The sequence below is a fragment of the Amycolatopsis dendrobii genome (genome assembly GCF_014145675.1).
GTDB lineage: Bacteria > Actinomycetota > Actinomycetes > Mycobacteriales > Pseudonocardiaceae > Amycolatopsis > Amycolatopsis dendrobii.
This window is the reverse complement of record NZ_JACGZW010000012.1, coordinates 170,877-286,219: the sequence shown is the minus strand read 5'-3', so window position 1 is coordinate 286,219 and position 115,343 is coordinate 170,877. Positions and strand designations below refer to the sequence as shown.

97 protein-coding genes, 1 tRNA gene and 2 pseudogenes (2 of these 100 cut by a window edge) are annotated in these 115,343 nt (G+C 68.5%); 64 read left to right on the top strand and 36 right to left on the bottom strand.

Annotated elements, in window-relative coordinates; translation table 11 throughout:
• Nucleotides 1-324, top strand: partial view of a CaiB/BaiF CoA transferase family protein gene (locus H4281_RS33835; RefSeq protein ID WP_182894908.1) — the final stretch only. It extends 897 nt beyond the left edge of the window; 324 of the gene's 1,221 nt are visible here — the last part of the coding sequence; its start codon lies off the left edge, out of view; it ends in the stop codon at nucleotides 322-324.
• 9 nt (nucleotides 325-333) lie between these two features.
• A complete protein-coding gene (locus H4281_RS33830) occupies nucleotides 334-1,230 on the top strand; it encodes a LysR family transcriptional regulator (protein WP_182894907.1) in 897 nt (298 codons plus the stop codon).
• A 9-nt stretch (nucleotides 1,231-1,239) separates the two neighbouring features.
• Here the strand turns inward: H4281_RS33830 and H4281_RS33825 are convergent, their stop codons facing one another.
• A complete protein-coding gene (locus H4281_RS33825; RefSeq protein WP_182894906.1) occupies nucleotides 1,240-2,205 on the bottom strand; it encodes a LysR family transcriptional regulator in 966 nt (321 codons plus the stop codon).
• A 56-nt stretch (nucleotides 2,206-2,261) separates the two neighbouring features.
• On the opposite strand from H4281_RS33825, the pseudogene H4281_RS45865 reads away from it, so the two are divergent.
• The 5 genes and pseudogenes from H4281_RS45865 to H4281_RS33805 form a co-directional block, all read left to right on the top strand.
• Nucleotides 2,262-3,113: pseudogene (locus H4281_RS45865) on the top strand (MFS transporter); the annotation flags it as partial.
• A 67-nt stretch (nucleotides 3,114-3,180) separates the two neighbouring features.
• Nucleotides 3,181-3,648, top strand: coding sequence for an MFS transporter (locus H4281_RS45860; RefSeq protein WP_312872230.1), 468 nt, complete (start codon nucleotides 3,181-3,183; stop codon nucleotides 3,646-3,648).
• A 4-nt stretch (nucleotides 3,649-3,652) separates the two neighbouring features.
• Nucleotides 3,653-5,542, top strand: a complete 1,890-nt coding sequence (locus tag H4281_RS33815) for an alkyl/aryl-sulfatase (RefSeq protein ID WP_182894905.1) — start codon at nucleotides 3,653-3,655, stop codon at nucleotides 5,540-5,542.
• Between the two features lie 45 nt (nucleotides 5,543-5,587).
• Nucleotides 5,588-6,730: an alcohol dehydrogenase catalytic domain-containing protein gene (locus tag H4281_RS33810; RefSeq protein ID WP_182894904.1), complete on the top strand. Its 1,143-nt coding sequence runs from the start codon at nucleotides 5,588-5,590 to the stop codon at nucleotides 6,728-6,730.
• Complete coding sequence (locus H4281_RS33805) at nucleotides 6,727-7,173, top strand: acyl-CoA thioesterase (protein ID WP_182894903.1); 447 nt, start codon at nucleotides 6,727-6,729, stop codon at nucleotides 7,171-7,173. Before H4281_RS33810 ends, H4281_RS33805 begins: the two co-directional genes overlap by 4 nt.
• Before the next feature lie 64 nt (nucleotides 7,174-7,237).
• Here the strand turns inward: H4281_RS33805 and H4281_RS46650 are convergent, their stop codons facing one another.
• From H4281_RS46650 to H4281_RS46850, 3 genes are all read right to left on the bottom strand, one after another.
• Nucleotides 7,238-7,636, bottom strand: coding sequence for an AMP-binding enzyme (locus tag H4281_RS46650; protein WP_312872229.1), 399 nt, complete (start codon nucleotides 7,634-7,636; stop codon nucleotides 7,238-7,240).
• A 210-nt stretch (nucleotides 7,637-7,846) separates the two neighbouring features.
• Complete coding sequence (locus H4281_RS33795; RefSeq protein ID WP_220508212.1) at nucleotides 7,847-8,305, bottom strand: alpha/beta fold hydrolase; 459 nt, start codon at nucleotides 8,303-8,305, stop codon at nucleotides 7,847-7,849.
• Between the two features lie 130 nt (nucleotides 8,306-8,435).
• Nucleotides 8,436-8,993 carry a DUF4365 domain-containing protein gene (locus tag H4281_RS46850; RefSeq protein ID WP_182894902.1) on the bottom strand — a complete coding sequence of 186 codons (558 nt, stop codon included), beginning with the start codon at nucleotides 8,991-8,993 and terminating at the stop codon, nucleotides 8,436-8,438.
• A 378-nt stretch (nucleotides 8,994-9,371) separates the two neighbouring features.
• On the opposite strand from H4281_RS46850, the gene H4281_RS33785 reads away from it, so the two are divergent.
• Entirely contained in the window at nucleotides 9,372-9,746 is a 375-nt protein-coding gene (locus tag H4281_RS33785; protein ID WP_182894901.1) for a hypothetical protein, read from the top strand.
• A 324-nt stretch (nucleotides 9,747-10,070) separates the two neighbouring features.
• Here H4281_RS33785 and H4281_RS33780 read toward each other — a convergent pair whose 3' ends face one another.
• Nucleotides 10,071-10,604, bottom strand: coding sequence for a hypothetical protein (locus H4281_RS33780; RefSeq protein WP_182894900.1), 534 nt, complete (start codon nucleotides 10,602-10,604; stop codon nucleotides 10,071-10,073).
• 305 nt (nucleotides 10,605-10,909) lie between these two features.
• Between H4281_RS33780 and H4281_RS33775 the strand changes: the two genes are divergently transcribed.
• The gene (locus H4281_RS33775) at nucleotides 10,910-14,716 is read left to right on the top strand and encodes an ALF repeat-containing protein (protein ID WP_182894899.1); all 3,807 of its coding nucleotides are present in this window, start codon (nucleotides 10,910-10,912) and stop codon (nucleotides 14,714-14,716) included.
• A 147-nt stretch (nucleotides 14,717-14,863) separates the two neighbouring features.
• Nucleotides 14,864-15,301: a hypothetical protein gene (locus H4281_RS33770; protein WP_182894898.1), complete on the top strand. Its 438-nt coding sequence runs from the start codon at nucleotides 14,864-14,866 to the stop codon at nucleotides 15,299-15,301.
• 547 nt (nucleotides 15,302-15,848) lie between these two features.
• On the opposite strand, the gene H4281_RS45855 is transcribed toward H4281_RS33770, so the two are convergent.
• Nucleotides 15,849-16,412 carry a hypothetical protein gene (locus tag H4281_RS45855; protein WP_246412488.1) on the bottom strand — a complete coding sequence of 188 codons (564 nt, stop codon included), beginning with the start codon at nucleotides 16,410-16,412 and terminating at the stop codon, nucleotides 15,849-15,851.
• Between H4281_RS45855 and H4281_RS33765 the strand changes: the two genes are divergently transcribed.
• Complete coding sequence (locus H4281_RS33765; RefSeq protein WP_312872228.1) at nucleotides 16,392-17,882, top strand: recombinase family protein; 1,491 nt, start codon at nucleotides 16,392-16,394, stop codon at nucleotides 17,880-17,882. The two genes, H4281_RS45855 and H4281_RS33765, sit on opposite strands and share 21 nt — an antisense overlap.
• Nucleotides 17,883-18,663: 781 nt before the next feature.
• On the opposite strand, the gene H4281_RS33760 is transcribed toward H4281_RS33765, so the two are convergent.
• Both H4281_RS33760 and H4281_RS33755 read right to left on the bottom strand, forming a co-directional pair.
• On the bottom strand, nucleotides 18,664-19,080 hold the full coding sequence (locus H4281_RS33760; RefSeq protein WP_182894897.1) for a hypothetical protein: 417 nt from the start codon (nucleotides 19,078-19,080) through the stop codon (nucleotides 18,664-18,666).
• Nucleotides 19,081-19,115: 35 nt separating this feature from the next.
• Nucleotides 19,116-20,759 (bottom strand): caspase family protein, encoded by a 1,644-nt coding sequence (locus H4281_RS33755; protein WP_182894896.1) that lies wholly within the window; start codon nucleotides 20,757-20,759, stop codon nucleotides 19,116-19,118.
• Nucleotides 20,760-20,878: 119 nt separating this feature from the next.
• Here H4281_RS33755 and H4281_RS33750 point away from each other — a divergent pair, with 119 nt between their 5' ends.
• Nucleotides 20,879-21,247, top strand: coding sequence for a hypothetical protein (locus H4281_RS33750; RefSeq protein ID WP_182894895.1), 369 nt, complete (start codon nucleotides 20,879-20,881; stop codon nucleotides 21,245-21,247).
• On the opposite strand, the gene H4281_RS33745 is transcribed toward H4281_RS33750, so the two are convergent.
• The 4 genes from H4281_RS33745 to H4281_RS33730 form a co-directional block, all read right to left on the bottom strand.
• Nucleotides 21,216-21,851 carry a hypothetical protein gene (locus H4281_RS33745; protein WP_182894894.1) on the bottom strand — a complete coding sequence of 212 codons (636 nt, stop codon included), beginning with the start codon at nucleotides 21,849-21,851 and terminating at the stop codon, nucleotides 21,216-21,218. The two genes, H4281_RS33750 and H4281_RS33745, sit on opposite strands and share 32 nt — an antisense overlap.
• Nucleotides 21,852-21,887: 36 nt before the next feature.
• Nucleotides 21,888-23,084 carry a hypothetical protein gene (locus H4281_RS33740; RefSeq protein ID WP_182894893.1) on the bottom strand — a complete coding sequence of 399 codons (1,197 nt, stop codon included), beginning with the start codon at nucleotides 23,082-23,084 and terminating at the stop codon, nucleotides 21,888-21,890.
• On the bottom strand, nucleotides 23,081-24,829 hold the full coding sequence (locus H4281_RS33735) for a hypothetical protein (protein WP_182894892.1): 1,749 nt from the start codon (nucleotides 24,827-24,829) through the stop codon (nucleotides 23,081-23,083). Before H4281_RS33735 ends, H4281_RS33740 begins: the two co-directional genes overlap by 4 nt.
• Before the next feature lie 106 nt (nucleotides 24,830-24,935).
• Nucleotides 24,936-28,109, bottom strand: a complete 3,174-nt coding sequence (locus tag H4281_RS33730) for a DEAD/DEAH box helicase (RefSeq protein ID WP_182894891.1) — start codon at nucleotides 28,107-28,109, stop codon at nucleotides 24,936-24,938.
• A gap of 122 nt (nucleotides 28,110-28,231) precedes the next feature.
• Here H4281_RS33730 and H4281_RS33725 point away from each other — a divergent pair, with 122 nt between their 5' ends.
• The 3 genes from H4281_RS33725 to H4281_RS33715 are packed head-to-tail and all read left to right on the top strand — an operon-like array spanning nucleotide 28,232 to nucleotide 32,087.
• Nucleotides 28,232-28,960, top strand: a complete 729-nt coding sequence (locus H4281_RS33725) for an NUDIX hydrolase (protein WP_182894890.1) — start codon at nucleotides 28,232-28,234, stop codon at nucleotides 28,958-28,960.
• Nucleotides 28,957-30,090, top strand: coding sequence for a 5'-methylthioadenosine/S-adenosylhomocysteine nucleosidase family protein (locus tag H4281_RS33720; protein ID WP_182894889.1), 1,134 nt, complete (start codon nucleotides 28,957-28,959; stop codon nucleotides 30,088-30,090). Before H4281_RS33725 ends, H4281_RS33720 begins: the two co-directional genes overlap by 4 nt.
• Nucleotides 30,087-32,087, top strand: a complete 2,001-nt coding sequence (locus tag H4281_RS33715; protein ID WP_182894888.1) for a hypothetical protein — start codon at nucleotides 30,087-30,089, stop codon at nucleotides 32,085-32,087. The genes H4281_RS33720 and H4281_RS33715 overlap by 4 nt, the downstream gene beginning before the upstream one ends.
• A 365-nt stretch (nucleotides 32,088-32,452) precedes the next feature.
• Here the strand turns inward: H4281_RS33715 and H4281_RS33710 are convergent, their stop codons facing one another.
• The gene (locus H4281_RS33710) at nucleotides 32,453-33,070 is read right to left on the bottom strand and encodes a TetR/AcrR family transcriptional regulator (RefSeq protein ID WP_182894887.1); all 618 of its coding nucleotides are present in this window, start codon (nucleotides 33,068-33,070) and stop codon (nucleotides 32,453-32,455) included.
• 94 nt (nucleotides 33,071-33,164) lie between these two features.
• Between H4281_RS33710 and H4281_RS33705 the strand changes: the two genes are divergently transcribed.
• Genes H4281_RS33705 through H4281_RS46845 form a run of 6 tightly spaced genes read left to right on the top strand, consistent with a single transcriptional unit; the run spans nucleotide 33,165 to nucleotide 38,442 of the window.
• The gene (locus H4281_RS33705) at nucleotides 33,165-34,253 is read left to right on the top strand and encodes an MFS transporter (RefSeq protein ID WP_220508210.1); all 1,089 of its coding nucleotides are present in this window, start codon (nucleotides 33,165-33,167) and stop codon (nucleotides 34,251-34,253) included.
• Nucleotides 34,220-34,585 carry an MFS transporter gene (locus H4281_RS46645; protein WP_220508209.1) on the top strand — a complete coding sequence of 122 codons (366 nt, stop codon included), beginning with the start codon at nucleotides 34,220-34,222 and terminating at the stop codon, nucleotides 34,583-34,585. The genes H4281_RS33705 and H4281_RS46645 overlap by 34 nt, the downstream gene beginning before the upstream one ends.
• Nucleotides 34,582-35,862, top strand: a complete 1,281-nt coding sequence (locus tag H4281_RS33700) for a serine hydrolase (RefSeq protein WP_182894886.1) — start codon at nucleotides 34,582-34,584, stop codon at nucleotides 35,860-35,862. Before H4281_RS46645 ends, H4281_RS33700 begins: the two co-directional genes overlap by 4 nt.
• Nucleotides 35,852-37,057 carry an NAD(P)/FAD-dependent oxidoreductase gene (locus H4281_RS33695; RefSeq protein WP_182894885.1) on the top strand — a complete coding sequence of 402 codons (1,206 nt, stop codon included), beginning with the start codon at nucleotides 35,852-35,854 and terminating at the stop codon, nucleotides 37,055-37,057. The genes H4281_RS33700 and H4281_RS33695 overlap by 11 nt, the downstream gene beginning before the upstream one ends.
• Nucleotides 37,054-38,094 (top strand): dipeptidase, encoded by a 1,041-nt coding sequence (locus tag H4281_RS33690; protein ID WP_182894884.1) that lies wholly within the window; start codon nucleotides 37,054-37,056, stop codon nucleotides 38,092-38,094. The genes H4281_RS33695 and H4281_RS33690 overlap by 4 nt, the downstream gene beginning before the upstream one ends.
• Nucleotides 38,095-38,442: a hypothetical protein gene (locus H4281_RS46845; protein WP_376771986.1), complete on the top strand. Its 348-nt coding sequence runs from the start codon at nucleotides 38,095-38,097 to the stop codon at nucleotides 38,440-38,442.
• 556 nt (nucleotides 38,443-38,998) lie between these two features.
• Here the strand turns inward: H4281_RS46845 and H4281_RS33680 are convergent.
• The 3 genes from H4281_RS33680 to H4281_RS33670 all read right to left on the bottom strand — a co-directional run bounded on the left by H4281_RS33680 (nucleotide 38,999) and on the right by H4281_RS33670 (nucleotide 42,255).
• Nucleotides 38,999-39,421, bottom strand: a complete 423-nt coding sequence (locus tag H4281_RS33680) for a hypothetical protein (RefSeq protein WP_182894882.1) — start codon at nucleotides 39,419-39,421, stop codon at nucleotides 38,999-39,001.
• A gap of 11 nt (nucleotides 39,422-39,432) precedes the next feature.
• Nucleotides 39,433-41,037: a GMC family oxidoreductase gene (locus H4281_RS33675; protein WP_182894881.1), complete on the bottom strand. Its 1,605-nt coding sequence runs from the start codon at nucleotides 41,035-41,037 to the stop codon at nucleotides 39,433-39,435.
• A 147-nt stretch (nucleotides 41,038-41,184) separates the two neighbouring features.
• Nucleotides 41,185-42,255 (bottom strand): LacI family DNA-binding transcriptional regulator, encoded by a 1,071-nt coding sequence (locus tag H4281_RS33670; protein WP_182894880.1) that lies wholly within the window; start codon nucleotides 42,253-42,255, stop codon nucleotides 41,185-41,187.
• 192 nt (nucleotides 42,256-42,447) lie between these two features.
• Here H4281_RS33670 and H4281_RS33665 point away from each other — a divergent pair, with 192 nt between their 5' ends.
• From H4281_RS33665 to H4281_RS33520, 30 genes and pseudogenes are all read left to right on the top strand, one after another.
• Nucleotides 42,448-43,632 carry a Gfo/Idh/MocA family protein gene (locus H4281_RS33665; RefSeq protein WP_182894879.1) on the top strand — a complete coding sequence of 395 codons (1,185 nt, stop codon included), beginning with the start codon at nucleotides 42,448-42,450 and terminating at the stop codon, nucleotides 43,630-43,632.
• Complete coding sequence (locus tag H4281_RS33660; protein ID WP_182894878.1) at nucleotides 43,629-44,795, top strand: DUF993 family protein; 1,167 nt, start codon at nucleotides 43,629-43,631, stop codon at nucleotides 44,793-44,795. The genes H4281_RS33665 and H4281_RS33660 overlap by 4 nt, the downstream gene beginning before the upstream one ends.
• Nucleotides 44,792-45,643 (top strand): sugar phosphate isomerase/epimerase family protein, encoded by an 852-nt coding sequence (locus H4281_RS33655; RefSeq protein ID WP_237599492.1) that lies wholly within the window; start codon nucleotides 44,792-44,794, stop codon nucleotides 45,641-45,643. Before H4281_RS33660 ends, H4281_RS33655 begins: the two co-directional genes overlap by 4 nt.
• Nucleotides 45,640-46,752: a glycerate kinase gene (locus H4281_RS33650; protein ID WP_182894877.1), complete on the top strand. Its 1,113-nt coding sequence runs from the start codon at nucleotides 45,640-45,642 to the stop codon at nucleotides 46,750-46,752. The genes H4281_RS33655 and H4281_RS33650 overlap by 4 nt, the downstream gene beginning before the upstream one ends.
• Nucleotides 46,753-46,817: 65 nt before the next feature.
• The gene (gene aldh, locus H4281_RS33645; RefSeq protein ID WP_182894876.1) at nucleotides 46,818-48,194 is read left to right on the top strand and encodes an aldehyde dehydrogenase AldH; all 1,377 of its coding nucleotides are present in this window, start codon (nucleotides 46,818-46,820) and stop codon (nucleotides 48,192-48,194) included.
• A 46-nt stretch (nucleotides 48,195-48,240) separates the two neighbouring features.
• On the top strand, nucleotides 48,241-48,552 hold the full coding sequence (locus tag H4281_RS33640; RefSeq protein WP_182894875.1) for a hypothetical protein: 312 nt from the start codon (nucleotides 48,241-48,243) through the stop codon (nucleotides 48,550-48,552).
• Nucleotides 48,549-49,568 (top strand): EamA family transporter, encoded by a 1,020-nt coding sequence (locus H4281_RS33635; RefSeq protein WP_182894874.1) that lies wholly within the window; start codon nucleotides 48,549-48,551, stop codon nucleotides 49,566-49,568. Before H4281_RS33640 ends, H4281_RS33635 begins: the two co-directional genes overlap by 4 nt.
• A gap of 26 nt (nucleotides 49,569-49,594) precedes the next feature.
• Nucleotides 49,595-49,867, top strand: coding sequence for a hypothetical protein (locus H4281_RS33630; RefSeq protein ID WP_143271475.1), 273 nt, complete (start codon nucleotides 49,595-49,597; stop codon nucleotides 49,865-49,867).
• A gap of 4 nt (nucleotides 49,868-49,871) precedes the next feature.
• Entirely contained in the window at nucleotides 49,872-50,027 is a 156-nt protein-coding gene (locus H4281_RS33625; RefSeq protein ID WP_182894873.1) for a hypothetical protein, read from the top strand.
• Between the two features lie 84 nt (nucleotides 50,028-50,111).
• Nucleotides 50,112-50,744 carry a TetR/AcrR family transcriptional regulator gene (locus H4281_RS33620; RefSeq protein ID WP_182894872.1) on the top strand — a complete coding sequence of 211 codons (633 nt, stop codon included), beginning with the start codon at nucleotides 50,112-50,114 and terminating at the stop codon, nucleotides 50,742-50,744.
• Nucleotides 50,745-50,948: 204 nt separating this feature from the next.
• Nucleotides 50,949-52,289, top strand: a complete 1,341-nt coding sequence (locus H4281_RS33615) for an MFS transporter (RefSeq protein ID WP_220508208.1) — start codon at nucleotides 50,949-50,951, stop codon at nucleotides 52,287-52,289.
• 3 nt (nucleotides 52,290-52,292) lie between these two features.
• Nucleotides 52,293-53,606, top strand: a complete 1,314-nt coding sequence (locus tag H4281_RS33610; RefSeq protein ID WP_182894871.1) for an MmgE/PrpD family protein — start codon at nucleotides 52,293-52,295, stop codon at nucleotides 53,604-53,606.
• 80 nt (nucleotides 53,607-53,686) lie between these two features.
• Complete coding sequence (locus H4281_RS33605) at nucleotides 53,687-55,789, top strand: hydantoinase/oxoprolinase family protein (protein WP_182894870.1); 2,103 nt, start codon at nucleotides 53,687-53,689, stop codon at nucleotides 55,787-55,789.
• Entirely contained in the window at nucleotides 55,786-57,807 is a 2,022-nt protein-coding gene (locus H4281_RS33600) for a hydantoinase B/oxoprolinase family protein (protein ID WP_182894869.1), read from the top strand. Before H4281_RS33605 ends, H4281_RS33600 begins: the two co-directional genes overlap by 4 nt.
• Before the next feature lie 26 nt (nucleotides 57,808-57,833).
• Nucleotides 57,834-59,399 carry a class I adenylate-forming enzyme family protein gene (locus H4281_RS33595; protein ID WP_312872227.1) on the top strand — a complete coding sequence of 522 codons (1,566 nt, stop codon included), beginning with the start codon at nucleotides 57,834-57,836 and terminating at the stop codon, nucleotides 59,397-59,399.
• Complete coding sequence (locus H4281_RS33590) at nucleotides 59,396-60,352, top strand: cyclase family protein (RefSeq protein WP_182894867.1); 957 nt, start codon at nucleotides 59,396-59,398, stop codon at nucleotides 60,350-60,352. Before H4281_RS33595 ends, H4281_RS33590 begins: the two co-directional genes overlap by 4 nt.
• Before the next feature lie 21 nt (nucleotides 60,353-60,373).
• Nucleotides 60,374-61,546 (top strand): thiolase family protein, encoded by a 1,173-nt coding sequence (locus H4281_RS33585; RefSeq protein WP_182894866.1) that lies wholly within the window; start codon nucleotides 60,374-60,376, stop codon nucleotides 61,544-61,546.
• Between the two features lie 5 nt (nucleotides 61,547-61,551).
• Complete coding sequence (locus H4281_RS33580; RefSeq protein ID WP_182894865.1) at nucleotides 61,552-61,953, top strand: Zn-ribbon domain-containing OB-fold protein; 402 nt, start codon at nucleotides 61,552-61,554, stop codon at nucleotides 61,951-61,953.
• Nucleotides 61,950-62,858 carry a TIGR03620 family F420-dependent LLM class oxidoreductase gene (locus tag H4281_RS33575; protein WP_182894864.1) on the top strand — a complete coding sequence of 303 codons (909 nt, stop codon included), beginning with the start codon at nucleotides 61,950-61,952 and terminating at the stop codon, nucleotides 62,856-62,858. Before H4281_RS33580 ends, H4281_RS33575 begins: the two co-directional genes overlap by 4 nt.
• The gene (locus H4281_RS33570) at nucleotides 62,855-66,307 is read left to right on the top strand and encodes an indolepyruvate ferredoxin oxidoreductase family protein (protein ID WP_182894863.1); all 3,453 of its coding nucleotides are present in this window, start codon (nucleotides 62,855-62,857) and stop codon (nucleotides 66,305-66,307) included. The genes H4281_RS33575 and H4281_RS33570 overlap by 4 nt, the downstream gene beginning before the upstream one ends.
• Entirely contained in the window at nucleotides 66,301-67,665 is a 1,365-nt protein-coding gene (locus H4281_RS33565) for an FAD-binding oxidoreductase (RefSeq protein WP_182894862.1), read from the top strand. Before H4281_RS33570 ends, H4281_RS33565 begins: the two co-directional genes overlap by 7 nt.
• Complete coding sequence (locus H4281_RS33560; protein ID WP_182894861.1) at nucleotides 67,647-68,639, top strand: alcohol dehydrogenase catalytic domain-containing protein; 993 nt, start codon at nucleotides 67,647-67,649, stop codon at nucleotides 68,637-68,639. The genes H4281_RS33565 and H4281_RS33560 overlap by 19 nt, the downstream gene beginning before the upstream one ends.
• On the top strand, nucleotides 68,636-69,865 hold the full coding sequence (locus H4281_RS33555; RefSeq protein ID WP_182894860.1) for a CoA transferase: 1,230 nt from the start codon (nucleotides 68,636-68,638) through the stop codon (nucleotides 69,863-69,865). Before H4281_RS33560 ends, H4281_RS33555 begins: the two co-directional genes overlap by 4 nt.
• 2 nt (nucleotides 69,866-69,867) lie before the next feature.
• Entirely contained in the window at nucleotides 69,868-71,328 is a 1,461-nt protein-coding gene (locus H4281_RS33550; RefSeq protein ID WP_376771988.1) for an aldehyde dehydrogenase, read from the top strand.
• Nucleotides 71,329-71,390: 62 nt separating this feature from the next.
• On the top strand, nucleotides 71,391-72,995 hold the full coding sequence (locus H4281_RS33545; RefSeq protein WP_182894858.1) for a PQQ-binding-like beta-propeller repeat protein: 1,605 nt from the start codon (nucleotides 71,391-71,393) through the stop codon (nucleotides 72,993-72,995).
• On the top strand, nucleotides 72,992-73,864 hold the full coding sequence (locus tag H4281_RS33540) for a TIGR03621 family F420-dependent LLM class oxidoreductase (protein WP_182894857.1): 873 nt from the start codon (nucleotides 72,992-72,994) through the stop codon (nucleotides 73,862-73,864). Before H4281_RS33545 ends, H4281_RS33540 begins: the two co-directional genes overlap by 4 nt.
• 4 nt (nucleotides 73,865-73,868) lie before the next feature.
• Nucleotides 73,869-75,062, top strand: coding sequence for an acyl-CoA dehydrogenase family protein (locus H4281_RS33535; protein ID WP_182894856.1), 1,194 nt, complete (start codon nucleotides 73,869-73,871; stop codon nucleotides 75,060-75,062).
• A 575-nt stretch (nucleotides 75,063-75,637) separates the two neighbouring features.
• Nucleotides 75,638-76,161, top strand: a pseudogene (locus H4281_RS46840) (acyl-CoA dehydrogenase family protein).
• 118 nt (nucleotides 76,162-76,279) lie between these two features.
• Nucleotides 76,280-78,091 carry a recombinase family protein gene (locus H4281_RS33525; protein ID WP_312872225.1) on the top strand — a complete coding sequence of 604 codons (1,812 nt, stop codon included), beginning with the start codon at nucleotides 76,280-76,282 and terminating at the stop codon, nucleotides 78,089-78,091.
• Nucleotides 78,092-78,330: 239 nt separating this feature from the next.
• On the top strand, nucleotides 78,331-79,476 hold the full coding sequence (locus H4281_RS33520; protein ID WP_182894855.1) for a hypothetical protein: 1,146 nt from the start codon (nucleotides 78,331-78,333) through the stop codon (nucleotides 79,474-79,476).
• A gap of 3 nt (nucleotides 79,477-79,479) precedes the next feature.
• On the opposite strand, the gene H4281_RS33515 is transcribed toward H4281_RS33520, so the two are convergent.
• From H4281_RS33515 to H4281_RS33505, 3 genes are all read right to left on the bottom strand, one after another.
• Entirely contained in the window at nucleotides 79,480-81,807 is a 2,328-nt protein-coding gene (locus H4281_RS33515; RefSeq protein ID WP_182894854.1) for an AAA family ATPase, read from the bottom strand.
• 553 nt (nucleotides 81,808-82,360) lie between these two features.
• The gene (locus H4281_RS46835; RefSeq protein WP_182894853.1) at nucleotides 82,361-83,122 is read right to left on the bottom strand and encodes a helix-turn-helix domain-containing protein; all 762 of its coding nucleotides are present in this window, start codon (nucleotides 83,120-83,122) and stop codon (nucleotides 82,361-82,363) included.
• 41 nt (nucleotides 83,123-83,163) lie between these two features.
• Nucleotides 83,164-83,436, bottom strand: a complete 273-nt coding sequence (locus tag H4281_RS33505) for a hypothetical protein (protein WP_182894852.1) — start codon at nucleotides 83,434-83,436, stop codon at nucleotides 83,164-83,166.
• 389 nt (nucleotides 83,437-83,825) lie between these two features.
• Here H4281_RS33505 and H4281_RS33500 point away from each other — a divergent pair, with 389 nt between their 5' ends.
• On the top strand, nucleotides 83,826-85,253 hold the full coding sequence (locus H4281_RS33500) for a helix-turn-helix transcriptional regulator (protein ID WP_182894851.1): 1,428 nt from the start codon (nucleotides 83,826-83,828) through the stop codon (nucleotides 85,251-85,253).
• On the opposite strand, the gene H4281_RS33495 is transcribed toward H4281_RS33500, so the two are convergent.
• From H4281_RS33495 to H4281_RS33485, 3 genes are all read right to left on the bottom strand, one after another.
• Nucleotides 85,242-85,592: a signal peptidase I gene (locus H4281_RS33495; RefSeq protein WP_182894850.1), complete on the bottom strand. Its 351-nt coding sequence runs from the start codon at nucleotides 85,590-85,592 to the stop codon at nucleotides 85,242-85,244. The genes H4281_RS33500 and H4281_RS33495 overlap by 12 nt on opposite strands.
• On the bottom strand, nucleotides 85,589-87,133 hold the full coding sequence (locus H4281_RS33490; protein ID WP_182894960.1) for a transcriptional regulator: 1,545 nt from the start codon (nucleotides 87,131-87,133) through the stop codon (nucleotides 85,589-85,591). The genes H4281_RS33495 and H4281_RS33490 overlap by 4 nt, the downstream gene beginning before the upstream one ends.
• Nucleotides 87,134-87,271: 138 nt before the next feature.
• Nucleotides 87,272-87,652, bottom strand: coding sequence for a helix-turn-helix domain-containing protein (locus H4281_RS33485; protein WP_116199109.1), 381 nt, complete (start codon nucleotides 87,650-87,652; stop codon nucleotides 87,272-87,274).
• A gap of 157 nt (nucleotides 87,653-87,809) precedes the next feature.
• On the opposite strand from H4281_RS33485, the gene H4281_RS33480 reads away from it, so the two are divergent.
• Genes H4281_RS33480 through H4281_RS33450 form a run of 7 tightly spaced genes read left to right on the top strand, consistent with a single transcriptional unit; the run spans nucleotide 87,810 to nucleotide 93,306 of the window.
• On the top strand, nucleotides 87,810-87,986 hold the full coding sequence (locus tag H4281_RS33480; RefSeq protein WP_182894849.1) for a helix-turn-helix domain-containing protein: 177 nt from the start codon (nucleotides 87,810-87,812) through the stop codon (nucleotides 87,984-87,986).
• Nucleotides 87,986-88,309 (top strand): WhiB family transcriptional regulator, encoded by a 324-nt coding sequence (locus tag H4281_RS33475; RefSeq protein WP_182894848.1) that lies wholly within the window; start codon nucleotides 87,986-87,988, stop codon nucleotides 88,307-88,309. Before H4281_RS33480 ends, H4281_RS33475 begins: the two co-directional genes overlap by 1 nt.
• A complete protein-coding gene (locus H4281_RS33470; RefSeq protein ID WP_037366878.1) occupies nucleotides 88,306-88,635 on the top strand; it encodes a hypothetical protein in 330 nt (109 codons plus the stop codon). The genes H4281_RS33475 and H4281_RS33470 overlap by 4 nt, the downstream gene beginning before the upstream one ends.
• Nucleotides 88,632-89,327 carry a hypothetical protein gene (locus tag H4281_RS33465; RefSeq protein ID WP_182894847.1) on the top strand — a complete coding sequence of 232 codons (696 nt, stop codon included), beginning with the start codon at nucleotides 88,632-88,634 and terminating at the stop codon, nucleotides 89,325-89,327. Before H4281_RS33470 ends, H4281_RS33465 begins: the two co-directional genes overlap by 4 nt.
• Nucleotides 89,320-91,407 carry an FtsK/SpoIIIE domain-containing protein gene (locus H4281_RS33460; protein ID WP_182894846.1) on the top strand — a complete coding sequence of 696 codons (2,088 nt, stop codon included), beginning with the start codon at nucleotides 89,320-89,322 and terminating at the stop codon, nucleotides 91,405-91,407. The genes H4281_RS33465 and H4281_RS33460 overlap by 8 nt, the downstream gene beginning before the upstream one ends.
• Nucleotides 91,404-91,565, top strand: coding sequence for a hypothetical protein (locus tag H4281_RS33455; protein ID WP_182894845.1), 162 nt, complete (start codon nucleotides 91,404-91,406; stop codon nucleotides 91,563-91,565). The genes H4281_RS33460 and H4281_RS33455 overlap by 4 nt, the downstream gene beginning before the upstream one ends.
• The gene (locus H4281_RS33450) at nucleotides 91,555-93,306 is read left to right on the top strand and encodes a recombinase family protein (RefSeq protein ID WP_182894844.1); all 1,752 of its coding nucleotides are present in this window, start codon (nucleotides 91,555-91,557) and stop codon (nucleotides 93,304-93,306) included. Before H4281_RS33455 ends, H4281_RS33450 begins: the two co-directional genes overlap by 11 nt.
• Here H4281_RS33450 and H4281_RS33445 read toward each other — a convergent pair.
• The 6 genes from H4281_RS33445 to xsc all read right to left on the bottom strand — a co-directional run bounded on the left by H4281_RS33445 (nucleotide 93,288) and on the right by xsc (nucleotide 100,383).
• Nucleotides 93,288-93,371, bottom strand: a tRNA-Leu gene (locus tag H4281_RS33445). The two genes, H4281_RS33450 and H4281_RS33445, sit on opposite strands and share 19 nt — an antisense overlap.
• 273 nt (nucleotides 93,372-93,644) lie before the next feature.
• The gene (locus tag H4281_RS33440; protein ID WP_246412484.1) at nucleotides 93,645-94,394 is read right to left on the bottom strand and encodes a sulfite exporter TauE/SafE family protein; all 750 of its coding nucleotides are present in this window, start codon (nucleotides 94,392-94,394) and stop codon (nucleotides 93,645-93,647) included.
• Nucleotides 94,391-95,137, bottom strand: coding sequence for a sulfite exporter TauE/SafE family protein (locus H4281_RS33435; RefSeq protein WP_182894843.1), 747 nt, complete (start codon nucleotides 95,135-95,137; stop codon nucleotides 94,391-94,393). The genes H4281_RS33440 and H4281_RS33435 overlap by 4 nt, the downstream gene beginning before the upstream one ends.
• A gap of 208 nt (nucleotides 95,138-95,345) precedes the next feature.
• On the bottom strand, nucleotides 95,346-96,707 hold the full coding sequence (locus H4281_RS33430; RefSeq protein ID WP_182894958.1) for an amino acid permease: 1,362 nt from the start codon (nucleotides 96,705-96,707) through the stop codon (nucleotides 95,346-95,348).
• Between the two features lie 295 nt (nucleotides 96,708-97,002).
• Nucleotides 97,003-98,367, bottom strand: coding sequence for an aspartate aminotransferase family protein (locus H4281_RS33425; RefSeq protein WP_182894842.1), 1,365 nt, complete (start codon nucleotides 98,365-98,367; stop codon nucleotides 97,003-97,005).
• A 207-nt stretch (nucleotides 98,368-98,574) separates the two neighbouring features.
• Entirely contained in the window at nucleotides 98,575-100,383 is a 1,809-nt protein-coding gene (gene xsc, locus H4281_RS33420; RefSeq protein WP_182894841.1) for a sulfoacetaldehyde acetyltransferase, read from the bottom strand.
• Between the two features lie 145 nt (nucleotides 100,384-100,528).
• On the opposite strand from xsc, the gene H4281_RS33415 reads away from it, so the two are divergent.
• The 3 genes from H4281_RS33415 to H4281_RS33405 are packed head-to-tail and all read left to right on the top strand — an operon-like array spanning nucleotide 100,529 to nucleotide 104,008.
• A complete protein-coding gene (locus H4281_RS33415; protein ID WP_237599525.1) occupies nucleotides 100,529-101,374 on the top strand; it encodes an IclR family transcriptional regulator in 846 nt (281 codons plus the stop codon).
• Between the two features lie 13 nt (nucleotides 101,375-101,387).
• Complete coding sequence (locus H4281_RS33410; protein WP_182894840.1) at nucleotides 101,388-102,332, top strand: AAA family ATPase; 945 nt, start codon at nucleotides 101,388-101,390, stop codon at nucleotides 102,330-102,332.
• Entirely contained in the window at nucleotides 102,329-104,008 is a 1,680-nt protein-coding gene (locus H4281_RS33405; protein ID WP_312872224.1) for a cobaltochelatase CobT-related protein, read from the top strand. Before H4281_RS33410 ends, H4281_RS33405 begins: the two co-directional genes overlap by 4 nt.
• Here the strand turns inward: H4281_RS33405 and H4281_RS33400 are convergent.
• The 6 genes from H4281_RS33400 to ald all read right to left on the bottom strand — a co-directional run bounded on the left by H4281_RS33400 (nucleotide 104,005) and on the right by ald (nucleotide 111,144).
• Nucleotides 104,005-105,444: a sodium:solute symporter family protein gene (locus H4281_RS33400; RefSeq protein WP_182894839.1), complete on the bottom strand. Its 1,440-nt coding sequence runs from the start codon at nucleotides 105,442-105,444 to the stop codon at nucleotides 104,005-104,007. The genes H4281_RS33405 and H4281_RS33400 overlap by 4 nt on opposite strands.
• A complete protein-coding gene (locus H4281_RS33395) occupies nucleotides 105,445-105,678 on the bottom strand; it encodes a DUF3311 domain-containing protein (protein WP_182894838.1) in 234 nt (77 codons plus the stop codon). It lies immediately after the preceding gene.
• Nucleotides 105,675-107,339, bottom strand: a complete 1,665-nt coding sequence (locus tag H4281_RS33390) for an amidohydrolase (protein ID WP_182894837.1) — start codon at nucleotides 107,337-107,339, stop codon at nucleotides 105,675-105,677. Before H4281_RS33390 ends, H4281_RS33395 begins: the two co-directional genes overlap by 4 nt.
• 109 nt (nucleotides 107,340-107,448) lie before the next feature.
• Entirely contained in the window at nucleotides 107,449-108,348 is a 900-nt protein-coding gene (locus tag H4281_RS33385; protein WP_182894836.1) for an SDR family NAD(P)-dependent oxidoreductase, read from the bottom strand.
• Between the two features lie 124 nt (nucleotides 108,349-108,472).
• Complete coding sequence (gene pdxR / locus H4281_RS33380; RefSeq protein WP_182894835.1) at nucleotides 108,473-109,936, bottom strand: MocR-like pyridoxine biosynthesis transcription factor PdxR; 1,464 nt, start codon at nucleotides 109,934-109,936, stop codon at nucleotides 108,473-108,475.
• A gap of 92 nt (nucleotides 109,937-110,028) precedes the next feature.
• Entirely contained in the window at nucleotides 110,029-111,144 is a 1,116-nt protein-coding gene (gene ald, locus H4281_RS33375) for an alanine dehydrogenase (protein WP_182894834.1), read from the bottom strand.
• A gap of 205 nt (nucleotides 111,145-111,349) precedes the next feature.
• Between ald and H4281_RS33370 the strand changes: the two genes are divergently transcribed.
• Both H4281_RS33370 and H4281_RS33365 read left to right on the top strand, forming a co-directional pair.
• Nucleotides 111,350-112,339, top strand: coding sequence for a phosphotransacetylase (locus tag H4281_RS33370; RefSeq protein ID WP_182894833.1), 990 nt, complete (start codon nucleotides 111,350-111,352; stop codon nucleotides 112,337-112,339).
• Complete coding sequence (locus H4281_RS33365; RefSeq protein WP_182894832.1) at nucleotides 112,336-113,043, top strand: phosphonatase-like hydrolase; 708 nt, start codon at nucleotides 112,336-112,338, stop codon at nucleotides 113,041-113,043. The genes H4281_RS33370 and H4281_RS33365 overlap by 4 nt, the downstream gene beginning before the upstream one ends.
• A gap of 54 nt (nucleotides 113,044-113,097) precedes the next feature.
• Here H4281_RS33365 and H4281_RS33360 read toward each other — a convergent pair whose 3' ends face one another.
• Nucleotides 113,098-113,340, bottom strand: a complete 243-nt coding sequence (locus H4281_RS33360; RefSeq protein ID WP_182894831.1) for a hypothetical protein — start codon at nucleotides 113,338-113,340, stop codon at nucleotides 113,098-113,100.
• 31 nt (nucleotides 113,341-113,371) lie between these two features.
• Nucleotides 113,372-115,343, bottom strand: partial view of a caspase family protein gene (locus tag H4281_RS33355; RefSeq protein ID WP_182894830.1) — the 3' portion only. 440 nt of this gene lie beyond the right edge of the window; 1,972 of the gene's 2,412 nt are visible here — the last part of the coding sequence; its start codon lies off the right edge, out of view; the stop codon is at nucleotides 113,372-113,374.

Here is a 115,343-nt window from a genome sequence, read left to right as displayed (position 1 = left end):
GAGGCAGTCGCGCTGCTGACCCGGGGCGGTGTGGTGGCTGGTGCCGTGCGCAGCCACGATCAGGTCCGGAACGCGCCCGACGTGGTGGCGGGCGGCTGTTTGGTGCCGGGAACGACCGGGGACGGCACCGGATATCACGTGCCCGTCCTGCCGTATCGGCTCGCTGCCTGGCCGGTGACCGACGCCGGCGTGCCGCCGCGGATGGCTGAGCACACCGGCGAAATCCTGCGGGAGCTCGGCTATAGCGACCGTGCGATCGGCGAGTTGGCCGAGGCCGGGGCCGTCGCGGCGAAGCCGACGGCGGAAGCTGCGGTCTCCGGCTAGGTTGAGCGAGTGGAGCTGCGGCAGGTCGAGTACTTCCTGGCGGTCGTCGAGCACGGCGGGATCCGCCGTGCCGCGACCGCGCTGCGCATCGCGCAGCCCTCGGTCTCCCAAGGGATCCGGGCCCTGGAACGAGAACTGGGGACCGAGCTGTTCCATCGCGTCGGACGGCGCATGGTGCTGTCGCCGGCCGGCACCGCTTTCGTGCGACCGGCCCGGCAGCTCCGGCGGGACGCGAGCACGGTGCACTCGGCTGTCGCGGGAGCGCTCGGGCTGGAAGGCGGCCGGCTCGACATCGCCAGCGAACCGGCCCTTTCGGTCGACCCCACCGCGCGGCTGGTCGGCCTGTTCCGCAGCGAGCATCCGGAGGTCTCGGTCCGGCTGGTGGCGCCGCTGCGCGAGGCCGCGCTGACCCGGCTGGTCCGGGACGGCACCTGCGAACTGGGCTTCGGCTACCTGCCGCAGCCCATGCAGGGTTTGTCCTATCAGGTCGTCGGCACGCACGAGATCGTTCTTGTCCTTCCTCCCGGGTCGCCTGGTGCGGGCAGTCCGGCGTCGTTCGCCGAACTGGACGGGCAGCCGATGATCGTGGTGCCGCGCGGCGCGGCACAGCGCGACTTCCTGGGACCGCTCATCGACGCGGCCGGGGTGCGGACCCGGATCGCGGTGCAGATCGCGCACCGGGAAGCGATTCTGCCGATGGTGCTCTCCGGGGTCGGTGCGACGCTCCTGCCGCTGCCGAGGGCGGAGGAGGCAGCGCGCCGAGGGGCGGTGATTCGCCGCGTCACGCCGCCGGTCACCCGGGAGGTGGCGTTGTTCCATCGGGTCGGAGAGCTGTCGCACGCCGCACAGGTGTTCTGGGACTTGGCGGGCGAGTCCGCCGAGGTCGGCGCCGGGGACAGGACGTGATCGACGAGATCAGGACGGCGCGGATGCCGCGGCCATGAACGCCCGCGCGGGTTCGGACAGTGTTTGCGCGCGGTAAAGCAGACCGACCCGCCGCACGAGCGGCGGCCGGACGGCCCGCACCAGAGCGCCGCGGTCCGCCGCCTGCCGGGCCATCGACCGGGGCAGCAGGGTGGCGCCCGCGCCTGCCAGCACCAGCGGGACGATGGCTTCCCGGTCGTCGGTCTCGACCGCGATCCGGACTTCGCCGCCGCTGTCGGCCATCGCCTGGTCGAGGAGGGCGCGCGTGGAGGTCGCGGGCGGGGTGATGACCCAGTCCAGCTGGTCGAGCGCGGCCGCGTCGATCGTGACTCGCCGCCCGGTGCCCGGTTTCGAGCCTGGCGGCAGCACCACGTCGAAGTGTTGCGGGGCCAGTTCGTAGTGCCGCAGGTCTTCGTGGACGCCGGGCAGCAGCGTCAGGCCGAGCTCGGAATCGCCGGCGCGGACGCGTTCGACGACGTCGTCGGCGTCGGCCGGGGCGACGACATCGAGCCCGACGTTCGGATGCCGGGCGCGGAACCGGCCGGTCAGCTCGGCGAGCGGATCGACAGCCAGGGTGGGCAGCGCGACGATCTGCAGCCAGCCCGCGTGGAGCCGGGCGACGTCCTGGGCGGCCGCGGTGGCGGCCGCCGCGTCACGAAGCAGCTGACGGGCCGGCGCGATCAGGGCGTGCCCGGCGGCGGTGAGCGCGAGGCCGCGGCCGCGGCGTTCGAACAAGGCGGTGCCGACTTCGCGTTCCAGCGTCTTGATCGCCTGGGAGAGAGACGGCTGCGCGACCAGAAGCGCTTGGGCGGCCCGGCCGATTCCGCCATGGTCGACGGTGGCGAGGAAGTACTTCAGCCGCCGGATGTCGACCGATGCGACAGTCCAGGTCGCGGGGGTGTCCGAGCCTGCCATGTCCGCCTCCGATCGGTGCCGCAAGGCCAAAAGATAGCTCATTCCTATCGGTGTGCGAGGGAGCACGTCTTTGACCGATGTGACCCCGGGCACGTTCCATGGAGGACGTCGATAGCGGTCCACCGCCGGGCGTTCGCGAGCCCGTTCCGGGGATTCGTCCAGCAGCCCTTGGGAGAACGTCGATGTCCACTCGCCCCGTGTCCCGGCGTCTCGACGCCGGCGCATCCGGCCCGGGCAAAGCGCGTACGTCAGCGCGCGCCTGGGTCGTCACCGGATTGCTGTTGGTCTTCATGCTGATCAACTTCGCCGACAAGGCCGTGCTCGGCCTCGCCGCCAAAGCGATCATGCACGACCTCGGCCTGTCCGCCACGCAGTACGGGCTCGTCTCGAGCGGGTTCTTCTTCCTTTTCTCGCTCGCCGCGCTGGCGGTCGGCTTCCTCTCCGACCGCGTGTCGACGAAGTGGCTGATCTTCGTCATGGCGCTGATCTGGGCGATCACCCAGGTGCCCATGGTGACGACGGTCGGCTTCGGCCTCCTGCTGGCCAGCCGGATCGTGCTGGGCGCGGCCGAGGGGCCGGCGTTCCCGGTGGCGAACCACGCCGTGCACAAGTGGTTCCCCAATGACGGGCGCAGTATTCCGAGCTCGCTGCTGGTCCTCGGCGCGCCGCTGGGTGTCGTCGTCGGCGCGCCGGTGCTGACCTGGGTGATCGTCCGTTATGGCTGGCACGTGGCATTCGCTGCGCTGGCTGCGATCGGATTCGCCTGGTGCGTCGCCTGGCTGGTCGTCGGCAGCGACGGCCCGGCGCGTGAAGCGGGCGCGCCGGCCGAGACAGCGTCGGCGCGGGTGTCGTACTGGCGGATCATCACCACGGGAACCTGGTTGTCGTGTGTGCTCGCCGGATTCGCGAGCTACTGGGCGCTGGCGCTGCTCGTCTCGTGGCTGCCGCCGTATTTGGAGACGGCTCTCGGGTACAGCACGACAGCGACCGGCGGGCTGATCGCACTCGCCTGGGGGCGTGGGCGGTGCCGCACAGGTCCTCCAGGGCGTCGTGACCACCCGCCTGATGCGGCGAGGCACCTCGAGCCGGGCCGCCCGCGGCGTCCTCGGCGGTGTCTGCGTCGCTGGTGCGGGGGTGGCCGGCGCGGCCTTCGTCCTCGCTCCGCCGGGCCCGGTCAAGCTCGTGCTGCTGTTCGTCGCGTTCAGCATCGGGACCGTCATGTTCCCGATCTCGCAGACCGTCTGCGCGGAAATCGCGCCACCCGCCCGCCGCGGCAGCGTGCTCGGCACCTATGCCGCGGTCTACTCGACAGCGGGCGTGATTGCGCCCTTCCTCACCGGCAAGCTCGTGGACGCCGGCCACGGGCACAGCGGATACGACACGACGTTCCTGGTGAGCGCCGCCTTGCTCGTCGTCGGCGGTCTGGCCGCCGCGATCTTCATCCGTCCCGAGCGCGACGCGCGCCGTCTTCTGCAGGAGGTCTGACCTGATGCACCACCTGGAACCCAACCCGTACCTGCTCCGCCGGTGCCGGCAGTTGCTGGACGAGCTTCCCTTCGCGGACCGCTCCGACTTCGACGACGCCTCGCGCGGATTCGTCGCCGGCGTCGAACCGAGCGTCGTGCGCGGACCGAACGGCCGCGTCGTGTGGGACGTCGACGCGTACCAGTTCCTGGACGGCGATGCGCCGGACACGGTGAATCCGAGCCTGTGGCGGCAGTCCCAGCTGGTCGCCAAGCACGGACTGTTCGAAGTCGCCGTCGGCCTCTACCAGGTCCGGGGACTGGACATTTCCAACGTCACGTTCATCGAAGGCGCCTCCGGCGTCATCGTGGTGGACCCGCTGGTCTCGGTCGAAACCGCCCGTGCGGCACTTGAGCTCTACCGCAGGCATCGGGGCGAGCGCCCGGTCACCGGCGTGATCTACACGCATTCCCACGTCGACCATTTCGGCGGTGTCAAAGGCGTTACCACCCAAGAAGACGTCGACGCCGGAAGGGTCCCGGTCATCGCGCCCAGCGGCTTCCTCGAACACGCCGTATCCGAAAACGTGTACGTCGGCACCGCCATGGTGCGGCGCGCGACGTACATGTACGGCACCCGTCTCGAACGCGGAGCGCGCGGACAGGTGGGAGCGGGACTCGGCCCGACGACGTCCGGCGGCACGGTGTCGTTGATCCCGCCGACGGTCGAGGTGAGCGCCACCGGCCAGACACTGTCCGTCGACGGGGTCGAATTCGTGTTCCAGATGGCACCCGGCGCGGAAGCGCCGTCCGAGTTCCATTTCTACTTGCCCGATCGGGCCGCATTGTGCGTCGCCGAGAACGCGACCCGGACGATGCACAACGTCCTGACGCTGCGCGGCGCCCTCGTGCGCGATGCGCGCGCCTGGGCGGCCTACCTCACCGAAACGCTCGATCTGTGGGGCGGAGAGGCCGAGGTCGTGTTCGCGGGCCACCACTGGCCGACCTGGGGCGCCGACCGGGTCGTGGAGTACCTGTCCCTGCAACGCGACCTCTACGCCTACCTCCACGACCAGACGGTGCGCATGATGAACCAGGGCTTGGTCGGCTCGGAAATCGCCGAGACGTTCGCGCTGCCGCCCGCGCTGGAGAAAGCATGGCACGCGCGCGGCTACTACGGTTCGGTCAGCCACAACGTCAAGGCCGTCTATCAGCGCTATTTGGGTTGGTACGACGGCAATCCGGCACACTTGTGGCAGCACCCGCCGGAGGAGAGCGCGAAACGGCTGGTCGCAGATCTCGGGGGAGCGGCGGCGGTGCTGGCGAAGGCTCGCGCGTACGCCGACGCGGGCGACTACCGCTGGGCGGCGGAACTCGCGGACAAGGCCGTGTTCGCCGATCAGTCCAATGTGGAGGCGCGACAGCTGCTCGCCGACATCTACGAGCAGCTGGGCTACGGCGCGGAGAACGGCACGTGGCGGTGCGTCTATCTGACCGGTGCCCAGGAACTCCGGCACGGGATGTCCCGGCTCGGGCAGCGGACCGCTTCGCTCGACATCCTGCAACGGCTTTCGCCCGCCCAGATCTTCGACGCCGTCGCCATCCGCGTCGACGGGCCGCGCTGCTGGGCGGAAAGCCTGGTCCTCGATGTCGTCGTCGTGGAGGCCGGCGAACGTTATCGGCTCACCCTGCGCAACGGCGTGCTGGTGACGAGCCGCCCGCGCGGCGCCGCGGCGGAGGCGACCTTGACGGTCGCCTCCGCCAAGGAACTGGTGAGCCTGTTCGCCGCCTCGGGGACGCCGGAGATCGCCGAGACCCTTGGTGTGAAGGTCGAGGGAGATTCCTCAGTCCTCAAACGGCTTCTGGCCTCTCTCGAGACGCCGAACCCCAATTTCGCGATCGTCACGCCCGACTGATCCCGGCTACGCCGTTCGACCCGCCCCGCAGTGAAAGGAACGTTCGTGAGAATCGAAGGCGCTGTGCTGCGCCAGTCCGATGCCCCGGCCCCCTATCGGGTCAGCCGACCGCTTGAGCTGACCGCGGTCGAGCTCGCCGAGCCGGGGGCCGGCGAGTTGCTCGTCCGGATCGAAGCAGCCGGAGTGTGCCACTCCGATCTTTCGGTGCTCGACGGCAACCGGCCGCGGCCGCTGCCGATGCTGCTCGGCCACGAGGCCGCCGGGGTCGTCGAGGCAGCCGGAGCCGGCGTCCGGGATGTGCAGACCGGCGACCACGTCGTTCTGGTGTACGTCCCCAGCTGCGGATCCTGCCGGTTCTGCGTCTCCGGGAAACCGGCGTTGTGCGCGACCGCGATGACCTCGAACGCCGCGGGCGACCTCGTCGGCGGCGGATCGCGACTGTGGGCGGGAGCCGAGGAAGTGCGGCATCATCTCGGGGTGTCGGCGTTCGCGACGCACGCGGTCGTCGACCGGTCCTCGGTCGTGGTCATCGACCGGGAAGTGCCGTTCACGACCGCGGCGCTGTTCGGCTGCGCGATGCTGACGGGCTACGGAGCGGTCAATCACACCGCGGGCGTCCGTCCCGGCGAGTCGGCGGTCGTTTTCGGCCTGGGCGGAGTCGGCCTCGCCGCGGTGATGTCGGCCGCGGCGGCGGGAGCGTGGCCGGTCGTCGCCGTCGATCCGGTGCAGGAGAAGCGAAAACTGGCGTTGGAGATCGGAGCGAGCCACGCCTGCGCACCGGACGAACTCGGCCTGGTGCAGCCGGACATCGCGCCGGACCGGTTCGACTGGGCGTTCGAGGCAGTCGGGTCGAGCGCCGTGTTCGAGGCCGCGTACGCAGCAACCGGACGCGGCGGAGGCACCGTCTCCGTCGGACTGCCCCACCCCGCGGCCGTGCTGCACCTGCCCGCGCTCAGCATCGTCGCCGAGAACCGCCGCGTGCTCGGTTCGTACATGGGCACCGCTCAGCCCGCAGTGGACATTCCCGCGATGATCACGCTCTGGCGGGCCGGACGGCTGCCCGTCGACCGCATGCTGTCCGCCGAACTGAGCCTCGCCGAGATCAACGAGGCGATGGACGAGCTGGCCGCCGGCCGAGCGGTCCGGCAGGTTGTCCGCCCGCACCGTCGAGGGGATGCGCACTCATGACGGTGCCGACCCGCGCGGATTTCGCCGTGTTCTCTCCGATCGCGCCGAGGTGGAACGACAACGACCAGTACGGGCACCTGAACAACACGGTGTACTACGAGTACTTCGATACCGCCGTGAACGGCTGGCTGACCGAACACTGCGGCCCGGTGACCGCGCTCGACGCGCTCGGCGTGGTCGCCGAGACCGGCTGCCGCTATCTCAGTTCCGCGTCGTTCCCAGCTTCCCTTGAAGTCGGATTCGCCTTGCGGCGGCTGGGAAAATCGAGCGTTGCCTACGAGCTGGCGGTCTTTCCGCGCGGCGCGCGCACGCCGCACGCTGTCGGGCATTTCGTCCACGTGTACGTCGACCCGGCAACGCGACGGCCGACCGTTGTCCCGGCACCCGTCGCCACCATCGTCCGGACGCTGCCGAAACAGCGCGAGCGCAGCGGGGCGCTCTGATGGGATGCCGAGCGGGCCGGAGGCGGTGGCGACGCGGGTCGTCACCATCGCCACCCGCTCCTGCTCAGGCAAGTTCGCGCTTGAGGATCTTGCCGGTGCTGGTCATGGGGATGCTGGTGCGGAACTCCACGATGCGCGGGTACTCGTAGCCCGCCATCCGCTCCTTGCACCACGACACCAGCTCCTGCCCGGACAGTTCCGTGCCGTCCTGCTTGATGACGAAGGCCTTGATCTCCTCGCCGTGCGGGACGCCGACGACAGCGACCAGGCTGACCGCGCGGTGGGTCATGGTGACTTCTTCGAGTTCGCGCGGGTAGACGTTGAACCCGCCGCGGACGATCATGTCCTTCGCCCGGTCGACGATGTAGCAGTAGCGTCCCGGCGGCCGATGTCGCCGGTCCGGAACCAGCCGTTCCGGATCGCGGCCTCGGCGGTGGAAGTGCCAGTGTCCTCCGTCGAGCACCCGTGTTCCCGGCTGATGGCCGGCGGCCGAGTCGTCAAGACGTGCAGCTCCTGACGGCTTACCTCGAAAGAATCGAGACGGTCTCGGAGAGCTGTCGTCTGCTTCTGCAGGCTCTTCGCGTGTCGCCACGTCCTGCTCCGAGCGTACTGAGCGGCATGCAGCGGGCCGCCTCCGTCGGCGGGCGGCCCGCGTTCGGGAGAAGGCAGAGCGTTAGATGGAACTGAAGAAATCCAAAACTCGTCGGTTGACGCCCTCCGGGTCCTCCGGCAAAGGACTGTGGCCGATCTTGGACATCATCCACAGCTGGGAGTTCGGCAGACCGTCAGCGAGCTCTCGAGCCCACTCCGGCGGTCGGCAGATGCACTCCTCGCCGGAAGTGACCAAGGTGGGCGCGGTGATGTCGGCCAGGATGTCCAGTGCGGAGTGCCGGCGGATAACCCCTTCCATCGCCGGGCGAAGGGCCGGGGTCAGGGCCGCGATACGCGAGGTCCAGAGTTCGACGTCGGCCTTGCCTGGATCGTTGAGAGTCGTCTCGCCAAGCATGATGCGCATGGTGGAGGCCAGCACGTCATCGACGAACCCGCGCTCGCCTACGTTGGCCACCCACTCGAGAAACTCCTCGAGCTGGCCGGCAGGTTCGGCTCGCGCCGAGGACCCGGTGAGGACCATGGAACTGACGGTGGTCGAGGAAAAGCGAGTGCAGGCAGACGACCGGGGGAAGGTCCAGTTCCCCGGTGTCGTCGACGTAGAGTTCAGTGTCGGCGACTGCGACGAGACCAGTGCTCATTGGTGCATCCCTTCAGCGTCGGGGAGGGGAGTGGCGGCCGTGGTTGCGGAGAAACGGCGCCGCCTCGGTGGACCGTGCGAAATCGCGTCGCACGCAGGAATCCTTCCGCTGCAAACTGATTCTGGATGGTAGGTCAGGTGATGGTGCGCTTGGCTGGTGAGACGAGCGCGAAGTCGCGGCATCGGTCCCGCGCGATCGAGTCGAAGCGCACTGCGATCGAGTGATGTGTCCAGAGCCGGAGCGTGCGGCAACGCCGCGCGGCCAGGATCTGACGTCAGCGCCGGGCCGTCTTGCCTTCGCGAGGATCGACCGACGGCACTTCGTGCAAATTGGGAGGCGGGAACACGGGGGTTCGCGCGACACTGCGCCGGTGATCAAGCCGCTCTTGATCTGCAAGGCGAGGAGCTTGCCCCGGACGGTTTCGCCGTCGACGACCTCAATCTGCGCGTCGACGCCGTAGTCTTCGGTCGGCTGCTCGCGAAACAGCCACCCAAGTTCACTCACGACAGCCAGCCGGGTTTGAGCCGGCCCGAGGCTCGCCGTCCTGGACGAGGGCTTCCGACGCGTCATCTGTGCGTCTTCTCAGCAGGATCCGGCCGTGCTGATTCCGGCCGGTGCCTACCATGGACCGGCCATCCGATCCTGGCCTCCCTGCGCACAGCCGTACAGCTCTCCGGATCGGCGCGAGATGTCGATCGAAGAAAATCTCCCAGCCTGCCGGACGGCAACGACGATGCAGCGTCACAGCCTGCGCTCCGCTGGGCAGTTCATCAGCCTGCGGAACACGCTGCAGCCGGTCTCCCAAACGGATGTCGGCAGGTTCGGCTGAGGTAACGCCGGCGGTGTCGGCGGCGACTTAGGGCCCGAAGACGCTGCTCGCCGCGCACGCCGGCGAGCAGCTGGCCTTGGGCGGCACCGTGATGAACTGCGGAGGCGCTGGCTGAAACCATGGGTTCCCAGGGCATCGACTACGCGGTGATCTACCGTTCGCCTGACGCCCCCGGCCGGCTGATCATGCCGGTCCCGGCCAGCTCCTGCATTCCCTCCGAACACGACTCGATCGACGTCACCATCGGAGCCCTGCTCGAGGTGCATACTTCAGTCCAGGACCGGACGACACGTCTGCTCGACCTTCCCGCCGGGAGAGTCGTCGTCCCCGTTCAGGAAAAGAAGACGATCCTGCGCAAGGAAGCCGACAACATCGACGTGCCGATCCTGCATCGGCAGGTGGCCGCCTGGATCCCCGATCCGAGAGGCCGTTCGGACGCCATGGTGGCTGTGTACTCGAACAACTGGCGGGATCGGGAACACGTCACCGTGTAGGTTTTGCCCGACTGCCGGCGTACCGCCGCTGACCGCGGACGCGGGGCCGACGGCGATCAGGCCGACAGTGACGGTGGCGGCCGCAAGAACGGCAACACGCGCCGAAACTGACACGGAGCGCCTCACAAGAGGTTCCTCGGTTCGAAATAGACGATGCTGCTTCGAAATCACAACGCGGCGCGGCGCGTCCACTGGTGGACGCGTCCATCGGTTCGTTCACACTTTTTGTTAGCGCCGTAGCAGCAATCGTTACCGTGGTGCTCGCGGGAGGGGTCTGGCGAAGAATGACCGCGTCGATGGCGTAGGCGATTACGCTATTCGGCACTATGAGGAGGTGTCCAATTGCAGGAGTGTTGTGGCGGCGCCGGGCGGGTTGGTGCCGATGCCGACCTGGGTTGTTCCGTTGGGATTGACGTCGACGGTGCTGTGCTGGCCGGCGTCAGTGGTCAATTCGGCCTTGAGTTTGTGTCCGGGTGTCTGCGTGACGCCGTCGCCGCGGATGGAGTAGACCTCGGGGATCTTCATGGTCAAGTGACCGGTGGCGCCGGTGACTCGGAAGCAGACGAGTCCATCGTTCTGTCGGCCGACGCGATTGCTGGACTGGACCGCGATCACGCCGGCGACATTGGGAGGGCAGTCGGTGATCACGATGTGGCCGTCGCCGCTGATCAGTTGCACGTGGTAAGTGGCGAGAACCTGGTCTGCGCCAGGGTAGGTGTAGTCCTCCACCAGCGCCGGCTGCTCGTCGGCCGTGCTGGACCCGGTGCCGCTGGCCGCGAGGGCGGCCGCGGTCGCCGTGATCGCCGTTGCGGCGACTACGGCGCCGATGACAATCGATGTCCGATAGAGCGGACGCATTTCTCCCCCTTGTGGAGTAATTGCGAGTCGTGAATGAGACCGGGCGATGAGTGCAAGCACTCGTGGTCGCGCCCGCGCGACGTCGAGAGAGTAGACACCCGCTATCTCCGGTTTCGCTACAGCTGTCGCCAAGATGTGACACCAGCCATAATGGCAAAGAGTTGTTAAAGTACAATTAAAATTACTTTGGTTGTAACGCAGCGGGCCTGTTGTCGATGAACCCGTCGGTGCCCCGGTGTTCTCTATCCGGGGTGGCTGCCACTGGTCTGTTGCCGGTTTGCGTTCTTCACTGAGGGGAATTTGGCATGCGTGGGGAAAAAACGCGGTTTCGCGCTGCCCTGACCGTGGCACTCACGGTCGTGGTGACTCTTGGGGCGGTCACCACACCGCAGGCGGTCGCGGAGTCTCCGCGTGTCGTTGCGAATCCCGCGCTCGCGGTGTCCGAGTCGCCTGGCGGCCGGCCCGTCTCGGATCGTGCGAAGGTGCTGACGCTGTGGCGGTTCGGGGGCCCGGCGACCAAGCGCGACGCGGCGGTGGCGTTGACGGGCACGGATTCGGACGTGACGACCTTCTTGACGACGCAGAAGGACCTGGACGCGAAGATCGACCGGGACATCCACGTCAATCAGCTCATGTCCGCCGGTGGCCCCGCCACGAAGACCGACGCCCAGCAGGTCCTGGATGCCAACACCGACGACGCGTTGAAGGCGTTCCTCGAGACCGGGTGGCAGGCACCCCGCAAGAACGACCTCACGTTGCGGGTCAACCAGGTAATGTCTGCCGGCGGCCCGCAGATCAAGGCCGCCGCGCAACAGGCCCTGGACGCCAACTCCGTCGACGCGCTGCAGGAGTTTCTGGACACCGGGTGGCGTATCCCGTTCAAGATCGATCAGAATCTCAAGGTCAACCAGGCTATGTCCGCCGGCGGCCCCGAGGTGAAAAGGGCTGCGCAGCAGGCGCTGGACGCCAATGCCGTCGACGGGCTCAACCAGTTCCTCGCCATCGACCTGCCGGTCGCGCAGGCCCGCGACGCCGAGACCGCGACGATCACCGACCTGGTCTCGACCGCCAAGGCCGCCTCCGAGCAAGCGGCCACCGAAACCCAGGCCGCCAAGCAGGAATCCGACCGTGCCGTGGCCGCGGCCGCCGCCGCGCAGAAGGCGGCACAGGCCGCCAAGGACGCCGCCGGTGCCGCGCAAGGACACGCGGGACAGGCCACCGACGCCGCCAACCGCGCCGCGTTCGCCGCCGATCAGGCCGCCGCCACCGCACGCCAGGCCATCGGCGCCGCGAACGCCGCCTCCAGCGCAGCGCACACCGCGGCGGCAGCGGCATCCCGCGCGGCCGCGGCGGCGGCACAGGCAGGCCGGGCCGCAGCCAACGCTTATCACGCCGCTGAGGCAGCCATCACCGACCGGGACAAGTCCGAAGGAGCAAAGCAGGCCGCGCAGACAGCCCGGGACGCGGCACTCGGGGCGTCGAGGGCTGCGGACGCGGCACGGTCGGCGCAGACCGCGTCACAGGCAGCCGAATCGGCCGGGGCCCTCGCGAAGGACGCGGCCACCCAGTCCAGGACTGCCGCGGACGCGGCGACCGACGCCGCCAACAGCGCGGCCGCCGCAGGCGCTGATGCCCGGCAGGCCCAAGCCGCGGCGGCGACCGCGCGTGCCCAGGCCGCCCGCGCGGTCGCGGCCGCCAACGCCAGTCAGTCCTGGGCGCACCAGGCCAGCCAGGCCGCCGGACAGGCTGCGGACGCCGCGAACGCCGCGGCGGCGGACGCGACGGCCGCCGCACAGGCCGCGGACGAGGCCGCAGCGCACGCCGGCGAAGCAGCCGACGCCGCGCAGAAAGCCACCGCGCACGCGAACGCGGCCACGGCCGCGGCGAACACAGCGGTCGCCGCGGCCACCCAGGCCGCCCAGATCGCCCGATCCGCACGCCAAGCCGACGACGACCGGATCGCGCTGGCCGCCCAGGTCGCCGATGACGCCGCCCGAGCCGCCGCCGCAACGTACGCGGCACAGCCGAAGCCACCGCGGTGGGACCTCGACCAGGCCAGCACCTGGGACGCGGACACCACGCGGTTGATCGGCGAGGCAACCACCGCGGGAACCGCACGAGCGACCATCGTCACCGACGCGCGCAAGGTCGCCCTCACCCTCGCCGGAACCGCAGGGCCGTGGACGAAAGCCGCAGCCGCCGCGGCGCTGTCCGGCACCGACGACGAAGCCGCCGACTTCATCACCACGGGTCTGCCTGCGGCGGCAGGCCAGGACGACCGGGTCATCCTCGGAGACCTGAGCGATGCCGGGACCCCCGCCTTCCAGAAGGCCGCCGCGGCGGCACTGGCCGGATCCGACACCGACGTCCGGGACTTCCTGCGCACCCGCGACTACCCCGACCGGAGGATGGACGACAACCTCCAAATCAACCAGATCATGTCGGCCGCTCGCACCGCCGGACGGACCGTGGTCGTGCAGGAAGCGCAGAAAGCGCTGGATGCCAACACTCCACAGGCACTACGTGAGTTCATCGACAGCGGCCAGTACGCCGCGCTGAAGATCGACGACAATCTCAAGGTCAACCAGGTGATGTCCGCCGCCCGCGCCGCGGGCGAGCGGGAAGTCGTCGCCGGTGCGCAGGCCGCCCTGGACGGGCCACCGATCCTGCTGCACGAGTTCCTGACCGTCGGTCAATACACTGCGGCACGCCGCGATCAGAACACCTCCGCGCACAACTCTGCCATCGACAGCCTGCTCGCTCAGGTCTCGAGCGCCGCCGCGACCGCTACCCACGACGCCGACGACGCCCAAGCCGCAGCAGCTCGCGCACGCAACGCCGCCGACGAGGCGACCGGCTACGCCAGCCAGGCCGCCGAAGCCGCGACCCAGGCACACAAATACGCCGACGACGCCAAAAGTGCCGCCGACCGCGCAGCAGCGTCCGCGCAACAAGCGCAAGACTCAGCCAGCACCGCCTCCCGCGCCGCGGCATCCGCCATCGCCTCCGCGGACCAAGCCACCCGCTCCGCCGCCTGGGCCCAGCACTCCGCACAGGTTGCCGCAGGATATGCCCAGGATGCTGCCGCGTCCGCGCACGCGGCACATCAAGCCGCCATCGAAACGAACCAAAATGCCAGGGACGCCGCCGCCGCCGCTCAGGCCGCCTGGCAGAGTGTGGCGACTAAGGCTGCGGCCGAAAAACAGCAAGCAATCCAACAACGGCAGGCACAATGCCAGGACAGCGTGCGTCTTACCGCGTCTATCGGCATGCTCAGCTCAGCCGACTGTGCCCTGCTGTTCACCGGCACCAAAGCTGATCAGCAACGCATCCTCAGCCATCTGCAGGAACTCTGCCGCGCTACTAACACGCCGGGCAGCGAAACCCTCGCGAACTGCTTGGATCCCCGAAACCTGCTCAGCCCTAACTACACGGTCAAACCGGTCAGTGCGGAGACGCCCACCTGGGCGGAGGTGACCGGCGGGATCGTTCTGGTCGGGCTTGTCACCCTGGCCTGCCCGGAGTGCGCACTGTCCGACGTACTCGGCGGCGCAGCAGTCGAAATCGGCGGCGGTACTCTGGAAATAACGGAGCTGCTCGGATTGGCCGAAGCGGCAAGTGCGGGAGCCCGATTCATCGATATCGCGGGAGCCCAGGCCACAGCTCAGGCCGGTAGAGCAGCGGATCTGGCGGTGGAAGCCGTAGCCGCTGAAGGGCGGCTGTCTGCTGCGGCAGACAAACTGGCAGCGCAACAACAAAGTATCGACCACATCGTTCTGGGCTCCCGATACCACGGTCTTGAAGACTTGACCACCAGGCTCGGTGGGCGAAATCTCCTCGACGTCGAAACCTGGCGCGAAGAAGTACGAATATCGGCACAACTCCTGAAAATGGGCGACAAAGATATCAAGGTCTCCTTCTCTCTCGACGGCCTAAGCGGTGACACTCCAGCGGAAATTCTGCACCGAGCGATGATTCAAGACGCACGCGGCGTGGCAATTCCTACCGAGTGGGAGTTGGTAGAGTATGCACACGCCGGAGTGTTGAATAAAATGGATATTTACATGAATGGAAAGCTGATCACGCCAAATCCTTTTCCCCCGGCTTGGTGAATTCGGGGCGCTCGCAGCGGCGGCGGCCTCGGCAAATAGCGCCCTATGTCAGATCGGCACGAGGTGTGCACGTCTGCATGTCGTAGCACGGGTGTGGTGTGTTACCGTTGGCGGCGCATGGTTGCGCGTCAAAGTCAAGCAGAATGGATGATGCACGTGGCTACACCAGGGCGCCTGCCGCTTACGCTGAACCGTAAGTTTCACTTGTCGAACTATGTCAGCTCGCACGCTCAAGTGCTGCTGAGGAGCGGGCGAAGCGGCTATCATGACGGTGAATATCTGAAATATGACTCCATGGTGGATGTCCTGTTTAAGAACGTCTCGGCCCTTGCTGTGGTTGACAGTTACTACCCGCTTGTAATCTCAGAAGCGGAGCCGTCGGACTTTGAAAGGTTCAGCGCGCTGTTGAACGTTGAATTGGGTAATCGAAAGCTTTATGTGCTTCGGGGATCCGATTCCATGGGATACATCGTCGCCGGCGCGTTGTATTGGGCTGATGATCCCGAAGGATCTGCTAGTGAGGAAAGTGTATTGCTCGGCTATCAGCGTGCTCGGGCTGTTGAAGTATTTGAGGCACGTTCGTGAATAAGGTATCGCGCGGTTCCCGGTTAACGCCAAATGGCCTGCTGTGAACTTTGCTGGTTAAAGCGCTGGTCTCCGGTCTGTCGAAGGTGACTTTTGGCCATTGACTATCGGGCTATCTCCGGTGCCGTGACCGTATTCACCTTTCTCCTGGGTGAGGCCGCAGAAGAGTGCGGAGGCACCTTCGCGGGGTTGGTCTTGGGTGCCGGTGGCCGGACTGTTTTCGCCCAGCCCGATTTGCAGATCGTGTCCTGGACGCTATCTTGACGCGCGCTGGCTCCACCCTTTCCGGCGTGCACTTCGGATCTGGTAACGGCTGGTCGTCCCGTGTTCGTGGTGTGCACGTACCCGCGGCGGGTATCGACGTGGCCAGGTCGCCTATGGGCAGCTCTTGCCGGGCCGTTCAAAGCCGACATGGTGCGCGCTAGCGGGACAGTGGGCCGCAACACGGCGTACTGCCGGTGCACGGAGGGACGTCACTCCGGCAGCGGGAAGTGGGTGTAGTGGCCGGTGTCCGGGATCCGGATCGTGCCGGCACGGCCGGCGCAGATCAGTCCAGTTCCGTGATCCAGTCGACTTCGACAGGTTCACGGAGTTCCAGCGCGATCCGGAACTTCTCGGGATCGCTTGCGGTGACTGTGAAAGGGAAGCCGGGCCCCTGGACGGTGTGCAGCCGCACGGGAACGCCGTCGAGATCCAGGACGAACCGACGCGGTTCCAGGACTTGGCGGGCGGAGGAGACGGGCGGCATCGGTCGTGCCGGGCGGCGTGCCAACACGACCGGCCGCAATGCGGCGAGAACGACCGCCTGGGCGCTGCGGCCCTCGACGAGGACGGTCAGAGTGTCGCTCCAGCCTTGCCGGCTCGCGAAATCCGGGCGGTCGGCGAGATCGAGGCACTCCTGTCTGGTCAGGCGCTTCGGTTCGGGAGGCGGGGGAGCGCTCTCAGCCGGCGGAGCATCGTCGAGCAGCACCACGAAGGAAGACGAGGGCTGAAGAACGGTGACGACGAGCGGCATGCCCCCGTCCTGGCGCACGGTGCCACCCACGTAGACGTCGCCGCCGACGGTGCCGATCTGGACTACGGATATGTCGTGGTCGACGCTGGTCCGCACCCGAACCCGCGCAAAGCGGCGGAGGGTTTTCGGTTGCGCGTCCTGGCGATCGAAGAGGAGACGGCCGCTGTTGTCCGGCGGATTTTCACGGAGTATCTGAACGGAAATGGCGACCGCGCGATCGCCAACGGGCTGAACCGAGACGGGATTCCGTGTCCGTCGGCGCGTCGTCCCGAGCAGAACCGGCATCGCCTCGCGGACGGTTGGCAGGGCAGCACGATCCGGTCGATTCTGGAGAATCCGCGGTACACCGGGTACGCGTTCTTCGGTAGGTGGGCGCGGCAGGAGATGCTGCTCGATCCGGACGACGTCGCGGCTGGGCATGTGACGCGCTTCCGGCGCGCTTCGGCTGACCGGGTGGTCCGGTCACGCAAACCAGCGCATCCCGAGATCATCTCTGTCGAGGACTTCACCGCGGTTCAGCTCTCTCGCCGGTCTCGCGCCGCGGGCGGCCTCGAAGCGCGTCGGAAGCTGGAGCGAGGACCGAAGGCAACGAAGTGGACGTACGCGTTTCGCGGACGAGTCCGGTGCGATCACTGCAAGCGCAAGATGGAGGGGACGCCGCGGGACACGCGGATCTACTACCGCTGCGCCGCCCGGACGCTCGTCCCTGGGTCACCGGCTCTGGCTGATCACCCGAAGAACATCTATCTGCCGGAAGCGGCGTTGATGGATCCGCTGAACAGCTACATCCATCACGCATTCTCTGAGGAGCAGCGTGATGCGACCGTGGAGGCAATGCTCGGCGTCGCTGGCGATGTGAACGTCAACCCACGGCGCACGGCGGATGCCCAGCGATGGCTGACCCAAGCGAAAACCCGATTGGCGCGGCTCACGCAGGCGATCGAGGCCGGGGCCGACCTGGAAGCGCTGATCGAACCCCTGAACCGCGCGAGGGAGGAGCGCGACGCGGCGGCAGAGGAGCTGGCGAGGACTCCAGCCGGTTCAGAGCTGGGGAGAGCGGATGTTGAGGCGCTGGTCGACTCGTTGGCGGATGCCGGGAGACGGGTGATCAGCGCGAGCCCGGCCCGGCTGCAAGAGCTGTACGAGGAGATCGGCCTGGAACTGGTCTATAACGCGAGAGAGCGGATGGTCGCTGTGACCATCCGCCCACCCCGTAGGGTTAGTACGCGTGTCCGAGGGGGGACTCGATCACTGTTGCTGGCGAGAATTCCCTTCGAAAGGGAATTCGTCATGCTGCGAGTCTATCAGATTCGTTCTTCCTGGATAGGAATCCGTTGTTGTTGTGGGCGCGTGGGTGAGGTTCGTCGGCTAGCGCGGCGGAGTCGACGGCGTTTTGCGGTGCGCGGCGGTGGAGTTTGGCAGGAGGCAAGCGGAGAGCCTGGTTTGTGGTTGGTCGACTGGTCACGAGATCCTCCGCAGCCTCGAGTCAGGGGTGTTGAGGCACGCATCCTTATCGACGAACTGATGCGGTGCGGTGGGATCGGTCGTTGTGGTTGCCGGTGTTGAGTGAGGACGGAAACTTTCTTGTGCGGAGGCCGCGTCCTCGCGGCAGGCGGGTCGCGTCGAGCCGGACCGCGCGGCAGGCGGCGGTAGCGGGGTCTGCCGATTCGACGGCGAGGGTGGCGACGGCAGCCGGAGCCGTTGACGAGGATCCGTGCGGAGCCTTCTTCCCAGAGTTCCGCGAGTTTGGCGCGGTGGACTCCGGTGCGCGCGAAGCCGAGCGCTGACAGGACCGGGGCCAGGGAATCGTCCGCGGACAGTTCGACGAAGTCCGATCCGTGGACTTCCGGCGCGGGCTGGGCGACCGGGTCGGGGCGGCGGTCGCTTCGGCGAGGGCGAGCAGGGGCCGGTGCGCGTCGACGGCGGTGCGGTCGGGATCGGCCTGGTGGAAGACATCGTTGAACACTTCGAGCGACAGCGGTCCGGCGGCGAGCACGGGTGCGAGGGAGCCGGACAGGTCGAGCGCGCCTTGCCCTGGAAAAGCCGGTGGTGCGGCTCCACTGCAGTACGTCCATCGACAGGTTCGGCGCATCGCGGGCTGGAGGAAGAACAGCTTGTCCCCGGGGTGTCGGCGGGTCCGAGCCGCGGGTCCGCTGGCGAGGAACTGCATCGAGGTTGATGCCGTTGTCGTTCGACAGTCGGGAAACTCACCAGTCCTTGTTGCGCATACGACCTCCTCGAATAGGTCCGGCGGTAGGCGCGCTGTGGTCACAAGCGTGGCTGATCGCGGCTCTATCGTGCGGATGTACCTCTAGAACAGTCTACGGATGTGACCCTCGGCTGCTGCTCATTGACGCTGAATCTCGCCATCCTGGAACTTACCCACGTACAGTTCGCCGAACCGACGCCACTCGTCGGCTGAGGCGCGTTCGTCGGCGAACTGTTCGAGGCACTCCTCGATTTCGCTCAGCTCCCACCCTTCGGCGAGACAAGGCCTGGCCCAAGGCCCGTCGATCTGCCAGCGGCCCGCGCCCCAGCGGCGACCTTCCGATCGATGAAGAGCCAGGTAAAAGAGGTTTCCCGGGTCGACGGCGCGGGCGAGTGATGGGAAGGCCTTGGCGGGCCCCCAACGTCTCCATACCGAGTTGAAGTTTAACTCCAGCGTGGTCTTCACCGCGGACAGCGCCTCAACCCTGGCAGCGAGCACGCTCAGTGCGGCTCCCTCGACGACGTATCGGACTTGCTGATCTTTCGACTCGCCCATTCCGCGACTCTAGCCGGACAGGCGGCTGGTGGGGCTCAGAAGCGCCACACCAGCCAGTTCATCAATGTCCTGCCTAACTCGTCGAGCCACACCCAGTGGGGTTGTCGTGCCTGCAAAAATGCTGTAGTTCCCGCCAGGAGGAAGCAGAGTGCCCAGTAGAACCTGGCGAACTCCGCGAGCGCCGCCGCGATCCCCGTCGCCGCGAGGATTCCCAGAATGGCTGCCCACGTTGGAATCGGGAGCCGGAAGAGGGCTATCGCACTTCCGGCGGTAATGATCAGGGCTGCACCGGGAACAAGATCCAGCGCCTCGTCCGGATCCGCGAACAACAATCCGGCGAAGGCCAGTACGAGAAGCACGACGGTGCCGACTCCCAGCCAGCCCGCACCGATCACACCCGCGAAAGTCGACGTCGCTAAGAGCGCAGCCGGATACAGCCGAAGCTCGGGGGAGATGTCCAAGTCCGCTGCCATCCAACCGAACGCCATTTCGGCGAGCAGGACAACGCCGACGACGAGCATGCTGACGAGCAGGGCACCGAGGTCTCCCCAACCGAAGCCGGCGAGGTCGCCTATCCGGCCGAACGCGTTGCCCATCAGGAACGGGAGAGCTGCGAGGAGGAACGCGACCCCAGCGCTGGCCAGGCCCAAGACGCATCCTTCGGGAGACAGGTCGGTCGTGCCCAGTGCGGTCAGCGGCGGATCGTCATCCTCGGACGGCGATCTCTCCGAGTCGGCCTCGTCCGAAGCCAGGAGCGCGCGAGCACGCCCGGCGATCTTCGGGTCCGGGTCGTCGGCCAGGAATTTGAGCAGTTCGTGCGCGTCGGGGTTCGCTTCGCCTTGCTGCTCGATGGTGCTCAGCAGCGTGGGTCGCATGGCAGGGTTGTTCACGGCGATGTCGACCAGCGTCGAGCGGGCACCCGGTCGCTGGGGAGCGAAGGCGACGGGAAGCTTGCCCTCGGTATCGAACTTCCCTTGCGGGCGCTGCGGAGAGGGGGACTCCCGGACCTTGTCGAAGACGTGATCGTAAAGTTCTTGCGCGTCGATGATCCCGTCGGCGTTCCGGTCCGCCTGTCCGCTTTGCAGACCTTCCACAAGTATCCCGGTGAATATCGAAGGCGGTGCCGACCCGGTCACCGTGGGCGTTGCGTCGGTGCCGGTCTCATACGAGTACTGCACGGACGAGGACGAGGTAAGGACCGCGCGGCCCTTGCCTCTCAATTGCTGGATCGCGTGAACCTGGTCGTCTGCTCGGTGCCGGAATCCCGAGGGGAACGCGCCCGCGTAGCAGCAGTCGAGTACCACCACGACGTGATTGCTCCGGCCCTCGTCCATGCGTGCGCGGACCCAGTCCCCGTCGATCGTGGTGGACTGGAGCAACTGCGCCTTTGAGTCCCGCATGACGAAGTGCAGGCGACCGTCGTCGCTCTTGACGCCGTGGCCCGAAATGTACAGCAGCCTGACATCGTCGAATTCGGATTCCGCGAAGAACTCGTCGATGGCGACACGAACCTCTTGGCAATCAGCGTCGTGCAATGCGGAAACCGCATAGTTGCCGATCAAGGGATCCTTCAGGACGGCCTCCAGCGCGTCGGCGTCCGCTTTCGGAGATTTCAGCTGGGCGAAGGTTTCGTCGGTGTAGGACTCCGTTGTGACAATGAGCGCAAATCGTCCCCCCACGTTCGCTCCAGCCTTCCGCTCAGATCAACGCCGATTATCGTACAAGCGTCGTGATTGCGTGAGCACGCCATGTGGCATTCTGGTGCTCTCGACCGAAAGGTGTGCAAATGCGGGCAACGGTGCTGGTGGGCGTCGACGGCGGCGACGTCGAGGAGCTCGATCGTTCGACTCGAACGCTCCGGCGCGAACTCCTGGCCGCCGAAATCGATGCGCAGCTGCCGCGCGACGGCCACGTTCGGGCCGGTGCGAAAGGCGGAGCGATGACCGTCGGGAGCATTGTCGTCTCCCTCGCCGGCTCGGCGGTCCTGAGCACTGCGCTGAAGGAGGTCATGCAGGTCGCGAAGGCGTGGATCGCGCGCGGACGCGGACGGCGGATCAGCGTGACCATCGGCGATCGGGTTCTTGAAATCTCGGACGTCGAGCCGGACCAGCAGCAGCGCCTTGTGGACGCGTTTGTCACGGCCGTCTGCCAGGACCAGCCGAAATGAGCGGGCGTCGGCTGAACGCAACGCCCGCGACTGTCAGCTGCTTCGCAGTGCGGATGCCGCGGGAGCGAGTTCCCTTGCGGCGGTGTCTCCGGAGGTGACGGTGGACCAGGAAGTGCGCCTCGACCGCGTTCGGCCAGGTGCTGACTCCGGCGACGGTCGCGATCGCCAGGTCGAGCGCGGCGGTCGAGGCGGAGACGGTGGTTCCGGCGAATGCCTGCGTGAAGGTCATCAGCAGCCCTAAAGCCGCGATCGTCGCGGTCTTCCCGAGCAAGAGGCTGACCTGGCTGCGGATGTTCTCCGGAAGATTTCCCAGGTCCGCGAGCAGTCTCGCGATGACGATGACCGCCAGCGGAAGGCAGACGATCGCCAAGGCAAGAGCGAACAACGGGTCCCTGCGACTGATTCCGCCGACAACGCAGGTCGCGAGCACGCCGCAGACCATCAGCGCGGTCAGCAATTGGTCGTGGCACCGGAAGCGTTGCAGGTTCCGGTCTCCCAGGCTCGGCTTCCTCAACCGCAATCGCCCCGTATTTCGGTACTGCGGACGCGTGTTGCTGGCTATATCGTGCAGCTCGGCGATCGCGAATTCGGATTCAACTGCCACCGGGGTCCTCCCGCCCTCGTCGGGAACATGATCGGCTCATTTGCCAGTGAGCTGGAGCAGTCGCCGCATCGGTCCGGGGTTCAGCCGGCGTTCGACGGCTATTACGTACTCGGCGGCTTCGACGTCGATGCGCACCAGCGACTCGATCCAGCGCCGATGGTGGTTCCGGGCAGGGGCCCGGACAGGTTCGTGTGCGGAGTGCACGAGCAGAATGCGGCCGGTGCCGTCGAAACGGGCGAACGTGCGCTCGGGTGCCTCGGGGCGGCGCATGATCTCGAGATCCTCGGCTACCGAATTGTTCTGTTCGAGCAGGTGTTCCAGGAGGGCTCGTGCCCGCAGCGGGGCGGTGCGCACCAGCTGAAGGCGCTGATCGTAGGCGGAGGAAGCATCGGAGACTGTTTCCTTCGCTCGTTGCCAAGCTTCAGCGAGGGCCTTCCGGCGCAGTTCGACGGTCTCGGGCTCGATTTCGGGGTCGAGCAGGTCTTCGGAGAGTTCCCGCGCATGATGTGCGAGATCGTCGGCGATGGGCAGCAGCTGGGACAACAGGCTGTAGGCCTGTGCAGTCGCTTGCTTCCCATATTCTCCGACCCCGCGAATGTCGATCGCTCTGCTCACCGACAGGACAACGCTGACCACCCCGAGGAGAGCGAGCACGAAACCGATCCATGCCTGCGGGGTGGGACCTGACGCCCGGACCAGCCATTGCGTGCTCGCTTGGAGCAGCTCTCCCGCCCGGCCGAACAGCATGACGAGCACGAGGGCCACCATGTTGGGGACATTGGCGCCGACGAGACCGCGGATGAGGTCAGTGACGGCGTTCGCCACGGACCAAGCCAACGTGTACACCGCAGTCACGAGCCATCCGGTGATCGAGCGCCGAGAGTGCCGTCGGCGAGGGCCGAACAGTTGCTGGCGCCGCTGTGCGAGATGCTCCGGGCCGTAATCGACGGTCGGCCATCTCCAGCGCCTCGTCGATGCCTCGTAATGCAGTCTGGCCAGGACGCTCAGCCGTTTGAGAATGAGATCGTCGGGTGCGGTGCGGATCAGGGACAGTTTCTGGACCACGGTGTCGCCGGTGAATTTCAGCGCGAGGAATATCCCGTGCACGACGGTGATCGCGAGCCGGGTGACGACGAGCTGGGCGACCAACACCGTCCACAATCCGCCGGGGAGCCCACTTATGGTGAGAAACCGTTCGATGACGGAGTAGAACCCTCGGATCGCGTCGATCAACGCGTCCCCTGTCCGTGCTTCGCCTGCATCTCGGCGAGGTATTTAGCGTGAGCTGCTTCGGCACTCCGGACGTCTGCCTCGACACAGCTGCGCACCCACGCTCCGTCCAGGCGCAAAGCACCAGTCGCCGTTCGCAGCCGACGCACGAGTTCGCTGCCATCCGGGGTGCCGAAGAGCGACACGGGATCCAGTCCGGACGCCGAGACCAGCGATCGGTACAAGTACCCTGGCATTTCGACCCCGGACCCGTAACTCAGCTGAGCGTACGCGTCGGCAGGCAACGGCTCGACGGTCGTTTCCCCTCCGGAATTACGCACGATGAAGACCGGAACATTTTCGCCGGGCTGATCCGCAGCTATCGCCGAGAAGTCGGTCTTCGGGTGCTCGAGCCCGATCCCCGGCCATTCGGCGGCGACGCAGAACTCCCGGTTTGGCGCGTCCCAACCGGTTGCGACATAGCGTCCGTGCACATCGCGATAGCAGCGTTCGGTGCGCCAGAGTCTCTGTTTCAGCGCGTTGAGCCGATGCGACGGCGGGTCTTCGGTGCTGATCGGGATCAAGGAACTAAGCCAGCGCCGCATAAGCGGACCGTCTCCGCGGAGAGCGCGTACGTGAACTCCGTGTCCGGGCCAAGGCAGGTTTTCCACCGCGCGCGAGATCGCGTTCAGCGCGTGTGCCCAGACGTCGATGTCGTCGAGAGCACATCGGTCGGCAGCTTCGAGGAGCGGCAGGTATTCCTCCTGCGGAACTTTTCCGGGATGGCTTGCCGTGGTCCGGTCCAGCAGTTCGAGAATGTCGCGCGGTACGGCACCGGTCATCCGGACTGCCCACTGCCAGTGATCCTCCGGAACACGAGGCGAGCTGGGGACAGCGAATTCCAGCTCGTCCCGGATCTGGCGCGAGATCTGGCCGAACAGCACGGGGTACATCTCCGGCACCTCCAGATCGGAGAGGTGCCGGAGTCCGGAGAACAGGTCCCGGAAGCCGCGGGACGACGCGGTGGTCTCCACGGTCTGCGTGGTGGCGGCCCAACCCTCAACGAATCGCCAGGTGCGTGCTGCAGCGGGCCAGGCCGGGACCGGCGCGCCGAGCAACTTGGCCACCGTGCGCGCTTCGTGGTCTCCTGCGGGGCGAGTGCTGACCTCCCACTGGAGCCGCCTACGGGGCCTCCAGGGGAGAAGGCTTCCCGAGCGCAGGGACTTGCCGGAGAGTGCGACCTGGGCGTATCTGGGTTCCTCGCGGTCAGGGCCGCTAATCGGCACGAACACCCTCGCGTGCCGCCACCACACCGGAGCGAGCACCCGCGACACAGCGCCAGCGGCCTCAAGCGGAAAGGGGTGCCTGCTGTCGAACTCGCCCTCCTCTCCCAGCTCGAACACGAGCGCGATGTGGCCCGGTGAGTGGTCCCAGACGATGACTGCGAACTCTCGAACGCTGGATTGCCGTTCGCGTCCGATTTCGACGCGATGCGCTCCGAGGAACGGCGTGTCGTCCTGTGCGGTCCAGGACTCGCAGTCCTCGCTTTTCAGGATGTCACAGTCAGCTGCCCAGTTGTCGAGCGCTTGGATGGTGATGGGGCGCGGGAAGAGCTGCCGGACTTGCCGCGCTTGGCTGATCGAGATGCTAAGGTGCCGCGCGATGACGTCGTCGGCGAGTTCCCGGCCGTAATGGTCGTCTGAGCCGAATCGTTCCCACCAGGTACTGCTTGTCGGGGCCGAGGGAATCGGCTCGTCGGTGGTTGCCACGGCAGAAGCGCCTCCCCAGGCCTCGTGCGTTCCCGCAGCTTACCGCCTTTGCGTGACAGGCGTGGGATTTGGCGGCTGGACTGTCGTCAGGTGCCTGTTCGGCACGTCATTCGTGGCAGCAGAACTCGAACGTGCCCGCGGTCATCGTCCGGATGTAGTGGTCGGCTCCGGCGATCAGGCTGAGGTGGTCGACGTCGGCGTCCGCCTTCGAAAAGCCGGGCTGGGCGATGAGAATCCGGAAGCGTGGACGCAACTGTTCCGCGATGTCCGTGATCCGGTGCAATGCCGCGATGTCGCCGATTTCGAAGGGAGAGGAACCGGTGCGGGCGTGGTAGTTCTTCGCCCGTCGTTCCAGATGTCGCAGCAGCGGCAGGGCACCGTGCTGGCGCCATTTGGCGCTGCGGACTGCTTGTCCGCAGACCTCGTAGAGGTCATCGAGGCGCGCTCCCGCAGTTTTCTCTTTCGAGAACTTGCAGTGCACGAGAGTGATGTGCAGGTCGGTGTCGTCGGCTCGCAGGCCCACCAGGTCGGCGGCTTCGTAAGCCCGGTCGTCGTCGAGCAGGAAGTCGAAAGCGTCGGAAGCTCTCAGAAGCGCAGACATGTACGCCTGGATGGACCGCGGATTGCGACCAATTCCCTGCGACTCGACTTTGACGTCGACGTTTTCCCAGCCGAGGGTGACGAGTTGGTCTTTGGGGTAGGGCGACAGGTCGTGCCAGGGTGCGTGCAGTCGGTCGTCGTGGGTCAGCATCCGGTCGCCGGCGAACAGGAGATTGGGCTTGTTCTTGTTGAGCCACAGCCTCAGCGGCACGGTGGTGCGCCGGTTCGACACGAGCCCGTCCGCGCCGACTGGCGAGTAGACCAGGCCGTGCTCGTCGAAGTCGGCTTCGTACGGGATCCGCCAGGCCGGAGTGACGAGTGAAAGGCGCAATGGTCCGGTCGAACTGTGGTCGTCGACGGCGAATTCGACGTCGACGACCTGATAGGACTTGTCGTCGAAATCGATGGTGAGGGTTGATCTGGCACCGGCGTAGAACTGCCATTGCCATTCGGCGGCCAGCAGCGGGTGTGCCGGACGTTCGCGGACGTCTTCGGGGATGACGAACCCGTCGAAGATCGCCTCGAGATCAATGCTGTCATCGGTCAGTTTCTCGCCCTGCACATCGCACCACTGCTTCCACGCCCGCAGGTCGGGAGCGGTGGTGACGGACCAGAAGCGTCCGGACAGAGCGGCGCTGATAGTGACCTTCTCGCCCTGGTCGAAGCCGGAGGTGGCGATGTGCGTCTGGCTTTTGCCCTGCTTGTGGCGCTGGTCGAGGGCCTCGAGCACGTCGCTGCCGACGAACATGGAGAACCGGGTGAAGTGGTCGCGGCTGTCGAGGAGGCCGATGTTGGTCGGGATCAGGCGGTTGAGCCGGGCCAGGACGCGGAAGGTCGAGGGGCCATTGATCAGCGTGGTGCCCTGTCCGAGGACGGCCTCGGCCAGTTCGACGTAGTCGCCGTTGTTCTCGGAGCTGTGGATGTACAGGATGCGTTTGCTCTGGTCGAAATACATGAGGATGAGTTCGTAGCTGCGCTCCTCGAGGTTCTGGACCTCGCCCCAGGAGACTTCGCTTCGGTGTTCCAGCACAAGCCATGCGACCGTCTCGTCCGCGCCGATGGCGACGTTGGCGTCGAGAACCGTGTGAGAGCCGTAGTAGTCGACCGCGGCGGCCGGGTCCCAGGCGGGGATCGGTGCGCGGTGGGCGATCGCACTCATCTTCGGTTCAAGCGACGGGGTGGTGACTTCGTCGGGTCCGCCGGAGAACGAAGCGTCGAACGTCGACGTTTCCTCGGCTGCGCGGGTCACGCGTTCGGTGATGTCGTGGAGCAGCAGGTTCCAGTCGGCGTCCTCCCTGAGCAGGTCGCGCAGCGGGGACAGTGCGGTGCTGTGGTCCTTGGCGACGAAGGCCGATGCTGTGCCGATCCGGCTCGTCGAGGTCGAGCGTGTGAACCGGCCGATGAACTGGATCATCGGGCTCAGGCTTTTCTTGGCGTCGTGCAGTGCCGCGACTTTGAGCGCGGGGAGGTCGAATCCCTCGCCGAGCATGTCGACGCAGACGATCACCCGGCTCTCCCGGCTGTGGATTGCCTGGAGGACCGCTTTGCGTTTCGGGGCGGGCAGGTTGTCGTACAGCAGCACGGGACTCAGCTCAGGTGCTTTGCTGGCGTAGAGGCTCTGGATCGCTTTGGCTCGAGTGACGCTTCTGGCTCGCGCCATGAGAACGTGGTCGTAATCGGCCGCGAGATCGCTTCGCAGCCGGGCGAGAGCGAGATCGGCGAGGGCTTCGTCGGTGTCGTCGAGGCTGGCGACGGTCTGGTAGTCGATGGTGGTGAAGTAGCCGTCCCTCTGCGCTTCCCTGAGCGGGAACCGGAAGATCACCCTGCCGGGGAGGGACTTGCGGTCCTCGCGAAAGGGTGTCGCGGTGAACAGCAGGACGCGGCGGTCGGAGAACGAGTCGATGATCGTGGTCCAGCTCGGTGCCGGGGCGTGGTGCGCTTCGTCCACCATGAGGTGCGAGAAGCCGCCGAGGAAGACGCCTCGAGCTTCCTCGGAGCACGCTCCGACAGACTGCGGGGTTGCGACGACGACGTTGATTGCGTTGAGCAACTGTGCCGCGTTGCCCGGATCCGTGAGCCCGTGCTCGAGCTTCGCCACGCACGGCCGAACGGCGTCGGCGGAGACGATCTGCTCCCGTTGGAGGATGCCGAGCGTCTCGAATTTGGCCGCGACCTGGTCTCGCAACGCGCTGGTCGGCACGACGACCAGGAGCCGGTGCGGTCGCACCGTGACGAACAAAGCCAGCATCGTCTCGGTTTTCCCGGTTCCCGTCGGCATGACGACGATCCCGGGGTCGGTGACGCCGGAGGACCAGTGCCCGATGACCGAGTGCAGCGCGCCGATTTGCGGTCTGCGCAAGCTGTGCGGCTCATCTGGAGCGCGGAACCCGATCGCTCCGGTGTGGGACGACCGCACCGCGGAGGGATCTGACAGTTCGCGCGTTCCGGTCCAAGAGACCCTGCCCCCAGTCCCGCGCACTGTCGGGAGTATCGCGGTCAGCGGTCCGTCCGCCGGACCTTCGCCATCGCGGGTCGCTGGCCACACGCCGAACCTGCTGCGAACGTGCGGACCGTCCTGGTCGGTCACCTCGAGTTCGCCTGCTTCGACCAGCAGTTGGCGGACGGTGTTCCCTTCGACGACCAGCGGGGCGGCCCAGACTCTTGACGTGCTGACGTGCATGCGTTCGGAGTCTGCTGAGCAGTCGGATTCGTTACAGCGCCCGGCGGCCGCGACGGATCGCGAGCAGTGATCACCTGAATGCTCTATTTACTGTCAAAGTGACGTTAAATAGAGTCGCGGGCATGTCGGACGACGATTGGATCCCGCCTCCGGTGCTGGTGGCCGTTGACCTCGTGATCTTCACGTTGCGCGACTCGGTGCTCCAGGTGCTGCTCGTCGAGCGGGGCATCGAGCCGTTTCGGGGAGCATGGGCGCTGCCTGGCGGTTTCCTGGCCGACGACCGGGAGGACGTGCTCGCGGCCGCTCATCGCGAGTTGAAGGAGGAAGCGGACCTCGATGCGTCTCGCCTGCATTTGGAACAACTCGGCGCCTACGGGAAACCGGACCGGGATCCGCGGGGGCGGGTGCTCTCGGTGGCGTATCTGGCCATCGCTCCTGGCCTTCCGGAGCCGCGGGCGGGCACCGATGCTGCTCATGCGACCTGGACGCCGGTACCGGACATCTTGGACGGGAGAGTAAGGCTGGCGTTCGATCATCACGAGATTTTCGGCGACGGGCTGGAGTGGGCGCGGTCGAAACTCGAACGGTCCGCGCTCGCCACGGCGTTCTGCCGGGAAACCTTCACCATCAACGAACTGCAGCAGGTTTACGAGGCGGTGTGGGGGCTCGGGCTGGATTCGCGGAATTTCTACCGCAAGGTCCAAGCGGCCGAGGGCTTCATCGTGCCCGTCGGTGCCGAACGGCGCGAAGGCAGGGGCCGTCCGGCTCGGCTGTTCAAGGCCGGCGACCGCACCACGATAAATCCTCCGCTGGTACGACCTGCCGCGGAAGCACGAGAGGGGAAATCATGACAGGCCAACCGGTGGTGATGCTCACCGCGCTGAACTCTGAATACCAAGCGGTCAGCAGCCGGCTTGACAATCTGCGGACGGTCCAGCACGAGCGCGGGACTCGGTTCGAGGTCGGTACCGTCCGCGGTACGTCGTTTGAGGTCGCGCTTGGTCTCACCGGCAAGGGGAATCACTCGGCCGGGGTGCTGGCCGAGCGGGCCATCGCACTCTTTTGTCCTGCTGCTCTGATGTTTGTGGGCGTCGCCGGAGCGTTGTGGGGCACGCCGCTCGGCGACGTGGTCTGCGCGACGCACGTCTACGCCTATCAAGGCGGCACCAGCGAGGACGACGGCCTCAAGGCGCGTCCGAGGATGTGGGAGACCGCGCACGAGGTGAGCCAGATCGCCCAGCACGTCGCACGCGCCGGGGAATGGAAGCAGGGCATGCCCGCGGACACGAGTGTCCATTTCGGACTGATTGCCGCGGGAGAGATCGTGAAGAACTCGACTATCTCCGCCGAGGCGCGGTGGATCCGCGACCATTTCAACGACGCACTCGCGATCGAGATGGAAGCCGCGGGCGTCGCGCAGGCCGGGCATCTCAACGGTGCCCCCGTCGCGATCGTGCGCGGCATCAGCGACCAGGCGGACGGTACGAAAAACTCCGCCGAGGACCAGGACTGGCAACCGCGGGCCGCGGCGCACGCTGCGGCCTTCGCTACCCACCTCGCCGTCGAACTGCTCAAAGAAGGGGGACAAACCGTCATGCGCAACCGGGGTAGCTCGGACGGGAACATCGTCCACAATCGAGGCGCTGGCACGATCGGGATGCAAGCCGGGACGATCTCCGGCAGCACCGTTGTGCAGAACTTTTCGTCTGGTTCCGGGGAGTCTCCGGACTTCGCGGCCGAGCTGTCGGGGCTGCGTCGCGATCTGGAGCGGGAACATTCGCTCGGACGGATCGACGACGACACCTACGAAGCCGCCTGCAGCGAACTCGACGTCGCGGACAAGGCGTTCGCCTCCGATACGCCAGAGGGACGGAAGACCTTCGTGCTGGCGCTCAAGCGATTCGGCGGGCTGATCGCGGACCTGGCCGGTCTCGCGGCGAAGCTCACCGCAGTGGTAGCGGCGGCGAAGGGGCTGCTGTGACTTCGCCGGAAAAACCTTCGAACACAGCCGAAGCCGGATCGACCGTCGGCATGCAGGCCGGGGAAATCCACAACTCGACGGTCTATCAAGTCCTGCCCGACTCTCCGCCCGAGAAAAAGTACGAGGTCGGTCTCGCATACCTGCGGGACGGCGTGCCGACCCGCGCCCGCGAACTCATCGACGACGCGAGAGCCCACGGGCATGACAACGCGGAAGTCAGGTTCCATTGGGTGCTCGCGATGCTCAGCAAGCGATCCTACCGTGATCTCAACCCGGACGAACGCAAGCGCCTCGCGAACGAAGTGCACCGGTGCGGCGACCGGCGACCCGACGCGTGGGGTCGCGCGCTCTCGGTGGTGCACGACCTGCTGGACTATCTCAGCGGCACCGACAAAGACCCCGAGCACGCGCTTGACCAGCTGGTCAGCTTGCCTGCGGCACAACGCGACCAGATCGTCCACCACCTCGACCTCGTGCTGACCGGCGGCCTGAAAGACCGGTTCTGGGCGGATATCGAGCAGCAGGCGCGCGACGCCCGCGAAAGCCACGACCGGAAGAACCGCGTCTGGGCTTACTTCGAACCGTCCCCGGCTGGTCCTCGAGCCCGTCGCCCCCTGCCCGATACGACGACCACCGGCGATCGAGTACGGGCCGGGCTCGCCACGATCACGGCGGCTCTCGGCGCTGGATACCTTGCCAAGACCGTCATTCTGACCGCGAAACCGCTGCCGATGGTGGCGTATCTGATCGCTGCCGTCGGGGCTGTTTACGCGATACGAAACGGAGCCCGGTGGCGCTTCCTCAACCGGCGCCTTGCCGAGCACGAGACGAGGCACTCGGGGCGGATCGGGATGACCGAAACAACCGACGAAGGCTTCGCCGCGAGCGTGACCCGAAAATTCGAGTACTACTTCGCCAAGTATCCGCCGGCGGGCTTGGATGCCGCCGAGTGGATGGGCACCTCCGCGGGCATCCGATCCTGGCTGCGCAATGAAATCGTCGAGCTGTACCGCGAAAGCCGGATCCCGCCGAGCCGGGTCAAGTGGCTTGTCCGCTTCCTCGCGCGAGACGCGCGTGACCAGTGGAGCAGCGGCGAGCTGTTCTCCTTTCGCGAGAAGTATCAGGTCTCTGCTGCAACGAAGTCCGTCTGCGTACTGTCCACAATGGTCTTTTTCGGACTCGGTGCTTGTGTGGTGTCGGCGGCTTTCGAGATCGAGATCCTGGCGATCGTGGCTGCGACTCTCGTCATGGTTTTCAGCTCGCTGTACGCGTTCCGGGGATGGTCGGACATCACCGGGGAACGGTTGCGCGCAGCAGAAGACAACCGCGAGTATCACCGGATCTTGGCGGGTAGGGAGGACGAATACCGGCGCTGGACCACAAAACTGGACGCGCTTCGTCCGTCGGAGACCCAGATGGAGACCTGGCTGACCGCCGACCGGACAATCGTCGTCGAGGAGGCGTTACGCCACTACCGCCTTGCGTGGCGGGACGTGCTCACACACGCACTGCTGCAAACGCCAGGAGAGGGCAGCAAGTACGCGCGGGTCCGCGGCGGCCCGCGACGGTACTCGAAGTACGACATCCGGCTCTTCCTCATCACCCTCGACGGCGTCCGCGAACTGGGCGCTTCTATCGACTTCGAGCACATGACCAACACCGAAATCGAGCGCAACAACTTCCGCTTCGACGCGGTGTCCTCGGTCTACGTCGCGAAACCGACCGCCCTCAGCTGCGACCTCGAGCTGACTCTCATGAACGGCGAACCCCGGGGAATCCACGTCACCGATGCCACCGGAGACGAGGTCGATCCCGACGAGAACCTCGACGCGGTCGCGAGAATGAACCTCGAAGTCACCGGCTTCACGCACACCCTGCACATCCTGGAAGGCATCGCCGCGGAAGGAAAACGGTGGATCGAGCGCGATCCGTACCTCGCCAAACCGCCCGAAGGGCTCGCCGATGTGCTCGATCGCCCGGAACCCGTCGAGACCTGAGGTACTTGTCCGTAACGGGGGAGTCGAGACGCCCAGTCGGCAAATGTTAACGGTGGCCTAGGCGGCTGAGGTCGAGCTGAGCGTCAGCGTGTTGTGCGAGTTCGAATCCAGGGGGAGGCACCCCTGAAAACCCCACAGATCAGTGAGGCTTCTGAGCTGCGGATTTGCGGTGCGGTGGAGTTTGGGATGGAGCGTCGTCGGGGTGGCGGCGCGTGATGATGAGTCGGTGATGGGGATTTCGATCCCGGCTCGGCGAAGCGGTGGGCACGAGAGGGAAACCGTCGGGCGTGCCGGGGACCCGTGAAGAGATGAGGGCGGTTCACCTCACGCCGGGAACTGGTCGGCACGGGATGGTCCGCCGGAAGTCAGGATTCGCCGGGACCGTCGGGCAGCAGGCGTTGCAGACCGGTTGCGACAACTGAGGCGACATCCAGGTCCGGATCGAGTGCCGCGTTGATGATGACGCCGTCGATCAGTGCCATCGCGAGCACGCCGAGCGGCAGGGGATCCGCCGTCGCGGACCGGTCGTAGCGAAGGAGCACCTCGCCGAGTTCGCGATGGGTGCGGCGGAGGGCGGCGAGGCGCCGTGCGGCCAGTTCGGGGTTTCGCGCCGCGACGATGGAGAACTCGGCGCTGGCCAGGAACCAGCCGCGTCGGCGGCGAATGGCGTCGGCAAGCCAGGAGCCGACGGCCCGGCCAACTTCCTCTCGTCCGAGGCTCTCCGGGTCGATGTGCCGCCACTCGCTGGGCAGGGACTCGGCGCGCTCCTCGGCCAATGCGAGGAACAGCTCCTCCTTGCTGCTGAAGTTGCCGTACAGCGCGCCCTTGGTGAATCCGGCTTCCGCGGCGATGGCTTCCAGGGAGGCGGAGCCGTAGCCCACGTCGCGGAACTTCTCGTACGCCGCTTGCAACAGCGCGGACCGCGTCTCGCGGCGCCTCCGCTCCCGGCTCGATTCGGGGGCTTGACGGCTCGGCGCATTCATATACTCTTCGTACCACAGATACGTATCGTATCGGAAATACGGTGCGTATATAAGTGGTCAGAGCTGCCCGCTTGCCCCCAATCGGAGGTTTCCGATGACAACTGTGCCTTCCCCTGGCCGCGCGGCCGTCGCGGCGACGCTGTGCGTCGTCACCGCGGCGTTGTTCGCGTACTCGACACTGGAGACGATGCTGTCGCCGGCCTTGCCCGCGATCCAGCACGCGGTGGGCGCCTCGGCGCCGGAGATCGCGTGGGTCTTCACCGGCTTGTTGCTGGCCGGTGCGGTCTCCACTCCACTGGTGGGACGTCTGGCCGATGTCCGTGACAAGCGGACCGTCCTGCTGGGCGTGCTCGCGGTCGTCGGCCTGGGCACCCTGCTCGCCGCGATCGCCACGAACGTCGCCCTGCTGACTGCCGGACAGGTCCTGCAAGGCGTGGGGCTGAGCCTGGTCGCGTTGTCGGTGGGCATCATCCGCGACACCCAGCCCGCCCGGCGCGTCGCCGCAGGCAACGGGCTGATCGTGGGGACAGCGGCGTCGAGCACCGCGGTCGGGCTCGTGATCGCGGGTCCGATCCTCGAGGTGCTGCCCTGCACCTGGTTGTACTGGATCCCCTTCGCGGTGCTCGTCGCGGCGTTCGCGGTGGCGTGGGCCGTCGTCCCGCCGTGTCCGCCGGCCCGGCGCGGCCGGATCGACTTCACCGGTGCCATTTTGCTTGCGTTTGGACTCGCGCTGCTGCTGATCGGGATCTCGCGCTCCTCCAAAGCCGGCTGGGGCTCGCCACTCGTGCTGAGCCTGCTCGTGGCGGGCGTGGCGGTCCTCGGCGTGTTCGCCGCGGTCGAGCTGCGAACAGACGAGCCCCTGGTGAACCTCCGGCTGCTGGGCATGCGCGCGGTGCTGTTGACCTGCGCCGTGGCGTTCGTGGTCGGGTTTGGCACCTTCGCTGTCTTCGTCCTGGTGCCGATGCTGGTGGAGTTGCCGCCGACGACCGGCTACGGGCTCGGCGGTTCGGCCCTGTCTACCGGGCTTTACCTCGTGCCGCTGGGTGTCGTCGGCACGGCCGTCGCCCCGCTCGCCGGCCGGTTTGAACGAGTGATCGGCACCCGGGGCGTGATGTTTGTCGGCACCGTGGCGATGGTCGCCGCCGCCTCGTGCTCCTCACCGCGCCGGGGCGGCCGTGGCTGATCCTCGTCTCCACGGCGTTGGCGGGCCTGACCGTCGGCTTCGGGCTGACCGGGGCGATGAACATCGTGGTGGCGACGGTGCCCGAAGACCGGACGGCCAGCGTCAGCGGACTCGTCTTCGTGGTCAAGAGCATCGGCGGGGCACTGGGTGCCCAGCTGGGTGCCGTCCTGTTGGCACAGTCGACCGCTCCGGCCGCGGAAACGCCTGCTTGGGCTGGCTTTCAGTCGGCGTTCCTGCTCGCCGCCGGGGTGAGCCTGGCCGCGGTGCTGCTCAGCATCGCACTGCCCGCCCGGCTGCCCCGCGCCGCCACTGCGATCGGAGAACCCGCGTGACGGCACATCCTGGCCTCACCGCGCTCGACGCCGCCGTGGGACGAGCCGCCTCGGGGCACGCCGTGGCCGGAGCATCCGCGTGTCTGATCGACGGAACGACACGGTGCGCCACGATCGGGGTGGAGCGGACCGAAGGCGGTGCTCGGGTCGGCTCGCGCACGCTGTTCCCTCTCGGATCGGTGACCAAGATCGTCGTAGCCGCCGTGGTCTGCGGGCTGGCGGCCGAAGGCAAGCTCGACCTCGACACTCCCGTCGCCCCTCTCGTGCCGGAGCTGCGCGCGCTCGGCCCCCGCGGCACCTCGATCACCGCGCGCATGCTGCTGTCCCACACCTCGGGCCTCGCCGATGCCTGGGACGGCTCAGCCTCGCTGGGCGACCTGCTCGACGCCTCTGCCGGGCCCGCCGCGACCGCGCCCGGCGAGAGCTTCTCCTACAGCAACACCGGCTATGTGGTACTCGGCCGGCTCATCGAGAACCTCACTGGCCGGAGCTGGACGGAGGCCGCGCAGCGGGCGATCCTGCAGCCGGCCGGGATCTCCTCCGCCGTCTTCACCGCACCAGCCGACGCGGTCGCCGGACACGTCCTCGGCGAGGACGGCGCGCTGGTGGCCGGCGACCTCTGGCCGCCGGTGAGCCCGCTCTTCGGCCCGGCAGGCGCGGCCATGCACGCCACTGCGGAGGACACGGCCCGGCTCGTGCTCGCCTGCGCGACTGGCCGCGCCCAAGACGGACGCGAACTGCTGCCCAGCCGGATGGCCGACGAGATGCTCCGCCTGCAAGCCCCGTTGCCCGGCGAACCGCTGCATTTCCGAGGCTGGGGACTGGGCTGGGCCCTTCCCGCCACCGGGCCCTCCCGAGCAGCTCAGCACATCGGCGGAACGAGTGCGTTCGTCCACGTCGAGCCCGACCGAGGCGTCGCGCTGGCCGTGCTGACCAACTTCCCGGAGGGCTGGGCCTTCGGGAAGAACGTCCTGCGCGAGACCCTCGGTTACCGCCGGCCCGCGCTCCTGCCCGGCTGCGGACCCGGCCACCCGGAGCGATACGCCGGCGAGTACGTCTCACCCGCGTTCGGAGTCACGGTGCGCGCCGCCCGGGGCGGCAGGCTCCTGATCACCAATCCCCTCAACGGCGCGGAAACCGACCTGAACCACCGCGACGACGACTCCTTCTGGGCCGATTTCGGCGCCTTCGAGACCGAGGTGAGCTTCATGGATTTCGACCGCGGGCGGGCCGGCCGCCTGCACACCGCACTCCGGATGCTGCGCCGTGTCGCCTGAGCGCGCCCGCACCGACGTCCTCGTGATCGGCGCGGGCATCGTCGGCGCGCTGATCGGCCGGGAGCTCGCCGGGCGAGGGCATGGGGTCGTGCTCCTGGACCCCGAGCCCGGCCGCGGCGCCTCGATCGGCAACGCCGGCCTGCTCGTTCCCAGCTTCACCAGGCCGATGGCCGCCCCCTCGACCTGGTGGGAAGGCGTGCGCGGGATGACCGGCGAGAACCCGCTGATCAGTATCGGCTCGATGTCTCCAGCAGTCCTGACGTGGCTGGCCCGGTTCACGGTCGCGGCCCGCCCGGGCCGGGCCGGTCGTATCGCCGCGCGGCTGGTCGCTCCGGCCCGCGCGGCCGCGGACGCATACGCCGGCCTAGCCGCGGAGACCGGCATCGACCTCGGCTTGGCCCGCGAAGGGTGGCTCCAGGCAGCGCGCAGTCCAGCCGTCCTCCGGCGAAAGGCGGTCCTGGCCCGGACTTTGGCGAAGGAAGGCGTTGACTACGAGGTCCTGGCCCGGGACGACTTGCGCGCACAGGAGCCGGAGCTCGATCCGGGGCTGGCCGGCGCGGTGTTCTTTCCCGGCGACTCCTCGCTGGATCCGGCCGCGACGACACGCGCGGCACTGGCTGCCGCTGAAGAGCGCGGCGCCGTCGTCCGCCGCACCCGAGTCAACGGCCTGGTCCGCCGGCACGGCGAAGTCGCCGCGGTCCGGACCGGACTCGGCGAGTTCAGCGCCACCACCTACGTCCTCGCCACCGGTGCCGGACGGCTGGGGGGACGAGGGGTTCAGCCGGGCTGGGGCTGGAGCGTCGACCTGCCCGCGATGCGAAATCCGATCAGCACGCCGATGATCGGGCTCGACGACCATGTCGTCTTCAACCCCCTGCGTGGGCGGATCCGGATCACTGGCGGCATGCGGATCGGCGGCACTCCGTCAGCCCGCGACGACCACCCGGCCGCGACCGCGATCCGGCAGGCTGCCGAACGGCTCGTCCCGGCGCTGCGTGACCTGCCCGCCGGAAGCATCGTCCGCGCGGCGCGGCCGATGACCCCCGACGGACTTCCGCGAGTGGCCAGGACCGGCCGCAATCTCATCGTGGCCACCGGGCACGGCACCCTCGGAATGACGCTCGCCCCGGCAACTGCGGTCACGGTCGCCCGGCTCGTCGGGAGCGAAGACCGCCGCGAGGAGGTCCTGTGGTGACCGCGTCGCCCACAGCGGGCCACCGGCTCCACACCTCCGCGCTGGTCGCCGACGCCCACAACGACCTGCTGATGCTCGTCGCCCGTCGACCACCGCAGCGCTGGGCCTCGTATTTCCGCGACGTCTGGTATCCGCAGCTGCGTGCCGGCGGAGTGGATCTGCAGGTCCTGCCGGTCTTCGTCGACAACGAGTTCCGGCCGGAGGGTGCCCTGCGCGAAAGCCTCCGAATGGTCGAAGCGGCACACCGCATCGCCGAGGGCAATCCGGATCTGGTCGCTCTGTGCCGGACCGGCGCCGAGATCGACACGACCATCCAGTCCGGCCGCATCGCACTGGTCCTGGCGCTGGAGGGATGCCCGCAGATCGACACCGACCTCGAGCTCCTGCAGACGTTCGTCCGCCTCGGCGTCCGGATCGTGTCCTTCACCCACTTCGGCCGGACGGCGCTGGCCGACGGATCCGGAGAAGACCGTGCCGGCAGCCGCCTCACCCGCGCCGGCGTCGAGGCGCTCGCACTGCTGGAATCCCTCGGGGCGGCGATCGACGTCTCACACCTCGGATCCGCCGGCATCGACCACGTGCTCGAGCTGGCTGCTCGGCCCGTCATCGCGACCCACTCCAGCGCCCGCAGCGTTCACCATCACCACCGCAACCTTTCCGACGACCACATTCGGGGCATCGCCGCCACGGGCGGCCTCGTCTGCGTGAACCTTTACGCTGGATACCTCACCGCAGAGCCGCCGACACTCGACCACGTCGTCGCACACCTCGAACGCGTCGCCGAGCTGGCCGGTCCCGACAAGGCCGGAATCGGCTCCGACTTCGTCGCCGACCTGTTCGCGGAAAAGGTCCCTGCCTGCTACCGACCGCTGATCATCGAGGGCACCAACACCGAAATCCTCGTTCCCGGACTCGAAGGACCGGCGGGGCTTCCTCTGATCAGCCACGCGTTGCTCGCCGCCGGACACCACGAGAACGAGGTCCGAGGAATCGCTGGCGCGAACCTCGCCCGGTTCCTCGGCTCCAAGCACTGCTGAATGGACACCGATACTGCCCTGCCTCGGCGTTGCCCACCTGAACAGGCTGCGACCGTGATCGCGATGGGTTCGCACACTCCGGACGCGCGCGAACTCGACGGCCGTACTCTTCACGGCGCACGAAACGTCGTAGAAGACGCCCGCACCGCCACTCGCGAAGCCGCCGACATTTCGGATGCTTTTAGTGCCAGCGACATCAGCGACCTCGCGCCCCTCCATGAGATCGTAACCGGGCAAAGGCCAGTGCAATCGGGCCGGCGACGCGTTTTCCGGTCCGGCGGCATGGCCTGGGAAGACCTGGTTATGGCCAAAACAGTGCTCCAAAATTGGAGGTTCGTACAGGAATAACTACCGTCGGCTGTCCAAACAGGGCCGGAATTCTTTGAGCGGGACGAAGACGACGGCCGGCCGAGGGGCACGCCGCCGAACAGCCGGCCGCACCTCTTGAGACGGTTGTTGATGAACAGCCGGTACCCGAGCCGCGGGCACCGGCACCGCGGTGCCGACCGGCCGTGCCGGTGCCGAATCCTCTGGGCGACAAGGCCGCGTCGGAGGCGAGGAGGCAGTTCGTCGCCGCGTGAAAGCGACACTTACAGTCCGCCAGCCGGTGTCCCGCCTTGCCGAATACTTGCGATTGGCCCTGTGACGACGAGGCCTTCTCGTGAAGCGGTCATCTCGCCCAGCCGGCACCAGAGCTGTTGCCCCTATTGAGCACGCCGAGCCGCTGCACGCGCACCAGTGCGGCGGCGCAACGCGTCGTCCGGTTCGCGGCACCCCGCCGAAGCCTCCGGCATTACGAGGTATTCGTCGCCCGCGGAGAACGAATCGTCCGCTCAGCCGGCCGCATCGTGGTCGTTCTCTGTATCCGGCGAGATGGCGGCTGCCGCTCCGGTCCGGGCGGCGATCACGCGGGCCGGTAGATCGGGCCGCGTTCCATGACCCGGAGCAAGAGGTCCTCGTCGATGTCCTCGGCGATGTGGACAGTACGGGGCTGTTGGCCGGTGTAGCCGAGAAGTTCGCGCACCTCGCGGTTCGTGTAGTAGCTGCCCGCGGCCGCGAGCAGGACTGCTTGGTACCCGGCGTCGTCGAGGTCGCGCAGGTGTTTGAGGGCGGCGCCGGCAGGCAGCCCGGTGGTGGCAGTCCACGCGCGGAGCAGGTCGGGGACGAGGTCCGGCCGGGCTCGGAGGACGACGTCGAGCTGTTCGCTGTCGATGCCGGCCGCGGCGGCGGAGGGCATCGGGCCGGCTGCGGGGATCAGGTCGTCGGCGAGTGCTCGCAGCCAGTCGCGGCACTCGCCGGGCAGGTGGTGGTCCGGTGTCGCAAGCATGAGTGCTCCGATCAGGCGGGGACGGGCTGGTTCCGGCGGTTCGAGATCAGGTGTTCCGTGGTGCGCAGGGCGAGCGCGGCGATGGTGCTGGTGGGGTTGACGCCGCCGGAGGTGACGAACACGCTGCCGTCCACGATGTACAGATTGGGGATGTCGTGGGATTTCCCGTACTCGTCGACTACCGACGTCGCCGGGTCGGTGCCCATCCGCGCGGTGCCGAGGAGGTGCCAGCCGGAATACCGCATGAGCGATTCGGTCGCGACGTCGCGCGCCCCGGCTGCGCGGAGGGACTCGGTGGCCCGTGCGATGTGGAAATCGAGCAGGCGGCGCGAGTTTTCGCTGACGGAGTAGTCGATCCGGGGCGCGGGGATGCCGGAGGAATCGGCGAGCCCGGTGCCGACCGTGACGCGGTTTTCCTCGTCGGGCAGGTCTTCGCCGAAAATGCCCCAGCTGATGGTCCGGCCGAGATGGCGGCGGACGTGCTCGTGGTGCGCGGGGCCCCACACCTCCTCGCCCGCGCGGGTCGGCAGCGCGGCGTTGAGCGGGCCGCCGGTCGGGGCGAGGCTCCACTTCGCGCCTCGCACGAAACCGCGGTCGGTGTCGGTTTCGTAGAACTGGTAGGAGGTGATCTTCGCGCCGACGTGGCCCCGCCAGCTTTCCAGGTCCTCGTCGAAGTACCCGGTGACGTTGGCGAACGGGTGCACCATCAGCCGCCGTCCGAGCAGGCCGCTGGAATTGCCGAGTCCGTCCGGGTGCGCGGGCGTGGCCGAATTGAGCAGGATCCGCGGCGTGCCGATGGCGTTGGCCGCCATGATCACCACGCCGGCCCGGACGGAATGCCAGGATCCGTCCGGGAGGACGTATTCGGCTCCGGTGGCGAGTCCGTTGGCGGACATCAGGATCCGGGCCACGCGTGCCCCGGTCAGCAGGCGCGCGCCGCCGGCGACCGCGGCGGGCCAGTGGGTGAGGTCGGTCGATGCCTTGGCGCCTTCCGGACAGCCCTGCATGCACGATCCGAACTGGACGCACGGCCGCCGCCCTCGGTGCGGTGCGGACAGCACCGCCTGCGCGGCCGGCCACCAGTGCCACCCCAGCTTGTCGTGCGCTTCGGCCATCCGCGCACCGATCCGGCCGATCGGCAGCGGCGGGAGGGGCGGTTCGGCACCGTCGGGGTAGGCCGGGTCCCCGCCCGCGCCGGACACGCCGAACGCCGCGTCCGTGCGTTCGTAGAACGGTTGCAGGTCCGCGTAGCGAAGCGGCCAGTCGTCGGCGACGCCGTCCAGCGTGCGCACCCGGAAATCGGACGGCAGCAACCGTGGCCAGTCGCCCGCGTAAAGGATCATGCTTCCGCCGACTCCCGAGTACATCAGCGGCGCGACCGCGGAATGCGAGTCGTCGACGGGGTAGTCGGCGGGGTTCTGCCGGATGTTCGGGCTGGCCGACCATTGTTTGCGCGCTTCGAGTTCGTACGTTTCGCGCTGGGCCGGGTAGCCGGCCCGGTCGGACCAGTCGCCTTGTTCCAGGCACACCACGTCGAATCCGGCCTTCGTCAGTGCTCCCGCGGCGACCCCGCCCGACGCTCCCGCGCCGATGATCAGGACGTCAGCTTGCTCCATCGGATTCCTCTCGCACACCGCCGTTGGTAAGCGCTTTCCGGCGTACCGTAGGCGAGGTCGTTCCCGGATGCAAGAGGCGGCCCTGATCCGAGCGAGACGCAGTCGTCGGCGTGACGGGCGGACTGGCAGCTGGTGGGCGCCGCGCGGTCAGCCAGCGGAAGAGCGGGTGCTGTCGCGGAGGACGACTTCGCCCCGCACGCGATGGCGGCGCGGGGTCTCGGCCGCTTCGTCGAGGGCGATCTTGACCGCGTCCGCGCCCATGTCCGTCATCGGGAGGCGGACGGTGGTGAGGCCGGGAACGACGTCCCGGAGCGGGCTGATGTCGTCGAACCCGGCGATGCCGATGTCCTCGGGTACCCGCAGGCCTGCTTCCCGTGCTGCCGCGAGAGCGCCGAGTGCCATCACGTCGTTGACCGCGAACAGGCAGTCGACCGGCGGCTTGCCTTCGGCCCGTTCGAGCAGCGCCTTGGTCGCGTCGTACCCGCCGGAACGCGTGAAGTCGCACGAGATCTGGTGTTCGGCCGCGGGTTCCGCGCCGTGCTCGGACAATCCGAAGGCGAACCCTTCGGCCCGGTCGCGGGCCGTGAGCAGCGAGGGCGGCCCCGCCAGCACTGCGAATCGGCGATGTCCCGCGCGATGCAGCGCGTCGGCGAGCGCGGCGGCGCTCAGCCGGTTTTCGACGACGACGGTGCCGATTCCGAGCCCGTCCTGCCCGATGCACGCGGCTCGTCCGCCGCCCTGGGTGTATTTCCGCAGGATGGCCCGCATCGGGTCCAGCAGTGCGGGATCGTCGACTCGTGAACCGGCGAGGATCACCGTCTGCGCGCGCTGCCTGCGCAGCAGTTCCACGTGGCGCAGCTCGGCGGCCGGGTCGCGCTGAGTGCTGGCGACGGTGACCAGCAGGCCCCGTTCGCCGGCGGCGGCGATGACTCCGGCCGCGATGCTGGAGAAGTACGGGTCGGCGATGTCGTGCACGATCAGCCCGAGTGTGGCGGTGCTGCCGCGGGCCATCGCCTGTGCCTGGGCGTTCGGCGAGTAGTCGAGTTCCGCCGCGGCGGCGAGAACCTTGGCTCGCAACGCTTCTTTCACCTGGCGGGTGCTGCCGTTCAGCACTCGCGAAGCGGTCGCGAGGGAAACCCCCGCCCGCTCGGCGACGTCGGCGAGGGTGGCCGCGGCTTCTTCGGGCTCGGCGGGGTTCGGCGTACGTCGGCGACTCACGGTCGCGATGCTAGCGCTTTCCGGAATCGCGGCTCGGATGTCCGGCGGTGGGGCTTGACGCGGATGGGCGAAGTTCTCTAGCTTGGAAAGCGCTTTCCCAGTGCGTTTGCCCTAGCTGGACGGGAAGGCGCAGACCGCGGCAGACCCCGCTCCGGCCGGGGCCGATCCGACGACGTATCCCCAGGAGAATCCATGGCTCAGCGAAGCATCGGCATCATCATGAACGGCGTCACCGGGAGGATGGGGTACCGGCAGCATCTCGTCCGGTCCGTCCTCGCGCTGCGCGACGAGGGTGGGGTGCGGCTTCGCGGAGGCGAGCGGGTTCAGGTCCGTCCGCTGCTGGTGGGCCGCGACGGCGCGAAGCTTGCCGAAATGGCGCGACGGCACGACATCGCGGACTGGACCACCGACCTCGACGCCGCGCTCGGCGACGACCGATGGGACGTCTACGCCGATTTTCTCGTCACGAAGGCGCGGGTGGCGGTGCTGCGGCGGGCGATCGCCGCGGGAAAGGCCGTGTACACCGAGAAGCCGACCGCCGAGACCGTGCCCGAGGCGCTGGAACTGGCCGCGCTCGCCCAAACGGCCGGCGTGCCCAACGGCGTTGTGCACGACAAGCTTTACCTGCCCGGCATGCGCAAGCTGGCGAGGCTGGTGCGGTCCGGGTTCTTCGGCCGGATCCTGTCCGTGCGCGGCGAGTTCGGCTACTGGGTCTTCGAGGGAGACGGACAGCCCGCGCAGCGGCCGAGCTGGAACTACCGGGCCGAGGACGGCGGCGGAATCGTCGTCGACATGTTCCCGCACTGGAATTACGTGCTGGAGAATCTCTTCGGAGAAGTCCGCTCGGTCTACGCGCGGGCGGTGACGCACATCCCGACCCGGTTCGACGAGAACGGCGCGTCCTACTCCGCGACCGCGGACGACGCCGCGTACGCGATTTTCGAACTCGACGGCGGCGTGGTCGCGCAGCTGAATTCGAGCTGGGCGGTGCGGGTGAACCGCAAGGAACTCGTCGAATTCCAGGTCGACGGCACGCACGGCAGCGCGGTCGCTGGCTTGTTCGGCTGCCGGGCGCAGCACCGGACCGGCACGCCCCGTCCGGTGTGGAACCCCGACCTCGCCGACGCGCACGACTACGGAGCCGACTGGAGCGAGGTCCCGGACAACGAGGTGTTCGAGAACGGTTTCCGGGTCCAGTGGGAGGAATTCGTCCGGCACGTGGTCGACGGCGATCCGCACCCGTACGACCTTCTCGCCGGAGCACGCGGGGTGCGGCTCGCCGAAGCGGGACTGGAGAGCTCCCGCACCGGTGCGCGGGTCGAACTTCCGCCGCTTGAAGCGCCGCGCGTGGCGCTGGCGAACGGAGCGGCGAAATGACGGAAGTCGCTCTTATCGACTCGGCCGCCCGGGTCACTGGTTACCAGCTGCGGACTCCTCCCGCGCTGAAACGTCCGGAGAGTCCGTCGCGGTCGCGGTCGCGGATCGCCTTCGCCGCGGCGCACGTCGTCCCTCGCGCGACCGCGGAGAACGTGCCGGGTGCACCCGCGGATCTCGATTGGGACGCCACGCTCGCGTTCCGCCGCCACCTGTGGTCCTGGGGGCTCGGCGTAGCCGACGCGATGGACACGGCCCAGCGCAACATGGGACTCGACGCGGCTGCCACGCGCGAGTTGATCGCCCGGAGCGCGGCTGAGGCGGCGTCGGTCGGCGGAGCGCTGGTGGTCGGGGTCAACACCGATCACCTGACTGAAGAAGTGTTGTCCTTGAGCGAAATCGTGGACGCCTATGTCGCCCAGCTCCACTACGCCGAAGACCGCGGTGCAGGTGTCGTCCTGATGGCCAGTCGGCATCTCTCGCGCATTGCGACGTCGGCCGCGGACTACGAGAAGGTGTACCGCGAGGTGCTCGCGCGGGCGGGTGCCCCGGTCGTCCTGCACTGGCTCGGCGAGGCGTTCGACCCTCAGCTCGCTGGCTACTTCGGGGCCGAAGCGGACGCGACCGTACTCCGGATCGTGCACCAAAACGCCGACAAAGTGCGCGGGATCAAGATGAGCCTGCTCGACCCGGGCCGCGAAATCGCGCTCCGCGCCCGGCTTCCGCACGGCGTACGGCTCTTCACCGGGGACGACTACCACTACGTCAGCCTGATCGAAGGCGACGGCCAAGCGCACAGCGACGCGTTGCTCGGCGCCTTCGCGGCCGTCGCTCCGTTGGCGGCCACGGCATTGCAGGCGCTCGACGCGGACGATTCCGCGGAATACCGGCGCGTCCTCGAACCGACCGAAGCCCTGGCGCGGCACCTTTTCGCCGCGCCGACCGCCTTCTACAAGACCGGGGTCGCCTTTCTCTCCTGGCTCAACGGCCACCAGCCGGCCTTCGCGATGGCGGGCGGCCTGCACGCAGCACGCAGCCTGCCGCACCTTTCCGCCGCGCTCCGGCTCGCCGACGAGGCAGGAGCGCTGACCGATCCCGAACTGGCCGCGCGGCGGTGGACCTCGTTGCTCGCCGTGCACGGCCTCGACGACCGGGTTCCGGCGTGACCGCGCACCCGCGGATGTCGTTGAACCAGGCGACGATCCGCCACGCGGACTTCGCGACCGCGCTGCGCGTCACGCGGCAAGCCGGCATTCCGGCGATCGGAGTGTGGCGGGAACCGGTGGGCGCCGTCGGACTGTCAACGGCGGCAGCGATGCTGGCGGATTCAGGACTGCGGATGTCCAGCCTGTGCCGCGGCGGGTTCTTCACCGGGCCTGACACGGCGGCAGCGCTCGACGAAAACCGCAGGGCGATCGAGGAAACCGCCGCGTTGGCCGCGGCCGGGGCGGCGGGCTCCGCTCCGGTGCTGGTCCTCGTGGCGGGCGGTCTCCCCGAGGGCGACCGGGACCTCGCCGGGGCACGGAGCCGGGCGCGGGACGCGGTCGGCGTGCTCGCCGAGGACGCGGCGGCGGCCGGGGTGGTGCTCGCGATCGAACCGATGCACCCGATGTACGCCGCGGACCGCGGGGTGATCTCGACGCTGGCGCAAGCGCTCGACATCGCCGAGCAGTTCCCTGCGGACCGCGTCGGAGTCGTGGTCGACACGTTCCATGTGTGGTGGGATCCGTGCCTCGGCGACCAGATCCGCCGCGCCGGGCTGACCGGCCGGATCGCCTCCTACCAGGTCGGCGACTGGATCACGCCGCTGCCGCCGGACGTGTTGCTCGCCCGCGGTCTGCCCGGCGAAGGGCACGTCGACCTGGCGTCGATCTCGGAGCTGGTCGAGAAGGCCGGCTATCGCGGCGACGTCGAAGTGGAGATCTTCAACGAGGACCTCTGGCGGGCCGACCCGGATCGCGTGGCCCGGCGGGCGGCGGAAACCTTCGACGGTGCGGCGGGAGTGCCGGGATGACGGCCGGAGAACGAGCCTTGCGCGTGCTCGTCGCACCCGACTCGTTCAAGGGCTCGGCCGGCGCGGCCGACGCCGCCCGGTGGCTGGCCGAAGGCTGGGCTGCCGCGCGCCGGCACGACGAGCTGCGGGAACTGCCGCTTGCCGACGGAGGAGAGGGCACTCTCGACACGGTCGCCGCGGTCGTGCCCGGTGCGCGCAGGATGCCGGTCACCGTGCCGGGGCCGCACGGCAGCCCGGCGCACGCGCACTGGCTTCTGCTGCCCGACGGCACCGGCGTTGTCGAACTCGCCTCCACCAGCGGCCTCACGCTGCTCGACCGGCCCCGCCCCGCCACGGCGCACACGCTCGGCTTCGGCCGCGCGATCGCCGCCGCTCTCGACGCCGGCGTGCCCCGGCTTCTGCTCGCCCTGGGCGGGTCCGCATCGACGGACGGCGGCGCCGGGGTCCTCACCGCGCTCGGTGCCCGGCTGCTCGACGAGGCAGGAAACCCGGTTCCGCAAGGAAATCGCGGTCTGGCACAGCTGCGAACCATTGACTGCACAGGGCTCCGCCCCCTGCCGCGCGCGGGTGTGACGGTGCTCAGCGACGTGACCAATCCGCTGCTCGGACCTACCGGCGCCGCAGCGGTTTTCGGTCCGCAGAAGGGGTTTTCGCCGACCGATCTCCCCGCCGCCGAGTGCAATCTCCGGCGGCTCGCCGACCGGCTGGACGCCGATCCGGCCGCGCCCGGGGCCGGCGCGGCGGGCGGGACCGCGTTCGGGCTCCTGGCCTGGGGAGCGCAGTTGGCCCGGGGAAGCGAGTTCGTCGGCGCACTGGCCGGGCTGCCTGCCGCCGTCGCGGGCGCGGACGTCGTCGTCACAGGGGAGGGCCGGTTCGACGCGCAATCCCGGTCGGGAAAACTCGCTGGCCACGTGTCCGCGCTCGCGGCCGCGGCGCGGGTGCCCGCGCTCCTCGTCGCGGGCCGGATCGCCGCGCCTATCACGGGACTGTTCCAGGCCGCGGCGGACCTCTCCGAACTCGCCGGCGACCAGGCCCAGGCGACCGCCGATCCGGCGCTCTACCTGCGCCGTGCCGGAGAAAGGCTGGCCCGCCGGATGCCAGCGCACTGACCTGCCCGTCGATCACCTTCGCGCCCGCCGGGCGGGCGCCCGGAACTGTCCAGGAAAGGAAAGCCATGACGATCGCCAGTGTCGATCCGACGACCGGAACCGTCCGCAAGGAGTTCGCCGCGCACACCCCGGCCGAGGTCGAGGACCGGATCGCCGCGGCGCAGACCGCGTTCCGCGAACTGGCCGGCACCACCTTCGCCCAGCGCGCGGCGTGGCTGCACCGCGCCGCCGACCTGCTGGAGGCCGAGGTCGACGACGTCGCCGAACTGATCACCGCCGAAATGGGGAAGACGCTCGCCTCCGCACGCTACGAAACGCTCAAGTCGGCTGCCGGCCTGCGCCATTTCGCCGACCACGCCGAGCGGTACCTCGAGCCGGAACGGCCGGTCGATCCGGCCGCTGTCGGCGCCGCGGACCTCGCCGTCCGCTTCGAGCCGCTCGGGGTGATTCTCGCGGTCATGCCCTGGAATTACCCGCTCTGGCAGACGATTCGCTTCGCCGCGCCCGCTTTGATGGCCGGGAACACCGGGCTGCTCAAGCACGCCTCGAACGTCCCGCAATGCGCTCTTTACCTCGGAGAGCTTTTCGACCGCGCCGGATTCCCCGCCGGGTCTTTCCCCGCCCTGCTCATCGAAGCGAAGCAGGTGGCTCCGCTTCTCGCGGACCGCCGGATCCGCGCGGCGACGCTGACCGGATCCGTGGCAGCCGGCTCCGCTGTGGCCGAGGCAGCGGGGCGGAACATCAAGAAGACCGTGCTCGAACTCGGGGGCTCTGACGTGTTCCTGGTACTCCCGAGCGCGGACCTCGCGAAGGCCGCCGAAGCGGCGGTGACCGCGCGGGTACAGAACTCCGGGCAGTCCTGCATCGCCGCGAAGCGCTACTACGTCCACGCTGATGTCTACGACGAATTCACCGCACGGTTCGTCGAAGGGATGGCGGCGACGACTGCCGGGGATCCCCGGGACCCGGCAACGACTTTCGGTCCGCTGGCCACCGAACGCGGGCGGCGTGACGTCGAAGAACTCGTGGACGACGCGATCGCGAAGGGCGCGACTGTCCTGACCGGCGGCCGGACGCCGGGCGGGCCGGGGTTCTTCTATCCCGCGACCGTCCTTTCCGGACTGACGCCGGACATGCGGCTGTACCGCGAGGAATGCTTCGGCCCGGTCGCCTGCGTGCACCGCGTCGCCGATCTCGACGAGGCGATCAGGCTCGCCAACGACTCCGACTTCGGGCTCAGCTCCAGCGTCTGGACCGCCGATCCGGACGAGATCGAGCGCGCGACCCGCGAGATCGAAGCCGGGGGAGTGTTCGTCAACGGGCTCACCGCTTCGTTCCCCGGCGTCCCCTTCGGCGGGACCAAGGATTCCGGCTACGGCCGCGAGCTGTCGGCGCACGGGATCCGGGAATTCGTCAACGTCAAAACCGTCTGGCGGGCCTGACCTGTCCTCGTTCCTGCCACTAGTCCACCGCGAAGGAGTTTCAACGATGAAACCGGCACCGAAGATGCAGGCGGTGATGGTGCTCTACCATCTCGGCGAGCAAGGCCTGTGGGAGCACCATTTGTTCGGGGCGTTGCGACAGCACTACCGCGACGCGGAACTGTCCGGGCTGCGCGAGGGCCTGGTCGGTCTGTCCACTGTGGGCTGGCTGGACGTGGTCGGGCAGCGCAGCCATCGCGGCCATCTCCTGCGCCGCTACGCGCTGGCCGCGTCCGCGAGGCGGCTCGTCGAGTACCAGCTCGACCTTCGGCGGTACCTGCCGGTCGAACTGCCAATCCCCGCGGGGAGGCAAGCATGAGCGCCTCAGGCTCTGCGGCCGACTTGGCCGAACGGTCCCGCCTGGCCGACGGCAAGAAGACCCGGATGGGGATGATCTACGCGATCCTCGCCGCTCCCGCGCTCGGCCTCGCCTTCGGCTTGCTGGGCTCGATCGTCTCCACCCCGCCGTTCGACCGGCAGCAGCCGACCGGTGCCTTCGCGCTCGTGGCCGCGCTGCAGGTGCCCTTCGGCGTCCTCGCGATCGCGGTGTTCCTGCTCGTCACCGGAACCTGGCGCGACACCGGCCGGATCCTCGGACACCGGGTCAGCTGGTGGAACCTCTTCGTCGCCGTCGGCGGATTCGTGGGCGACCTGTGCTTCGCCGCCGCGTCCGGGCTGATCGGCGGCGCGCTCGCCGGGTCCATCGGAGGGCTTGCCGGCGTGGTGGGCGCGATCATCGCGGCCGTGCTGTACCGCGAACGCATCCTGCGCGCCTCCACGGTGCTCGGCCTGGCCGCGCTGGCCGTCGGGATCTGGCTCGCCGTCTCCGGCGGCGAACTCGGCGCGCCGACGCACGGCTGGTACTTCCTGGTCGGTCTGCTCGTCATCGTTGCCGCCGTGCTCACCTGGGGGTTCGAGAGCTTCGCGATCACCGCGGGCACCGACCTCATGCCGCCGGAGAGTTTCCTGTGGTGGCGGGCGTTCCTCGAACTCCTGATCGCCGACGTCCTGCTCGTCGTGCTGTTCCCGGAGGGACGGCGGATCGCGGTCGACGCCTGGGCTCAACCGCGGCTCGTGGCGATCGGAGCGGTGATCGGGCTCGGCTGGGCGATCTGGATGATCATGGGCTACTACATCGGGATCTCTTACGCGGGTGCGGTTCGCGGCGGCGTGCTCACCAACACTCTCGCGTTCTTCTTCATCGCCTTTTTCTCGCTAACCGTTTACGGTGCGCCGTTCAGCACGTACGTCATCGTCGGATCGGCCATCACCATCGTCGGCACGCTTTTCATCGTCACCGAACCCAAAGCGCACCTTGCCCGGCTGCGCTCCTGAACCACCGCACCCAGAACGGAGACCACATGTCTGCCCGAATGTCCACATCGGACTCGACCGACGACGGCGCGCTCGCCGACGCGTACCTGCGCCGCAGCGCCCGCGCCAAGCTGCGCCGCCTCTCCGGGCTGATCGTGCTGTGCGCGCTTCTGCTCGCAGTCCTCGTGCTGATCTACGCCGAAGGCTGGTACTCCGGGCCGGGAGCCGGCGGTGCGGGCTGGGTGTTCGTCGGCATCGGCGTGGCGGCGGCCGCGATCGCGGCGGTCGTCATCGACATCGTCTACCGGAAGGAACTCTGAGATCATGGCTTCTCCTGCCGAACCGCCGTCCGAGACCGCCGCCCATGATCTGCCGTTGCTCAACGCACGCCGCTGGGCGCTGGGATTCCTGGCCTTCGCGATCGTCCTCGCAGTCGTGTTCGCTGAGTTCCTGGTCGGTTTCGTCGCCCACGCGCACTGACCTGGGGCACCGGACGGCGTGAGCGGGTTCCCGCAGCCGGCGCACGAACGACGAAGGCAAGTCGCAGGGCGTTACCATCGGGGCGTGGGCGACAACGTGTCGAATGAATCGACGGAGCTGCTTTCGGTGCGCGAGGAGCAGCGGAGGATGACGCGGCAGCGGATCATCACCGCGGCGCGGCAGGTGTTCGAGGAGCGGGGGTACGGACAGGCGTCGATCGGCGACATCGCCAAGGCGGCGAAAGTCAACCGGGCGACGTTCTACCTGCACTTCACCAACAAGGCCGAGGTGTTCACCGAGGTCTACCGCGCGGTCCGGGAGGACCAGAGCGCGCAGTACTGGTCGCTGCTCGGGCGGGCGCTAGCCGAGGGCAAGGCGGCGAGCGTGCGCGCCTGGCTCGACGGGGCGCTGTCCTGGTGGGAGAGCCAGGCGGCGCTGCTGCCCGCGATCCACGAGGCGATGGCCAGCGACCTCGAGGTCGCGGCCCGGTGGAAGGACCAGATCGACCAGCTGGCCGGCGGCCTGGAGGAGTACTTGGTCCAGTTCCCGGAGGCCCGGCGCGAGGAGCGGCGGCTGCGGGTCGAACTGCTCATGGTGCAGCTCGACCAGGTGTGTTTCCGCGCGATCGTGCAGAAGGTGTTCGCGATCGAGCGGACGCAGCTGCTCGATGTGGTGACCGGGCTGTGGGTCGACGCGCTCGGGCTGGAGCGCGACTGACCCGCGCCTAGATCAACAGCTTGACGCTTGACTCGACACGGTGTCGTCCTTATTCTTCGAGGGACACCTGCGCCGGCAGTGAACGCGCAGGTCAGGCGAGTACGGCCGCAGCCCTGTGCGGCCTGCCCGCCTGGTGTCGAGGCGTCGACAGGGAAGACGCCGGTCTTCGCCCACCTGTCAACGATGACTCGGGAGCGTCCCCCTATGTCCTCCAGTCCTGGCGTCTCCGCTCCGTCTCCGGCGCTGATGCGGCGCGTGGTCTTCGCGTCCGCCATCGGCAATACCGTCGAGACTTACGATTACGCGGTCTACGGCTTCCTGACGGTCGTCCTTTCGAAACTGTTCTTCCCCGCGCAGCAGCCGGGTGTCGCGTTGCTGTCGGCCTTCGCGGTGTTCGGGGTCGCCTTCGTGGTGCGGCCGCTGGGTTCGCTGCTGTTCGGCTCGATCGCGGACCGGATCGGGCGCAAGCCCGCACTGGTGGCCACCGTCGCGCTGATGGCGGGAAGCACGGCGGCGATCGGCGTGCTTCCGCCGGTGGCCTCGATCGGTGTCTGGGCGCCGATTCTGCTGGTGTTGTTCCGGTTGCTGCAGGGGCTCGCGGCGGGCGGCGAGTACGGCACGGCCATGACTTACGCCGCCGAGTTCACCCCGCGCGGCAAGCGCGGCGCGATGACCAGCCGCGTGCAGATCGGCAGCGTGGCGAGCCTGCTGCTGGCCGCGGGCACGGTGCTGTTGCTGAGCACCCTCCTGACGCCCGCGGCGATGGCGAGCTGGGGCTGGCGGATCCCGTTCCTGCTGGCCCTGCCGCTCGGCCTGGTCGGGCTCTACATCCGTTCGAAGCTCGATGAGTCCCCCGAGTTCCGGGCGCTGGAGAACCGCACGCAGGTGCCCGCCTCTCCGGTCAAGGAGTCGTTCGCCGCGCACTGGCGGCTGATCGTGCTGATCTTCGGCATCGCCGCGTTCCAGCAGGTCGGCTACTACATCGCCTTCACCTACGCGCAGACGTACTTGATCCGTCTGGGTTTCTCGCAGTCGCAAGCCACTTTGGCCACGGTGATCAGCATTGCGGTGGCGGTCGTGCTGGTCGCGCTGGGCGGACCGCTGTCGGATCGGTGGGGCCGGTGGCCGATGCTGCTCGGGCTTTCCGCGGGCACCTTCGTGCTGGCCTATCCGCTGTTCATCGGGCTCTCCTCGGCGAAAAGCCTCGGCGCGGCCATCGCGATGACGGTGCTGCTTGGCGTCCTGCCCGCGTTGTACACGGCGGTGGCTCCGGCGTCCTACGTGGAGGTTCTTCCGGCGCGGGTGCGCGCCACCGTGTTCGCGGTCGGGTTCGCGTTGGCGGCGACGTTGCTGGGCGGTCCGGCGCTGTACGTCAGCCAGACGCTCGTGCAAGTCACCGGGGACAACCGTGCGCCCGCGCTGTTCCTGATGTTCGGCGCGCTGGTGAGCCTGGTCGCGGCGTTGTTCGTGCGGCGGGCGGCCAAGCGGGTGGTGGACTCGGAGCCGGCCCCGGCGGTCAGCGAGCGGTCTCGCGAAGGGGTGTGACCCGTGTTGCTCACCGATCTCGCTGAGCAACTCGACACCGCGGCCCCGGGGATCACCGGCGAACTGATCGACCAAGCCGGTACCTGTCTCCTCGACGCGCTGGCCTGTGCCTACGGCGGACGCGACCTGCCGTGGGCCAGGCAGGCCAGGGCGATCGCGGGCAGCGGCGACGCCACGATCTGGGCGACCGGCGGCCTGCGGAGCGGGCTCACGGACGCGGTGTTCGCGAATTCCGTTGCCTGCCACGCGTTGCTGCACGAGGACACGCATGCCGAAAGCCGCGTGCATCCCGGGACGGTGGTGATTCCGGCGGCGCTGGCGATCGGGGAGCGGCTCCGCTCGCCGTTGCCCGCGCTGCTGCGGGCGATCGTGCTCGGCTACGAGGCCATTGCCCAGGTTTCGGCCGCGGTGCTGACCGAGGAGTTCGGTGCTCGCGGATGGCGGGCCAGCAGCGTGTTCGGTCCCTTTGGCGCCGCGGCGGCGGCCGCGCATTTGCTGGGGCTCAAACCGATCGCTGCCGCGCACGCGCTCGGTATTGCTGCCAGTTCCGCCGCGGGTCTGTGCCAGTGGGCGCGCGACGGGACCGCCGAGGTGTTCTTCCAGAACGCCGGAGCCGCGCGAGCAGGCGTCGTCGCCGCGTTGCTCGCGGGGGAGGGCGCGACGGGTGCGACGTCGGCGGTGGACGGGATTTTCGGCCTGCGCCAGGCATTCGGCGGTGCGCGTGACGAAGCAGGACCGCCGGACGTCCGGCTGGATCGGATGGCGATCTCGCAGACGTTCTTCAAAGCGCACCCGTCGTGCGCCTTGACTCAGGAACCGATCGACGCGGCGATCGCCCTTGCTGCCCAAGGAATCGACCCCGCGCAGGTCGTCGAAGCGACGGTGCACACGTCCGGCGTGGCGGCCCGCTATCCGGGCTGTGCCAACGCGACTGCGCTGACCGCGCCGATTTCCCGGCAGATGAGCCTGCAGTTCGCCGTGGCGGCCGCGCTGACCGACGGCGAAATCCGTCCGGAACGCTATGCCGGAGCGCTCGATCCTGGGCTGGCCAAGCTGGCCGCGCGGATCTCCGTGGCGGTGGATCCGGTTGCGGACGCGGCTTTTCCGGCGCGCCGGGACGCACGCGTGACAGTCCGGCTCACGGACGGACGCGTCGTGTCCGCAGAAAGCTGTGAGCGGGTGCAGGTGTCCGTGATCGAGAAGTTCCGCTCCTACGCGGAGCCGGTGCTGGGCGCGGGGATCGACACGGTCCTGCGGGCTGTCCGAGAACCCTTCTCCGGTACCGATTCCGCGGAGCTCGCCGCACATCTCCGCTGAATCGACAAGTTGTCGCTTGACTCGACACTATGTCGTGTCTAATCTGGCTCGCAGGCCGGGGGCCGTTCCACGGAAGGACAATGACGTTGCGTTCCGAAGTCACGTTTCAGATCGGGTGCGACATCGGCGGTACGTTCACCGACGTCGTCGCGCTCGCCTCGGACGGACAGTCCTATGCGGACAAGTCCGACACCGTCCCGGACGACCTCGCCGCGGGATTGCTTGCCGCGCTGGAAAATCTCGCCGGTCGTGTCGGACTGCCGCTGCCCGGGCTGCTCGCCGCGACCACGCGGTTCGTCAACGGCACGACCGTCGTGACGAACGCGGTCGCCGAACTGCGCGGCGCGAAGGTCGGCCTGATCACCACGCAGGGCTTCGGCGACAACCTGCTGATCGCGCGTTCGGCCCGCAACGCGCACCGCGATCACCACAAGCAGCTCAGCCTTCCGCAGATCGTCGCCCGCGAGAACGTGCTCGAGGTGCCCGAGCGGATCGACCGCAAGGGCCGGGTCGTCGTTCCGCTGACCGAGCGGCGGGCGCGCGAGGCGGTGGAAGCACTGGCGGCCAAGGGCGTCGATTCGATCGCCGTTTCCCTGTTGTGGGGCTTCGCGAACCCGGAGCACGAGGAACTGCTCGCCTCGATCGTCGAGGCCGAGCATCCGGAGCTGTTCTTGAGCGTCGCGTCGCGGCTGCACCCGGTGATCCGGGAGTACGAGCGGACGATGACCACGGTGCTCAACGCGTTCACCGGGATCCGGGTCGCCGAGTACACCGAGCGGATCGAGCGCGAGCTGGCGGCGCGCGGACTGCGCGAACCGGTTGCGTTCATGCAGGGTTTCGGCGGCACGTCGAGCGCGGCGGAAGCCCGGCAGCGGCCGATCACGCTCATCGACTCCGGTCCGGCGGGCGGCGTGATCGGGGCGCGGGCGCTGGCCGACCGGCTGGGCCTGAAGGACATCGTGACCGCCGACATGGGCGGAACGTCGTTCGACGTCTCGGTGCTGCGCGACGCGACCCCTAACGTGACCCGGCGGGTGATGCTGGGGGAGCGGTTCCTGACCGCGCTGTCCAAGATCGACGTGCTGCCCATCGGCACCGGCGGCGGCAGTATCGCGTGGCTGGATTCGCGCGGCGTTCCGCAGGTCGGGCCGCACAGCGCGGGAGCCGAGCCGGGGCCGATCTGCTACGGCAAAGGCGGCACGCGGCCGACGGTGACCGACGCGTCCGCGGTGCTCGGGCTGCTGGATTCCGGGTCCTTTCTGGACGGTCGCCGGTCGCTCGACACGGTCAGCGCCGGCGACGCCCTCGCCCGCGAGATCGGGAAACCGCTGGGCGTGGACGCGGTGCAGGCCGCGGCGGCGGTGCACCGGATGGTGGTCGCGGACATGGGCAACGCCGTCCGCGCCGTAACGGTGGAGCGCGGACACGATCCGCGCCGGTTCGCGATGGTGGCTTTCGGCGGCGCGCTCGGCCTGTTCGCCGCGGACATCGCCCGTTCGGTCGGCATCCGGCAGATCGTGATCCCGGCCGAAGCGGCGGTGTTCTCCGCGCGCGGCTTGCTTTCCAGCGACGACATGCGCACCCGCGCGCGGTCGGTGATGTGGCAAGGCGGCGGCGCCGATGCGGTGCGTGCCGCGCTGAAGGAGCTTGACGCGGAACTGGTCGAGGCCTTGCACGCCGCGGGCTACGCGGACGACCGGATCGACATCCGCTGGGAAGGCGACTTCAAGTTCCTCGGCCAGCAATGGGAACTTCGGGTGCCGATCCCGCGCCGCGGCGACTTCGGCGAAGCGGATCTGGTCGCGATCCAGGACGGATTCGCCGCGCGCTACGAGCAGGAGTACGGCGAGGGCACGGCTTGGGTGGGCAGCCCGGTGGTGCTGATGTCGGTGCGGGTCACCGCGACCGGCCGGGTCGACTTCTTCGAACCGGCCGAGCAGGAACTGTCCGACGGCGTGGCCGAACCGGTCGGCCGCAGGCGGATCCAGCGCGCCGGAGAGTCCGAAGTGGACGTTTACGACGCGCGGCGGATCACCGCCGGGGCCAGGATTTCCGGCCCGGCGCTGATCGAACACTCGCTGACCACCGTCTCGCTGCCCGAGGGCTGGGAGCTGAACGTGGACGGCTGGGGCAACTGCTTGCTGACCGATACCGACCGGACCGCCGGGGAGGAAACCGCATGACCGCCGCCAGCACGGCCGGGCTCGACCCGGTCGACGTCGAAATTCTCGCCAAGGCCCTGGACAACGTCGCCGCGGAAATGGGCGTGGTGATGATGCGCGCCTCCGGCAGCCCCGCGATCGCGGAGGCGGTGGACTTCTCCACCTTCATCGCCGACGCCGAGGGCGACATCATCAGCTACGCCGGCTACATCACGATGTACCTGGGCGCGGCCCGGCAGGCAGTCCGGCACATCCTCGCCACCTACCCGCGGCAGGAAATCCGGCCCGGGGACATGTTCCTCTGCAACGACCCGTTCACCACCGGCAACGCGCACGCCGTCGACGTCGGCGTGGTCCGGCCGATCTTCTTCGGCGAAGAACTGGTGGCGTGGTGCTGGGCCGAGGCGCACGTCAACGATTTCGGCGGCGCCGCTCCGGGCGGGATGGACCCGACGGCGACCGAGGTCTACGGCGAAGCGCTGCGGCTGCCTGGCGTGAAGATCGTCGACCAGGGGCGTCCGGTCGAGGACGTGTGGCGGATCATCGAGACGAACATCCGGGTGCCGGAGCTGGTGCTCAACGACATCCGGTGCTTCATCGCGGCATGTCACCGCTGCGACGAACGGCTGCAGGCGCTCGTCGGGCAGTACGGTGCCGACACTTTCCGCCGCTACGTCGAAGCCGCCAAGGACCTGGCCGAGCAAGCAGTCCGGCGCAGGGTCGCGGACTTGCCGAAGGGCACGTTCACCGCCGAGGAATTCGCCGAGCACAACGGGCATGCCGACGAGTTGTACCCGATCCGCTGCACGCTCACCGTCAGCGACGACGCACTGCGGTTCGACCTGACCGAATCCGCGCCGCAGACCGACGGTTTCATCAACGTCAGCGCGGCGACGACATTGGGTGCGGTCGTGTCGCCGCTGCTGATCACCCTGCTTCCGGATCTGCCGATCAACCAGGGCACGCTGCGCCCGATCGAGGTGGTCACCCGGCCGGGCACGATCTGCGACGCGCGCCGGCCCGCGCCGATGGGGGCCGGGCACATCGAGACCGGGTTCCGGATCGGGAAGGTGGTCACGAGGCTGCTCGCCGATCTCCAGGCGGGCAGCGAGAACGCCTTCGTCCGCGAGCACGTGACGGCTCCGTGGCAGGACTCGTGGAGCGCCAGTTTCTTCTACGCTCCCGACGAATCCGGCCGGCTCGTGCCGTTCCCGGACATGAACGGCGGCGGCAGCGGCGCGGGCGCGCAGGCGATCGCGGACGGCATGGACGTCAGCGGCGTGCTCGCCCAGCCGCAGAACAGCATCCCGGACATCGAGATCAACGAACTCGCCTATCCGGTGCTGTACCTGTGGCGCAAGCTGAACCCGAACTCCGGCGGACCGGGCCGGACCCGGGGCGGCGCGGGCATCGACCTCGCGTTCACGCCGTGGTACACGCCGGGCGGCCAGGAGCACGTCATGGCGGCCTGCTGGCAGGTTCCGCCGTCCGGGGTCTTCGGCGGCTACCCCGGTTCCACCAGCGGTTCCGCGCTGGTCTCCGGTGCGCAGGCGGACGAGGCGTTCGGCCGGGGCGAGGTGCCGCGTGGGGTCGAGAACCTCGCTGCCGCACCGAAACCGTTGCAGGGCAAGCAGTTCGGGCTTTCGGTCGGTGCGGGCGACGTCGTGGTGCTGCGGGTCGGCGGCGGTGGCGGGTACGGCGATCCGCTGGAACGAGGGCCGGAGCTGGTCGCGGCGGACGTGCGCGCGGGCGTCGTGACGGCCGACGCGGCGCGGGTTTCCTACGGCGTCGTGCTCGATGCGGCGGGCGACCCCGAGGTCGCCGAGACCAGCCGGGAAAGGGAGCGAATCCGCGCCGGCAGGCGGGAATGGCCCCGGGAAGACGGCTTGGCGGTGCGTCGAAGCCCGGCGCACGAACGGCTCGCCGAACGCGGCCAGTGGTGCCAGCCGAGGCCGGGGGTCGAACTCGTGGAGTTCGCCGACCCGGAGACCGGAACGCTGCTGCGCGCCGATGTGGTCGTGCACCCGGACGCCCGATGACGGGCCACAACGAAAGGCGGAACGACGTGGTTGCCCCGGATACTTTCCCGGACGCGCTGGCGGCGCTGGCGAAGCTGTTTCCCGGCGAGGAGGCGGTGGTCGCGCCCGAGGGACGGCTGACCTTCGCCGAGTTCGCCCGGCGCTGCGACGACCTGGCGGGCGCGTTCCGCGCGGCGGGGCTGCGGCCGGGGGAGCGGGTGGGGATCCTGCTGCCGAACGGGCTGCGCTGGCTGGTCACGATGCTCGGCGCCCAGCGGGCCGGGCTGGTCGCGGTGCCGGTCAACACCTGGTACCGGTCGGCGGAGCTGGCGCATCTGGTCGGCACCGCTGACTTGCGCCTGGTGGTTACCGAGAAGCAGGTGTTCGGCAAGGACATGCTCGCCGAACTCACCGCCGCCGGGCACGGGGAGGTCTTCGAGAGCGGAGCCCGCGCCGACGGGTATCTGGGCGCGTTGTTCTGGCCGTCCGGCGAGCCGTTCCCGTCCGGGCTCGAGCCCGCCCCGGCGCCGGAGCGCAGTGCGGGGCCGGACGACCTCGCGATGATCCTTTACACCAGCGGCAGCACGGCGTTGCCGAAGGCGGTGCCGCTGGAGCACGGCAAGCTGCTGCGCAACGGCTACGAGATGGGCGAGCGGATGCACGTCGGGCCGGGCGACCGGCTGTGGTTCGCGATGCCGTTGTTCTTCGGTTACGGGGCCTGTAACGCGCTTCCGGTCGCGCTGAGCCACGGCTTGACCTTGTGCATCGAGGAGAAGGTCGACGGCGACGCGTCGCTGGCCTTCATCGAGCGCGAACGGTGCACTGTCTCTTATGGACTCGCGACCGCGGTCCGTGCGCTGCTGGCCGCGCCGAGCTTCGGCAGCCGGGACATCTCGTCGCTGCGGACCGGGCCGGTCGGGTTCAACGCCGAGGACAAACGGCTGGCCATCGAAGGGCTCGGCATCACCGAGGCGTGCAGCGCCTACGGGCTGACCGAGTCGTACGGCTTCGTGACCATGACCGACGCGAGCGACCTGCCGGAAGTCAAGCTGCACACCCAAGGCAGGCGGCTGCCGACCCAGGAGATCCGCATCGTGGACAAGTCCGGCGCGGTGTGCCCGCCCGGGGTCAGCGGCGAGATCGAGATCCGGGGCTGCGTGATCGACGGCTACCTCAGCGGATCGGACGTCAGCGGCGGCACGCATTCCCCGGACGGCTGGTTCCGCACCGGCGACCTCGGATCGGTCGACGCGGACGGACGGCTGTCGTTCGGCGGCCGCTGGAAGGAAATGCTCAAGATCAAGGGCATCAACGTCGCGCCGGTGGAGATCGAGGGCATCCTCGGCGAGCACGCCGAGGTCGACCAGGCGTACGTCTTCGGACTGTCCACTCCGGACGGCGACCAGGAGATGGCCTGCGTCGTCGTCGCGGACGCGCGCAGCGGCGCGGAGGGAACCGAACTGGCGGGCAGGTTGCGGGAGTACGTCCGGTCCCGGGCCGCGAGCTACAAGGTGCCCGCCCGGGTCGTGGTGCTGGATTCGGCGGCGGTGCCGCAGACCCACACCGGGAAGGTCAGCAAGCTCAAACTGCGCGAGATGCTGGAGGCGGGATGACCGGGCGGCGCACCCCGGCGTTCGCGGACCTGCCGACGCTGCCGGACCGGGACGAGCACCACGCGTGGGACGTGTGGGGGCGCGCGGACGAAATCGGCACGCTCAACCTGATCGGACCGCAGCAGCGGCTCGCCGCGGCGAAGACGGTGCGCAGCGGGCAGATGATCCCGCTGACGCTGCCGCTGAACGAGCCTGATCCTGGCCTGTTCGACGAGCGCGATGTCTTCCAGCACGTCGTGGAGGACACCGCGGCCGGGCACGACGACCGGCTGGACGGGTTCTATCTGCAGGGTTCCTCGCAGTGGGACGGGCTGCGGCACATCAAAGCCGGACGACACGGCTACTGGGGCGGCCGCAGCGAAGCCGACCTGGCGGACAGCGAAGTTCTGGGCGTCGACCGGTGGGCTGAACACGGCTTCGGCGGGCGTGGGGTGCTGGTCGACGTCGCCGGGCACCTGGCGGCGCAAGGCACGCCGCTCGCGCCGGACGAGCCAGTGGAGATCACCGCCGCGCTGCTCGACGAAGTCGCCGACGCGCAGGGAACCGTCTTCGCGTCCGGGGACATTCTCGTGGTCCGCACCGGATGGACGGAGTGGTACCGGCAGCTGCCGGCGCGGGACCGGGCCGCGCTGCGCGGAACGATCGGCACCGGTTTCGCTTGCCCCGGGCTGGAGTCGGCGAAGGACATGGCCGGCTATCTCTGGGACCGGGAATTCGCCGCGGTCGCGATGGACAACGTCGGCGTCGAGGTCTTCCCGGTGGACCGCGCCAAGGGCTTCCTGCACCGGCGGCTGATCGCGTTGCAGGGCATGCCGCTGGGCGAGCTGTGGCTGCTGGACCGGCTCGCGCGGGCGTGCGCGGAGCGGGGGAGCTACGAGTTCTTCCTCGTCTCCGGGGTGCTGCCGCTGCCGCGCGGGGTCGGCAGCCCCGCCAACGCGCACGCGATTCTCTGACGCTTCGAGAAAGGAACGATCATGCCGCTAGGACCGGTACGCCAGGTGGCGATAGTCGGGATCGGCATCACCGAGCTGTCCCGGAAATCCGCGCGCAGCGGCCTCGACCTGGCCGCCGAGGCGCTTCAGCTGGGGCTGGACGACGCCGGACTCGGTGCCGGGGACGTGGACGGGCTGTTCACCAACGTCGGCTATCCGCTGTCGATCGACTACGACCGGGTGGCGGAGGCGTTCGGCCTGCGGATCCGCGCCGCCGTGCAGACCTGGAGCCACGGCCGGTTCGTCGGTCCCGCGCTGCAAGCCGCCGCACAGGCCGTGGCGCTCGGCACCACGGAGGTGGCCGCTTGCCTGGCCGGAGTGTCTTTCTCCGGGCTGGGCATGGTCGGCGGCGCGGGCGACGCGGAAGGCCTGCGCCAAGGCGGCGGCTCGCACGGGGAACTGCCGCATTACGGGATGACCGCCCCCGGCGCGGGCGCGGCGATGGCGTTCCGCCGGTACTGCGAGCGGTACGGCGTCGACCCCGCGCTGATCTCCGCGGTGCCGATGGCCATGCGCCGCCACGCCCGGCTCAACCCCAACGCGCAGATGACCAAACCGCTGGAGCAAGCGGATTACGACGCGCAGCCCTACATCGTGGAGCCCTTGCGCCGTCCGGACTTCGCGCTGCTCAGCGATGGCGGCGCCTGCCTGCTGGTGACCACAGTGGAGCGAGCGCGCGATCTGCGGCAGCCCGCGGTGATCGTCTCCGGAATGCAGGGCCTGCGCGCCGGCCGGGACGAGTTCATCTTCGCGCCGCCCGGGCTGGGCGTGTTCACGCAGGGCGACGAGCGCCGAGTCGAGGACCATCCGGTCTACGCGATGGCGGGCCTCTCCGGGCCGGGCGATGTGGATTCGCTGCAGCTCTACGACGCTTTCTCGCCCAACGTGGTGTTCGTGCTGGAGCGGTTCGGCTTCGCCGGCGAGGGCCAAGCGCTCGAATGGCTGCAGGACGGCCGCATCGAACTCGGCGGCGAGCTGCCGGTCAACACTGCGGGCGGGCTGCTGTCCGAAGCGCACCTCTGCGGCTGGGGGCACATGGCCGAGGCGGTCCGCCAGATCCGCGGCCAGGCCGGCGACCGCCAGGTGACCGGATGCGAGGTCGTCCAGTGGGCGACGCCGTTCGGCGATTCGACTGTCTTCACGAAGGACCGGTGACCACGATGACCGCTGCGCGACCTCTCCCGCTTCGCTACCCCGAGGACGTCGAACACCTCGACGGCGCGGCTCGCGGCGAACTGCGCGTCCCGGTGTGCGGCTCGTGCGGCGAGGCGTTCTGGCCGCCGTCCCCGGTGTGCCCGCGTGATTTCCGGCGCGACGTCGAGTGGACGACCGACGCCGGGACCGGCCGGGTGCACAGCTGGGTCCGGTTCCACAAGCGCTACTTCGAGGGTGACGACGTGCCGTACGTCGTGGTGCAGGTCCGGCTCGACAGCGGCCCGAACCTGACCACGACGTGGACCGGCCCGGACGACCCTGTGCTCGGCGAACCGGTGACGGTCTCGTTCCGCGAGGTCGGCGACGGGGTGTGGCTGCCGGAATTCGGGCCGGGGGAGCAGGCGTGAAGCCGTCTCGTGAACTGGCGGCCCGGATCGGCCCGGTCGGCGTGTGGCTGTCCGTGCTGGCGGAGGTTCCCGCCGCCGAGGCCGCGAAGGCCGCCCGGGTGGTCGAGGACCTCGGCTACGGTGCGCTGTGGATTGGCGAATCCCCGGCGCACAAGGAAATCTTCACCAACGCCGCGTTGCTGTTGTCGGCGACCACGCGGCTGACCGTAGCCACCGGAGTCGCCACCATCTGGGCTCGCGACGCGGTCGCCGCCGAAGGCGCGGCCCAGACGCTCGGCGAGGCTTTCCCCGGACGGTTCGTGCTCGGCCTCGGTGCCAGCCACGCGGAGGCCGGCCGCGGGAATGGCCATGACCGGCCGCTGACGGCGTTGCGCGAATACCTCGACGTGCTGGACAGCGATCGCTACCGGGGGCCGCGGCCGGATCGTGCGGTGCCTCGGGTGCTGGCGGCGTTGCGGCCCCGGATGCAGGAACTGGCCCGCGACCGGGCCGCCGGGATGCACTCGTTCTTCGTGCCGCCCGCGCATACCGCGGCCGCCCGGGAACGTCTCGGTCCGGAGCCGTTGCTCGTTCCGGAACAGGCAGTGGTCGTCGATGCGGACGCGGCACGGGCGCGCGAGGTGGCGCGGGAGCACGTCGCGACCCGGCTTGTGCTGCGGAATTACGTGAACCACTTGCGTGCCTTGGGTTTCGGGGACGAAGACTTCGCCGACGGCGGGAGCGACCGGCTGGTGGACGAGTTGGTCGTGTGCGGCGCTGCGGACCAGGTGGCGGCGCGGGTTCGCGAGCATCTCGCCGCGGGGGCTGATCACGTGGCGATCCATCCGTTGACCCGCGCGCCAGGCGTCGAGCCAGTGCTGGACCAGCTTCGGGCACTGGCGGCAGAGGGAGGAATCCGGTCGTGACTGATCGATATCGCGCGGCCGAAGGGCAGTTCCAGCTGACCGGCGTCCAGGCGCTGGCCCGGCTGCCCTTCGAGGTACGCCGCGCCGACCAGCGGGCGGGGCTGCGGACGGCGGCGTTCGTGTCCGGCTACGAGGGCTCGCCGCTCGGCGGATACGACCTCGAACTGGGCAAACAGGCGGAGCTGCTGGCCGAGCACGACATCGTGTTCAAGCCGGGCGTCAACGAGGAACTGGCGGCCACCGCGGTGCAGGGCGCGCAGCTGGCGGCCCAGTCGGAGAACCGGCGGGTCGACGGCGTCACCGGCTATTGGTACGGCAAGTCCCCGGGCCTGGACCGCGCCTCGGACGCCCTGCGGCACAACAACCTCATGGGCACCCACCGCCTCGGCGGGGCGCTGGCGCTGGTCGGCGACGACCCGGGCGCGAAATCCTCGACGGTGCCCGGCAGCTCCGAACTGCTGCTGGCCGACCTCGGCATGCCGACGCTGTACCCGGCGGATCCGCAGGAGGTCCTCGATCTCGGGCAGCACGCGGTGGCGATGTCACGGGCCTGCGGGCTCTGGGTCGGGTTCAAGATCGCTACGAACGTCGCCGACGGGACCGGCACCGTGCGCGTCGATCCGGGCCGGTTCCGTTCTCTTGAGCCGGATCCGGTGGTCGACGGTCGGCCGTTCGTCCACGAGATGACCGCCCGGATGCTGCAACCGGACCTCGGCAGGCTGGAGCGCAGCCGTGACGGCGCGCGTCTCGAACTCGCCCGTCGTTACGCCGCGGTCAACGGGCTGAACACCGTTGTCGGCGGCCGCGACGCCCGGATCGGGATCGTCGCCGCGGGCAAGACCTATCACGATCTCCGCCAGGCGCTGGAGATCCTGGGCCTGGACGAGCCCGAACTGGAGCGTCGCGGAGTCCGGCTGCTGCGGCTCGCGATGGTGCACCCGCTCGAACCCGAAGCCGTCACCCGGTTCGCGGCGGGACTGCGTGAGATCGTGGTGGTGGAAGAGAAACGTTCTTTCATCGAGACCGCGGTCAAGGACCTGCTCTACGGCCGTCCCGACACTCCGGCCGTCGCTGGCAAACGCGGTCCCGACGGCACCGCGCTGGTCCCGGCCGACGGCGAACTGGATCCGGACCGCATCGCCGCGGCGCTCGCGATCCGCTTGCGTGCGCACGGCGGCTTCCCGTCCGTGGAATCCTGGCAGGCCCCGCGACGCACGATCGCGCTCCCGCTCGCCGCTCGCACGCCGTATTTCTGCTCGGGCTGCCCGCACAATTCGTCCACGAAGACGCCGGAGCGATCGCTGGTTGGCGCCGGGATCGGGTGTCACAGCCTGGTCTTGATGACCGGCCGCGAGGACTACGGCGACATCACCGGACTGACCCAGATGGGCGGCGAGGGCACGCAATGGATCGGCATGTCGCCGTTCGTGCGCGACGACCACTTGGTGCAGAACCTCGGCGACGGCACCTTCCACCACTCCGGCAGCCTCGCGGTGCGCGCGGCCGTCGCGTCCGGGGTCAACATCACCTACAAGCTGCTGTACAACTCGGCCGTCGCGATGACCGGCGGCCAGCAGCCGACCGGGGTGCTCACCGTTCCCCAGGTCGTCGCGGCGATGCGGGCTGAAGGCGTGCGCCGGATCATCGTCACCACCGAGGAACCGGCGCGCTACCGGCGCGTCCGGCTCGGCCGCGGCGTCCGGGTCTGGCATCGCGACCGGCTGGCCGAAGCGCAGGAGACGCTCGCCCGCGTCCCGGGCGTGACGATGCTGATCCACGACCAGGAATGCGCGACCGAACTGCGCCGCAAACGCAAACGCGGGCTCGCCCCGGAACCGCCGCAGCACGCGGTGATCAACGAACGCGTCTGCGAGGGCTGCGGCGACTGCGGGGAGAAGTCGAACTGTCTCTCGGTGCAGCCGGTCGACACCGAATTCGGCCGCAAGACCCGGATCGACCAGTCGTCCTGCAACAAGGATTTCTCGTGCCTGGAAGGGGATTGCCCGTCGTTCCTCACCGTGCTTCCCGGCAAGAGCGCGGGGAAGCGGCCGCTCGCCGAACCTCTGGCGGACCCGCTGCCGGAACCGAAACGGACGGTCTCGGCTGAGCGGTACACCGTGCGGGTGACCGGGGTCGGCGGCTCCGGCGTCGTCACGCTGTCGCAGATCCTCGCGACCGCGGCGAACATCGCCGGACTGCCGGTGCGGTCGCTCGACCAGACCGGGCTCGCGCAGAAGGGCGGCGCGGTCGTCTCCGACGTCAAGATCGGCGCGACGCACGCGAACAAAGCCAGCGACGGTGAATGCGACCTCTACCTCGGTGCCGACGTGCTCGTCGCCGCGGACCCGCGCTACCTCGCCGTCGCCGACCCGAGCCGGACCACCGCGGTGGTCTCGACGTCGAAGGTCCCGACCGGAGCGATGGTCGCCGACACCAGCGTCACGTTCCCCGAGGAGGCGGCCCTGCTCGACCGGCTCCGCGAAGCGGCCGGAACCATGACGGCGCTGGATGCCCGGGAAATGGCCGAGGTGCTCTTCGGCCAGGACCAGTACGCCAATCTCCTGCTGACCGGAGTGGCCTACCAGCTTGGTGCGCTGCCTGTTCCAGCGGAGGCGATCGAAGAAGCCGTCTCTCGCAACGGGGTTCGGGTCGAGACCAACGTGCAGGCGTTCCGCCGCGGCCGGCAATGGGTCGCGGACCCTGCGGCGCTGGAAACTGTGCTCGCCGGTGTGCGCGGAGAACCCGAACCGGAGCCCGCGCTGTCCCCGGCGGCCCGCGCACTCCTGGCCACCGTCGGCGAAAGCGCTGAACTCGCGCGGTTGCTGCGGGTCCGGGTGCCAGACCTCATCGCGTACCAGAACGTCGGCTACGCGCGCCGTTACGCGGAGCAGGTGGAACGGGTGCGCCGCGCCGAGTCCAGTGCGGTCCCGGGCGCGACGGCGCTGACGGAAGCGGTGGCGCGGAATCTGTACAAGCTCATGGCCTACAAGGACGAGTACGAGGTCGCGCGGCTTTCGCTGGATCCGGCGCAGGAACGCCGAGTCCGCGCGCGATTCGGCGCCGACGCCCGCATCGCGTACCGGTTGCATCCGCCGGTGCTCAAGGCGCTCGGCATGCGCCGCAAGATCGAACTGGGGCCGTGGTTCAAGCCGGTTTTCCGGGTCCTGGTGGCGGGGCGGTGGTTGCGGGGGACGCCGCTGGACCCGTTCGGCCGCGCCGCGGTCCGGCGGCTGGAGCGTGACTTGATCGCTGAGTACGAACGGGTCGTGGGCGAGCTGGCTGAGCGGCTCGACCCGGAAAACCACGCTCTGGCAGTGGAAATGGCTCTTTTGCCAGACCTGGTGCGCGGCTACGAGGACGTCAAGCTCGCCACTGTCGCGAAATACCGGAGCGCTCTCGCTCGGCAGCTGGACGAGTTCCGGGCGGCGAAAGCCGGTGCGCCGTGCTGAACGAACTTCGCCGGGCGCTGCCCGCCGGCCGGGTCCTCACCGACCCGGACGTCCTCGCCGCCTACGCACACGACGAGGCGGTGTGGGCCGAGCACGATCTGCCGTTGGCTGTCGTGCGAGCGCAGACCGCCGAGGAGATCCAGCAGACCGTGCAGGTGTGCCTGCACCACCGCGTTCCGATCGTGCCGCGCGGAGCGGGTACGGGGCTGTCCGGAGGCGCGAACGCGGTCGCGGGCGGGATCGTTCTGTCCACCGAGCGGATGAGTGCGATCCGCGAGATCAACACCGCCGAGCGGCTCGCGGTGGTCGAACCCGGCGTCGTGAACGAAACGCTGCGGTCGGCGTGCGCGGAACACGGCCTGTGGTATCCGCCGGACCCGGCGAGCGCGCCTTGGTCGACGATCGGCGGCAACGTCGCGACCAACGCCGGCGGGCTGTGTTGCGTCAAATACGGCGTCACCCGCGATTACGTGCTCGGGCTGGAAGTCGTCACCGGGACCGGGGAACTGGTCCGGCTCGGCCGCCGGACCGCGAAAGGCGTGGCCGGATACGACCTCACCGGGCTGATGGTCGGCTCGGAAGGCACGCTCGGCGTCGTCACCGAAGTCACCGTGCGGTTGCGCGGCGCGCGGGCCGGCGAACGCACGGTCGCCGGGTATTTCCCCAGCCTGTCGGCGGCGGGAGACGCGGTCGCGGCCGTCAGCGAGTCGGGCGTCGTGCCGTCGGCGCTGGAACTGATCGACCGGCACACTCTCGCCGCGGTGGACGCCTGGAAGAACATGGGCCTGTCCGCCGACGCGGAGGCGGTGCTGCTCGGCCGCACCGACGCACTCGGCGAGGACGAGGCGAAGGTGCTGACGGACTGCTTTACCGCGGCCGGAGCCACCTGGGCGGCCGCATCGTCCGATATGGACGAAGCGGAGGCGCTGTTCGCCGCGCGACGGTTGGCGTACCCGGCGCTCGAACGACTGGGCCCGGTGCTCACCGAGGACGTCTGCGTACCCCGCGGCGCGGTGCCGGAAATGCTGCGGCGGATCGAAGCCATCGGCGTCCGGCACGCCGTGCGGATCGCGAATGTCGCGCACGCCGGGGACGGCAACCTGCACCCGGTGCTCGTCGTCCCGCCCGAGGAAAGGGCACGAGCGGAGGCCGCGTTCGAGGAGATCCTCGACGAGGCGATCGCGCTGGGCGGCACGGTCACCGGGGAACACGGTGTCGGCCTGCTCAAACGCGGCGGGCTCGCCCGGGAACTCAGCCCGGCGGTGCTGGCGATGCACGCGGCGGTCAAGAACGCGCTCGATCCGCACGGAATCCTCAACCCGGGCAAGGTGATCGCGTCGTGCGCGCCGTCGTCCTGAGCGCTCCGGGAGAACTGGCGGTCACTGAAGCCGACTGCCCGGAACCCGGCAGCGGCGAGGTCCTGGTGGAAGTCGCGGCCTGCGGGGTGTGCGGGCACGACCAGGCCGACCGGGCCGGACTGCTGGACATTCCGCTGCCCGCGGTGCTCGGCCACGAGATCGCCGGAACCGTCGTGGCCGGCGGAACCCGGTTCGCGGCAGGGGACCGGGTCGCCGCGAAGCAGTTCGGCACCTGCGGCCGCTGCGAACCATGCGCGGCCGGCGACGAACTGCGTTGCCCGCGGCGCGCGTTCCTCTACGGCGGGTTCGCCGAATACGCGGTCCTCCCGGAATCCGCCCTGCTCCCCGTGCCGCCCGGGGTCCCGCTGGCCGAGGCCGCCGTGGTCGCCTGCGCGGTCGGCACCGGACTGCAGGCTCTCCGCCGGGTGGCGCGGGTCAAGCCCGGCGAGACGGTCCTGGTCACCGGAGCCGGCGGCGGATTGGGGATGCACGCCGTCCAGGTCGCCGCCGCGCTCGGGACCCGCGTGCTCGCGCTCACCGGGAGTCCGGACAAGATCGCGCAGCTGGAGAAGTCCGGTGCTGCGCAGGTGGTGCTCACCGGGGACACCGCCGGGCAGGACATCCTCGACCTGACCGGCGGCCAGGGCGTCGACGTCGTGCTCGACAACACGGGGTTGCAATCCGTGTTCCGCCAAGCTTTCCGCGCGCTCGCCCACGCGGGCCGATACGTACTGACCGGACAGGTCAGCGGGGAGCCGATCCGAGTCCATCCGGCTTTCGTGTTCGAGAAGGAAGCCGTCATCACCGGCTCGGGATCCACGCTCATGCGCACCTTCGCCGAGGCGATGGCCTTGGTCGCCGAGGGCCGGGTGCGACCGGCGGTGAGTCGCTACCCGCTCGAAGACGCGGCGCGCGCTTTCACCGACCGGGTCGCCGGCCGCGCCGTGCTCGTTCCTTCAGGAGGACTGTCATGACCAGGCCCTTGGCCGGTACCCACGTCGTCGAGTGCGCGAGTTTCGTCGCCGGGCCGACCGGCGGCCTGACCCTGGCGCAACTGGGCGCCGACGTCGTCCGCATCGACCCGATCGGCGGCGGCAGCGACTACCTCCGCTGGCCGGTCGCGCCGACGGGGGAGAGCTACTACTGGGCTTCCCTGAACAAGGGCAAGCGTTCGGTCGCGATCGACCTGCGCGATCCGGAAGGCCGCGAACTCGTCCTCGCACTGGCCACCGCTTCCGGCCGCGATCGCGGGATCCTGATCGACAACGCGGTCGGCCGTCCGTGGCTGGCCCACGAACGGCTGGCCGCCCGGCGTCCCGACGTGATCCACGTGCGCGTCCAGGGCTATCCGGACGGACGGCCCGCGGTCGACTACACGGTCAACGCCGAAGCCGGGATCCCCGGGATCACCGGCAGCGGCGACTGGGCCGCGCCGGTGAACCACGTGCTGCCCGCGTGGGATCTCGTCACCGGGCTGAGTGTCGCGACCGGCGTGCTCGCCGCGCTGCACCACCGCGACCGCGCCGGCGAAGGGTCCTATGCGGAGCTGGCGCTGTCCGACGTGTCTCTCGCCGGGGTCGCGAATCTGGGCTGGCTGTCGGAAGCCGCCGACCGGCACGGCGAACGGCCCCGGCACGGCAACCACGTCTACGGCAGTTTCGGCGTCGATTTCGCTTGCCGCGACGACGCCCGCGTGATGGTCGTGGCGCTCACCGACGGCCAGTGGCGCGCGTTGCAGTCGGCGACCGGGACCGCGGAGGTGTTCACCGCACTGGAGAAGGCAATGAACGCGGACCTGCGCGACGAGGCCGAACGGTATCGCCTCCGCGAGACCATCGCGGCGGTCCTGCGGCCGTGGTTCGCCGCGCGCGACCTCGACGAGGTGGGCAAGGAACTCGACGCCGCGCGGGTCCTGTGGGGCCGTTACCGCGGGATGGCTGATCTCGTGGCCGAACACCGCGAGCGGGCACACGACGTGCTCGCCGACCTGCGACTGCCCAGCGGCAGCCCGGCCATCACGGCACGGTCGCCGTTGCGCTTCTCGGGCGAGCGCGGTCCCGCCGGGGCGTGCCCGGCGCTCGGCGCGGACACCGATTCCGTACTGGCCGAGGTGCTCGGCCTTACCGCCGCCGAACTCGGCGGCCTGCACGACCGGCGGGTCATCGCCGTGCCGGAAAACCCGTACAAGGAGGTACGTTGACCATCGATTCGAGCATCGCCCTCGACCGCACCCGGTTCTTCATCGACGGTGTCTGGACAGAGCCGAAGGGCGCCGAGACGCACCTCGCCCTGGAAGCGGCTACCGAGAAACCGCTGGGCCGCGCCGCGCTGGGCTCCGACGCCGACATCGACGCTGCCGTCCGCGCCGCCCGCCGCGCCCTCGACGAGGGACCGTGGGGCCGGACCACCGCCGCGGAACGCGCGGCGACGATGCGCCGGTTCGCTGAGGCGCTGGCAGCCCGCGCCGCCGACACTGCCACGCTCGTCAGCCGGGAGAACGGCATGCCGATCGGGCTGTCGAACGCCTTCAACGGGGACGCGCCGGCCGGGCTGCTGACCATGTACGCGGACCAGATCGCGGCGGAGCAGCTGGAAGAAGTCCGGCCGAGCGCGTCCGGATCGACGGTCGTGCGCCGCGCCCCGGTGGGCGTGGTCGCTGCGATCACGCCGTGGAACTACCCGCAGGTGCTCGCGATGATGAAGATCGCGCCGGCGCTCGCCGCGGGCTGTACCGTGGTGCTCAAGCCGTCGCCGGAAACCGCGCTCGACGGGTACGTTTTCGCCGACGCCGCCGCGGAAGCCGGGCTGCCGCCGGGCGTGCTGAACATCGTGGTCGCCGGTCGCGAAGCTGGTGCCGCGCTGGTGTCGCATCCGCTGGTGGACAAGGTCGCGTTCACCGGATCCACCGCCGCGGGCCGGACGATCGGCGCGGAATGCGGGCGGCTGATCCGCCGGTGCACGCTGGAACTGGGCGGGAAATCGGCGGCCATCGTGCTCGACGATGCGGACCTCGACACCTTCGTCGCCGGTCTCGACAACGCCTGCTTCCAGAACAACGGCCAGACCTGCACGGTCCAGTCGCGCATTCTCGCCCCGCGCTCGCGCTACGCCGAAGTGGTCGACGCGGTCGCGCAGTACGCGCGCGAAATGGTGCTCGGCGACCCGCTCGACCCGGCCGTCACCTGCGGCCCGATGGCCAGCAAGGCGCAACTCGACCGGGTTCTCGGCTACCTCGAACTGGGCCGCGCTTCCGACTCCCGGCTGGTGGCGGGCGGCGGGCGTCCCGCCGCGCTGTCCCGCGGCTGGTTCGTCGAGCCCACCGTGTTCGCCGACGTGGACAACCGCGAGCGGATCGCGCAGGAGGAGATCTTCGGCCCGGTCGTCACCATCACCCCGTATGAGGACGAGGACGACGCGGTCCGCCTCGCCAACGACAGCGAATACGGACTCGGCGGCTCGGTCTGGACCGCCGACGAGGACCGCGGCCTCGCCCTCGCCCGCCGCGTGCGGACCGGGACCATCGGCCTCAACTACTACCTCCAGGACCTCGGCGCGCCGTTCGGCGGGATGAAGGGCAGCGGCGTCGGCCGCGAACTCGGGCCCGAGGCGCTCGACAGCTACCTGGAATTCCAGTCCGTCTACGCCAGCGCCGCCCAGCTCTGACCCAGAGCCGCCCCGGGGCCGCCGCACGCGGCCCCGGGGACTGACCGCGGAGGAGAAGACCCTTGTCCACTGTTCGACGCCTGCGCTCTGTCGCGCTCGCCCTCGCGCTTGTCCTGCCCCTGACCGCTGTCCCGGACGCTGCCGCCACCACCCGCTACCGGGTCCAGCGGCTGGTCACCGGCACCACGCTGCACTCGCCGAACGGCATCGCCGTCGCCCCGAACGGCGACCTGCTCACCGCGAGCCTCGCCAGCGAAACCATTTCCGCAGTGGACCCCCGGACCGGACGGAACCGCACTCTCGTCGGTCCGCGCGACGGTCGTTCCGACGACCTCGCGGTAGCCCCCTCCGGCGAACTCCTGTGGACCGACCCGGTCGGCGGTGTCGTGAAAGGCCGTGCACCGGACGGCCGGATCCGCACCGTCGCGCGTGATCTGCCCGGCGTCAACTCCATCGCGTTCGACCGGTCCGGCAAGCATCTGTACGTCGGGCAGCTGACCTTCGCCGACGCGCTGTGGGAGATCGACCCCGCCGGCCAGGCGGCACCCCGGCTCGTCGCGCGCGATCCGGGCGGGCTCAACGCGTTCGCCTTCGGACCGGACGGCATGATCTACGCGCCGCGGTCGAAATACGGGGAAGTGGCCCGGGTCGATCCGCGAACCGGAGCGATTTCCGTGCTCGCTCAAGGATTCCGTCAACCGGTATCCGTCCGCTTCGACCCGCAGAACCGCCTCTACGCGCTCGACGGCGCGACCGGCCAGCTGGCCCGGATCGACCCGACCGGCGCCAAGCACACCGTGGCGATGCTGCCTGCCGCCGATGACAACATGATCATCGACTCCACCGGGCACGCTTACGTCAGCAACATGGCCGACAGTTCCGTCTCCCGCGTGGACCTGAACACCGGAACCGTCAGGGCCATTACGTCGAGCCAGCTCGCCTTCCCGGCCGATATCGCCTCCGACGGGCGGACGCTCTACGTCGCCGACGTGACCGCGCTGCGCACCGTGAACCCGCGTACCGGTGCGGTCGGCGAAATCCAGCGGCGGCTATCGTCCTCTCTGGAGTTTCCGTCCGGGATCAGCGTCACCGCAGCGCATTTCGTGCTCACGTCGGAGCTGATCGGGTCGGTTCAGGTGGTGGACCGCCGGACCGGGAAGGTCGTCCGCGAGGTGCACGGACTCGACAATCCCGCGGACGCCGTCGAGCTGTCCGACGGCAGCCTGGTGATTTCCGAACCCGCGAACGGAAGGCTGCTGCGCGTCGTCGGCGAGGAAGTCCGTCCGTTGGCGGAAAACCTCGGCACCCCAACGGGTATCGCCGTCACCAAGCGCGGGACCGTCCTGGTCGCCGATGGCCAGGGCCGTCTTGTCGAGGTCGAACCCGCCTCGGGAACGGTCGTCGAACGAGCTGCCGGACTCGGCGGACTGCGGGCGGTCGCGGTGCGACCGGACGGATCGGCTGTCGTCCTCGACGCCACCGGCCATCGCGTGCTTTCGGTGGACCGGCAAGGAAAACACGAAGTGCTCGCGACCGGCCTCGACGTCGGCTACCTCGACGTCCCATACGCCCGTTCCGGCGGCCTCGCGCTCGGCACCGACGGAACCGTCTACATCGCCGCGGACCGGCACAACGCCGTCGATGCGATCCGGAAGACGCACGGATGACCACCCGGGAGTTCCGGTTCGGCGTCAACCTGCTCACCCCGTCCTCGCGCGCGGAATGGCAGGCGCGGTGCCGCGAAGCCGAAGACCTCGGCTACGACGTCATCGCGGTCGCCGACCACCTCGGCATGCCGGCGCCCTTGCCCGCGCTCGTGTCGGCGGCCGAAGTCACCACCCGGCCGCAGCTCGCGGTGTTCGTGCTCAACTCCGGGTTCTACAACCCGGTGCTGCTGGCCCGCGATCTGGCCGGAACGGACGCGCTGCTCGACGGACGCCTGGAGGTCGCGCTCGGAACCGGCTACGTGAAGGCTGAATTCGACCTCGCCGGGATTCCCTGGCGCAGCGCGTCCGAACGAGTCGACCACCTCGAGCACACCGTGCTGGAGGTGGGGCGGCTCCTCGCCGACCCGGATCACCGCCCGAGCCCAGTGCGGCGGCCGCCGCTGTGCGTCGCGGGCAACGGTGACCGGGTCCTGCGGATCGCTGCCGATCACGCCGACATCGTCGCGTTCAGCGGGGCCGCACCCGGGCACCGTCCCGGCATGCTCCGGTTCCTCGGCCCGGACGCGCTCGCCGCCCGCGTGGAATACGTGCGGCAGGCGGCTCCGCACCGCTTCGACGCCCTCGAACTCAACCTGCTCGTCCATGCCGTCGCCCTCGACGGCGAGCGTCAGGCCGCAGTCGAGCGGTTGCCCCGGTTCGAGGCGCACCCGATCGATCTGGCGCAGGTGCCCACCGTCCTTTCCGGACCTCCGGCGGAGATCGCGGAAACCCTTCATCTGCACCGGAAGACGTTCGGCTTCAGCTACGTCACGGTGCCCGAACCGGCGATGCGCGACTTCGCGCGCGTCATCGCCGCAGTGAGGAGCTGACCTGATGGCTCGTTTGGCCCGGACCGCGGGTTTGACCGATGTGCAGCAGGAGATTCTGTCCACGGTGCGGTCGTTCGTGGACAAGGAGATCATCCCGCACGCGCAGGCGTTGGAGCACGCGGACGAGTATCCGGCGGAGATCGTCGAGGGCATGAAGGAGATGGGCCTGTTCGGGCTCACCATCCCGGAGGAGTACGGGGGCCTTGGCGAGTCGCTGCTGACGTATGCGCTGGTGGTGGAGGAGATCGCGCGGGGCTGGATGAGCGTGTCCGGCGTGATCAACACGCACTTCATTGTGGCGCACATGATCAAGCAGCATGGGACGGATGAGCAGAAGCAGCATTTCCTGCCGCGGATGGCGACTGGCGAGGTGCGCGGGTCGTTCTCGATGTCGGAGCCGGATCTGGGTTCGGACGTGGCTGCGATCAAGACCCGCGCTAAGCGCGAGGGCGACGATTATGTGATCGACGGCGCGAAGATGTGGCTGACCAACGGCGGCTCCTCCAACTTGATCGCGCTGTTGGTGAAGACGGACGAGGGCGCGGAGAAGGCGCACCAGAACCTGACGACGTTCCTGGTGGAGAAGCCGTCCGGGTTCGGCGAGGTCCTTCCGGGGCTGACGATTACGGGCAAGATCGACAAGATGGGGTACAAGGGCGTGGACACCACCGAGGCGGTGTTCGACGGCTTCCGGATCGGTGCGGACAAGGTGCTGGGGGCCGCGCCGGGCAAGGGTTTCTCGTTCATGATGGACGGGGTCGAGGTCGGCCGGGTGAACGTGGCCGCGCGGGCGTGCGGGATCGCGATCCGGGCGTTCGAGCTGGCGGTGGCGTATGCGCAGCAGCGTTCGACGTTCGGGAAGCAGATCGCGCAGCACCAGGCGATCGCGTTCAAGCTCGCGGAGATGGCGACCAAGGTCGAGGCCGCGCATTTGATGATGGTGAACGCGGCGCGGTTGAAGGATTCCGGGGCGCGCAACGACGTCGAGGCCGGGATGGCGAAGCTGATCGCCAGCGAGTACTGCGCCGAGGTGACGCAGGAGGCGTTCCGGATCCACGGCGGCTACGGCTACTCGAAGGAATACGAGATCGAGCGCTTGATGCGCGAGGCCCCGTTCCTGCTGATCGGCGAGGGCACCAGCGAAATCCAGAAAACCATCATCAGCCGCGGCCTCCTGCGCACATTTGGCCGACCTTAGGAAAGACTCGTCGTGGAAAGTCGGCCGGTGAAGTGGGTCACTTGCTTCGATATCGAAGCAACGAAGGCGGGCTCGGGTTCCGGGTTCTTGGTCGGTGCCTCGATTGTGGGAGGCCGCCGGTTTTGGAGCACCGACACGATCGCTCTGCTCAAGCCGTCGAATGTGATTTCGTACAAACCTTAAGAACTGCTGTCCAGGCTTCCGCTGAACGTCGCTCTCACGGCTGAGGCGAGAGCGTCGAAGAGGGGGTCTAGTCGTTCGCGTGCATCTGCCGGCGGGCGTGAGCCGTCCGCGATGAGGTTTCGGGACGCGCGGGCCGATGTACGTTTTCACAGTGGTGCCGGACCCTCAACTGCTCCCCAGGGGTGCCCAGTGGTGATCGTCGCGACCATGTGCCGAGTTCCGCCGTGGACGGCGCGCGTGCCCCTGCGTCGTTCAGGACGTGTCGGACGACCAGCACCATCACGAGCGTCGCCGGCGCACTCGAGGCCGACGTCTTCCTCGTTGCCGCCGGGGGAGCGCTGTACGAGGTCGCGGCTGCCGGTGCGACGGTGACGCCGGTCGGCTCCCTCGACATGACCCGCCAACTCGCCGACGTCCGCCTCGACGCTGCACCCGGCCGCCTCGTTCTCTCCGACTGCTCCCTCGCGATTCGCCGCGCACTCGAGTGCGGAGCGGGTTTGCTCGCCGCCGAACAGGTCGGCGTGGCCCGCTGGTGCTTGGAGACCACCGTCGAGTACCTCAAAATGCGCCGCCAGTTCGGCCGCGTCGTCGGCGGGTTCCAAGCCCTCAAACACCGGCTGGTCGACCTGTACACGAGCGTCGAATCCGCCGCCGCAGCAGCCCAGTACGCCGCGGCGCCCCTCGCAACGGGCGAGACCCGGACGTGCCGGTCGCGGTGGCCGTCGCACAGGCCCACTGCAGCGACGTCACCATGGTGGCCGCGGAGGAAGCCGCTCAATTGCGCGGCGGTATCGGGATGACCTGGGAGCATTCGGCGCATCTCTACCTCAAACGCGCCGAGTCGGACCAGATCGCGGTCGGGACTTCAGGCTTCCACCGCTCCCGGCTCTCGGCGTTGATCGACCTTCCCGCTTGATCAACGGCGGCCACTTCGACTCGCGAGTCCCGCGCCGAGGACGGCTGCGAATGCTCCTGGACAACTGTTGTCGAGGGCGGTTTCTCATCGACGTCCCGGCAACGCTGGCGTCGATGCCGTGGTGGCCGGGTTCGAGGCCGCGTGGGTGTTCTTCGGCGGCGTGTTCGCGGTTGTGTTCCCGGACAAGATGAAAGCGATCGTGGTGCAGGCCGACGCGATCGATCCGCGGTTGAACGAGGCGGTCCGCGAGTACGCCCAGCCCGCGGGTCGTGGCGCGGTGCGACCCGGCTGGTTGTTGGTCTGTTCGGGCGGCGCTCGTTTGTTTCTCGTCATCGTCCGGTCTTCGCGCGGTCCCGGTTCCGGGCCGGCGGAGGGAGTTGCGGTGAGCGGGTCAAGCGGTGCGGCTTTTGCGGGGGCGGTGGCTGCGCGGCGCGGCCGGTCGCGTGCGTGCGGTCGGGCTGTGAGTGGTGTGCGGTTCGCGTTTTATGGGCGGATGTCGACTGTCGAGTTTCAGGATCCGCGGACGTCGCGTGCGTGGCAGCGCGCGGTGGCGGATGAGCTGGTGGAGGGGGTCGGCGAGGTGGTGGTGGAGTTTTTCGATGCGGGCCGGTCGCGGCGGTGGTCGTGGGAGGAGCGTCCGGCGGCGTCGGATCTGCTGGCGGCCGCGGAGCGCGAGGATCGCGGGTTCGATGCTGTGGTGGTGGGGGAGTACGAGCGCGCGTTCTACGGTGACCAGTTCCGCGAGGTGGTCGCCCGGCTGGGTACGGTGGGCGTGCAGGTGTGGTTGCCGGAGGCCGGCGGCCCGGTGGAGCTGGACAGTCCGGTGCATCAGGCGTTGATGACGTTGCTGGGCGCGCAGGCGCAGCGCGAGGTGGTGCGGGCTCGGCACCGGGTGATGGCGGCCATGGCTGCGCAGGCGCGGTTGCAAGGGCGCTTTCTGGGCGGTCGTCCGCCGTACGGGTACCGGTTGGCCGACGGCGGGCCGCACCCGAACCCGATCCACGCACGGTGGGGCCGGCGTGTGCACGTGCTGGAGCCGGATCCGGCGACGGCGCGGTGGGTGCGGTGGATGTTCGCCGAGCGCGCTAGGAGCCGGTCGATCGCGTCGCTGGCGCGGGAGTTGAACGAGCGCGGTGTCGCATGCCCGTCGAGCGTCGACCCGGCAAGGAACTCGCACCGGTCGGGTGCCCGGTGGATCGTCCGCACCGTCGCGATGATCCTGGAGAACCCGCGATACACCGGCCGGCAGGTCTGGAACCGCCAGAGCACGAACGGGCACGGTGCCGGCGGACGGCGTGGGGGTCGGGGCTCGGGTGCCGTGCGCCGGAACGACGCGGTGGAGTGGGAGGTGTCGGACCGTCTTGCCCATGTTCCGTTGGTGGACGATGCGACGTTCCTCGCCGTCCAGAGGATCCAGGCCGGACGCCGCGCCAAGGACGGCGGCACGCGCGAGTACGCGCTGTCTGGGCTAGTCGTGTGCGGAGTGTGCGGTCGTCGGATGGAGGGGCACTGGGTCCACGGCCGGCCGGGGTATCGGTGCCGTCACGGCTACAGCACCGCCGCGCCGCGCCCGGTCGACGGGCCGCGCAACGTCTACGTCCGCGAGGAACACCTGCTGCAGACCGCGGCAGGACTGATTCCGGCGGACGAAGCGGCTGACCTCAGCCCGCGCGCGATACGGGAGGCTCTTCGTGACCGGGGTCTGGAGATCTCCTGCGGTCGCGCGACACGCGAACTCCGACCGGCCGCGGCGCAAGAAGTCGTCTGCCCCGGAGGGCCGCCGGGGCAGCTTGCGCTCGACGTGGCCTGCGGCCCCCTCGCCGACGCGCCATCGGCGCACCGGACGGAGCACTCCGAGAAGCACGACCGCTCGTTCCCCGCAGCCGACGAGCGTCCGGTATCACCGGGCCGCGACCGTCTACTGGCATGAATTTACCCCACGGATTCGAAAATCCGTGGGGTATGGGAGTGTCCGAGGACGATCTTGCTCGCTAACCACACGCCTCCGGCTGGCTCGATGAGTGGCAGGCGTCGAGTGGGCACGGCAAAGGTGCCGTCGTCTCGGCGGCTGGTGCCAGGGTGCCTTTCTCGGCCTGGCCGGCCGATCGCGGCGGTTGGTGCTCGCCCACGGCACGTAACGCGCATGAGGTCATGAGCAATAATCGAGATGTGAACGTCAGGCTGGCCGAACCCGACTACGAGCTGGTGTGGCCGCGCGCCCTCTTCAAGGCCGAAGCCGCCAAGCTTCTTAATCGCCGCGAGCTCGGAGACTGGAACGACCGCTGTGAGGTGCTCCTCGAAGACGCCTTCGTTCGAGGTTACGAGAGTGGACCGCTGGGCGAGTTTCGGGAGATTCCGGAGATCGCGGACGCCGATCCTTGGGGCGCATCCGGCACATCGCGATCAACGTTAACCGCCAAGCAGCAGTTTCTCCGTGACCTCATGGGAAACGCAGATCGTCTGCACGAGGATGACTCACACCGTCGGCCGTACTGGCGTGAACGAATGTCCGGCCAGCGCCGTAACGAAGCTGTGACACGCGAGGATACGGTTCGCGATTTCGTCGAATTGGTCAACGAACTGGAGGACGCGGGCTACTTCGAGAGACAATTCGGCAAGGACTGTGTGGACGACTCCTATGCGGACAGACCGGCGTTGCTCATCAAGCGGGCGCTTGGCGTTGATGACTTGTGGCCGTTGCCAGTGGCCGCCCTGGCAGAAGACCTCGATCTGTTCTTCGACCTGATCGAATTCCTGCACGATTCTGTGGCGCGGCCGCTGCGGCGCTGGATGCACAGCTACGGCGGTTGCGGCTGGCACCATGGGAGCTTCGAGCTGGAATCGGGTCGCATCGCTTACCGGTGGCGCGTGAACAAGGTGCTCGATCGGGGTGGGATCGGCTTTCGGCTAGCGGACGAAGGGGCGGACATCGGCCGGCTCGTGGCTGTTACGGACGATGCTCGCGCAACCCTGGTCCACGAGTTGATCCTCCACGACGGCGGTGAATCCAGCGACCAGGTTCGTCACGCGATCGAGCTGTTCCGTGCGCGGGGGGCTGACCGCAACCAGAAACGCTCAGCGGTTGTGGTGCTTGCCTTGCTGCTCGAAGAACGGAGGCATAATGTGCTCGCAACGGCACTGGCCAAGAAGGATAGCGGAGCATTGTTCGAGATCGCCAATGGATTCCATATTCGTCATCAGGATGCCCGACAGAGGCGCGACTACGACGAGTTCTACCTCGACTGGATCTTTTGGGTTTACCTTTCCACCATCGAGCTGACCAATCGAGTCATCGACGAGCAGTCCTCAGTGTGAGTATCAAAGCCGAACCGCACCGCATTTGCAAACGCCCGATTTTGGCAACCATCCACAAGAATTGCATCTCGTATGACCTACTAAGTCCAGTACAGCATTAGCGAATGATCGCGCATCTACCCTGGTTAAGTCCCATGACCGCGGGTCGGGATGAACTGTCAGGTTGCGTAAAAGTTTGTGGCTCGCAACGCGTCGGATTGCGTCGCCGGCGGCCGTGTCCGATAAGCATGACCGTACAACCGGCCATAGGTCGCCGAGTGTATATTTCTCTTGCCGTGGGATATTCAACCTCATGCTGAGAGTGATGCGATCGCAGGCAAATTCCAGGAGTTGCCCGGCGACTGCGGCAATAGAGCGTGGTTCGCCTGCGGTGAGCAGCAGTTGCAGGTCTTTTGTCACCCGATCCACGGCAGGTGGATCAAGTACGGGACCGGTCTCGAACTCCCAGTTGCGAACTTCGAGTCCAAGCAGATCGTGATCGTGTGCGTCAAAGAGGTCCCGCAGTTGATCGCGCCAGAGGCGGTCGTGCACGGTGACGATGAGTTGCCAGTCGCTGAACTCCTCCAGTACGTAAGTCATAAAAGCGTGACGGACGGTGGAGTCGACACTTTGCAGCACGTCGTCCAAAATTAAAATTCTGGCTTGGCCGCGCTCGGCTGCCTTTTTTGCAACAGAGGTGAAGAAGAGCAAAGCTATCAGGTCTTTATATGCCTCAGAGAAAAGTTGTTGCGGAAAACAGTTTCGACCATTTGACAATAGTACGACCACGTCGAGAGATAGTGGTCCAGATTCCGCGAAGACGACATCGATTCTCTCGACAGGGTAACCGCTTGCAATCCTATTAAATGCTCGGGATAGTTCTGTGCCAATGCTGGATAATATAGGGCGTAGTATGCTCGCCTGCTTTGCGTGAACTACCGGGTTCAGCATATTGTTGGCATCTTTGATCCGCTTCTTGCTCGCAGCAAGATCGTTGTAGATCGAAGCGAGTCGAACAGTTGCGGACTTGATGTCAGGTGCAACATGGCGCCAACCGTCTTGGTCCTCAAAGTGTCTCCAGGCCAAGCCTCCCATTATAGTTGTACGAACTGTCGTCAGGAATTTTGCGCGATCTGCAACTTCAAGCGGGCTGCATCCTAGCAGGTCTGCCAGTTCGCTCGCGGCACTCGTACGCCGAATTCGCAATTCCGATTGCTCGGCGGTGAGCCGGTGAATCTCGTTCTGAGGGCGTGTTGCGAGCTTTCCTGCCTCGCTCGGGAAGTAGTCCAAGAGTAAGGACCCGCGTTCCATTGCATCAGTGTCAAGAAACCGTGAAATATCATTTCGGTTGAGTGTCACTGGTGCCAGTCGAAAACCGCTTGATACAGCGTCTGGGGAAGCTGTGAGGTAACCAGACGAAGCTTCAATGATTCGACGTTCGACCTGTCGCTGGTCTGACAGCAAGGCGACGACCCGTGGGATCCCGTCGTCAGCGAACGATCTGGCGGACGATCCTACCGGCGATTCAAAGTTCGAGGATCTTCCTATTCTGCCCTGCAATGCAAACTCGATAGCGTCGACAATGGTCGACTTTCCGACGCCGTTCTCGCCGAAAATAATTGTAGACACTGCGGTGCCACTTCGTTCGAACTTGACGGTCACCCTTTTCGGTGAGCCGCGAAAACCCTTAATTTCGATTGACTGCAGCCGTAAGTCGTTTTCGCTCAGATCATAATCGGGGGCATCCGCCTCTAATGCGGATCCCCCTGCATCCTGTCGACTTGCTGCCGCAGCGAGCAAATCAGCGGCCGACCGTTGATCCTTCTGGTCCTCCCAGACCAAGACTGGTAACCCGGTGTCGTACATCCCGACTGATATTGTGTGGACGAGTGCCTTCACTCGATCGGGCGTTGCGCCGGCCAGAACACCGCCGAAATCGGGTTGGATCCCGCGGACCTCGTGCTGGGCCAGCAAGTCCTCTGCGGACTTACGCAAGGATGGCAGGCACCTGACCTTGTGAGATGCCTCCACGGCTACGATAGCTGCAGCCATGCGTTGGCTAACTGTGAGGCTGTGGGATCGTGCGATCGTGGCCGTTGCCGTGAAAACCTCTTGCAGGGCTGTGCGTATAGGCTCGTGGCGGAATGTGTCTGTCGCCTCGTCGGCGAGACGTTGTATCGCCAGGAACCGCGCCCTAATCCGGTTTGGGGCCGCGTGAGGTTTTTTGCGTGCCATGTCGAGAAGATCGGCAAGCGAGCGATTGGCATGCCCGGCAGCAAAGGGGCCGAAGTCTGGATCAGCTTGTTCGCGGGCTGCGCAGATCAGGCGAAGAGCGTTGGCTGCATCTGTCAAGCGTGACGTAAGGTCAACTGATGGTTTCGAAGTCCGCTTCAACGAGCCTATCTTTCTGTGGCACTAAATTACCTTGCGTAGCGGGTAACGTCCTGACTACTGACGGTGATCGCGTTCATCTCACTTCGCCTGCTGCTGAGTCCGCAAGAAATATCGGTCCGACTCGTCAAGTTGTAACACCAGGCCAGGCTCCTCCTCTGTGTGCGAGAGCATACCGAGAAGGGCTTTCGCGCTGGCGAAGTCAGGCACGGCCGCCTTGCAGACGTATGGCCAAGCAGCGACATGCGCGGGGACAGTCGCCCGTCTGTTTGAGGCGAGCAGGCTGTGAAACCCAGGGGTGTAGCAGGGCTGCCACGGTGACGGTGGTGTCGCGTGGTGAGCCGACCTGCCGGAACCGCCCTGGCCGCCACTACCTGGAACAGGGGGCGGCGGTTGGATCATCACTGACTTTCCCGGCCGTCCCCGCCTGTGTTGTAGCTGGCGATCGCTAAGACGGCCGGACTGGAATCCGCGGAAGCTGCAACTGGCTCGTTTATGCTCGTTGACGCTGACGTCAAACCGACTGGACGGCAGCGATGCACCGCAGGATGTGGTCCCGGGATTGCTGGGGGTGGAGCGCAATTTGACGTAGTCGCTGAACCTCAGCTTCGTGGACCGGTCGGGCGGACGTGCGCTCGACGGCGAAGACACCGAAACTTCGTTGACCGCAGTAAACGACGGGCTTGTCATCAGGTAATGAGTAGCGGTCGAATGCGGTAGTGAAGCCTTCGGCCCAGGCGAGTTCTGCCCGGACGGTTCGCAGGACGAGCGATCGGCTTGCTCCTGCGCTCCGCAATAGTCGTCGCAGTTGTTGCTGAAGCGCACCAGTACGCTCGTCATTGGTCTGGAGCACGACGTCGGAAATGAACGCTTCGATGAGGGGTGGGCGGGTCTCTGGTTGCTGGTGGCTTATCTGCAGCAGTTCCGGGAGCGCGAACGGGTCCCACGTAACCACGTCCTGAGCAGCCACTTTGTGGGCGACGAGTGCCGCGGCGCGTGCTGGCGAGGCAGGTGCCCCGTGAACAACCCACCATTCGTCTGGACCGCCGCGGGCGAGTCGGAGGATGTCGCGCTTGAGCTCACCGGACGTGCCAATTGCGCCGAGAAGTCCCGCAACGTCAGCGAGGGCGGGCGTGCGCCGAGCCTGTTCCCAACTGGAGAGAGCAGCAGGTGTAACGCCGATCCGGCGCGCGAGTTCGCGGAGTCCGAAGTTTGCTTCGACGCGCGCATTGCGGAGGGCCGCGCCTAGGATGCGCGTGCGGGGAGACGGTGGCATGGCCGTTCTGCTTCGTTTCTGGCTGCTAGTAGTTCGAAGTGTCAGTTGCGGCGCGACCGCAGCAATGCGGGATGGCTGGATGGGATCGGGATGCCGTGGGCGTTGCGGTACTGGTAGTCGCAGTAGACGCACGTGACCAGGGCACCGTTGGGGTGGCGGCCGTCGCGCGGTCGGAAGCCGGCTGGCGCGGTGAGGCCGCAGAGCATGGTGATGTCGTCGCCGGGGTCCGGGACGGAGTCGAGGAGGGCGCGGTGCCATACGCCGTCCACGACTGGGTGCACGTGGTCGAGGTCGATGAAGATGAGTGCTTGCATGAGGGTCTCCGTACAGGTGGTCGAGGTGTCTCGGAGCTGTCGCGATGTGCCAGGGAGGCATGGGGCGGCGTGACACGACGAAAGTGGCTTTGAGCTGGGCGAAGCTCGGTTGTGACGGCTGTGACGTGTCCCGTGGCGACGCACGCTGAACGCTCCGAGACGGCCAGTTCGGGCCGTTAGCGGCTGCTGCGGGTGGTGTCACACCGGTTCTGTGGGGTTGGGCATCGCACCTGTCCTAAGCTGAACGTGATCTGTTGAAATCATTCAAGGCGACCGACCGATGCGAGACCACGGCACGCCTGTGGCAAGGCTGTGGCACTTGCGCCGCTGACCTGTGTCTGCATTTGCTATCGTCCGACTTGACTCGTCGGAAGGGGTGAGGCAGACCGATGAGCAAGCGGCGGGAAGCGCTGATTTTGGCTCGCGAGGACGCTGGCCACACCCAAGAGACGCTTGCCGCAGTGCTTGGTGTTGACCGGACGACCGTCGCGCGCTGGGAATCCGGCGGGCATCGTCCGTTGCCTCACCAGTGGCCCGAGCTGGGACGAGTGCTTGGGCGACCGGTCGCGGACGTGCGGGCGTTCTTCGGCGAAGGCTCGTCCGAGGCGGACGGGTCCGCGCTTACGTCGGCGTTTGCCTGGCTGGACCGGTCGGCGGGGTGGGCTGCGGGAACTGCTCGGCGAGCGGCGCGGCCAAAATCGGGCCGCGAGGACCTGTCCGGTCGTCGGTCGACGGAAGCCGAGGTACTCCAGCGGTATTACGGCACGCTGCACGGCGAGCACTGCTGTTTCGCTGCCGAGGTCGATGGCGAGGTGGTCGCTACGAGTGTGCTGACCAGGCAGGGCTGGACTGATCTCCGCTGCTCGTTGGACGTCGCTGGGGACGCGCTCATGCTCGACGTGCATGCCGCTGCTGCGGTGCGACGTGCGGTGCCGGATGTCGCTGTATCCCGCCTAGCGGAGGCCGCGAAGGCGGGCGTTCGGATTGCCGACCGACCGCTCTATCGGCTGCTCGACGTTGACGTGCGCGCTGGCCAGGTGGGCGGAACGGTCGGCACCACATCGTTCACGGAGTACGCGCTGGGGCCTGACCTGCTCGAACGGGAGTTGACGGTTGGTGAGACGCGGCTGCGGAGCGAGCTGCTGCCGGATCTCCCGAGCGTTCTCGACGTGCGCAACCGCCTTTGCGCTGGTGGCGTGCTGGCACTAACGGCGATCGCGCGGTCGGCGGATCCCGCCCGCGGCGAAGCCGACTATCTCCTGCTCGTGCAAGAACGATCCGGCCATGTGGTCAACGGGTCAGGTCGGCTCGCCGTGATCCCGAAGGGGTTCCACGGGCCGCTAGCGGACCAGCGCGGCGACGCGCGGATCGGTGCGACCCTCCGGCGTGAGCTGGAGGAAGAGCTGTTCGGCCGGGATGACGTCGACACCACGACGGAGGTGCAGCGCGCGGCCGACCCGATGCATCCGGCGCGGCTGTCGGAACCGATGCGATGGCTAATGGCAGAGCCGGACCGGATGCGGATGGAGTGCACGGGGTTCGGGTTCAACCTGGTCAGTGGCAACTATGAGTTCGCGGCGCTTGTCGTGATCGAGGACGAGGAGTTCTGGCCGCGGTTCGGCGGAGTGGTCGAGGCGAACTGGGAGGTTTCCGGCCTGCGGCAGTACTCGTCGCTCGACCGTGAGCTGGTCGGCGAGCTGATCACCGACGAGAAGTGGACGAACGAGGGCCTGTTCGCGTTCTTGCTCGGCCTGCGCCGGTTGTCGGAGATCGGCGGTGCGCGGGTGTCGCTGCCGCCGATTGACCTACGTTGCTGACGGCCACCGGACGGTCAGCACGACGGAGTCGGCGAGCGCTTCCCAAGAGTGGTCGATTCCGGGACCCCACATGACGTAATCGCCTTGGCGTGACATGGTTTTCGTGCCGCCGGTGACATCGATGCGGAACTCACCGGAGATGAGCATGACGAGCGTGGTGCGCTGGTCGTCGGCCGTCCACTCGGGACGCTTGTCTCCTGCGGGGTGGTTGGCCCACTTGACTTCCACGTCGTTCGTCGCTCGAACTCCGTGCGAGGGGTCGAGGAAGTGGCCGACCAGCCAGCCGCGGTTGCCTGCGGCGTCTTCGTTGGCGTTGCCGCTGGTCCAGCCCTCGGTCACTCGCTGATCTCCCACTCGATCGTTGGCAGGCGCACCCGGTCTCCGCCGATTTCCGCAAGGCGTCGAAGCCCTTGCGTCATGGCGAACAATCCTTCGTTGCTCCACGCTACATCAGTCAGCAATTCGGTCAGAAGCTCGATGTCGGTGGTCGAATACTGGCGCAGCGTCGAGGATTCCCAGTTCGCGGCGACGACTCCGCCGTACTGGTTCCAGAATTCTTCGTCTTCGATGACGATGAGGCTGGCGAACTCGAAGTTGCCGCTCACCAAGTTCAGCCCGAACCCGGTCGTCTCCATGCGGAGGCGGCCGGGTTTTTGCATGAGCCAGCGCATCGGCTCCGACATGAGCGTCGGGTGCATCGGGTCCGCGGTCAGCGAGTCGGTGACGGTGTTGTCGATGTCGGGGCGGCCGAACAGTTCCTCTTCCATCTCGCGCCGGAGCGTTGCGCCGATCTGCGCGTCGCGGCGTACGTCGGTGAGGGGCTGATGGAAGCCCTTCGGGATGACGGCCAGGCGGCGGGCGGCGTTGAGGACGTTGCCCGAGCGTTCTTGGACTAGCAGGACGTAGTCGGCTTCTCCTCGGAACGGGTCCGCGGGGCGGGCAATGGCGGTGAGGGCTAGTGCGCCGCCGGCGCAGAGCCGGGTTCCGACGTCGAGGACTGACGCCAGGTTGGGGAGGTAGCGGTCCCGCAAAGGGAGCTTGAGCGGTCCGCCGGCGATGATGGCGTCGACCAGTTCGCCCTCCAGCAGGTCCAGTGTCAGGGCGTAGTGGACGAAGTGCGTGGTGCCAAACGAGCCGGCGAGCTGGTGTTCGGCGATGTCCAGGGCAAGCGCGCGGTAAAGCGGGCTGTTCACGAGGCGAGTGTTCATGGCCAGCGACTCGGCGAGCCGGTGAACTGCTGCGGTTGCGGCGCGATCGTCGAGGGCCAGGTCTGCCTCGGGCTGCGCGGTGGCGACTCTGAATCGGTCTGATGCGGGGCGTAGCTCGCAGTCGAGATCCAGCCAGTTCGCGCAGGTCAGGACGCTGGTGTTCACGAGTTCGGTGCCGACTCGAGCGGTGTACAGGCCGTGTTCGCCGGTTCGGCTGCCGTAGTAGGCCGCAAGCGCGTCGGCGGTGTCGCGTTGGGTGACCCAGCTCCGGCGCGTGCTGCGGTCGCGCAGGGCTTGAGTGTCCAGTTGCGCGGCTTTGGCGGCGACTGCGCGTCGGGCGGTTCCAGGAGACCAGTGCGCGTGCTGGTCGATCCATTCGAGCGCGGACGCGATGTTCGGGTCGTCGTCCAGGCGCGGATCTCCGGGTGCCTCGGCCGGAGCAGTACCGGTCAGCTCGGCGAAGCGGGCGCGCTCGGCATCGCCGACTTGCTCGTACGCGCGGTCGAGCACCTGTTGCATCTCCGACCGCGGGCGCAGGTCCGGCTTTTGGTGCCAGGACGCGACCGTGCGGACGCCGATGCCTAGGTGCGCGGCGAAACCCTCGTTGCTCATTCGGAGAGCGGCTTGCAGCGCTGATGCGGTGCGGCCCGTCCATTCGTCGGCCGGATTCATCGGCGCGCGCATTCCGAATTCGAAGCTGCATTAGTCGTGCACTGCTCATGCGCTGGCGATGCATGGGAACGGTCGCCGTTTCGGCCTTGAATTCGGGTTATGGAAATCACCTGGTTCATCAGCCCGAAGCGCAAGCCGTCAGCGCTTCTTCTGCACGTGGTCGACGACGGTCGCCAGGCTGGTCTGGACGTCGTCCAGCCGGTCGAAGATCTCGTCCAGGCGCTGTTCGAGCGCGTCGAGGCGAGTCGAGAGTTCGCCGCCGTCGTCGGCTGGCTCGTCGGGGTGCGGCGGCGTGCGGTTCTGCAGCACGGCCTGCAGATGTTGCGGGTGCCAGCCGAGCGTGGTCGACAGTGCTTCGAGCGTGCGCGCGCTCCGTCGGCGCTCGACCGTGTGGTGCTGCAGCTCGCGCACGATCGCTTGCGACACGTGCGATCGCTCGGCCAGTTCGCGCTGTCGCCAGCCGAGTTCGTGCACGCGCATGTCGATCGCCTTCGCGACCGCCGCCCAATCCTCCGACACCTATTCCTCCGCGCTCCGCCTCAGCGCCGAGATTAGCGCGTCATTGCGCTTTTCTCGCGCCGCGTAGCGGGTGTGCCGCGGCGCGTCGGATATCTATGCCCTTCGGGCAGCTGAAATCAACAATATAGTCTTGAAATCATCAGATTGGCCTTTTCTTATGAACTCGAATGTCACTTTTCACACGCCGGACGAAGCTGCGCGACTGCTCGGAGTCTCGCGGGGTGCCGTCAGCCGGGCCATCCGGACTCACCAGCTGCGGGCGGTGCGACGCCGGGAAGGTCTGCGGATCCCGTCGACTGAGCTGGCGCGCGTCCTCCGCGGAGGTGCGGCGTGATGGACGAACTCACCTTGATCGGGATTGCATGGCGGCTCGACGCGCTCCGTTGGGTGCCGTCCGATGTGCTCTACGACGTCGTGACCAGGGACGGACTCTGTATGTGGCCACCGGACGGTGACCCGCCGCCCGCGTCGTCGGACGCGGAACTCGCCGCCCGGATGTGCGGCGGGTGTCCGGTCCGGGACATGTGCCTCGAACTGGAGTTGCGGACGGCCGGGGCCGCGACGGTTGGCGTCTGGGGCGGGATGACGGACGACGACCGGCAGGCGTTGTACCCGCACTGGCTGCGCCGCGGCGAGCGGGCCGGGGGTGCGCGATGAACGGGCTGACCGTGACGCCGACGCAGCTCGTGGCCGGAGTCGGCGTGCTGCTGGTGCTGTTTTGGGTGTGGCGTGCGGGTGCGCGCCGGGCGAAGGCGGCTGCGGAGAAGGCGCGGTCTGGGGCGCGACTGGTGTCGTTGGCCGGGCGGGTCGTGTTCAACGCGGCGCTGATCGTGGCGGTTCAGTGGGTGGTGATCGCTCACCAGGGCGGGACGTGGGTCTTGCTGGCGGTGTTGGGGCTGCCTGCGCTGTTCGCGGCGCATGCGCTGACCCGGGCGCTGACCGTGACGACAGTCGACACCTCGAAGCGGGGTGGTCGGCGATGAGCAGGGCGCAGAAGCTTGCGCAGGACGCGGCCGAGGCTGCGGAAGTGCGGGCGTATCAGACGGATCCGGACGTTGTAGCGCTGCGGATTGAGCGGGTGCGGAGGCAGGTCGACTGGATGGCGTGGTCCGGGATCGTGCTCGGGCTGGGCTTCACGATGACGAACGTGCAGACCTTCGCGTCGACTGATACGGCGGTGTGGTCGTTGCCGTGGCTGGCGGCGTGGGTGCTGGATCCGACGGTTTCGTTGGTGCTGCTGGCGATTCTTCGGGCGGAGCAGGTGACGGCGCGGTACCAGGTTAGGACTGGGCCGTGGGTGCGGCGGGCGAAGTGGTTCACGCTCGCGGCGACGTATGTCATGAACACCTGGACGTCGTTCATGGCCGGTGAGGCTGCGGCGATCGTGTTGCATTCCGTTCCGCCGCTGGTGGTGTTCGTGGCGGTGGAGGCGGTCACGGATCTTCGGGACAAGCTGACCGACGCCGTGCTGGTGGCTGCTGGTGAGCGTCGAATTGTTCGGCCGGTCGAGGGCGGGCGGCGGAAGCTGTTCGCGGATTATCTCGCCGAGGCGCGGGCGGCTTGGGCTCCGGGTGTGGAGATCACGCCGGCGTGGGTTCGGCAGGAGACCGGGTGTTCGCGCGGGTTGTCGCCGCGGTTGGCTCGGACGCTGCGCGCGGAGGTGGCCAATGGCTGACGACGCGCTGGTCAAGGCCGATCCGATACTCGACGGGGAACTGGTGGATGACACGTTGCCCCAGCCGCGGAAGCGGTTTGAGTCCTGGTGGCTGCGATCCCGGTGGGTGCCGACTTGGTTTAAGGACCGGAACCAGGCGCGGCAAGCGGCGAAGGACTTCGTTGCGGGTGTGGTGCGCTCGCCGTTCCGCTGTCTGGGCGCGGTGGCGCGTGGGCTGGTCGCGGCTGCGCGGTGGTGGCGAGCTTGGGTGACGGTCCGGGATTTCCGGGAGGCGGCGGAGCAGTCGGAGAAGTTGGCGGACAAGTTCGCTGACATCCGGGCGCTGACGTTGTTCCGGTGGAAGGTCACCGGTGCGGTTGTGGCCGGTGCCGCTTCGGTGACGCTGATGGCTCACCTGGTCTACGGCATCGTTGCTCTTTGGGTTGTTGCTGGAGCTCTGGCTGTGGCGCTCGCTGCGCTCGGGAGGCGGCGCGAAGGGAGTCCAGGGCGGAAAGCGGTGCTCGCCGGGCCGCGGACGTTGCGCTGGACGATGGATCCGCAGGTGCTGGTCGACGCGTTCCGGGACGCGAAGCTGGTCGGCAAAGACGAGACGCTGCGGCTGGTTGAGCGCGCGACGCGGATGGGCGACGGCTGGGCGATCACCGTGGATCTTCCGGCCACGCGGAAGGCCGCGGACGTGATCAAGAACCGGGAGGCGTTGGCTTCGGCGCTTGCGGTCGATGAGGTGCAGCTGATCGTGGAGCGGGTGCGCGGTAACGGCGGGCACGCTGGCCGGGTCGCGATGTGGGTTGCGGATGAGGATCCGTACGCATCTGCGCCGCGGAGGACGCCGTTGCTCGACGCGGCGCGGTGGGACGCGTGGCGGCCGGTCCCGTTCGGAAGGGATGCGCGGGACCGGCGGGTGGATCTTCCGTTGGTGTGGACGTCGTTGCTGGTTGGGGCGATTCCGCGGCAGGGCAAGACATTCGCCGCGCGGTTGGCTGCGGCTGGGCTGGTGCTTGACCCGTTCACGCGGCTTTACGTGGCGGATTTCAAGGCTGGCAAGGACTGGGACGCGGCTGGGCGCGTGGCGCATCGGTTCATGTCGGGTGATGAGCCGGAGCACGTGCTGGCGCTGGTCGGGTGGCTGGTGGAGCTGGTCAGCGAGGTGCAGGGACGGTTCCGGCGAATGCGGGAGCTGGACGACGAGACGTGTCCGGAGTCGAAGGTCACGCCGGCGATGTCGCGGGACCGGGCGTTGGACATGCCGATCACGGCGATTTTCGTGGACGAGGTGCAGGTTCCGCTGGAGGACCGGACGCCGGTCAAGGTCGAGGGCAAGACGTTGACGGCGGGTGAGTACGTCGGCGAGTTGTTGACCTGGCTCGCGAAGAAGGGTCCGGCGGCCGGGATTGTGCTGGTGTTGGCGACGCAGCGGCCGGACTCGAAGACGATTCCGTCCGGGTTGCGGGCGGTGCTGGGGTCTCGGTTTGCGTTGCGTGTCATGGATTGGCGGGACAGCAACATCGTGCTCGGCGAGCAGATGAACACGCGGGGGTATGACAGCAGTCGGTTGCTCGCGTCGCACAAGGGGGTCGGGATTCTCCGGCCGGACGGGGACGCGCAGGCTGGCGGGGATGTGCTGGCGCTGACTGTGCGGACGTACTACATGCCGAATGAGGATTGGCAGACGATCTGTCGCCGTGGTCGGGAGTTGCGCGAGGCGGAAGGCACGCTGACCGGGCACGCAGCCGGTGCGTCGATGCCGGAACTGGAGATGCCAGCCGCACCGCAGATCGTTGCGGCTCCCCGTGATGACGCGGTTCAGGAGCGGTTGCCGGAGCCGCTGCGCGCGGTGGTCGAGTACCTGGAGGACGTGGCGGACGATCGCGAGTTCGTCCCTACCTCAGAGCTGACAGCCGCGCTCGGTGTCGAGGCGAAGACGTTCGCGGCGCAGATGAGCGAACTGGGCTGCCGCCCGACGCGGTACCGCCTTACCGGCGACGACGGCCGAACTCGTCAGGTTCGCGGATACCTGATAGCTGAAATCGATCAGGCGCGACGCGAGGCGGCTTCGTTCGGCGTCAAGGGGGCGTCATGACGAGTTCCAGGAGCGACGAGCAGGGCGTTGTGGTCATCTTGCCTGCGGAGATGCCAGTATTGACGCCAGTGGTGGCGCGCGGACTGCTTGCGGTCCTCGTCGAGTTGACCGACGTGCCGTGCTGGGACCGTGCGGAGGGGATGACAGATGACAGCTGATTTCGATATCGACCCGTGGGCAGTGCTGGACGATGCGCTCGGCGTCGACTCGGCCGTCGTTGCTGAGGAGCAGATCGGTTCGTTGGCGTTCTACGGGCGGTGCTCGACGGAGGACAACCAGGATCCGGAGACCTCGCTGGGTTGGCAGCTAGGGAACGCTACGAAGTTCGTTGGCCCGCTGGGCGGAGAGGTAGTTGCGCAGTACTTCGACGTTGGCCAGTCGCGTTCGGTGCCGTGGGAGCGGCGGGATGCGGGTGCGCAGTTGTTGGCCGCGCTCAAGGATCCGCGGCGAGAGTGGACCGGTGTTGTGGTCGGCGAGGGCACGCGCTGCTGGTTCGGGAATCAGTTCTCGCTGATTGCTCCGCGATTCGCGGCGTACGGGGTTGACCTGTGGGTTCCGGAACTCGGTGGGAAGTTCGACGCACGCAACCCGTCGCACAAGATGCTGATGAGCGTCCTCGGTGGGATGAGCGAATCGGAACGTCAGCACGTTCAGGCGCGGGTCCGGTCGGCGATGGACGCGCAGGTGATCAACGAAGGGCGGCATCAGGGCGGCCGGGCACCGTATGGGTATCGAGTGGTGGACGGCGGTCCGCATCCGAATCCGCGGAAGGCTGCTGAGGGGTTCCGGCTGCGGGTGCTGGAAATCGATGAGCCTGCGGCGGATGTGGTGCGCCGGATGTTCGCCGAGTACTTGGCAGGCGTGGGCGACCGGGTGATCGCGCGGGGGCTGAACCAGGACGGTATTCCGTGCCCGTCGAAAGCGCGGCCGGAGCAGAACCGGCACCGTCCGGGGGATGGCTGGCAGGGCTCGACTGTCCGGGCGATCCTGGAGAATCCCAGGTACACGGGTTATGCGGTCTTCGGGCGGTGGACGAAGCACGAGCGTCTGCTGAATCCGGACGACGTGAGCGCTGGTTACGTCGTCCGGTTCCGGAAGTCGGATCCGGGAACGGTGGTCCGGTCTCGGCGGCAGTCTCATCCGGAGATCGTGTCGGTCGAGACGTTCGCGCAGGCGCAGTTGCTGCGGCGGTCGCGCGGTGCTGGCGGGATGCGCGGTATCGCGAAGCTGGAGCGGGACCGCCCCACGTCGAAGAACATCTACCTGCTGAAAGGCCTGATCCGCTGCGAGATCTGCGGACGGAAGATGCAGGGTGCACCGATCCGGAAGGCGGTCTACTACCGGTGCATGGCCAGGACGTTGGCGCCTGGATCGCCCGCACTGGAGAGCCATCCGAAGACGGTCAATCTGCGGGAGGACGTCGTGATGCCCGCGCTGAACGGCTGGCTCTCTCAGGTGTTCGACCCGGCGAACCGGGACGACACGGTCGCCGCACTGGTGGCTTCGCAGGGCGGGACGCACTCGACCGGCAGAGAGGCGGTTGAGAAGCGGCTGGCTGATGCGGAGTCGCGGTTGCGCCGACATCAGGCGGCGATCGAAGCAGGCGTGGATCCGGCTGCGGTGGTCGAGGCGATCAACACGGCGCAGGCAGAACGGGAGGCGGCGCGCGCGGAGTTGCAGCACTTGCCGAAGGCGACCGTGATCGAGGCGGCGGAGGTGTACGCGCGGCTGGACTCGATGGATGATGTGGCCCGGGCGCTGAACTCGCGGACGCCGGAGCGGATTACGCGGGTCTACCAGGACCTTGGCGTGCAACTCCGCTATGACAATGAAGAAGAGGCGGTCGTAGTGACCGCCTCTCCCCGTGTGTCTAACGTGTGTGTCCGAGGGGGGACTTGAACCCCCACGTCCGTTAAGGACACTAGCACCTCAAGCTAGCGCGTCTGCCATTCCGCCACTCGGACTTGCTGATAAAGAGAGTATACGACGGTCTGGCACGCCTTTTCAGGGGGGTGTGGAATCCGGTCGAAGGCTCGCATGAGATGATCACATGTTCTCGACATTTTAACCCCTGGTGGAATATCCGCAGGTCATCGGCATGCGGACCGGGCGTCAAGGCGTGGCTCCCATGGCCAGGGCCGAGCATGATGCTGATCTTGCCAGGCGAACGGGACGGGCCTGTGTGCCCTGGCTGGGACCTGTTGCTGAGGCCGTCCTGGAAATCAGGCTGCCAGGAGTCAGGCGCCGATCATCGTCACCACCCCGGACACCACGATCAGCCCCACGATCGCCCGGTCGAACACCAGACGCGGAACCCGGCCGACGAGGCGGCCGCCGAGGATGTTGCCTGCCAACGCGGCCAGGACGAGGATCGGCAGCCGGCTGCTCAGGTCCGTGGTGTCGAGCTGGCCCGCGGTGATCAGGAGGAGCAGGGACAGGCAGTTGGTCACCACGAAGTAGCCCGCGAGGTCGCCCACGAACGTTCGGGGCGGGACTTTTGCCGAGGCGAGCAGGACGGCCGGGGGTGCGCCGTTGAGGGAAGTTGTTGTGGAGAGGTAGCCGCCGAGCAGGCCGGCGATTGTTTGTCTTGCCGGGGTCGCTGGACGGGCTTCGCGACTGGGGCGGAGGAGCAGGCGGAGGCCGGAGAGTACGACCACGGTGCCTGCCAGGATGCGGAGTGCGTGCGGCGGGAGCAGGTGCAGGGTGAGGGCGCCGGCGGCGGCGCCGGGGAGGCTTGCGGCGCCTAGGACGGCTACGCGGCGCCAGGCGATGTGGGCTCGTTCGCGGTGGAGCACGGCGAGTCTGGTGATCATGGTGGTGATCAGGTTGATCACCACCACTTGCGGCAGCGGGAACCCGATCAGCAGAAGCAAAGGCGTGCCGACCAAGGAAGCGCCGAAGCCGGTCAGGCCGCCGATGAAGCCTGCGAAAGCGACCGCTAGTGCGCCGAGGACCATGGGACCGCCTGTCTGGGGGGAGAGCGTCATGTGACCACTGCTTGGCCCACTAAGGCGAGCGAAAGCACGGCGAGGATCCCCAGCACGATCCGGCGGGCATCGCCGCGGGCGTGGCGGTACAGCCAGGTTCCGGCGGCGATTCCGGCCAGGGCCAGGGGGAGGAAGAGGGCGGTTTGCAGGAGGACGTCGCTGGTGAGCAGGCCGCCGGTGCCGGCGGTGGCGACTGTCATCGTGTCTGCGGCCAGGAAGAAGACGACTAGGCTCGCGCGGTTGACCGCCATCGGCAGCGGGGACGCGAGGTACATCAGGACGACTGGCGGGCCGCCCATGCCGCAGGCACCGTTCAGGATGCCGAAGGCGGTGCCCATGCTCGCGCACGCGCTGCGGCCGGGCAGGCGGTGGGTGCGGCGGCTGAAAGCCAGGGCTAAGGCGGAGATTCCGACAACCAGGCCGACGGTCAGTCTTGTCGCGCGTTCGGGTAGCGCTGCGAGGAACCAGATGCCGATGGGGAGGCCGAGGAGCGCACCGGCCAGGAGCCAGCGTACGGACGGGCGGTGGGCGTCGGGCCGGGACTGGGGCAGCAGGGTCACGCTCGAGGCGATTTCGAGCAGGAGGGTGCTGGGGACGACGGCGGGAGGCGGCAGGACCAGGCAGAGGCAGCTCACCCACACCAGGGACGCGCCGAAACCGGAGTAGCCGCGGATCAGGCCTCCGGCGAACAACGCCGCGACGGCGAACGCCATCGCGGCCGGGGGCAGTTGCCAGAAGGTCATCGGCGGGCGGGGGGAGCGGGGACCCTGGACGGGTGCGGCATCGGACCTCCACGGCGCGGGCGGATCGCTCCACTGTGCGGTACGTCTGGCCGGGGCGGTAGGTCCAGAATCGCGGCATCGCGGGGTGCCAGCGGGGCGGTCCAGCCGGGCGGAGCTGCCGAGGATCGGCAGGTCGAAAGCCCGGCTGGACCGAAACAGGACTGAGCGGTCAGGAAGAGGCGACTCCGGCCTCGCCCCGCGAAGAGTCCGTCTCCGCGGCGACCGCGGGCGCGGGGCGGCGCTTCCGGAACTGGTACGCGATCAGGATCAGCGTCAGGGTCACCGCGCTGAGCCAGAACTGCGAACGGGTCGTCGGGAGGAAAGCCATGGCCAGGATGACTGCCGCCATCAGGGCGATGGTGGCGTAGCTGAGCCACGGGAACAGCCACATCTTCAGGCCTAGCGCGCCGGGGTCGGTGTTCTGCAGGCGCTTGCGCAGGCGGACCTGGGCGAGGGCGATGGCGAGGTACACGAAGAGTGCGACCGCACCGTAGGAGTTCACCAGGAACTGGAAGATCAGGTTCGGCGAGGTGTAGGCCGCGATGACGGAGACGTACCCGATGACGGTCCCGGCGATGATGGCTCGGCGGGGGACGCCGCTGCGGGACAGCTTCGTGAACATCTTCGGGGCGTCGCCGTTGCGGGTCAGGGCGAACAGCATCCGCGAGGACGTGTACAGCGCCGAGTTCAGGCAGGAAAGCACCGCGGTCAGAACGATCGCGTTCATGATCGTCGCCACGGCGGGGATGCCCAGGACGTCCAGGACCGCGGCGTACGGGCTGACTGCGGTGTCGGGAGCGTTCCAGGCCTTCACCGCAACGACCACGAAGACCGAGCCGACGTAGAACAGGACCACGCGGAACACGATGGAGCGCATGGCCTTGGCGATCGCGCGGCGCGGCTCGGCGGATTCGGCGGCGGCGATGGTGACGATCTCGGCGCCGGTGTAGAAGCCGACGCACGGGACGACCGCGGCTAGCACCGCGCCGATGCCCATGGGGGCGAAACCGCCGTGGGAGACCAGGTTGCTGACGCCGCCGTGGGAGCCGGGCCAGACGCCGAACAGGTACAGGGCGCCGACCACCAGGAACACGAGGATCGCGATGACCTTGATCGAGGAGAACCAGTACTCGAACTCGCCGTAAGAACGCGCGGAGACCAGGTTCGTGGCGGTGAGCAGCAGGAGCAATCCCAGGCTGAGCACCCACAGCGGGACGTTCGGCAGCCACAGCTGCAGGATCCGGCCGCCGGCGACCGCTTCCACGGCCACCACGATCACGAAGAAGTACCAGTACATCCAGCCGACCGTGAAGCCGGCCCGGTTGCCCATCGCCTCCCTGGCGTAGACGTAGAACGAGCCGAGCGCGGGCCGCGCGACGGTCATTTCGGCCAGCATCCGCATGATGAGCACGGTGATCAGCCCGGCGATCAGGAACGAGACCACCGCCGCGGGCCCGGCCGACTGGATGACCACGCCGCTTCCGACGAACAGGCCGGCGCCGATCACGCCGCCCAGTGCGATCAGATTCATGTGGCGTTGCTTGAGACCCGGTTTGAGACCGCTCTCGGCGGCTGTTTCCGGTGCAGAACCCACGTCTCCTCCTTCCGGCGGCGCCGGGGGACCTCGATGTCCCCGCGCCGGCCGCCGCCGCGATGTCGCTGAGAGCTGCTGTGTGGTTCCCGTCACCGTAGGAAGGAACAGGTCCCTCCGCGAGAGCCAGATACCACCGATGCTCTGGGACCAGAACGAGCCGGTCCCGGACAGCACGACGGGCGCCGGGTGCCCCGTGTCTTCCGAGGTACCCAGCGCCCGTCCCGGCTATCCGTCAGGGCTGGATCGCCTTCTCCACGTCGGTGAGCATGCCGTCGACGCCGTGCAGGAGCTCGTCCAGCACGTCGGTGTCGGCCACCAGCGGCGGCGAGATCATGAGCATGGTCGCGCCCCGGTCGTCGCCGCGGAGGATGACTCCGGTGCGGCGGAACGACTCCGGCAGGACCTCCCGCAGGACCGTCAGCGACTCCTGGTCGGTCAGCTCGCGGCCGCCGTCGCGGTCGGCCATCAGCTCGATCGCGTAGAAGAAGCCGGTGCCGCGGACGTCCTTGACGCAGCGGTGCGCGTCCTTCAAGGACTCCAGAGCGGCGTGCAGCTTCGGGCCCTCGGAGAGGACGTGCTCGGGCACCTTCTCGTCGCGCATCGCGCTGATGTTGGCGACCGCGATGGCCGTCGAGACCGGGTGGCCGCCCCAGGTCGCGCCGTGGGTGAACACGCCGCCCTTCGGGGAGTCGTACAGCTCGGTCACCAGCCGCTCGCGCACGATCACGCCGCCGAGCGGGGCGTAGCCCGAGGTGGAGCCCTTGGCGAAGGTGATCAGGTCCGGTACCACGCCGGTCAGGCCGTGGCCGAAGAAGTGGCCGAGGCGGCCGAACGAGCAGATGACCTCGTCGGACACCAGCAGGATGCCGTACTTGTCGCACAGCGCCCGCAGCGCCGGCCAGTAGCCCTCCGGCGGGACCAGCGCGCCCCGGCCGTTCTGGACCGGCTCGGCGAAGACCGCGGCGACCGTCTCCGGACCTTCTTCGAGGATGACCGCCTCGATCGCGCGGACGCAGTCCAGCTGGTCGGCCGGGCCGCAGTCGCCGGTGAAGCCGAGGGTGTTCGGGACGTGCCGGATGCCCGGCAGCAGCGGGCCGAACGGCTCCTTGATCTTCGGCAGGCCGGTCACCGACAGCGCGCCCATGGTCGTGCCGTGGTAGGCCATTTCGCGGCTGATGATCTTCGTCCGCTCCGGAGCGCCCTGGCTGCGGTGGTACTGCCGGACGAACTTCAGCGCGGTCTCGACCGCCTCCGAACCGGAGTTGACGAAGAACGTGGTGCCGAGGTCGCCGGGGGCGAGGTCGGCGATGATCCGGGCGGCTTCGATCGACGGCGGGTGCGCCGAGCCCCAGTTGCTGGCGTAGGCGAGGGTGCCGACCTGCTCGGCCGCGGCCTTGGCGATGTCCGCGCGGCCGTGGCCCATGTTGACGCAGAACAGCCCCGCGAGGCCGTCGAGGTGACGGCGGCCCTCGGTGTCGATCAGGTAGCTGCCTTCGCCGCGGACGAACACCGGGAATTCGCTTTGCCAGGTGTCCTTGCGCGTGAAGTGCGGCCCGAGGTGTCGGCGGGCAGTGGCCCGCAGCTCCGTGACGTTCACCTGGCGACCTCCTGTGTGTGCGAGAACGGGAATGTGTCGACGATCGCAATCTTTCTGGTCCACGCCCAGAGCCAGAAAGAGGCCGATCACCGGTGCCAGATCCGGCGGCGGGCATGAAAAAGCCCGGCCGGGCGTGAAGGCTCGGCCGGGCAGGGGGGTCGTGAGTGTTCATCGCGGTCAGAACCGCGATGAACACTCACGAGGCGCTTACACGTAGTCCTGGTACTTCTCCAGGAACCGCACCGGCTTCGACAGCGCGTCGCGGCGGAACGGGTCGCCCAGCTCGCGGGTGCACATGATCTCGATGACCGTCGTGCGGCCCTCGTTCATCTGCGCGTCCACGGCCTTCCGCAGCGCCGGGCCGACGTCCTCGAGCTTGTCCACGACGACGCCGTCCGCGCCCATCGCCTGCGCGATCCCGGCGAAGCTCTCGCTTTCCAGTTCTCCCGCGACGAACCGGCGGTCGTAGAAGTCGACCTGGTTCTTCTTTTCCGCGCCCCACTGGCGGTTGTGGAACACGACGGCGGTGACCGGGATGTCGTGCCGCACCGCGGTCATGATCTCGCCCATGCTCATGCCCCACGCGCCGTCGCCGGCGTACGCGACGGCCGGCCGGTCCATCGCGGCGGCCTTGGCGCCGATGATGGTCGGCAGCGCGTAACCGCAGTTGCCGAAGGACATCGGAGCGAAGAACGACCGCGGCTCCTCGAAGCGCAGGTAGCTGTGCGCCACGGAGTTGATGTTGCCGATGTCGGTGGAGACCATCACCCGCGGCGGCATGGCCTTCTCCAGTTCGCGCAGGACCTGGCGCGGGTGCAGCCAGTTGCCCTCCTCCTGCTCCTGCTGGGCGATCATGTCGAGGGAGTAGGGGTCCTTTTCGTGGGTCCACGCGGAGAGTTCTTCCTCCCACGCGTCCTTTTCCGCCTTGGTGCGGTCGGCGCGCTCGCCGCGGGTGGCGTCGCAGGCGAGGGTGCGGTCCGCGAGGCGTTCAGTCAGCGCGGCGGCGGCGGCCTTCGCGTCGCCGCAGATGCCGACGGTGATCTTCTTGACCAGGCCGAGCATCTTGTGGTCCGCGTCGATCTGGATGATCTTCGCGTTCTTGGGCCAGTAGTCCATGCCGTGCTGCGGCAGGGTGCCGAACGGGCCGAGCCGGGTGCCGAGCGCGATCACCACGTCCGCCTGCGAGATGAGCTTCATCGCGGCCTTGGAGCCCTGGTAGCCGAGCGGGCCGCACCACTGCGGGTGGCTCGCCGGGAAGCTGTCGTTGTGCTGGTAGCTGTTGACGACCGGCGCGCCGAGGCGTTCGGCGAGCGCCTTGGCCTCCTCGACGCCGTCGGACATGACGACCCCGCCGCCGGAGATGATCACCGGGAATTCCGCGCTGGCCAGCAGTTCCGCGGCCTGGGCGAGGCTCTTCTCGCCGCCGGGGCCGCGGTCGAGCCGCTGCGGCTCGGGGATCTCGGTCTCGATCTCGCCGTAGAAGAAGTCGCGCGGGATGTTCAGCTGGGTCGGGCCGAGTTCCGCGTGCGCCCGGTCGAAGGCCCGCGCGGTGTACTCGGCCATCCGCTTCGGGTTGTTGACGTGCGCCTGGTACTTGGTGAACTCCTGGAACATCGGCAGCTGGTTGGCCTCCTGGAAGCCGCCCAGCCCGGTGCCCATGGTGCCCGCCTCGGGCGTGATCATCACGACCGGGCTGTGCGCCCAGAACGCCGCCGCGATCGCGGTGACGCAGTTGCTGATGCCGGGCCCGTTCTGCCCGATGACGACGCCGTGGCGCCCGCTGACCCGGGCGTAGCCGTCGGCCATGTGCGCGGCGCCCTGCTCGTGCACGACCGGCACGAGCCGGATGCCCGCCGGCGCGAAGATGTCCATCGCGTCCATGAACGCCGAGCCCATGATGCCGAAGATGTCGGTGACGCCGTTGGCCACCATCGTCTCGACGAAGGCCTCCGACGGGGTCATCTTCGCCGTCCCGCTGACGACGGTGCGGCCGTCGCCCGTCTTCCTCTCCGCCATGGTTGAACTCCTTCGACGCTGAAAGTCTTGGTTTTCGGTACGTGAGGTTCGTAAAAGCTGAACACGACGGACGATAGGACGCCACGCGCGGGAGGTCAACCGGCAGTTGATGGAAAACGAGACAGGATGTGCTACTTTTCGGAACGTGAGTGAGTTGCGGAAGACCAGCGCCGTGGAACTCGTGCGCGAGCCGGACGGCGCGGGACTCGACGGAGACACCCCGACCATGCGGCTGTTCTCGCTGCTCGAGCTGATCGCGGCGAAGGACCAGCTGGTGACGCTGCAGAGCCTGGTCGAGGAGACTGGCCTGCCGAAGCCGACGCTGCACCGGATGCTGCAGCAGCTGGAAGGCGCGGGCCTGCTCGTGCGCCAGGCCGACGGACGGCATTACGGCACCGGCGACCGGCTCCGTCGCCTCGCGGAGAACCTGCTGCTCAACGCGACGCACCACGGCGCGCGGCGCGCGGTGCTCAACCACCTGGTCGACGAGCTGGGGGAGAGCTGCAACATCACCGCGCTGTCCGGCAGCGAGATCGTCTACCTCGACCGCGTCGAAACGCCCGAGCCGCTGCGGTTCTACCTGCGGCCGGGTTCGCGCGTGCCGATCCACTGCTCGGCCAGCGGCAAGATCATCCTGTCCCAGATGAGCCCGGCGCAGCGGCGCAAGCTGCTCGCGCACGCGCCGCTCAAGCAGTACACCGCCAAGACGGTCACCGATCTCGACGCGCTGGAGGAGGAGTTCGCCCGCATCCGGCGGGACGGATTCGCCTTGGACGACGAGGAATTCCTGCCCGGGCTCGTGTGCGTGGCGGTGCTGGTGCCCAGCCGCACCGGCCGGTCCAACCTGGCGGTGGCGGTGCAGGCGCCGGTCATGCGGCTCACCGCCGACAAGGCTTTGCAGGCGCTTCCCGCGTTGCAGCGGGCCGCCGAAGCGATCAAGGAGGTCGAGGCCGAGGGGTCGGCCGACGACGCCGACAGCATCCCGTCCTGACGGAGGTCTCCCGATGAACCCGTTGTCCAGCAACGGTCCCGACGCCCGGATCGCCGTGCGCGACGCGTTCGGCATCGACTCGTCCATGACAGTCCCGTGCTTTTCCGAAGCCGACGAGCACGTTCCCGAGATCGATCCGGCCTACCGGTTCAACCCGGACGTGACGCTCGCGTTGCTGGCCGGGTTCGCGCACAACCGGCGCGTGCTCGTGCAGGGCCTGCACGGCACCGGCAAGTCCACGCACGTCGAACAGGTCGCGGCGCGGCTGAACTGGCCGTGCCTGCGGGTGAACCTCGACGGCCACATCAGCCGGCTCGATCTCGTCGGCAAGGACGCGGTGGTGCTGCGCGAAGGCAAGCAGGTCACCGAATTCCGCGAGGGAATCCTGCCGTGGTCGCTGCGGCGGCCGACGGCGCTGATCCTCGACGAGTACGACGCGGGACGGCCGGACGTCATGTTCGTCATCCAGCGGCTGCTCGAACGGGACGGCAAATTCACCCTGATCGACAGCAACACCGTGCTGCGCCCGCATCCGGGGTTCCGGCTGTTCGCCACGGCCAACACCGTGGGGCTGGGCAATCTCAACGGGCTCTACCACGGGGTTCAGCGGCTCAACCACGCGCAGATCGACCGGTGGAACATCGTCGCCGCGCTCGATTACCTGGCGCCGGAAGAGGAAACCGCGATCGTGCGGGCGCGCGTGCCGGGGCTGTCCGGGCAGTTCGTCGAGGCGATGGTGGCGGTGGCCGGGCTGACCCGCGAGGGGTTCCGGGCCGGTGACCTGTCCGCGCTGATGTCGCCGCGCACGGTCATCACGTGGGCGGAGAACTGCGAGATCTTCGGCGATCCGGCGCTCGCGTTCCGGCTGACCTTCCTCAACAAATGCGACGAGGCCGAACGCCCGGTCGTCGCCGAGTACTTCCAGCGCTGCTTCGACCTGGAGCTGGCCGCGGCGTGAGCACGCCCGAGACCCGGCGGCGCCAGCAGGTCGAGGAGCTGTCCGCGGCGGCGATCCGGGCGGTCAGCGGGGCGCCGGACGTGCATTTCCGCGGCGGGCGCTTGCATCGCGGCACCCGTCCGGTGCCGATGCCCGCGCCGCATTTGCTTGCCGACGACGAGGATCTGCAGTCCTTCCGCGGCGCGGCGGACGGGATGGCGTTGCACCTGAGCGGGTCGGACCGGGAGCTGCACAAGCGGTTGCGGCCCGACGGCGGTGTCGAGCGGCTGCTGTTCGAGCTGCTGGAGCAGTTCCGGGTGGAGTCGTTGGTTCCGGCCGGTTTTCCCGGGGTGGCAGCGAATCTGCGGCGGCGGCATGAACGCTGGTCGCTGTCGGCGCACCACAATGGACTGACTGAGACGGCGCGCGGCGTGCTGCTTTACACCGTCGCGCAGGTCGCTCGGGCGCGGATCACCGGCGAGCCGGTCGTGGAAGAGACCGAGGATCTGATCGAGGCGACCCGGGCGGCGATCGCGCCGATGCTCGGTGCGCAGTTGGCCGGGCTTCGGCGGAACCGGGCTGATCAGGCGGCGTTTGCCGAGCACGCGCGGGCGCTGGCTGAAGCGGTCGCTGCGTTGCTGGAGCCGGAGAATTCTGAAGAGGATGAGGACGAAGCGGAAGCTGCGGCGTACGCGTTGCTGCTGGATTTCGACGACGAAACCGGCAGCGAGGAAGGCGGTAGCGCGGGCCTCGGCGACCACAAAGGACCGGTGGCAGCCGGGCAGTATCGGGTTTTCACCACCGCTTATGACCGCGAGGATCGGACGGGGCCGTTGGTGCGGCCGGAATTGCTGCGGGAGCTACGCGAACGGCTTGACGCTCGGGTTGCGAAGCAGGGCGTCAACGTGGCTCGGCTCGCGCGGGAACTCACAGCTGTGCTCGCTGAGCCGGAACGGTCCGGATGGGACGGTGCGCAGGAAGAAGGCCAGATCGACGGCCGGGCGCTCGCGCGGTTGATCGCGACGCCCGCGGACCATCGGGTGTTCCGCGTAGAGCGGACCGAACCGGTCGCCGACGTGCTGGTCACGTTCCTGATCGACTGCTCGGGATCGATGAAGGCGCACCGGGAAACCGTTGCGGTGCTGGTCGATCTGTTCGCTCGCGCGCTGGATCTCGCCGGCGCGAGTTGCGAAATCCTCGGCTTCACGACCGGCGCCTGGCACGGCGGCCGGGCGCGGCGGGACTGGATGCGCGCCGGGCGGCCGAAGCAGCCGGGGCGGCTCAACGAGCGTCGGCACCTGGTGTTCAAGGAGGCGGCGACACCGTGGCGGCGCGCGCGGCGGGATATCGCGGCGTTGCTGAAAGCCGATCTGTTCCGTGAGGGCATCGACGGCGAGGCGTTGGCGTGGGCGGCTGGTCGGGCGCGGGCGTGCGATGCGCGGCGGCGGCTGGTTTTCGTGCTGTCGGACGGGAGCCCGATGGACGGCGCGACCGTGCTGGCCAATGAGGAGCGGTATCTCGACCGGCATTTGGTGCAGGTGGCGGACGGGCTGGAGCGGAGCGAGACGGAGGTGTACGGCATCGGGGTCGGGCTTGATCTCAGTGCGTATTACCGCCGCAGCTTGGCGCTGGACGCCGCGGAAGGCACGGGGTTCCGTGCCTTCCGCGAGATCCTCGACCTGATCGCCCGTCGCTAACCTGCTGGTTGTGCGACCGGCGAAACCGCCGCTGGTTCGTTGCGCTCCAAGGCGATCGGCGAACGCCGCTTCCCGGGAGCGAGCAGGCTCCAGCCGAAGACGATCACCAGGTTCGCGCCCATCGACACCAGACCGGTGTTGAGGCCGCCGAGCGTCACGCCGGTGGCGTACAGGACGACCGCGGTCACCACGCCGACCACCATCCCGGTCGCGATCGCGGCCGTGCGGACCCGCCGCGCGAACAGGATCGCCAGCCAGCCCGGCACGACTTGGGCGAGCAGGTTGTAGGTCAGGTTCAGCACGGTGAGCATCAGCGTCGAGGCGGTCAGCGTGAGCACGGCGGCGAGCACCAGGAACACCGCTACCGCCACGACCGTCCAGCGCCGTTGCGCGGCGGGGCGGACGTTCGGGGCGAGGTTGCGGCTGACCATGCCGCCGATCGCCAAGGCCGTTGCCGACAGCACTAGGACGCCGGACAGCGCGGCGCCGGCGGCCACGAGGCCCAGAACCGGTTCCGGGAGAAGGCCTTTCGCGGTCACCATGAAGACCGTGTTCGGGTTCTTCAGCCCGGGGTGCTGCTTGAGCCCGTAGTAAGCGGCGAAGACGAGGAACGGGTAGATCAGCATGTACAGCGGCATCCACACCGTCGAACTCTTCACCGCCCGCTCCGAACGCGCCGGGAACACGTACGCGCCGCCGAAGCCGAGGTAGAAGACCACGCTCTGGAACAGGATCGTGGTCATCGCGAACCACAGGTCCTGGCCGCCCATCGTGGTCTGCGCCCTGGCCAGCGCCTCGGGCCCGGTGACCCCGGACGTCCCGCCGGCGACGAGCACCGCGGCGAGGCCGACGAGCACCACTCCGAGCAGCATGAACGCGTCCTTGAGGATCGACACGAACGCGGGGGAGCGGATGCCGGACACGGCGATGTAGGCGAACGCGATGACCCCGGCCAGCAGCACGCACTGCACCGGGGTCAGTTTCAGCCCGAGGTTGCTCAGCACCACTTGCAGGCCGATGAACTGGTACTGGCCCCACGGCACGAGCGCGATCAGCATCGTCACGCACGTGATCAGCTCCAGCGTCCGGCTGCTGTAGTGGCGGCCGAAGACGTCCGGGACGGTCATCGCGTCGTGTTTGCGCGCCGCGCGCCAGACCAGCGGGGCGAGGAAGTAGCCCAGCGAATAGGCGAGCAGGATGTAGCCGAGGAACCAGATCCCGTAACTCGCGCCGTGGGCGTAGATCCCGCTCGGGAAGCCGATCATCGTGCCGATGCTGTACACCTCGCCGACGGCGAGGAAGTACAGCAGCCACGGCGGGAACGAGCGGCCGCCGACCAGGAACTCGGAGATCCCGCCGCCGCGCGACGAGCGGCCCGCCCACAGCGCCAGCAGGATCGAAAGCCCCATGACGACGGCGACAATGAGAATCAGCATTTACTGGTCCTCCTTCGCTGCCGGCGTGTCCGCCGGGTAGTGCTTGCGGTCGAAGAACCGCCAGCTGATCCACAGGCACAACGTGGTCAGCGGGAAGCAGAGGAACATCCAGAAGAACACCAGCGGGAACCCGGCCACTGTCGCGGGCGAGCCCGCCACCAGCGGGATTCCGCCGAGGATCGCGATCGCGGGGATGCCGAGCCCGATGCACAGGCTCGGCCGGCTGCGGATCATCGGACGCCTCCCGCCGGGGCCGGATCGCGTTGCCAGACCAGCTGTCCGCCGATCACCGTGGCGTCGACGGTCAGGTCCCGGATCCGGCTTGGGTCCACTGTGGTCGGATCCTCGGACAGCACGATGAGATCCGCGAGCTTCCCGACTTCGAGGCTGCCCTTGCTCTCTTCCTCGCCGGCCAGATAGGCCGCGTCGATGGTGTACCCGCGCAAGGCGGCTTCGACGTCGATCGCTTGTTCCGGGCCGAGAAGCTGGCCGCTGCTGGTTTGGCGGGCGACGGCGCACCAGATGCCTTCCAGCGGCGGCACCGGCGTGACCGGCGTGTCGGAGTGGAGTCCGAAGTGGATTCCGCGGGAGCGGGCCGACGCGAGCGGGCTGATCCGGCGGGCGCGTTCCGGGCCCAGGAAGACGTCCCGGTGCCGGTCGCCCCAGTAGTAGACGTGCTTGATGAAGAACGACGCGGCGATGCCGTTTTCGGCCATCCGGTCGAGCTGGTCCTCGCGGGCGGTCTGGCAGTGCTCGATGCGGTGGCGGCGGCCGGTGCCTTCGGGCGCGCCGAGGCGGGCGTAGCCGTCGATGATGGCGTCGATCGCCGCGTCGCCGTTGCCGTGCACGGCGACCTGCCAGCCCGCGGCGTCGAGCGCGGCGATGCGGCGGGACAGGTCCTCCGGTTCGAGCAGCATCATGCCGTGTTCGCCGGGGTCGCAGGTGTAGCCCTCGGCGAGACAGCCGGTGCGGCCCTGGATCGAGCCGTCCGCGACGATCTTGATGCCGTTCATGGTGAATCCGTCCGGATTGGACGGATCGGGCGCTTCCGGGGCGCCCTCGGCGAGGCCGGGCAGGAGGGTGTGGAACAGGTAGCCGTGGATGCGGGTGCGCAGCTTCCCGGCGCGGGTCAGCATCCGGTACGCGGCGAGTTCCTGTTCGCCGCCGATCAGGCCGATTCCGGTGTCGTGCACCGAAGTGACGCCGTTGCGCAGGTACTCGGCGTCGGCGAGCTGGAGTGCCGCGGCCAGCTCGTCGGGGCCCTGCGCGGGCATCGCGGAGTTGACCAGGAACGCCGCGGTCTCGATGAGGAGGCCGGTCGGTTCCCCGCGTTCGTCGCGGGCGATGGCGCCGCCGGGCGGGTCGGGCGTGGCCGCGGTGATGCCGACGGCTCGCAGCGCGGCGGAATTCGCCACGCTGAAGTGGCCGGTCACGTGCGTGAGCAGGACCGGGTTTCGCGGTGAAGCGGGATCCAGGTCGTGCCGGGTCGGATGGCGGTTGTCGGCGAGAAGCGTGTCGTCGTAACGGAAACCCTTGATCCATTCGCCGGGCCCGAAGTCGCGCGCCGCCTGCCGGACGCGGTCGGCGATGTCGCTGATCCGGTCGTTCGGCGGGCTTCCGGCGTCGACCGGGGCGGCGAGCGCCATCCCGAAGAACGACGGATGGTTGTGCGACTCCACGAAACCCGGGACGACCGTGCGTCCCGCCAGGTCGAGCACTGTCGTTTCGGGACCGGCGAGGGCGGCGATCGAGCGGTCGTCGCCGACCTCGGTGATCCGGCCGTCGCGGGCGGCGAGCGCGGACGCCCGCGTCCCGCCCCGGTCGAGAGTCAGCACCGTGCCCCCGAGCACTACCAGGTCAGGGGCCGGACGAGCGGATGCCGCGGGTTCGCCCACGATGGGACCTCCTTGTCCACGTGTCCTGCCCCCACGACAGTGCCGGGGGAGCTGGCCCGCGAACAGGTCCAGAAAGCGACGCGCGCGTGGTGCCAGAAGCGGCCTCGCGCTAGACGATGTCGAGCAGCGAGACCTCGCCCTCGCTGCCGACGATGCCGAGCGGCTTGCTGGTCGCGTCGTCGACGATCGCGGCGAGGTGCTCGGCGATGTCCTCCGGGGTGGTGTCCGGATTGGTGTAGCCCTCGTTCATCGTGAGCGCGATGCGCTGCATGTGGCCGCCCTGCGTCAGGATGGTCTCGCCGGTCACCGCGCAGTCTTCGTGCGCGAAATAGGCGACCAGCTGCGAAGCCATCGACGGCGTCATCTTCTCTTTCAGCGTCTCCTTGAGCGAGTCGGGGATGTCGGCTTCCTCGGCCAAGCGGGTGTAGGCCGTCGGCGCGATCGCGTTCACGCGGATGCCCGCCTCCTTGCCTTCCAGGGCGAGGCACCGGGTGAACCCGAAGACCGCGGCCTTGGAGGTGACGTAGGGGGTCTGGCCTTCCCAGCCGACGATGGTCGGCGACGACGTGTTGACGATGCGGCCGGACCCGCTGGCGGCCAGGTGCGGCCACGCGGCGGCGGCGATCGCGGCGGTGCCGAAGAAGTTGACCTCCATCTGGCGCCGGATCTGGTGCACGGCGCCGGCCGAGCCGATGGGGGCGGGCACGTTGATGCCGGCGTTGTTCACGACGATGTCGAGCTTCCCGAACGCGTCGATCGCGGCCCGCACCACGGCTTCGGCGTCGGCGGCGACGTCGTCGTGGTTGGCCGCGGCCGTCCCGCCCGCTGCCGTGATCTCGGCGACTACTTCGTCCGCCGGGCTCGGGCTGGAGCCGGAGCCGGTCGGGTCGCCGCCGAGGTCGTTGACCAGCACCGCCGCGCCGCGCGCCGCGAGGAGCAGGGCGTGCGAACGCCCCAGGCCGCGTCCGCCGCCGGTCACCAGCGCCACTTTGCCGTCGAAACGCAGCATCTCGGATTCTCCTCGTCGTCTCCGGGGCCTCTTCGGATCGGCTGCCGACGGCGTCCCTTGTTACGCAAAATATGTTATATATTTTAGGGAGTTGTCAAGGAGCGAGTCGCGGCGCGGGCCGGGTTCAGCTGTCGAGCAGTTCCCGGCAGAGGTCGCCGAGCAGCCGGATCCCCGGGTCGATCACCGGCGGCGGGGTGGCGGAGAAGCCGATGCGGAAGTGGTTGCGCGGCGGGTCGTCGCCGAGGAAGAAGATGTCGCCGGGTTCGATGAGGATGCCCAGTTCCTCCGCGCGCTCCACCAGGACGCGGCAGTCCAGTCCGGACGGGCCGGTCATCCACAGGCTGACGCCGCCGGGCGGGTACGGGCCCTGCGCCCACGGCAGGTATTCGGCGACCGCGGCGGTGGTGGCGGTCCACTTGCGCATCAGCTTCGTGCGGTAGCGGCGCAGCGAGCGGTGGTACTCGCCGCTTTCGATGAGCAGCGCCAGCGCCCGTTGCAGCTGGCCGGGCGGGTGGCGCAGGACGTATCGGCGGGCCTCGCGCAGCGCGCGCACCAGCTCGCGCGGTCCGACCAGGTAGCCGAGGCGCAGGCCGGGGGAGAGGAATTTGGAGAAGGTGCCGAGGTAGACGGCGTCGCCGGTGCTGTCGAGCGCCTTCAACGCCGGGGTGGGGCTGCCCTGGTAGCGGAATTCGCTGTCGTAGTCGTCCTCGACCACCACGGTGCCGGAGGCCGCGGCTTGGGCGAGCAGCTGGCGGCGCCGGCCGATGCTGAGGGTCGCGTTGGTCGGGTGCTGGTGGCTCGGGGTGAGGTAGAGGAGGTCGACTCCGTCGAGCGATTCGGGCGGTCGCAGGCCGCGGGAGTCGACGTCGATCCCGGTCACGCGGGCGCCGGTGCGGAGGAAGATGTGCCGCGCGTCGAGGTAGCCGGGGTTTTCGATGGCCACGACCTGGTCCGGCCCGAGCAGCACGCGGCCGAGCAGGTCGAGGCCCTGCTGCGAGCCGACGGTGATCAGCACCTCCTCGGGGTCCGCCTCGATGCCGCGGGTGGTCAGCAGCTGGCGGCAGACCATCTCGACCAGCATCGGGTCGTCGGAGCCGACGCTGTCCTGGAGGCTGTGGAAGACGTGCGGGCGGTAGAGGGCGTCGCGGAGGCAGCGCGTCCACGACCGGGCCGGGAACGCGGTGATGTCGACCTGCCCGGCGAGGAACGGATACGGGTAGCTCGCCCAGTCGGTGCGTTTCTCGATGTGGGCGACGCCGGCGTCCGGGAACCGGCGGACGCGGGCCGCCCAGTCGATCCGCGATTCGGTGTCCCGTTCCTCCACCGCGCAGTGCGGGCGCATCTCGCCGTTGACGAACAGCCCGCTGCGCTCGCGGCTTTCCACGTAGCCCTCGGCGACCAGCTCCTGGTAGGCGAGATTGATCGTGTTCCGGGAGACGCCCAGTTCGACGGCCAGTTCCCGCGAGCTGGGCAGCCGGCGGGCCGGATCGAACGTGCCGATGGCGATGCCGTGCTCGATCGCCCGCCGGACCTGGCGGTACAGCGGTTCGTCCGACGAGCGGTCGATCTCGATCAGCGTGCGTGGCAAGTGCGGTCTCCAAGCGGCCGGCGTGCAGCGGGGTGGGCTGAAACGTAACTCGCGGCGGTCGGTTTTCCCACCCCGCGCCACGCCGGGGAGGCTCAGGCCAGCGCGTCGGCGACGTCGGTGAAGGGCAGGCCGTGCGCCAGGGCGACCGGCTCGTAGGTCAGCGCCCCGGCCACGGTGTTCACTCCGCCGCGGAGCTCGGGCGTGTCCTGCACCGCGGTGCGGAGACCCTTGTTCGCGATCTCCAGCGCGTACGGGAGCGTGACGTTGGTGAGCGCGTGCGTGGAGGTGTGCGGGACCGCGCCCGGCATGTTGGCCACGCAGTAGAACACCGACTCGTGCACCCGGAAGGTCGGGTCGGCGTGGGTCGTCGGACGCGAGTCCTCGAAGCAGCCGCCCTGGTCGATCGAGATGTCCACGAGCACGCTGCCCGGCTTCATCCGGGAGACCGTCTCGTTGGACACCAGGCTCGGGGCCTTCGCGCCGGGCACGAGGACCGCGCCGATCACCAGGTCGGCCTCCAGCACCGCCTGCTCGATGGCGTACGAGTTCGCCGCGGCGGTGCGGATGCGGCCCTGGTACATCCGGTCGGCGGCGCGCAGCTTGTCGACGTTCTTGTCGAACAGCACGACGTCGCCCCAGGTCCCGGCCGCGACGGCGACCGCGTTCATCCCGGCGACGCCCGCGCCCAGCACGACCACGCGGGCCGGCGGCACTCCCGAGACGCCGCCGATCAGCACGCCGCGCCCGCCGTTGACGCGCATCAGCGTCTGTGCGCCGACCTGCGGGGCCAGCCGCCCGGCCACCTCGCTCATCGGGAACAGCAGCGGAAGGGAGCCGTTCGGCAGCTGGACCGTTTCGTAGGCCACCGAGGTCGTGCCCGCGCCGAGCAGGGCCTTGGTGCAGGGCTCGCTCGCGGCGAGGTGCAGGTAGGTGAACAGCAGCTGGTCCGAACGCAGCCGGTGGTACTCCTCGGCGATCGGCTCCTTGACCTTCAGCACCATCTCCGCGGTGCCCCACACGTCGTCCGCGTGGTCGAGCAGCTTCGCGCCGGCGGCCGCGTAGTCCTCGTCGCGGATGGACGAGCCCTCGCCCGCGCCGCGTTCCACGAAGACCTCGTGGCCGGCCGAGGTGAACTCGTGTACTCCGGCAGGCGTCGCCGCCACCCGGTATTCGTGGTTCTTGACCTCGCGAGGCACACCGATCTTCATCGCCTGCTCCCATCTGCCGTGTGTGGTGCGACCGAGAGTGCGGGACGGCTGGCCACCGCGAAAGTGCCAGAAACCGCTCGGTCGACGGGTCCAGTCGCGGGGGCCTTCTGGACCTGTCAACGGGCACTGTTCTGGCTCTGTCGCTTGGGGCCAGAGGTCGGGATCCTGCTCGGGGAGCACTGCCGTCCGCGAGGGAGTTTGCGAGATGACCATGGCCCCTCTGGCCGAGACCTGGCGGGACCGCGTCGGCGACGCCCGCCCGCGGATCGCGCTCGCCGACGGCGCCGACCCGCGCGCCGTCACCGCGGCCGCGCACTTGGCCGACCGCGGCGAGATCGAACCGTTGCTGGTCGGGCCCGCGGCGGAGATCGCTGCTGTTGCGGCAGAGCTGGGTTTTCCGGTGCCGCCTTTCCTCGACACGGCGGATCTGGCCGCTGACGAGGCTGTCCTCGCGCGGCTGGGTTCGGCGTTTCCTGACCGGGTCGAGACGGTCCGCAATGATGCGGTCGCCCTCTCCGCGGCGCTTCTCGCGCTCGGCCGGGTGGATGCGTGCCTGGCCGGCGCGACCCGGCCGACGTCCGATGTCCTCCGGGCCGGCCTGCGGATTGTCGGCCTCGCTCCCGGGGTGCGGACGCTCAGCAGCTGCTTCCTGATGCTGTTGCAGGACGGCCGATCGCTCACTTTCGCCGACTGTGCCGTGGTTCCCGAGCCGGACGCGGACGCGCTGGCCGACATCGCAGTCGGTGCGGCTTCCACGCACCGGGCGCTGACCGGAACTGAGCCCGTTGTCGCGATGCTTTCCTTCAGCACCCAAGGCAGTGCCAAGCATTCCGCGGTGGACAAGGTCCGGCAGGCGACTTCGCTGGTGCGGGAACGGCTGCCCGGTGTGGATGTGGACGGCGAACTGCAATTCGACGCCGCTGTCGTGGACGCGGTCGGGGTGGCCAAGGCGCCGCGGTCGACCGTCGCCGGGCGGGCGAATGTGCTGGTGTTCCCCAATCTCGACGCGGGGAACATCGCTTACAAGATCGCCGAACGACTCGGCGGGGCGACCGCGCTGGGGCCGATCCTGCAAGGCGTCGCGGCGCCGCTGCACGACCTGTCGCGCGGCTGCAGCGCGGCCGACATCGAGACGATGGCCCTGATCAGCGCGGTGCACGCGGTGACCGGGCGGGAAGTGGAGGGGGTCCGATGACGCGCGCGGTGGAATTGGTCGTGCTGGACATGGCGGGCACGACGGTCCGCGACGACGGCGCGGTCGAGGCGGCCTTCTCGGCGGCGCTGGAGGCGGTCGGGGTGCCTGCCGGCTCGCCGGAGCGCGAGGACGTGGATGCTTACGTCCGCGACACCATGGGGCAGTCGAAGATCGAGGTCTTCCGGGCGCTCTTCCCCGCGGACGGGGTGGCGGAGAAGGCGAATCAGGTTTTCGAGACTGCGTTTGCTTCGCAGGCGATCGAGGTCGCCGCGCCGCTTCCCGGTGCGGAGGAAGCGATCGACAAGTTGCGCGCGCAGGGGCGCCGGGTGTGCCTGAGCACGGGATTCTCGGCAGCGACACGGGACGCGCTGCTGGAGCGGCTCGGCTGGACGGATCTGGCGGACCTGGTGGTGTGCCCGGCGGACGCGGGCGGCCGGGGCCGGCCGTTCCCGGACATGGTGCTGACCGCGGTGCTGCGCTTGGGAATCACGGACGTGCGCGCGGTCGCGGTCGCGGGGGACACCGGTTTCGACATGCTGACCGGGCGGAGGGCAGGCGCGTCGGTCGCGGCGGGGGTGCTGACCGGGGCGCATGACGAGGCGACGTTGCGGGCGCACGGCGCCACGCATGTGCTGGGGTCGGTGGCGGAGTTGCCTGCGGTGCTCGAGGAACTCGGCGGCGCGGTTTTCCCGCGCTGTTCGTGAGACCGTACCGGACCGGGGCCGCTCGCGCGGGACGGCCCGGCACGGGTCCGTTGATCAGGAGTCCTGAGAGCCGGAGATCTCGGTCGGCCGCGGGACCGTTCCGTCGTCGATGACCGCGAGCGGCGCCGTTTTCCCGTTGAAGAGGACCGTGACGGGCTTGTCGTCGCCGGTGAGGAGGGTCAGCCGGACGGCCTTTCCCTCGGTCATCGCGGCTTCGAGAGTGGTTTCCACCGAGGCTGCCCGGTCGGCGTCGACCTTCCACATCTGAGTGCCGATCGTGATCCGTTTGCTCGCCATCGCAGTGTCCTTTCGCCGGACAAATGTGCTGTCACTGGGGATCTGACGGACCGCTGTCCGGTGCTTCCGCCACGGCGAGGCCGAAAGTGAAATCCGCCGTCCGGACAGTGTGCTCGGCTTTCGGCCGGGCCGCGCCGAACCGCTCTCCCGGACCGAAAGCCGCGCGGTACAGGCCGATCGCGCCGCCGGTCGCCGCGGTCAGCGCGGCTTCGGCCGCATCGACGATCTCGGCCGCCGATTCCCCCGCGATGCCCGCGAAGTCCGCCTCGGCGCCCCGGTCCGGGGAAACCCACACGGCGACGTCCAGCTGTTCGCGGACTTCGCCTTCGAAGAGCGGGCTTTCGCTGACGGGGAGCCGGGTGCCGTCGACGGTCCCGGCGAACCGGGCCGTGCGGACGCGGTGGCGGAGCTTGCCGTCCGCGCCGGTGGTCAGCACCAGTGTGTCGAGCCGGAAATCCCGGTTGCGGAACGCGCGGTTGTGGTGCACGACCAAGGCGGGCAAGCGCACGGCGATCCGCGCGGGCGGACCGCTTGCCGCACCGAGGAAATCGTGGCCCGGGCGGTCGTCGATCTCGAAAACGGCTTCTTCTGCCCGCGGCGCGGGGACCGGTGCCAGGTCGAAGCCGATGGTCTGCACGGCGAAGCGCATCGGCCGGGTCAGCATCGGCGTGATGATCTCCCGGCCGTCCCGCGCGCCGAGCCGCAGGAGCTGTGCTTCCAAGCGGTTCAGCGCGCCGCTGGTGCGCACGCCTTGCTGTTGCAAGAGCGCCGCCTCCGTGCGTTCCTCGCTGATCAGCACCACGATGCTTTCCTTGCGCGGCAAGACCGGCGGCACCGACGACGGCCAGCTCAGCTCCATGCCGGGCAGCGTCCCGGTGACGTCGTTGCCGCCGAAGACGTACCGTTTGCCGGGGGCGATCGGGACGCCGCTGGGATTCTCCGGGTTCAGGAGCGTGACCTGGGCGGAGACGCCGACGTCCAGCAGCGAGACGTAGACGTATTCGCCTGGGTCGCCGTCGTTGTGCACGGTCACGCACACTGCCTGGCCGGGATGGAGAACCGCGCCGCCGGCAGGCAACGGGCGGGCGACGCCGTCGACGACCTGGGCCAGTTCGACGCGCACCCGGGTGCGCAGAGCCAGGCCCGGGTCTTCCGACAGCCGCAGCACCGCCCGCGCCCGCGCGATTCGCTTGAGGTCGCCCAGCACCTGGTGCGGTGCGGCTTTCGGCTGGTTCAGCGGGCCCGCGGCGTCGTGCAGGGCAACGCCTCCGGAGCCGGTCACGGTCCGCACCGCCGCCGTTTCCCCCTCGGCGGCCAGGCGCAGTGCCGGATCGGCCTGGACGCTCTCCGCCAGCGAACCCGTTCCGGCGTCCAGCGCGACGGGGAGCGGCGGGACCGCGGTCGCGATCACTTCGGCACGGGCCCCCGCGGGAATGTCCCGGCTGGGGTCGGGACCGCGCAGCGGGCCGAAGGCCGCCTGCCCGTCCGTCCACTTGACCACGGTCGTGCCGAGCAGGTCTTCGTCGTTGCGGATCGCGAACTCGTCGCCCTCGCGGTAACCGAGCAGGCCGGCGCCGGAGATCCGGATCCATTCCCGGTGCCGGGACGCGGGCAGCGCCGCGGCCTGGTCGGCGAGTCCGGTGCCGAACAGTTCGCGGTCGCGCGGGCCTTCCGAATCCGGTCGCTGCACGCCGCACTGCCGCAGGACCAGCTGGCGGACCCGGTCGCCGACCGTCGCCCAGGACAGCGGTTTCGCCGCCGGGTCGAGGGTGTCGAGCACGCGGGTGAGCGCGTCGGTGAAGTAGCCCATGGTGACGTCGTCGGCGTTCGGCGCCTCGTAGGCCCGCTGGTTCGTCGCGCAGGCCACGAGCCGGACCGCGTCCGGATTGCCCCGCGGGCTCAGTTCGGCGAGACCGGGACAGGTGCGGTGCAGCGAGTCCAGGTGGGCGCGGGCGAGGCAGGCCGGGACGGCGCGGGGCCAGACTTTGGCCACCGCGCCGGTT

Coding starts and splice junctions, on each gene's coding strand:
- H4281_RS33825 (WP_182894906.1), bottom strand. CDS start 2,205: ATGAGCTATCTTTTGGCCTTGCGGCACCGATCGGAGGCGGACATGGCA.
- H4281_RS33815 (WP_182894905.1), top strand. CDS start 3,653: ATGCACCACCTGGAACCCAACCCGTACCTGCTCCGCCGGTGCCGGCAG.
- H4281_RS33805 (WP_182894903.1), top strand. CDS start 6,727: ATGACGGTGCCGACCCGCGCGGATTTCGCCGTGTTCTCTCCGATCGCG.
- H4281_RS33795 (WP_220508212.1), bottom strand. CDS start 8,305: ATGGTCCTCACCGGGTCCTCGGCGCGAGCCGAACCTGCCGGCCAGCTC.
- H4281_RS46850 (WP_182894902.1), bottom strand. CDS start 8,993: ATGACGCGTCGGAAGCCCTCGTCCAGGACGGCGAGCCTCGGGCCGGCT.
- H4281_RS33785 (WP_182894901.1), top strand. CDS start 9,372: ATGGGTTCCCAGGGCATCGACTACGCGGTGATCTACCGTTCGCCTGAC.
- H4281_RS33780 (WP_182894900.1), bottom strand. CDS start 10,604: ATGCGTCCGCTCTATCGGACATCGATTGTCATCGGCGCCGTAGTCGCC.
- H4281_RS33775 (WP_182894899.1), top strand. CDS start 10,910: ATGCGTGGGGAAAAAACGCGGTTTCGCGCTGCCCTGACCGTGGCACTC.
- H4281_RS33770 (WP_182894898.1), top strand. CDS start 14,864: ATGATGCACGTGGCTACACCAGGGCGCCTGCCGCTTACGCTGAACCGT.
- H4281_RS33760 (WP_182894897.1), bottom strand. CDS start 19,080: ATGGGCGAGTCGAAAGATCAGCAAGTCCGATACGTCGTCGAGGGAGCC.
- H4281_RS33730 (WP_182894891.1), bottom strand. CDS start 28,109: ATGCACGTCAGCACGTCAAGAGTCTGGGCCGCCCCGCTGGTCGTCGAA.
- H4281_RS33725 (WP_182894890.1), top strand. CDS start 28,232: ATGTCGGACGACGATTGGATCCCGCCTCCGGTGCTGGTGGCCGTTGAC.
- H4281_RS33720 (WP_182894889.1), top strand. CDS start 28,957: ATGACAGGCCAACCGGTGGTGATGCTCACCGCGCTGAACTCTGAATAC.
- H4281_RS33710 (WP_182894887.1), bottom strand. CDS start 33,070: ATGAATGCGCCGAGCCGTCAAGCCCCCGAATCGAGCCGGGAGCGGAGG.
- H4281_RS33705 (WP_220508210.1), top strand. CDS start 33,165: ATGACAACTGTGCCTTCCCCTGGCCGCGCGGCCGTCGCGGCGACGCTG.
- H4281_RS46845 (WP_376771986.1), top strand. CDS start 38,095: ATGGACACCGATACTGCCCTGCCTCGGCGTTGCCCACCTGAACAGGCT.
- H4281_RS33680 (WP_182894882.1), bottom strand. CDS start 39,421: ATGCTTGCGACACCGGACCACCACCTGCCCGGCGAGTGCCGCGACTGG.
- H4281_RS33675 (WP_182894881.1), bottom strand. CDS start 41,037: ATGGAGCAAGCTGACGTCCTGATCATCGGCGCGGGAGCGTCGGGCGGG.
- H4281_RS33665 (WP_182894879.1), top strand. CDS start 42,448: ATGGCTCAGCGAAGCATCGGCATCATCATGAACGGCGTCACCGGGAGG.
- H4281_RS33660 (WP_182894878.1), top strand. CDS start 43,629: ATGACGGAAGTCGCTCTTATCGACTCGGCCGCCCGGGTCACTGGTTAC.
- H4281_RS33650 (WP_182894877.1), top strand. CDS start 45,640: ATGACGGCCGGAGAACGAGCCTTGCGCGTGCTCGTCGCACCCGACTCG.
- aldh (WP_182894876.1), top strand. CDS start 46,818: ATGACGATCGCCAGTGTCGATCCGACGACCGGAACCGTCCGCAAGGAG.
- H4281_RS33640 (WP_182894875.1), top strand. CDS start 48,241: ATGAAACCGGCACCGAAGATGCAGGCGGTGATGGTGCTCTACCATCTC.
- H4281_RS33635 (WP_182894874.1), top strand. CDS start 48,549: ATGAGCGCCTCAGGCTCTGCGGCCGACTTGGCCGAACGGTCCCGCCTG.
- H4281_RS33630 (WP_143271475.1), top strand. CDS start 49,595: ATGTCTGCCCGAATGTCCACATCGGACTCGACCGACGACGGCGCGCTC.
- H4281_RS33625 (WP_182894873.1), top strand. CDS start 49,872: ATGGCTTCTCCTGCCGAACCGCCGTCCGAGACCGCCGCCCATGATCTG.
- H4281_RS33615 (WP_220508208.1), top strand. CDS start 50,949: ATGTCCTCCAGTCCTGGCGTCTCCGCTCCGTCTCCGGCGCTGATGCGG.
- H4281_RS33605 (WP_182894870.1), top strand. CDS start 53,687: ATGACGTTGCGTTCCGAAGTCACGTTTCAGATCGGGTGCGACATCGGC.
- H4281_RS33600 (WP_182894869.1), top strand. CDS start 55,786: ATGACCGCCGCCAGCACGGCCGGGCTCGACCCGGTCGACGTCGAAATT.
- H4281_RS33590 (WP_182894867.1), top strand. CDS start 59,396: ATGACCGGGCGGCGCACCCCGGCGTTCGCGGACCTGCCGACGCTGCCG.
- H4281_RS33585 (WP_182894866.1), top strand. CDS start 60,374: ATGCCGCTAGGACCGGTACGCCAGGTGGCGATAGTCGGGATCGGCATC.
- H4281_RS33580 (WP_182894865.1), top strand. CDS start 61,552: ATGACCGCTGCGCGACCTCTCCCGCTTCGCTACCCCGAGGACGTCGAA.
- H4281_RS33555 (WP_182894860.1), top strand. CDS start 68,636: ATGACCAGGCCCTTGGCCGGTACCCACGTCGTCGAGTGCGCGAGTTTC.
- H4281_RS33540 (WP_182894857.1), top strand. CDS start 72,992: ATGACCACCCGGGAGTTCCGGTTCGGCGTCAACCTGCTCACCCCGTCC.
- H4281_RS33535 (WP_182894856.1), top strand. CDS start 73,869: ATGGCTCGTTTGGCCCGGACCGCGGGTTTGACCGATGTGCAGCAGGAG.
- H4281_RS46835 (WP_182894853.1), bottom strand. CDS start 83,122: ATGCCACCGTCTCCCCGCACGCGCATCCTAGGCGCGGCCCTCCGCAAT.
- H4281_RS33505 (WP_182894852.1), bottom strand. CDS start 83,436: ATGCAAGCACTCATCTTCATCGACCTCGACCACGTGCACCCAGTCGTG.
- H4281_RS33500 (WP_182894851.1), top strand. CDS start 83,826: ATGAGCAAGCGGCGGGAAGCGCTGATTTTGGCTCGCGAGGACGCTGGC.
- H4281_RS33490 (WP_182894960.1), bottom strand. CDS start 87,133: ATGAATCCGGCCGACGAATGGACGGGCCGCACCGCATCAGCGCTGCAA.
- H4281_RS33480 (WP_182894849.1), top strand. CDS start 87,810: ATGAACTCGAATGTCACTTTTCACACGCCGGACGAAGCTGCGCGACTG.
- H4281_RS33475 (WP_182894848.1), top strand. CDS start 87,986: ATGGACGAACTCACCTTGATCGGGATTGCATGGCGGCTCGACGCGCTC.
- H4281_RS33470 (WP_037366878.1), top strand. CDS start 88,306: ATGAACGGGCTGACCGTGACGCCGACGCAGCTCGTGGCCGGAGTCGGC.
- H4281_RS33465 (WP_182894847.1), top strand. CDS start 88,632: ATGAGCAGGGCGCAGAAGCTTGCGCAGGACGCGGCCGAGGCTGCGGAA.
- H4281_RS33460 (WP_182894846.1), top strand. CDS start 89,320: ATGGCTGACGACGCGCTGGTCAAGGCCGATCCGATACTCGACGGGGAA.
- H4281_RS33455 (WP_182894845.1), top strand. CDS start 91,404: ATGACGAGTTCCAGGAGCGACGAGCAGGGCGTTGTGGTCATCTTGCCT.
- H4281_RS33450 (WP_182894844.1), top strand. CDS start 91,555: ATGACAGCTGATTTCGATATCGACCCGTGGGCAGTGCTGGACGATGCG.
- H4281_RS33440 (WP_246412484.1), bottom strand. CDS start 94,394: ATGACGCTCTCCCCCCAGACAGGCGGTCCCATGGTCCTCGGCGCACTA.
- H4281_RS33435 (WP_182894843.1), bottom strand. CDS start 95,137: ATGACCTTCTGGCAACTGCCCCCGGCCGCGATGGCGTTCGCCGTCGCG.
- H4281_RS33430 (WP_182894958.1), bottom strand. CDS start 96,707: ATGAATCTGATCGCACTGGGCGGCGTGATCGGCGCCGGCCTGTTCGTC.
- xsc (WP_182894841.1), bottom strand. CDS start 100,383: ATGGCGGAGAGGAAGACGGGCGACGGCCGCACCGTCGTCAGCGGGACG.
- H4281_RS33410 (WP_182894840.1), top strand. CDS start 101,388: ATGAACCCGTTGTCCAGCAACGGTCCCGACGCCCGGATCGCCGTGCGC.
- H4281_RS33400 (WP_182894839.1), bottom strand. CDS start 105,444: ATGCTGATTCTCATTGTCGCCGTCGTCATGGGGCTTTCGATCCTGCTG.
- H4281_RS33395 (WP_182894838.1), bottom strand. CDS start 105,678: ATGATCCGCAGCCGGCCGAGCCTGTGCATCGGGCTCGGCATCCCCGCG.
- H4281_RS33385 (WP_182894836.1), bottom strand. CDS start 108,348: ATGCTGCGTTTCGACGGCAAAGTGGCGCTGGTGACCGGCGGCGGACGC.
- ald (WP_182894834.1), bottom strand. CDS start 111,144: ATGAAGATCGGTGTGCCTCGCGAGGTCAAGAACCACGAATACCGGGTG.
- H4281_RS33370 (WP_182894833.1), top strand. CDS start 111,350: ATGACCATGGCCCCTCTGGCCGAGACCTGGCGGGACCGCGTCGGCGAC.
- H4281_RS33365 (WP_182894832.1), top strand. CDS start 112,336: ATGACGCGCGCGGTGGAATTGGTCGTGCTGGACATGGCGGGCACGACG.
- H4281_RS33360 (WP_182894831.1), bottom strand. CDS start 113,340: ATGGCGAGCAAACGGATCACGATCGGCACTCAGATGTGGAAGGTCGAC.